General features: G+C 59.8%; 113 protein-coding genes (1 of these 113 cut by a window edge). 45 read left to right on the top strand and 68 right to left on the bottom strand.

All coding sequences use genetic code 11. The annotated features are described in order from the left end of the window. From ACIOVD_RS15035 to ACIOVD_RS15000, 8 genes are all read left to right on the top strand, one after another. Nucleotides 1-1331 carry the 3' portion of an acyclic terpene utilization AtuA family protein gene (locus ACIOVD_RS15035; protein ID WP_401128683.1) on the top strand. It extends 460 nt beyond the left edge of the window, so only the last 1331 of its 1791 coding nucleotides appear in the window; its start codon lies off the left edge, out of view; the stop codon is at nt 1329-1331. Between the two features lie 12 nt (nt 1332-1343). Then, nucleotides 1344-2213: an SDR family oxidoreductase gene (locus tag ACIOVD_RS15030; protein WP_159997239.1), complete on the top strand. Its 870-nt coding sequence runs from the start codon at nt 1344-1346 to the stop codon at nt 2211-2213. A 3-nt stretch (nt 2214-2216) separates the two neighbouring features. Further along, nucleotides 2217-3833 carry a geranyl-CoA carboxylase subunit beta gene (gene atuC, locus ACIOVD_RS15025; protein WP_401128679.1) on the top strand — a complete coding sequence of 539 codons (1617 nt, stop codon included), beginning with the start codon at nt 2217-2219 and terminating at the stop codon, nt 3831-3833. 24 nt (nt 3834-3857) lie between these two features. Continuing rightward, a complete protein-coding gene (gene atuD, locus ACIOVD_RS15020) occupies nt 3858-5015 on the top strand; it encodes a citronellyl-CoA dehydrogenase (RefSeq protein ID WP_401128676.1) in 1158 nt (385 codons plus the stop codon). Next, complete coding sequence (locus tag ACIOVD_RS15015) at nt 5012-5809, top strand: enoyl-CoA hydratase/isomerase family protein (RefSeq protein ID WP_095168193.1); 798 nt, start codon at nt 5012-5014, stop codon at nt 5807-5809. Before atuD ends, ACIOVD_RS15015 begins: the two co-directional genes overlap by 4 nt. Nucleotides 5810-5863: 54 nt before the next feature. Then, the gene (locus ACIOVD_RS15010; protein WP_401128673.1) at nt 5864-7825 is read left to right on the top strand and encodes an acetyl-CoA carboxylase biotin carboxylase subunit; all 1962 of its coding nucleotides are present in this window, start codon (nt 5864-5866) and stop codon (nt 7823-7825) included. A 70-nt stretch (nt 7826-7895) separates the two neighbouring features. Next, entirely contained in the window at nt 7896-8444 is a 549-nt protein-coding gene (locus ACIOVD_RS15005) for an exonuclease domain-containing protein (protein WP_095168190.1), read from the top strand. Between the two features lie 73 nt (nt 8445-8517). Then, nucleotides 8518-8802 (top strand): pyrimidine/purine nucleoside phosphorylase, encoded by a 285-nt coding sequence (locus tag ACIOVD_RS15000; protein WP_095168189.1) that lies wholly within the window; start codon nt 8518-8520, stop codon nt 8800-8802. Nucleotides 8803-8872: 70 nt separating this feature from the next. On the opposite strand, the gene ACIOVD_RS14995 is transcribed toward ACIOVD_RS15000, so the two are convergent. Further along, nucleotides 8873-9679: an MOSC domain-containing protein gene (locus ACIOVD_RS14995; RefSeq protein ID WP_401128669.1), complete on the bottom strand. Its 807-nt coding sequence runs from the start codon at nt 9677-9679 to the stop codon at nt 8873-8875. A gap of 427 nt (nt 9680-10106) precedes the next feature. Beyond that, nucleotides 10107-11042: a chemotaxis protein CheV gene (locus ACIOVD_RS14990; RefSeq protein ID WP_159997247.1), complete on the bottom strand. Its 936-nt coding sequence runs from the start codon at nt 11040-11042 to the stop codon at nt 10107-10109. A gap of 544 nt (nt 11043-11586) precedes the next feature. On the opposite strand from ACIOVD_RS14990, the gene ACIOVD_RS14985 reads away from it, so the two are divergent. From ACIOVD_RS14985 to ACIOVD_RS14975, 3 genes are all read left to right on the top strand, one after another. After that, a complete protein-coding gene (locus tag ACIOVD_RS14985) occupies nt 11587-12057 on the top strand; it encodes a hypothetical protein (protein ID WP_095168183.1) in 471 nt (156 codons plus the stop codon). Between the two features lie 240 nt (nt 12058-12297). Next, a complete protein-coding gene (locus ACIOVD_RS14980) occupies nt 12298-13191 on the top strand; it encodes a sensor histidine kinase (RefSeq protein WP_401128665.1) in 894 nt (297 codons plus the stop codon). Further along, nucleotides 13188-13847, top strand: a complete 660-nt coding sequence (locus ACIOVD_RS14975) for a response regulator (RefSeq protein WP_401128662.1) — start codon at nt 13188-13190, stop codon at nt 13845-13847. The genes ACIOVD_RS14980 and ACIOVD_RS14975 overlap by 4 nt, the downstream gene beginning before the upstream one ends. 6 nt (nt 13848-13853) lie before the next feature. On the opposite strand, the gene yegS is transcribed toward ACIOVD_RS14975, so the two are convergent. Then, a complete protein-coding gene (yegS, locus tag ACIOVD_RS14970) occupies nt 13854-14747 on the bottom strand; it encodes a lipid kinase YegS (RefSeq protein ID WP_159997255.1) in 894 nt (297 codons plus the stop codon). 324 nt (nt 14748-15071) lie between these two features. Between yegS and ACIOVD_RS14965 the strand changes: the two genes are divergently transcribed. After that, on the top strand, nt 15072-15263 hold the full coding sequence (locus ACIOVD_RS14965) for a hypothetical protein (protein WP_095168175.1): 192 nt from the start codon (nt 15072-15074) through the stop codon (nt 15261-15263). A gap of 41 nt (nt 15264-15304) precedes the next feature. Here the strand turns inward: ACIOVD_RS14965 and glp are convergent, their stop codons facing one another. Then, nucleotides 15305-16492, bottom strand: a complete 1188-nt coding sequence (gene glp, locus ACIOVD_RS14960; protein ID WP_401128739.1) for a gephyrin-like molybdotransferase Glp — start codon at nt 16490-16492, stop codon at nt 15305-15307. Nucleotides 16493-16514: 22 nt separating this feature from the next. Next, the gene (gene moaB, locus ACIOVD_RS14955) at nt 16515-17054 is read right to left on the bottom strand and encodes a molybdenum cofactor biosynthesis protein B (protein ID WP_095168171.1); all 540 of its coding nucleotides are present in this window, start codon (nt 17052-17054) and stop codon (nt 16515-16517) included. 81 nt (nt 17055-17135) lie between these two features. Here moaB and mobA point away from each other — a divergent pair, with 81 nt between their 5' ends. Next, nucleotides 17136-17738 (top strand): molybdenum cofactor guanylyltransferase MobA, encoded by a 603-nt coding sequence (mobA, locus tag ACIOVD_RS14950; protein ID WP_401128657.1) that lies wholly within the window; start codon nt 17136-17138, stop codon nt 17736-17738. A gap of 76 nt (nt 17739-17814) precedes the next feature. Next, nucleotides 17815-18036, top strand: a complete 222-nt coding sequence (locus tag ACIOVD_RS14945) for a YgdI/YgdR family lipoprotein (RefSeq protein WP_095168167.1) — start codon at nt 17815-17817, stop codon at nt 18034-18036. Nucleotides 18037-18135: 99 nt separating this feature from the next. Here the strand turns inward: ACIOVD_RS14945 and ACIOVD_RS14940 are convergent, their stop codons facing one another. From ACIOVD_RS14940 to ACIOVD_RS14920, 5 genes are all read right to left on the bottom strand, one after another. After that, complete coding sequence (locus ACIOVD_RS14940) at nt 18136-19026, bottom strand: pseudouridine synthase (RefSeq protein WP_401128654.1); 891 nt, start codon at nt 19024-19026, stop codon at nt 18136-18138. 84 nt (nt 19027-19110) lie between these two features. Continuing rightward, a complete protein-coding gene (locus ACIOVD_RS14935; RefSeq protein ID WP_095168163.1) occupies nt 19111-19440 on the bottom strand; it encodes a transcriptional regulator in 330 nt (109 codons plus the stop codon). Nucleotides 19441-19511: 71 nt separating this feature from the next. Beyond that, nucleotides 19512-19943: a LexA family transcriptional regulator gene (locus ACIOVD_RS14930; protein ID WP_159997263.1), complete on the bottom strand. Its 432-nt coding sequence runs from the start codon at nt 19941-19943 to the stop codon at nt 19512-19514. 116 nt (nt 19944-20059) lie between these two features. After that, the gene (locus ACIOVD_RS14925) at nt 20060-20296 is read right to left on the bottom strand and encodes a glutaredoxin family protein (RefSeq protein ID WP_159997265.1); all 237 of its coding nucleotides are present in this window, start codon (nt 20294-20296) and stop codon (nt 20060-20062) included. A gap of 76 nt (nt 20297-20372) precedes the next feature. Further along, nucleotides 20373-21581, bottom strand: a complete 1209-nt coding sequence (locus ACIOVD_RS14920) for an ammonium transporter (RefSeq protein ID WP_095168158.1) — start codon at nt 21579-21581, stop codon at nt 20373-20375. A 324-nt stretch (nt 21582-21905) separates the two neighbouring features. On the opposite strand from ACIOVD_RS14920, the gene ACIOVD_RS14915 reads away from it, so the two are divergent. The 8 genes from ACIOVD_RS14915 to ACIOVD_RS14880 all read left to right on the top strand — a co-directional run bounded on the left by ACIOVD_RS14915 (nt 21906) and on the right by ACIOVD_RS14880 (nt 32657). After that, entirely contained in the window at nt 21906-22220 is a 315-nt protein-coding gene (locus tag ACIOVD_RS14915; RefSeq protein WP_095168156.1) for a YqjD family protein, read from the top strand. Between the two features lies 1 nt (nt 22221). Next, entirely contained in the window at nt 22222-22611 is a 390-nt protein-coding gene (locus ACIOVD_RS14910; protein ID WP_095168154.1) for a phage holin family protein, read from the top strand. Next, nucleotides 22608-22949 carry a hypothetical protein gene (locus ACIOVD_RS14905; protein ID WP_401128647.1) on the top strand — a complete coding sequence of 114 codons (342 nt, stop codon included), beginning with the start codon at nt 22608-22610 and terminating at the stop codon, nt 22947-22949. Before ACIOVD_RS14910 ends, ACIOVD_RS14905 begins: the two co-directional genes overlap by 4 nt. Before the next feature lie 116 nt (nt 22950-23065). After that, nucleotides 23066-24397: a deoxyguanosinetriphosphate triphosphohydrolase gene (locus ACIOVD_RS14900; protein WP_095168150.1), complete on the top strand. Its 1332-nt coding sequence runs from the start codon at nt 23066-23068 to the stop codon at nt 24395-24397. Between the two features lie 261 nt (nt 24398-24658). After that, on the top strand, nt 24659-25057 hold the full coding sequence (locus ACIOVD_RS14895) for a response regulator (RefSeq protein ID WP_401128643.1): 399 nt from the start codon (nt 24659-24661) through the stop codon (nt 25055-25057). 249 nt (nt 25058-25306) lie between these two features. Beyond that, nucleotides 25307-25933 carry a response regulator transcription factor gene (locus ACIOVD_RS14890; RefSeq protein WP_095168147.1) on the top strand — a complete coding sequence of 209 codons (627 nt, stop codon included), beginning with the start codon at nt 25307-25309 and terminating at the stop codon, nt 25931-25933. A gap of 8 nt (nt 25934-25941) precedes the next feature. Further along, nucleotides 25942-29577, top strand: coding sequence for a transporter substrate-binding domain-containing protein (locus tag ACIOVD_RS14885; protein ID WP_401128640.1), 3636 nt, complete (start codon nt 25942-25944; stop codon nt 29575-29577). 131 nt (nt 29578-29708) lie between these two features. Beyond that, the gene (locus ACIOVD_RS14880; protein WP_401128637.1) at nt 29709-32657 is read left to right on the top strand and encodes an HD domain-containing phosphohydrolase; all 2949 of its coding nucleotides are present in this window, start codon (nt 29709-29711) and stop codon (nt 32655-32657) included. Here the strand turns inward: ACIOVD_RS14880 and ACIOVD_RS14875 are convergent, their stop codons facing one another. Together ACIOVD_RS14875 and ACIOVD_RS14870 are read right to left on the bottom strand one after the other, a co-directional pair. After that, on the bottom strand, nt 32658-33140 hold the full coding sequence (locus tag ACIOVD_RS14875; RefSeq protein ID WP_095168141.1) for a GAF domain-containing protein: 483 nt from the start codon (nt 33138-33140) through the stop codon (nt 32658-32660). Further along, nucleotides 33137-34027 (bottom strand): ATP-binding protein, encoded by an 891-nt coding sequence (locus ACIOVD_RS14870; RefSeq protein ID WP_095168139.1) that lies wholly within the window; start codon nt 34025-34027, stop codon nt 33137-33139. The genes ACIOVD_RS14875 and ACIOVD_RS14870 overlap by 4 nt, the downstream gene beginning before the upstream one ends. A 164-nt stretch (nt 34028-34191) precedes the next feature. Here ACIOVD_RS14870 and ACIOVD_RS14865 point away from each other — a divergent pair, with 164 nt between their 5' ends. Next, the gene (locus ACIOVD_RS14865) at nt 34192-36513 is read left to right on the top strand and encodes a response regulator (protein ID WP_401128736.1); all 2322 of its coding nucleotides are present in this window, start codon (nt 34192-34194) and stop codon (nt 36511-36513) included. Here the strand turns inward: ACIOVD_RS14865 and ACIOVD_RS14860 are convergent. The 3 genes from ACIOVD_RS14860 to msrB all read right to left on the bottom strand — a co-directional run bounded on the left by ACIOVD_RS14860 (nt 36497) and on the right by msrB (nt 37988). Then, complete coding sequence (locus ACIOVD_RS14860; RefSeq protein ID WP_095168135.1) at nt 36497-36958, bottom strand: MarR family winged helix-turn-helix transcriptional regulator; 462 nt, start codon at nt 36956-36958, stop codon at nt 36497-36499. The two genes, ACIOVD_RS14865 and ACIOVD_RS14860, sit on opposite strands and share 17 nt — an antisense overlap. Next, complete coding sequence (locus tag ACIOVD_RS14855; RefSeq protein ID WP_095168133.1) at nt 36955-37440, bottom strand: glutathione peroxidase; 486 nt, start codon at nt 37438-37440, stop codon at nt 36955-36957. Before ACIOVD_RS14855 ends, ACIOVD_RS14860 begins: the two co-directional genes overlap by 4 nt. Before the next feature lie 152 nt (nt 37441-37592). Next, on the bottom strand, nt 37593-37988 hold the full coding sequence (gene msrB / locus ACIOVD_RS14850; RefSeq protein ID WP_401128631.1) for a peptide-methionine (R)-S-oxide reductase MsrB: 396 nt from the start codon (nt 37986-37988) through the stop codon (nt 37593-37595). Between the two features lie 224 nt (nt 37989-38212). On the opposite strand from msrB, the gene ACIOVD_RS14845 reads away from it, so the two are divergent. Together ACIOVD_RS14845 and htpX are read left to right on the top strand one after the other, a co-directional pair. Further along, nucleotides 38213-39424 (top strand): pyridoxal phosphate-dependent aminotransferase, encoded by a 1212-nt coding sequence (locus tag ACIOVD_RS14845; RefSeq protein WP_095168129.1) that lies wholly within the window; start codon nt 38213-38215, stop codon nt 39422-39424. 316 nt (nt 39425-39740) lie between these two features. Next, a complete protein-coding gene (gene htpX / locus ACIOVD_RS14840) occupies nt 39741-40628 on the top strand; it encodes a protease HtpX (protein WP_095168127.1) in 888 nt (295 codons plus the stop codon). 111 nt (nt 40629-40739) lie between these two features. Here htpX and ACIOVD_RS14835 read toward each other — a convergent pair whose 3' ends face one another. After that, nucleotides 40740-41396: a thiopurine S-methyltransferase gene (locus ACIOVD_RS14835; RefSeq protein WP_401128626.1), complete on the bottom strand. Its 657-nt coding sequence runs from the start codon at nt 41394-41396 to the stop codon at nt 40740-40742. Nucleotides 41397-41499: 103 nt separating this feature from the next. Here ACIOVD_RS14835 and ACIOVD_RS14830 point away from each other — a divergent pair, with 103 nt between their 5' ends. Continuing rightward, a complete protein-coding gene (locus ACIOVD_RS14830) occupies nt 41500-42267 on the top strand; it encodes a class III extradiol ring-cleavage dioxygenase (RefSeq protein ID WP_095168124.1) in 768 nt (255 codons plus the stop codon). 90 nt (nt 42268-42357) lie between these two features. Here ACIOVD_RS14830 and ACIOVD_RS14825 read toward each other — a convergent pair whose 3' ends face one another. Further along, nucleotides 42358-44031 (bottom strand): DEAD/DEAH box helicase, encoded by a 1674-nt coding sequence (locus ACIOVD_RS14825; RefSeq protein WP_401128622.1) that lies wholly within the window; start codon nt 44029-44031, stop codon nt 42358-42360. Nucleotides 44032-44452: 421 nt separating this feature from the next. Here ACIOVD_RS14825 and ACIOVD_RS14820 point away from each other — a divergent pair, with 421 nt between their 5' ends. Next, the gene (locus tag ACIOVD_RS14820; protein ID WP_401128619.1) at nt 44453-45244 is read left to right on the top strand and encodes a crotonase/enoyl-CoA hydratase family protein; all 792 of its coding nucleotides are present in this window, start codon (nt 44453-44455) and stop codon (nt 45242-45244) included. 15 nt (nt 45245-45259) lie between these two features. On the opposite strand, the gene ACIOVD_RS14815 is transcribed toward ACIOVD_RS14820, so the two are convergent. Continuing rightward, a complete protein-coding gene (locus tag ACIOVD_RS14815; protein WP_159997285.1) occupies nt 45260-46015 on the bottom strand; it encodes a spermidine synthase in 756 nt (251 codons plus the stop codon). Nucleotides 46016-46171: 156 nt separating this feature from the next. Here ACIOVD_RS14815 and ACIOVD_RS14810 point away from each other — a divergent pair, with 156 nt between their 5' ends. Next, nucleotides 46172-47518 (top strand): class II 3-deoxy-7-phosphoheptulonate synthase, encoded by a 1347-nt coding sequence (locus tag ACIOVD_RS14810; protein WP_159997287.1) that lies wholly within the window; start codon nt 46172-46174, stop codon nt 47516-47518. On the opposite strand, the gene ACIOVD_RS14805 is transcribed toward ACIOVD_RS14810, so the two are convergent. From ACIOVD_RS14805 to ACIOVD_RS14795, 3 genes are all read right to left on the bottom strand, one after another. Further along, nucleotides 47515-48744 carry a winged helix-turn-helix domain-containing protein gene (locus ACIOVD_RS14805; protein WP_401128614.1) on the bottom strand — a complete coding sequence of 410 codons (1230 nt, stop codon included), beginning with the start codon at nt 48742-48744 and terminating at the stop codon, nt 47515-47517. The genes ACIOVD_RS14810 and ACIOVD_RS14805 overlap by 4 nt on opposite strands. Nucleotides 48745-48809: 65 nt before the next feature. Further along, nucleotides 48810-49007: a DUF1127 domain-containing protein gene (locus tag ACIOVD_RS14800; RefSeq protein WP_401128611.1), complete on the bottom strand. Its 198-nt coding sequence runs from the start codon at nt 49005-49007 to the stop codon at nt 48810-48812. Nucleotides 49008-49210: 203 nt separating this feature from the next. After that, a complete protein-coding gene (locus ACIOVD_RS14795; RefSeq protein WP_401128608.1) occupies nt 49211-49435 on the bottom strand; it encodes a DUF1127 domain-containing protein in 225 nt (74 codons plus the stop codon). A gap of 97 nt (nt 49436-49532) precedes the next feature. Between ACIOVD_RS14795 and ACIOVD_RS14790 the strand changes: the two genes are divergently transcribed. After that, nucleotides 49533-50387, top strand: coding sequence for a LysR family transcriptional regulator (locus tag ACIOVD_RS14790; RefSeq protein WP_162530234.1), 855 nt, complete (start codon nt 49533-49535; stop codon nt 50385-50387). Here ACIOVD_RS14790 and ACIOVD_RS14785 read toward each other — a convergent pair. After that, nucleotides 50377-51126, bottom strand: coding sequence for a sulfite exporter TauE/SafE family protein (locus ACIOVD_RS14785; protein ID WP_159997297.1), 750 nt, complete (start codon nt 51124-51126; stop codon nt 50377-50379). The genes ACIOVD_RS14790 and ACIOVD_RS14785 overlap by 11 nt on opposite strands. Nucleotides 51127-51233: 107 nt before the next feature. On the opposite strand from ACIOVD_RS14785, the gene ACIOVD_RS14780 reads away from it, so the two are divergent. Then, nucleotides 51234-52190 carry a LysR family transcriptional regulator gene (locus tag ACIOVD_RS14780; RefSeq protein WP_095168111.1) on the top strand — a complete coding sequence of 319 codons (957 nt, stop codon included), beginning with the start codon at nt 51234-51236 and terminating at the stop codon, nt 52188-52190. Between the two features lie 72 nt (nt 52191-52262). On the opposite strand, the gene ACIOVD_RS14775 is transcribed toward ACIOVD_RS14780, so the two are convergent. Further along, complete coding sequence (locus ACIOVD_RS14775; RefSeq protein WP_002554550.1) at nt 52263-52832, bottom strand: elongation factor P; 570 nt, start codon at nt 52830-52832, stop codon at nt 52263-52265. A gap of 48 nt (nt 52833-52880) precedes the next feature. Further along, nucleotides 52881-54014: an elongation factor P maturation arginine rhamnosyltransferase EarP gene (earP, locus tag ACIOVD_RS14770; RefSeq protein ID WP_320332780.1), complete on the bottom strand. Its 1134-nt coding sequence runs from the start codon at nt 54012-54014 to the stop codon at nt 52881-52883. Between the two features lie 123 nt (nt 54015-54137). On the opposite strand from earP, the gene ACIOVD_RS14765 reads away from it, so the two are divergent. Further along, nucleotides 54138-54539, top strand: a complete 402-nt coding sequence (locus ACIOVD_RS14765) for a hypothetical protein (RefSeq protein WP_095168107.1) — start codon at nt 54138-54140, stop codon at nt 54537-54539. A gap of 2 nt (nt 54540-54541) precedes the next feature. Further along, a complete protein-coding gene (locus ACIOVD_RS14760; RefSeq protein ID WP_095168105.1) occupies nt 54542-55024 on the top strand; it encodes a GreA/GreB family elongation factor in 483 nt (160 codons plus the stop codon). Nucleotides 55025-55029: 5 nt separating this feature from the next. Here ACIOVD_RS14760 and cysB read toward each other — a convergent pair whose 3' ends face one another. The 5 genes from cysB to ACIOVD_RS14735 all read right to left on the bottom strand — a co-directional run bounded on the left by cysB (nt 55030) and on the right by ACIOVD_RS14735 (nt 58985). Next, nucleotides 55030-56004, bottom strand: coding sequence for an HTH-type transcriptional regulator CysB (gene cysB / locus ACIOVD_RS14755; protein ID WP_003183769.1), 975 nt, complete (start codon nt 56002-56004; stop codon nt 55030-55032). Nucleotides 56005-56117: 113 nt separating this feature from the next. Beyond that, nucleotides 56118-56618: a universal stress protein gene (locus ACIOVD_RS14750; RefSeq protein WP_095168103.1), complete on the bottom strand. Its 501-nt coding sequence runs from the start codon at nt 56616-56618 to the stop codon at nt 56118-56120. A 94-nt stretch (nt 56619-56712) separates the two neighbouring features. Beyond that, nucleotides 56713-57618: a 5'-nucleotidase gene (locus tag ACIOVD_RS14745; RefSeq protein WP_095168102.1), complete on the bottom strand. Its 906-nt coding sequence runs from the start codon at nt 57616-57618 to the stop codon at nt 56713-56715. Between the two features lie 21 nt (nt 57619-57639). Further along, nucleotides 57640-58602, bottom strand: coding sequence for a putative 2-dehydropantoate 2-reductase (locus tag ACIOVD_RS14740; protein ID WP_095168101.1), 963 nt, complete (start codon nt 58600-58602; stop codon nt 57640-57642). Continuing rightward, on the bottom strand, nt 58599-58985 hold the full coding sequence (locus ACIOVD_RS14735; RefSeq protein WP_401128598.1) for a thioredoxin: 387 nt from the start codon (nt 58983-58985) through the stop codon (nt 58599-58601). The genes ACIOVD_RS14740 and ACIOVD_RS14735 overlap by 4 nt, the downstream gene beginning before the upstream one ends. On the opposite strand from ACIOVD_RS14735, the gene ACIOVD_RS14730 reads away from it, so the two are divergent. Together ACIOVD_RS14730 and ACIOVD_RS14725 are read left to right on the top strand one after the other, a co-directional pair. After that, nucleotides 58984-59427: a PilZ domain-containing protein gene (locus ACIOVD_RS14730; RefSeq protein ID WP_095168099.1), complete on the top strand. Its 444-nt coding sequence runs from the start codon at nt 58984-58986 to the stop codon at nt 59425-59427. The two genes, ACIOVD_RS14735 and ACIOVD_RS14730, sit on opposite strands and share 2 nt — an antisense overlap. A gap of 132 nt (nt 59428-59559) precedes the next feature. Next, on the top strand, nt 59560-60636 hold the full coding sequence (locus tag ACIOVD_RS14725; RefSeq protein ID WP_401128595.1) for a 3-deoxy-7-phosphoheptulonate synthase: 1077 nt from the start codon (nt 59560-59562) through the stop codon (nt 60634-60636). Nucleotides 60637-60697: 61 nt separating this feature from the next. Here the strand turns inward: ACIOVD_RS14725 and ACIOVD_RS14720 are convergent, their stop codons facing one another. Beyond that, nucleotides 60698-60979, bottom strand: a complete 282-nt coding sequence (locus ACIOVD_RS14720) for a GNAT family N-acetyltransferase (RefSeq protein ID WP_093422070.1) — start codon at nt 60977-60979, stop codon at nt 60698-60700. Nucleotides 60980-61613: 634 nt separating this feature from the next. Between ACIOVD_RS14720 and oprI the strand changes: the two genes are divergently transcribed. Then, entirely contained in the window at nt 61614-61865 is a 252-nt protein-coding gene (oprI, locus tag ACIOVD_RS14715) for an outer membrane lipoprotei OprI (protein WP_003172710.1), read from the top strand. A gap of 122 nt (nt 61866-61987) precedes the next feature. On the opposite strand, the gene ACIOVD_RS14710 is transcribed toward oprI, so the two are convergent. From ACIOVD_RS14710 to ACIOVD_RS14700, 3 genes are all read right to left on the bottom strand, one after another. Then, nucleotides 61988-62956: a L,D-transpeptidase family protein gene (locus ACIOVD_RS14710; protein ID WP_401128592.1), complete on the bottom strand. Its 969-nt coding sequence runs from the start codon at nt 62954-62956 to the stop codon at nt 61988-61990. Between the two features lie 100 nt (nt 62957-63056). Next, the gene (locus ACIOVD_RS14705; RefSeq protein WP_027620143.1) at nt 63057-63350 is read right to left on the bottom strand and encodes a hypothetical protein; all 294 of its coding nucleotides are present in this window, start codon (nt 63348-63350) and stop codon (nt 63057-63059) included. A gap of 58 nt (nt 63351-63408) precedes the next feature. After that, nucleotides 63409-64014, bottom strand: a complete 606-nt coding sequence (locus tag ACIOVD_RS14700; RefSeq protein WP_095168096.1) for an arylesterase — start codon at nt 64012-64014, stop codon at nt 63409-63411. Nucleotides 64015-64024: 10 nt separating this feature from the next. Here ACIOVD_RS14700 and ACIOVD_RS14695 point away from each other — a divergent pair, with 10 nt between their 5' ends. From ACIOVD_RS14695 to greB, 3 genes are read left to right on the top strand one after another with little or no spacing between them, the layout of a single operon-like run. After that, complete coding sequence (locus ACIOVD_RS14695) at nt 64025-64708, top strand: ABC transporter ATP-binding protein (protein ID WP_095168095.1); 684 nt, start codon at nt 64025-64027, stop codon at nt 64706-64708. Then, nucleotides 64708-67212 (top strand): ABC transporter permease, encoded by a 2505-nt coding sequence (locus ACIOVD_RS14690; protein ID WP_401128587.1) that lies wholly within the window; start codon nt 64708-64710, stop codon nt 67210-67212. The genes ACIOVD_RS14695 and ACIOVD_RS14690 overlap by 1 nt, the downstream gene beginning before the upstream one ends. 34 nt (nt 67213-67246) lie before the next feature. After that, nucleotides 67247-67744 (top strand): transcription elongation factor GreB, encoded by a 498-nt coding sequence (gene greB / locus ACIOVD_RS14685; RefSeq protein WP_095168093.1) that lies wholly within the window; start codon nt 67247-67249, stop codon nt 67742-67744. A 3-nt stretch (nt 67745-67747) separates the two neighbouring features. Here the strand turns inward: greB and ACIOVD_RS14680 are convergent, their stop codons facing one another. From ACIOVD_RS14680 to ACIOVD_RS14670, 3 genes are all read right to left on the bottom strand, one after another. Further along, on the bottom strand, nt 67748-68056 hold the full coding sequence (locus tag ACIOVD_RS14680) for a hypothetical protein (RefSeq protein ID WP_095168092.1): 309 nt from the start codon (nt 68054-68056) through the stop codon (nt 67748-67750). Between the two features lie 245 nt (nt 68057-68301). Beyond that, the gene (locus tag ACIOVD_RS14675) at nt 68302-68736 is read right to left on the bottom strand and encodes a DoxX family protein (RefSeq protein WP_095168090.1); all 435 of its coding nucleotides are present in this window, start codon (nt 68734-68736) and stop codon (nt 68302-68304) included. A 109-nt stretch (nt 68737-68845) separates the two neighbouring features. Continuing rightward, entirely contained in the window at nt 68846-70267 is a 1422-nt protein-coding gene (locus ACIOVD_RS14670; RefSeq protein ID WP_401128583.1) for a transglycosylase SLT domain-containing protein, read from the bottom strand. A gap of 233 nt (nt 70268-70500) precedes the next feature. Here ACIOVD_RS14670 and ACIOVD_RS14665 point away from each other — a divergent pair, with 233 nt between their 5' ends. From ACIOVD_RS14665 to ACIOVD_RS14655, 3 genes are all read left to right on the top strand, one after another. Further along, entirely contained in the window at nt 70501-71322 is an 822-nt protein-coding gene (locus ACIOVD_RS14665; protein ID WP_320332789.1) for a TatD family hydrolase, read from the top strand. 137 nt (nt 71323-71459) lie between these two features. Next, nucleotides 71460-72941, top strand: a complete 1482-nt coding sequence (locus tag ACIOVD_RS14660; protein ID WP_401128580.1) for a methyl-accepting chemotaxis protein — start codon at nt 71460-71462, stop codon at nt 72939-72941. Between the two features lie 109 nt (nt 72942-73050). Further along, entirely contained in the window at nt 73051-73413 is a 363-nt protein-coding gene (locus tag ACIOVD_RS14655) for a terminase (RefSeq protein ID WP_095168084.1), read from the top strand. A 2-nt stretch (nt 73414-73415) separates the two neighbouring features. Here the strand turns inward: ACIOVD_RS14655 and ACIOVD_RS14650 are convergent, their stop codons facing one another. The 3 genes from ACIOVD_RS14650 to ACIOVD_RS14640 form a co-directional block, all read right to left on the bottom strand. Further along, on the bottom strand, nt 73416-74213 hold the full coding sequence (locus tag ACIOVD_RS14650) for an acyl-CoA thioesterase II (RefSeq protein WP_095168081.1): 798 nt from the start codon (nt 74211-74213) through the stop codon (nt 73416-73418). A gap of 204 nt (nt 74214-74417) precedes the next feature. After that, complete coding sequence (locus ACIOVD_RS14645; protein WP_401128575.1) at nt 74418-75185, bottom strand: CHAD domain-containing protein; 768 nt, start codon at nt 75183-75185, stop codon at nt 74418-74420. 88 nt (nt 75186-75273) lie between these two features. After that, entirely contained in the window at nt 75274-75552 is a 279-nt protein-coding gene (locus ACIOVD_RS14640; protein WP_095168077.1) for a hypothetical protein, read from the bottom strand. A 213-nt stretch (nt 75553-75765) separates the two neighbouring features. Here ACIOVD_RS14640 and ACIOVD_RS14635 point away from each other — a divergent pair, with 213 nt between their 5' ends. Further along, nucleotides 75766-76803, top strand: coding sequence for a patatin-like phospholipase family protein (locus ACIOVD_RS14635; protein WP_095168076.1), 1038 nt, complete (start codon nt 75766-75768; stop codon nt 76801-76803). A gap of 22 nt (nt 76804-76825) precedes the next feature. On the opposite strand, the gene ACIOVD_RS14630 is transcribed toward ACIOVD_RS14635, so the two are convergent. From ACIOVD_RS14630 to kdpF, 6 genes are read right to left on the bottom strand one after another with little or no spacing between them, the layout of a single operon-like run. Next, entirely contained in the window at nt 76826-77518 is a 693-nt protein-coding gene (locus tag ACIOVD_RS14630) for a response regulator (protein ID WP_095168074.1), read from the bottom strand. A gap of 48 nt (nt 77519-77566) precedes the next feature. Then, a complete protein-coding gene (locus ACIOVD_RS14625; protein ID WP_401128570.1) occupies nt 77567-80218 on the bottom strand; it encodes a DUF4118 domain-containing protein in 2652 nt (883 codons plus the stop codon). A gap of 52 nt (nt 80219-80270) precedes the next feature. Next, nucleotides 80271-80822: a potassium-transporting ATPase subunit KdpC gene (gene kdpC / locus ACIOVD_RS14620; RefSeq protein ID WP_095168070.1), complete on the bottom strand. Its 552-nt coding sequence runs from the start codon at nt 80820-80822 to the stop codon at nt 80271-80273. 54 nt (nt 80823-80876) lie between these two features. Then, nucleotides 80877-82934: a potassium-transporting ATPase subunit KdpB gene (gene kdpB / locus ACIOVD_RS14615; protein ID WP_401128566.1), complete on the bottom strand. Its 2058-nt coding sequence runs from the start codon at nt 82932-82934 to the stop codon at nt 80877-80879. Between the two features lie 22 nt (nt 82935-82956). Continuing rightward, complete coding sequence (gene kdpA, locus ACIOVD_RS14610) at nt 82957-84651, bottom strand: potassium-transporting ATPase subunit KdpA (protein ID WP_401128563.1); 1695 nt, start codon at nt 84649-84651, stop codon at nt 82957-82959. An 8-nt stretch (nt 84652-84659) separates the two neighbouring features. Next, nucleotides 84660-84749 carry a K(+)-transporting ATPase subunit F gene (gene kdpF, locus ACIOVD_RS14605; RefSeq protein WP_095168066.1) on the bottom strand — a complete coding sequence of 30 codons (90 nt, stop codon included), beginning with the start codon at nt 84747-84749 and terminating at the stop codon, nt 84660-84662. A gap of 260 nt (nt 84750-85009) precedes the next feature. Here kdpF and rfbC point away from each other — a divergent pair, with 260 nt between their 5' ends. Together rfbC and ACIOVD_RS14595 are read left to right on the top strand one after the other, a co-directional pair. After that, entirely contained in the window at nt 85010-85555 is a 546-nt protein-coding gene (gene rfbC, locus ACIOVD_RS14600; protein WP_401128733.1) for a dTDP-4-dehydrorhamnose 3,5-epimerase, read from the top strand. Between the two features lie 153 nt (nt 85556-85708). Further along, the gene (locus ACIOVD_RS14595; protein WP_071554261.1) at nt 85709-85876 is read left to right on the top strand and encodes a DUF2897 family protein; all 168 of its coding nucleotides are present in this window, start codon (nt 85709-85711) and stop codon (nt 85874-85876) included. A gap of 50 nt (nt 85877-85926) precedes the next feature. Here the strand turns inward: ACIOVD_RS14595 and ACIOVD_RS14590 are convergent, their stop codons facing one another. Continuing rightward, nucleotides 85927-86778 carry a DUF1989 domain-containing protein gene (locus ACIOVD_RS14590; protein WP_095168062.1) on the bottom strand — a complete coding sequence of 284 codons (852 nt, stop codon included), beginning with the start codon at nt 86776-86778 and terminating at the stop codon, nt 85927-85929. Nucleotides 86779-86793: 15 nt separating this feature from the next. Continuing rightward, complete coding sequence (locus ACIOVD_RS14585; RefSeq protein WP_095168060.1) at nt 86794-87447, bottom strand: GntR family transcriptional regulator; 654 nt, start codon at nt 87445-87447, stop codon at nt 86794-86796. 165 nt (nt 87448-87612) lie between these two features. On the opposite strand from ACIOVD_RS14585, the gene ACIOVD_RS14580 reads away from it, so the two are divergent. Continuing rightward, nucleotides 87613-88170 (top strand): TetR/AcrR family transcriptional regulator, encoded by a 558-nt coding sequence (locus ACIOVD_RS14580; RefSeq protein ID WP_401128558.1) that lies wholly within the window; start codon nt 87613-87615, stop codon nt 88168-88170. A 7-nt stretch (nt 88171-88177) separates the two neighbouring features. Here the strand turns inward: ACIOVD_RS14580 and ACIOVD_RS14575 are convergent, their stop codons facing one another. The 21 genes from ACIOVD_RS14575 to ACIOVD_RS14475 all read right to left on the bottom strand — a co-directional run. Then, complete coding sequence (locus tag ACIOVD_RS14575; RefSeq protein WP_401128555.1) at nt 88178-88972, bottom strand: SDR family NAD(P)-dependent oxidoreductase; 795 nt, start codon at nt 88970-88972, stop codon at nt 88178-88180. Between the two features lie 217 nt (nt 88973-89189). After that, a complete protein-coding gene (locus ACIOVD_RS14570) occupies nt 89190-89525 on the bottom strand; it encodes a helix-hairpin-helix domain-containing protein (RefSeq protein WP_095168055.1) in 336 nt (111 codons plus the stop codon). A 113-nt stretch (nt 89526-89638) separates the two neighbouring features. Further along, nucleotides 89639-91633 (bottom strand): polysaccharide biosynthesis protein, encoded by a 1995-nt coding sequence (locus ACIOVD_RS14565; RefSeq protein WP_401128551.1) that lies wholly within the window; start codon nt 91631-91633, stop codon nt 89639-89641. An 86-nt stretch (nt 91634-91719) separates the two neighbouring features. After that, the gene (locus ACIOVD_RS14560; RefSeq protein ID WP_095168052.1) at nt 91720-92739 is read right to left on the bottom strand and encodes a glycosyltransferase family 4 protein; all 1020 of its coding nucleotides are present in this window, start codon (nt 92737-92739) and stop codon (nt 91720-91722) included. Next, nucleotides 92736-93707, bottom strand: a complete 972-nt coding sequence (locus ACIOVD_RS14555; RefSeq protein WP_095168050.1) for an SDR family oxidoreductase — start codon at nt 93705-93707, stop codon at nt 92736-92738. Before ACIOVD_RS14555 ends, ACIOVD_RS14560 begins: the two co-directional genes overlap by 4 nt. A 106-nt stretch (nt 93708-93813) precedes the next feature. Then, a complete protein-coding gene (locus tag ACIOVD_RS14550) occupies nt 93814-94725 on the bottom strand; it encodes a glycosyltransferase (RefSeq protein ID WP_256585453.1) in 912 nt (303 codons plus the stop codon). A 203-nt stretch (nt 94726-94928) separates the two neighbouring features. Then, on the bottom strand, nt 94929-96041 hold the full coding sequence (gene wecB / locus ACIOVD_RS14545; protein ID WP_095168047.1) for a non-hydrolyzing UDP-N-acetylglucosamine 2-epimerase: 1113 nt from the start codon (nt 96039-96041) through the stop codon (nt 94929-94931). Nucleotides 96042-96155: 114 nt separating this feature from the next. Further along, nucleotides 96156-99743 (bottom strand): polysaccharide pyruvyl transferase family protein, encoded by a 3588-nt coding sequence (locus ACIOVD_RS14540; RefSeq protein WP_401128546.1) that lies wholly within the window; start codon nt 99741-99743, stop codon nt 96156-96158. Nucleotides 99744-99759: 16 nt separating this feature from the next. Next, on the bottom strand, nt 99760-101049 hold the full coding sequence (locus tag ACIOVD_RS14535) for an ABC transporter ATP-binding protein (RefSeq protein ID WP_095168042.1): 1290 nt from the start codon (nt 101047-101049) through the stop codon (nt 99760-99762). Then, nucleotides 101039-101848: an ABC transporter permease gene (locus tag ACIOVD_RS14530; protein ID WP_095168040.1), complete on the bottom strand. Its 810-nt coding sequence runs from the start codon at nt 101846-101848 to the stop codon at nt 101039-101041. The genes ACIOVD_RS14535 and ACIOVD_RS14530 overlap by 11 nt, the downstream gene beginning before the upstream one ends. Nucleotides 101849-101879: 31 nt before the next feature. Next, a complete protein-coding gene (locus ACIOVD_RS14525; protein WP_095168038.1) occupies nt 101880-103127 on the bottom strand; it encodes a glycosyltransferase in 1248 nt (415 codons plus the stop codon). After that, complete coding sequence (locus ACIOVD_RS14520) at nt 103111-103740, bottom strand: DapH/DapD/GlmU-related protein (RefSeq protein WP_095168037.1); 630 nt, start codon at nt 103738-103740, stop codon at nt 103111-103113. Before ACIOVD_RS14520 ends, ACIOVD_RS14525 begins: the two co-directional genes overlap by 17 nt. Before the next feature lie 178 nt (nt 103741-103918). Further along, a complete protein-coding gene (locus tag ACIOVD_RS14515; protein ID WP_401128541.1) occupies nt 103919-104884 on the bottom strand; it encodes a glycosyltransferase family 2 protein in 966 nt (321 codons plus the stop codon). Between the two features lie 97 nt (nt 104885-104981). Next, complete coding sequence (locus ACIOVD_RS14510; protein ID WP_401128538.1) at nt 104982-106442, bottom strand: mannose-1-phosphate guanylyltransferase/mannose-6-phosphate isomerase; 1461 nt, start codon at nt 106440-106442, stop codon at nt 104982-104984. 274 nt (nt 106443-106716) lie between these two features. Continuing rightward, nucleotides 106717-107598 (bottom strand): glucose-1-phosphate thymidylyltransferase RfbA, encoded by an 882-nt coding sequence (rfbA, locus tag ACIOVD_RS14505; RefSeq protein WP_095168034.1) that lies wholly within the window; start codon nt 107596-107598, stop codon nt 106717-106719. Beyond that, nucleotides 107595-108488, bottom strand: a complete 894-nt coding sequence (gene rfbD, locus ACIOVD_RS14500) for a dTDP-4-dehydrorhamnose reductase (protein ID WP_401128534.1) — start codon at nt 108486-108488, stop codon at nt 107595-107597. Before rfbD ends, rfbA begins: the two co-directional genes overlap by 4 nt. Then, entirely contained in the window at nt 108485-109561 is a 1077-nt protein-coding gene (gene rfbB / locus ACIOVD_RS14495; protein ID WP_095168030.1) for a dTDP-glucose 4,6-dehydratase, read from the bottom strand. Before rfbB ends, rfbD begins: the two co-directional genes overlap by 4 nt. 210 nt (nt 109562-109771) lie before the next feature. Beyond that, nucleotides 109772-110014: a lipopolysaccharide assembly protein LapA domain-containing protein gene (locus ACIOVD_RS14490; protein WP_159997354.1), complete on the bottom strand. Its 243-nt coding sequence runs from the start codon at nt 110012-110014 to the stop codon at nt 109772-109774. Nucleotides 110015-110041: 27 nt separating this feature from the next. Next, nucleotides 110042-110338 carry an integration host factor subunit beta gene (gene ihfB, locus ACIOVD_RS14485; RefSeq protein ID WP_007899751.1) on the bottom strand — a complete coding sequence of 99 codons (297 nt, stop codon included), beginning with the start codon at nt 110336-110338 and terminating at the stop codon, nt 110042-110044. Between the two features lie 170 nt (nt 110339-110508). Then, nucleotides 110509-110790 (bottom strand): hypothetical protein, encoded by a 282-nt coding sequence (locus ACIOVD_RS14480; protein WP_401128530.1) that lies wholly within the window; start codon nt 110788-110790, stop codon nt 110509-110511. Nucleotides 110791-110999: 209 nt separating this feature from the next. Then, nucleotides 111000-111517 (bottom strand): S1 RNA-binding domain-containing protein (locus tag ACIOVD_RS14475; RefSeq protein WP_401128527.1); only part of this gene is annotated, 518 nt, incomplete at its 5' end.

The raw sequence follows: 111517 nt of genomic DNA, 5'->3' as shown, positions 1-111517 counted from the left end.
TTGTTGAAGCCCTACGCCTGGGGGCGGACGTGGTCATCACCGGGCGAGTCGTGGACAGCGCGGTGGTCAGTGCAGCGCTGGTGCATGAGTTCGGCTGGGCGTGGCACGACTATGACCGCCTGGCCCAGGCAGCTCTGGCCGGGCACATCATCGAGTGCGGCGCACAGTGCACCGGCGGCAACTTCACCGATTGGCAGCAGGTGCCGGACTACGAGCACATCGGTTTCCCCGTGGTCGAGGTCAGCGCCGACGGCCAGTTCATTGTCAGCAAACCCGAAGGCTCCGGTGGTTTGGTCACGCCCTTGAGCGTGGGCGAACAATTGCTCTACGAAATCGGCAATCCACGAGCTTACCTGCTGCCGGACGTAATCTGCGATTTCAGCCAGGTCAAACTCCAGCAGCAGGGCCCGAACCGGGTCCAGGTCCACGGCGCCAAAGGCTTGCCGGCACCGGCGCAGTACAAGGTCAGCGCCACCTACCCGGATGGTTTCCGTTGCACCGCCAGTTGCTTGATTGCCGGGATCGACGCCGTGGCCAAGGCGCGCCGGGTGAGCGAGGCGATCATCAACAAGACCGGGCAAATGTTCAGTCAGCGCGGTTGGGCACCCTATAGCGAAGTGCACATCGAACTGCTCGGCAGCGAGGCCACCTATGGTCCTCACGGGCAACGCCAGGACAGCCGCGAAGTGGTGATCAAGCTCGCGGTACGGCATCCGAACAAACAGGCACTGATCCTGTTCTCCCGGGAAATCGCCCAGGCTGCCACCTGCATGGCGCCGGGCCTGACCGGCATTGTCGGCGGCCGTCCTACGGTCTACCCGCTGATCCGCCTGTTCTCGTTCCTCATCGACAAAAACGCCTGCACCCTGCAGATCGACCTGCAAGGCCAGCGCCACCCTTGCACCCTGCCCGCCCTCGATCACCTCGACAGCGCTGACCTGCCCTTGCCCTTTATTGCCCCCAAACCCCAAGGCCGTGCCGATGCCAGCGTGGCACTGGTGAAACTGGCGGTGGCGCGCTCCGGTGACAAGGGCAATCACAGCAACATCGGGGTCATGGCCCGCGCCCCCGAATACCTGCCGTGGATCGCCGAAGCACTGACTCCCGAGGTGGTCGTGGACTGGATGAGCCACGTGCTCGACCCGCTCCTGGGGCGCGTCGAGCGCTGGTACCTGCCAGGCAGCCACAGCCTCAATTTCCTCCTGGAAAATGCCCTTGGCGGTGGTGGCGTGGCCAGCCTGCGGATCGATCCACAAGGCAAGGCATTCGCCCAGCAACTGCTGGAAATCCAGATTCCGGTGCCGCAAAGCATCGCTGACCAAGTCAACTAGAGGGCTGTCGCCGTGGCTTTTGATTCGATCTTCAAACCCGAGCTGTTTGCCGGTCAAAACATCATTGTCACCGGTGGCGGCAGTGGCATTGGCCGCTGCACCGCCCACGAGCTGGCAGCCCTTGGCGCCCACGTGCTGTTGGTGGGGCGCAAGGCGGAAAAACTGCAGCAGGTCGCCGCCGAAATTGCCGCCGACGGTGGCCAGGCCAGTTGGCAAGCTTGCGACATTCGTGAGGAGGAAGCGGTCAAGCAACTGGTCAGCGAACTGCTCAAGACCCACGGCCCGATTCATGGCCTGGTCAACAACGCCGGCGGCCAATACCCTGCGCCACTGGCGTCGATCACCCAGAAAGGCTTCGAGACGGTGATGCGCACTAACCTGGTGGGCGGTTTCCTGATGGCCCGGGAGGTGTTCAACCAGTCCATGTGCAAGACCGGGGGCGCCATCGTCAACATGCTCGCCGACATGTGGGGCGGCATGCCGGGCATGGGCCACTCGGGGGCTGCGCGCTCGGGCATGGACAACTTCACCAAGACCGCCGCCTTCGAATGGGGCTACGCCGGGGTCCGGGTCAATGCCGTGGCCCCCGGCTGGATTGCGTCCAGCGGCATGGACACCTATGAAGGCGCGTTCAAGGCGGTGATCCCGACCCTGCGCGAACATGTGCCGCTCAAGCGCATTGGCAGCGAATCGGAAGTCAGCGCCGCCATCGTGTTCCTGCTGAGTCCTGCGGCCGCCTTTGTCAGCGGCAGCACCTTGCGCATCGACGGTGCAGCCAGTCTCGGCAGTCGGGCGTGGCCATTGCACAAGGCCCAGCACAGCGAGTCCTTCAATGGCTTTCACCGCGCCTTCCTACCCGATGTACTCAAGGACGAGGACTAAGCGATGCCAATGATCGAATCCCAACTCGACCCCCACAGCCCGCAGTTCGCGCAGAACCGCGAGGCGATGCTGGCCAGCATCGAGCAGGTCCGCCAACTGGAACGTAATCTGCTGGCCAAGGCCGCCGAGGCCAAGGCGAAATTCGACCGACGCGGACAACTGCTGCCGCGTGAACGCTTGAATCTGCTACTGGACCTCGGCGCGCCGTTTCTCGAACTGGCGAGCCTGGCCGGCTATAAATTGCACGACGACAAAGACGGTAGCCAGGCAGGCGGCGGCTTGATCGCCGGGATTGGTTATGTGTCCGGGGTGCGGGTACTGGTGGTGGCCAACAACAGCGCGATCAAGGGCGGGACCATTTCCCCCAGCGGCCTGAAAAAATCCCTGCGCCTGCAGCAGATCGCCATGGAAAACAAACTGCCGGTGATCACCCTCGCCGAAAGCGGCGGCGCCAACCTCAACTACGCCGCAGAGATTTTTGTCGAAGGCGCGCGCAGCTTTGCCAACCAGGCGCGGATGTCGGCCATGGGGCTGCCACAGATTACCGTGGTGCACGGCTCGGCCACCGCCGGTGGCGCCTATCAGCCCGGGCTTTCGGACTACGTGGTGGTGGTGCGCGGCAAAGCCAAGCTGTTTCTCGCCGGCCCTCCGCTGCTCAAGGCTGCCACCGGGGAAATCGCCACCGATGAAGCCCTGGGCGGCGCCGAAATGCACGCGCAGACCGCCGGCACCGCCGAGTACCTGGCCGAGAACGATGCCGACGGGCTGCGCCTGGTGCGCGAGATCGTCAGCCTGTTGCCGTGGAATGCCCGCCTGCCACTGCCCGTCCGCACCGACTTCGATGAGCCGCTGTACCCCATCGAGGATCTGCTGGGGCTGATTCCCGCCGATCCGAAAAAACCCTACGACGTGCGCGAAATCATCGCGCGTATCGCCGACGGTTCGCGCTTCCTCGAGTTCAAGGGCGAGTTCGACCAGCAGACCCTGTGTGGTCATCTGAAAATCCAGGGCCGGCCTTGTGGTTTTATCGGCAACAACGGCCCGATCACCCCGCAAGGCGCGAGCAAGGCGGCGCAGTTCATCCAGCTGTGTGACCAGAGCCAGACTCCGCTGCTGTTTTTCCACAACACCACCGGCTTCATGGTCGGCACCGAGTCGGAACAGCAAGGGGTGATCAAGCATGGCTCCAAGCTGATTCAGGCCGTGGCCAATGCCCGGGTGCCGAAGCTGACGCTGGTGGTCGGCGGCTCCTACGGTGCCGGCAACTACGCGATGTGCGGCCGGGGACTCGATCCGCGGTTCATCTTCGCCTGGCCCAACAGCCGCACTGCGGTAATGGGCGGCGCCCAGGCCGGCAAGGTGCTGCGTATTGTCACCGAGGCCAGGCAGCTCAAGGATGGCCTGGTCCCGGACCCGAAGATGCTCGACATGCTGGAGCAGGTCACCGCACAGAAACTCGACAGCCAGTCCACCGCCCTCTACGCCAGTGCCAATCTGTGGGATGACGGGCTGATCGATCCACGGGACAGCCGCACGTTGCTGGGCTACCTGCTGGATATTTGCCAGGAGGCCGAGGTTCGTCAGCTGCAACCCAACAGTTTTGGTGTCGCCCGGTTCTAGTCCGGCCAAAGGAGAACAACAACAATGATCTTTACCCAGGAACACGAAGCCCTGCGCCGTACCGTGCGCCAGTTTGTCGACAGCCAGATCAACCCCTACGTCGATGAGTGGGAGAAGGCCGGGCGCTTCCCGATCCACGAGATTTTTCGCCAGGCCGGCGAACTCGGCCTGCTGGGCATCAGCAAACCGGAAAAATTCGGCGGCATGGGCCTGGACTACAGCTATTCGATAGTCGCGGCCGAAGAGTTCGGCACCATTCACTGCGGCGGGATCCCCATGTCCATCGGCGTGCAGACCGACATGTGCACCCCGGCGCTGGCGCGCTTCGGCTCCGATGAACTGCGCGAGGAGTTCCTGCGTCCGGCCATCAGCGGCGAACAGGTCGGCTGCATTGGCGTCTCGGAAGTCGGCGCCGGGTCCGATGTCGCCGGGTTGAAGACCACCGCGCGCAAGGACGGCGACGACTACGTGATCAACGGCAGCAAGATGTGGATCACCAACGCACCGAGTGCCGACTTCATCTGCCTGCTGGCCAACACTTCCGACGACAAGGCGCACATCAACAAGTCGCTGATCATGGTGCCGATGAACACGCCGGGCGTCAGCCTCGGCTCGCACCTGGACAAACTGGGCATGCGCAGCTCGGAAACTGCCCAGGTATTCTTCGATGACGTGCGCGTGCCGCAACGTAACCGCATCGGCCACGAAGGGGCCGGGTTCATGATGCAGATGCTGCAGTTCCAGGAAGAACGCCTGTTCGGCGCGGCCAACATGATCAAGGGCCTGGAGTACTGCGTCGACAGCACCATCGAGTACTGCAAGGAACGCAAGACCTTCGGCAATGCCCTGATCGACAACCAGGTCATCCACTTCCGCCTGGCCGAACTGTCCACCGAGATCGAGTGCCTGCGGGCGCTGGTCTATCAAGCCACCGAGCAGTACGTCAAAGGCCAGGACGTCACCCGCCTGGCGTCCATGGCCAAGCTCAAGGCCGGTCGCCTGGGCCGGGAAGTCAGCGACAGTTGCCTGCAGTACTGGGGCGGCATGGGCTTCATGTGGGACAACCCGGTGGCCCGCGCCTACCGCGACGTGCGCCTGGTGTCGATCGGCGGCGGTGCCGACGAAATCATGCTGGGGATTATCTGCAAGCTGATGGGTACCCTGCCCGGGAAGAAAAAATGAGCACCCTGCCCGATTGCCAGACCCTCTTGCTGGAACTGCACAGTGGCGTGCTGCACATCACCCTGAACCGCGCCGATTGCCGCAACGCCATGAGCCTGCAGATGGTCGCCGAGTTGCGTGCGGTGCTGGCGGCGGTCCGCGATGACCGGCAGGTACGCGCACTGGTCTTGGGCGGTGCCGGCGGGCATTTCTGTGCCGGCGGCGACTTGAAAGACATGGCCAACGCCCGAGCCCAGGGCGCAGACGCTTACCGGGAACTGAACCGGGCCTTCGGCGCGTTGCTGGAAGAAGCCCAGCACGCGCCTCAAGTGCTGATCTGTGTGTTGCAGGGCGCGGTACTCGGCGGCGGCCTGGGCCTGGCCTGTGTCAGCGACATTGCCCTGGCCGACCACAAGGCACAATTCGGTCTGCCGGAAACCAGCCTGGGGCTGCTACCGGCGCAGATCGCGCCCTTTGTGGTCCGGCGCATCGGCCTGACTCAGGCCCGGCGCCTGGCCCTGACGGCGGCGCGTTTTGACGGGCACGAGGCACGGCGCCTGGGCCTGGTGCATTTTGTCGAGCAGGATGCGCAAGCCTTGGCCGAACGCCTGGACGCGGTACTCGAGCACGTCCTGTGCTGCGCTCCAGAGGCCAATGCCGCGACCAAGGCCCTGCTGCTGGCCAGCACCGAACAACCGTTGGGGCCATTGCTCGACCAGGCCGCCGAGTGGTTCAGCGCTGCAGTGACAGGCGCAGAAGGCGTCGAGGGCACCCTGGCGTTTGTCCAGAAACGCAAACCAGGTTGGGCGCCCTGACAACATCGCAAGCAGGCCCTTACCGACTCCGCACTCACCAATGGAAACCCGACCATGCCCACCCTGCGCAAAATTCTCATCGCCAACCGCGGTGAAATTGCCTGCCGCATCCAGCGCACCGCCCAGGCCCTGGGCTATCGCACCGTGGCCGTCTTCAGCGATGCGGATGCCGACGCCCTGCATGTGCAACTGGCCGACGAAGCCGTGCACATCGGCCCTGCTGCGGTGGCCCAGTCCTACCTCAATGCCCAGGCGATCCTCGACGCAGCACGGCGCAGCGGGGCCGACGCGATCCATCCCGGCTACGGTTTCCTCTCGGAAAACGCGCCGTTCGCCCAAGCCTGCGCCGACGCCGGGCTGACCTTTATCGGTCCAAGCCCCGAGGCCATCGAACTGATGGGCAGCAAACGCCTGTCGAAGATCGCCATGCTCGCTGCGGGCGTGCCGTGCATCGCCGGCTACCAGGGCGCAGAGCAAGACGATCAGACCCTGGCGCGCGAAGCCGAGCACATCGGCTATCCCTTGATGATCAAGGCCAGCGCCGGTGGTGGTGGACGCGGCATGCGCCTGGTGCACGAGGCCGACCAGCTAGTGGAGCAACTGCGCACCGCGCGCTCCGAAGCCCTGAATGCCTTTGGCAGCGCCGAGCTGATTCTGGAGCAGGCACTGATCGCTCCGCGCCACGTTGAAATCCAGTTGTTCGGCGATCAACACGGCCACCTGATCTATCTCGGCGAGCGTGACTGTTCCATCCAGCGCCGCCATCAGAAAGTCATCGAAGAGGCACCTTGCCCGGTGATGAGCCCACAGCTGCGCCAGGCCATGGGCGAAGCCGCACTGAAGGCGGCGCGCGCGGTCAATTATGTCGGTGCCGGCACCGTGGAGTTCTTGCTCGATAGCCGGGGGCACTTTTACTTCCTCGAAATGAACACCCGGTTGCAGGTCGAGCATCCGGTCACCGAACTGATCACCGGTCTCGACCTGGTGGCTTGGCAACTGCAGGTCGCCGCTGGATTGCCCCTGCCGTTGCGCCAGGAACAGGTCGAACTCAAGGGGCATGCCATGGAGGTGCGCCTGTATGCCGAAGACCCGGCGCAGGCGTTCATGCCGCAGACCGGGCGCGTCCATCACTGGTTGCCGGCGCTGCAAGAAGGGGTGCGCATTGACCATGGCCTGCTCGAAGGGCAGCAGGTCAGCCCGTTCTACGACCCCATGCTGGGAAAAATCATCGCTTACGGCGCTACTCGCGAAGAGGCCCGGCGCAAACTGTTGCGGGCAGTCGAAGACACGGTCCTGCTGGGGGTGCAGACCAATCAGCGCTTGCTCGCCGCTCTGCTGGACCATCCGCAGTTCATCGCTGGCGAGTTCAGTACCGACTTTATCCCCGAGCATTTCAGCGCTCACCCAAGCCTGCCCCCCCACACCCCCAACGCCGAAGAACTGGCAATCGCCGCGGCCTTGTTCTACCAGCAGTCCGCCCAGGTGCACGGCGCAGGGCTCACGGGCTGGCGCAACAATGCCAGTGCCCCGCTGCAACTGCAGATCGGCCTGCAGGATGCCCGTTGGCCTGCGCAGATAACGGTGCTGGCCGAAGGTCAGTTGCGCATTGAGGTGGCCGCGCAAACACTGCACCTGAAGTTGCTGGAGATCAGCCCGCACTCAGCCTATCTGGAGCTCGATGGTATCCGCCGGCGTTGTGCCTATGCCTTGGCCCACGACCAGCTCTGGCTGGGCACCCGTCCTGGCGCCCTGGTGCTGCAAGACCAGACGCTGGCACCGGTGCGTGGCCAGGCCGCCGCCAGTTGTGGGACCCTGAAAGCGCCGATGGACGGGGCGATCGTCGATGTGTTGGTCAGCGAAGGCGCACAGGTCAGCAAGGGCCAATTGCTCCTGGTACTGGAGGCAATGAAGATGGAACACCCGCTCAAAGCCGGCATCGACGGCGTGATCAAACGCTTGCAGGTCAGCCGGGGCGATCAGGTGAAAAATCGTCAGATTCTGTTGGAGGTTGAATAAGTCCCTAGGCGGAACCGCCGCGGTTGGCTACGCTCAGCCTCATCAGTACGCGGATACCGGGAAAGCTGCGATGCCTCATTGGCTGGTAATTGATCTTGAAGCGACAACTGATGATGGCGGCTGGCCTATCGAAGAGATGGAAATCATTGAAATCGGTGCCACCCTGGTCAACCGCCAGGGCCGCGAGCTGGATCACTTCCAGCGCTTCGTCCGGCCGTTGCGACGGCCCTTGTTGACCCCATTTTGTCGGGAACTGACCCATATCACCCAGGCCAACATTGACGCGGCCCAACCGCTGGCAGACGTCTGGCTGCAGTTCGAACGCTGGCTCGGCCAGCATCACAGCCGCCTGGAGGGCTGGGCCAGTTGGGGCGACTACGATCGCAAACAGTTGCTCCAGGAATGGCAGCGCCTGCAACTCGACAGCGCCCTGAGCCGGGTGCCGCACATGAATCTCAAGCAGCGCTTTGCCAAGGCCCGCCGACTGGAGCGGCCACTGGGCCTCAATGCGGCCCTGCAACTGGCCGGCCTGCAGTTCAGCGGGCAACAGCATCGGGCGCTCGAGGATGCGCGCAATACCGCCCGTTTATTACCGTTGACCCTGCCCGCCACTCCTTGAGTGCAACAGGTGACGGGCGAAAAGGCCTTGTGCATACTGGCCGGCCTTTTTAGCCCTTTTCGAGGAATCGCCCATGTTCAAAGTCAACGAGTACTTCGACGGCACCGTCAAGTCGATTGCTTTCGGCACTGCCGAAGGTCCGGCCACCATCGGCGTCATGGCAGCGGGCGAATACGAGTTTGGTACTAGCCAGCGCGAAATCATGCACGTGGTCTCCGGCGCCCTGACCGTCAAACTGCCGGACAGCGACGATTGGCAAACCTTCGCCGCCGGCAGCCAGTTCAATGTTCCGGCCAACAGCAAGTTCCAACTCAAAGTGGCGGTCGACAGCGCCTACCTGTGCGAATACCGCGGCTAAGCGTTATTGCGCTACAACAAAAATGCCCGTGTCCTGCGACACGGGCATTTTTCGTTTTGCACCCACGGGATTACTCGAGAATCGTCACCGGCATGCCAACTTCCAGCCGCCCATTGGCGTCGTTGACCAGATTCTGCCCAAACATCGCACCATCGGCTTGTGCGCGATACTGCTGCAGGGTTGCCAACGGCTCGCGGTCAGTACTGCGCTCACCGGTCTGCGGGTCGATGGTGGTCAGGATGCAACGCGAGCATGGCTTGACCACACGGAACTCGACATCGCCAATGCGAATCCGCTTCCAGCCGTCCTCGGCAAACGCTTGGCTGCCTTCGATCACCAGGTTGGGCCGGAACCTGAGCATCTCCAGCGGCCGACCGACCCGTTGCACCAGGTCATCGAGCGAAGCCTGGCCAATCAACAGCAGGGGGAAACCATCGGCGAAGGCGACTTTATCGTCATCCTTGCCATAGCCTGCCTGGGTGGTCCGGGCCAACACCTCGGGTACTTGCACCAGGCGCGTGGGCTTTCCGATAAACGCGCTGACCCAGGCAGCCGCGGCGTCACCGGCATCAGGCACCCGCAAGGTGTCGCGCCAGATGGTCACGCCACGCAGTTCGGCGTCGTCCACCGGCAAGGCCACCTCAATCGGCGAATGCCCAGGCGCCGCCAGTGTCAGGCCACCCGTGGCATTCCACAGGGCCGACAATTGACTCATCGCCGCAACCGCCCGCTGCGTCAGAAACCGCCCACTGGCCTCGTCCACCAGCATCCAGCGACGGTCACCGACCAGCCCCAGCGTGTCCAGGTGCGCCTGTTGCAGGACTTCACCCTTGGCGGACTTGAGTGGATAACGGTACAGCGCGCTCAGACGCAACATGGCCAGCTCCCTGATGGGCAAAAACGCCACCCTATACGAGCTTGATCGCCGAATCAAAGGCCGGGGGGGCTCCAACGCCTTGCAGGTGCGGATTTTGTGGGGCTGGCAACGCGAGTAGACGGAGCGCCGCCCGGCCCACAGTAAATCTGCCTACCCGCAAGTATTGTGTACCGCCAGCAAACCTGTGGGAGCAAGGCTTGCCGCGATAGCGTTGTGTCGGGGGCCATCGATGTTGAATGGACCGGCCCCATCGCGGGCAAGCCCGCTCCCACAGTGGTTCTGGGTGTTCGCAGATTCTGGGTACACCCACTCAACCTGTGGGAGCTGGCGCCCGCTTGCGGCTTGCCCGCGATAGCGGTGTGTCAGGGGCCATCGATGTTGAATGGACCGGCCCCATCGCTAGCAGGTCGGCAGGCCTTACCACTCATCAGGCTGGGACTTCATCGAGCATCAACCGCTGGCGCACCACATCGACCAGTTTGTCGGGCTGGAACTTGGAAAGGAAGTTGTCGCAACCGACCTTCTTCACCATCGATTCGTTGAAACTGCCGGATAGCGAGGTGTGCAGCACCACGTACAGCCCCCGCAAACGCGGATCGTTGCGGATCTCGGTAGTCAGGCGGTAGCCGTCCATTTCCGGCATTTCCGCGTCGGTGAAGACCATCAGCAGCTTCTCGGTCATCTCCACCCCACTGTCTGCCCAGCTCTTGAGCAGTTTCAAGGCTTTCAGGCCGTCGCTGGCAATGTGCATTTTCACCCCCAATTGGCTGAGGGTATCGCGCATCTGCGCCAGCGCCACGTTGGAGTCGTCCACCAGCAACACTTCACGATGGCGGGCACGCTCGAGTACTGGGTCCTCGAGTTTCTCGCGCGAGACCTTGGTGCTGTAGGGCACGATCTCGGCGAGGACTTTTTCGACGTCGATGATTTCCACCAACTGTTCATCGACTTTGCTGATGGCGGTCAGGTAATGCTGGCGACCTGCGCTAGTCGGCGGAGGCAGAATGGCTTCCCAGTTCATGTTGACGATGCGGTCCACACCGCCGACCAGGAACGCCTGAACCGAACGGTTGTACTCGGTGACGATAATCGTGCTGTTGGGGCCCGGCACCAGCGGGCGCATGCCAATGGCCTGGGACAAGTCGATCACCGGCAGGGTCTGTCCACGCAGATTGACCACACCACAGACAAATGGATGACGATGGGGCATCAGCGTCAGCTTGGGCAGCTGCAGGACTTCTTGCACCTTGAAGACGTTGATCGCGAACAACTGCCGACCGGCCAGGCGGAACATAAGGATTTCCAGGCGGTTCTCACCCACCAGTTGGGTGCGTTGATCTACCGTGTCGAGAATGCCGGCCATTATGACTCCTGGGTTTACCGATGAATTCACTCAGGCAAGGTATCGGCGGCGGCCTGCACTTCTTGACCCTGGAGAGACGGGCCGCGTAAAAAAATTGATGTCATATTGGCATCATGCTCTACTGAATGAATCTCCCCCGGGTAACGTGCTCCACGAACAGCCCCCATCAGCCTTGCGTGTAGCGCATCAGGGAAACCCCTAGATGCAATCGGGACTCGCCTGATATTCGTGATATCCAATAGCCATTAATGTGACGCCATTCTCATTGCATGAATGGAGTCAGGCTTTTGTTGTTGATCGCGGAGCCACCGCCAGGCCCTCTTTACCCCCCTTCAAAACATTCAGCGAGAGCCTCACGACGCCGTGTCGCCGATGTTCGTTGTGCTACCCCTGCCACCAACGCCGTAGCCCTATGGGTAACTGGTAGGGACCTGCCGGAAAAACCGGAACCGTCCTACAGACTTTGTGCAATTGCAGACAGTAACTTAGCCCCGTTCACCAGACGCCCGATTGCCCTACCTGACTTGAAGTCGTGGAGAAAAGCATGTTGATCGAACGGAATAACTGGAACCCTCGACTGCCTGAATTCCTGATTGAAGCCGAAATGCTGCTGGCAAAATCGGAGGAGTGCCTGGCGCACCTGCAATTGATCAAAAACGACCCGGACGCCATCCACTGCCTGCTTGGCACTCTGCTGACCCTGGCCAATCGCGCGGACGTCCTGGCCCTGGGCGCCATCTGTACATTTGCCCGCTCCCTTCACGCCGTACTCAGTCAGGTACGGGGGCAAGTCGATCTGCATGACCAGGCACTTGGTGCTTTAAAGGAGTGTTTGACGCTGATCGCCTGGCAACTGGAACTGGTCGATCGACATACCGGTGATCTGCGCCTCGACAACACCGAGCAGGCGTTTTTGCTTGAGGCATTCGTGGCGCAAATCGACTGTGCGGCCTTTCCGTTCGCCGGGCCGACCAGCGGCCTGGCCTGCGCAAACATGGCCACCAGGCGGGCGTGAAGCTCGTCATCAAGACCGTGCCGGGGCGATGTGCGCAAGCGCGACCAACCGCACCTTAGGTGGTAACATGCGCACCAATTAATTGACGCTACAGAAATGACACTCTGAATCCCGGCCCTTGGCGGCGGGAAGTGCAAGGCTCTACCTTGCCCCTCAGACTGCTCTGCTTTGCAGCCGCCCGCTCCAGTCAATCACCCTGACCGGCCAGCCCACAGCGAACATTCATGGGTTCCCTGCGCCATGCACGCCAGCCTCAAATCAGTCATGAACTGGCGCCCCTCCCGACAGGCAGCACAACGCCTGACCCTGCTGCTTTGCCTTTGCACTGCCATCGGTTGCCTGCTGGCCTATTCCCTGTCCAGCCCGGTGTCATTGGCCTTGCTGGTGTTAAGCCTGGCGGCGGCAATCGGCGTATTGCGCCAATACCTGCGCTTGCGCAGCGCCATCAAGTTTCAGCCCCACGAGCTGGCGGACCGCTTGCTGCAGGTCCAGGAAAGCGAACGTCATCGACTCAGCCGGGAGTTGCACGACGACATCGGCCAATTGCTCACCGCAGCAAAACTGCAAAACGAATGGCTCAAGCGCCGCCTGCCAGCAGAACTGCACAGCCACTGCAACCTGCTCGGCGAAACCCTGGAAGACACCTTGGGCAAGGTGCACGACATCTGCGTCGTGCTCAATCCACGGCAACTGTCGAGCCTGGGCCTGGAAGCCAGTTTACGCGCCCATCTGCTCAAGACGCTGGCCAACAACAGCCTGCACTGGAGCCTGGAATGCCAGCAGCAACTGGCAGGCATTCCAGAAGAAATGGCGGTCGCGGCGTTTCGCGTCACCCAGGAAGCCATCACCAATGTGCTGCGCCACGCCCAGGCCGAGAATCTGCTGGTCCGTTTGCAACGTACCCCGGAGGGGCTGGCACTGTTGATCAGTGACGATGGCGTGGGCTTTTGTCCTGCCGCGTTTCCTGGCCGTGAAGGACAGCGTGGCATGGCGGGCATGTCGGAACGGGTCGAGCAGTTGGGCGGCAAGCTGGACGTCAGAAGTGACCCGGGCAAGGGGACACGGATCGACGCCCTTTTCCCCTGGGCACCCCGCACACTCGAACGAGCCGCCACCCATAAGGTTCCCCATTGACTTGCAATTTGCTACTGGTAGATGACCACTCGCTGATCAGGGCTGGCGTGCGTGCGCTGGTCCTGGATATTCCCGGCTATGCGGTGATTGGTGAGGCCGACGATGGGGCCCAGGTGCTGGAGATGGTCGAGACCTTGAACCCGGACATCATTGTCCTCGACCTCTCGATGAAGCAGGTCGGCGGATTGGACGCACTGCAAAGGCTCAAGGCGGTCCATCCGCAGAGCAAGGTGCTGATCCTGTCGATGCATACCGACCCGACGCTGGTCATGCGCGCCCTGGAGTCCGGGGCTCATGGCTACCTGCTCAAGGACACCACGGCCACGGAGCTCGCGCACGCCCTTGAAGCCCTGCGCAACAACGAACGCTACCTGAGCCCCGCCATCGCCCACACCGTGATCGACCAGGCGCTGGCACGGGCCCACAGCCCTCAGGCTCCCACCGTTGATAGCCATAACCTCACCGCGCGGCAACTGGAGATCCTGCGGCTGATCGTACGCGGCAAATCCACTCGCGAGATTGCCTGCGGCCTGGGGCTGAGTATCAAGACCGTGGAAACCCACCGCTCGCAGATCATGAAGCGCCTGCAGATCTACGAGGTGGCGGGGCTGGTGCTATTTGCCGTGCGCGAGCGCATCATCAGCCTCGACGACTGACCCGGTTCACGCCTTGAGCAAAGGCGAGTCCGCGGGTAGATGCACGCGCAATGCGCCAGGACGCACCGAAAAGCGCAGGCTCTCGCCTTCCAGTGGCTCGCCATCAAGATTGATATAGAGCCCCTCCGAGACCTTGATCTCGACCCATGGCAGGCGCGCGCGGACAAACATGTTGTCGATGCCCCAACCGTCCGCCAACAAATCCTTGAGCGTGCCCACGACATCCTGCGGTGCCGGGAGGATGCTGACATCCAGCAGGCCGTCATTGACCAGCGCCTGCGGACATAACTCATGCCCGCCACCGGCCTGCCGGCCATTGCCGATCCCCAGTGCCAGTAACTGCCCATGCCAGTGAAAATCGGGACCTTGCAACTCGCCGTAGGCGGCATGCAACTCGCTGAAGCGCGACAGTCCGGTGAACAGGTAAGCCGCCCCGCCCAGCATCTTCTTCAGGTCTTCAGAGGTGTTCGCCGTCACCTGGCTGCCAAATCCGCCGGTCGCCATGTTGAGAAATACCTGACCGCCCACTTCCCCCAGGTCGATCGGTTGCGCCGGCACGTCGAGCAACGCGAGCGCCTCTCGCGGTACCAGGGAAACCCCTGCTGCGCGCGCAAAGTCATTGGCTGTACCCAACGGCAGCAGCACCAGGCTAGCTTGATCAGTCTGCGCCGCCAGCGCTTCAGCGATGTCGCGCAAGGTACCGTCGCCACCTCCGGCAATCAATCGGGTAAAGCCGGCAGCCAGTGCCTCTTGCACCAGACGCTGGGCGTCCCCGGCTTCCCATGTCAGGCGCACCGCCAGTTCCCAGCCTTGTTCGCGCTTTTCCTCGACCGCCGAACGGACCTCTTCGTTGAGTGCCTGCTTACCGTGCAAAATCAACAGCGCCTTGCGCTCACTCATCGTCATCTCCCCGGTTGATCTAAGGCCTCTGGCAAATGTTGACCACACACGCGACTGAAAGAGCCAACGACCGCGATAAGTTTCGAGTTTTTTCTTACAGCCTGTGACGAATCGGCCTAATTGACGCTGAATTGATATTGGAACACCTTGTGTCCAGGCATCTCAGGAACAGATCGGTAATACACAAGGAAGTGAATACTTATGAATGGCACCGCCCTCCAGACCCTGACCCGCTTCACAACAAAAAAACCTGCACCGACAACCCCCAAGGGCGACCCAGACTCGGCAACCCGTTGCACGTCCATACCAGCCGAAGGAAGCGACATGGAACCTCGTATCGCAGAACTGGAGGCCCATCTCAAGTCACTGCACAAGAACCTTTACCAGGCCCGGGACGAGTTGCAAGCCATCAGGTACAGGGTTGCCTACTCGACCGGCATCCTCATCGTGATCATCGGTCTCGCCAGCTGGATTGCCAACAGCCGCTTCGATCAACTGCTGACACTACTCAACTAAGCATGCGCCAGACCCGGGCTGCAGCACGGGCCTGGCGCGAATCAGCCAAGCACTTCACTCAATGGAATGAAGTTCACCCAATCACCTTCGACCAGGGTGCGCTCCTCCAGCACCTCGACCAGCCCTTCGGCCCACGCGGCACTGCGTAACACTCCGGAGCTCTGGTTGCGGTAGACAACTGCCCGCCCCTGCTCCAGGCGTCCACGCAGGTATTCGCGACGGTTACCGGCCTTGGGCCAGGCAAACCCTGCCGAGACCTGGAACTGCAGCGGGGTCACCTCCGTGACGCCCTGGCGTCGTAACAGATAGGGCCGCGCCAGCAAGGCGAAGGTCACCAGGGTCGACGCCGGATTGCCCGGCAAGCCAATCACCGGCACACCTTGAAAGTGCCCAAATGTCAGGGGTTTGCCGGGTTTGATCGCCAGCTTCCATAACGCCAATTCACCCGCCTCGCGCAGCGCAATACCAAGGAAATCCGCTTCGCCGACTGACACCCCGCCAGTGGAGAGGATCAGGTCGACGCTGCCCAGTTGCGCAAGACGCTCGCGGGTGGCCTGCAGGTTGTCCGGCAAGATGCCCGCATCCAGCACCTCACACCCCAGGCGCTGCAACCAACTGCACAGCAGCACCCGATTGCTGTTGTAGATCTGCCCAGGCCCGAGTGCCTGCCCCGGCTCCACCAACTCATCCCCTGTCGACAGCACGGCGACCCGCACTTTGCGGACCACCCGCAGCTCGGCATTGCCCAATGATGCGGCCAGGCCAAGTTCGATCGGTCCCAGGCGAGTACCGGCGTTCAGCACCCGTTCGCCCACGGTGGTCTCCTGCCCTTGCGGGCGAATGTTCTGCCCGACGTGCAATGGCTCACTGAAGCGCACCCGCTGATCGGCCAGGACCTCGGTGTTTTCCTGCATTTCAACGCAGTCCGCACCGGCCGGCACCGGGGCACCGGTAAAGATCCGCGCACAGGTACCTGGAGCCAATGGCTCGGGAGCCATCCCGGCAAAGATCTTCTGGCTGACGAGCAATGGTTCGCCTGTCCAGTCGGCGACGCGCACGGCGTAGCCGTCCATGGCACTGTTGGGCCACGGCGGCAGATCGAGGCTCGAGAGCAGATCCTCGGCCAGCACCCGGCCTTCAGCGGCCGCCAACGGCAGGTGCTCAAACTCGACAATCGGCGCAGCCTCGGCCATCTCCAGCAGGCGCGCCAATGCTACTTCGACTGGCATCAAGCTGCCGGTCTTGCCAGGCTTACCCACGGGATTCACAAGGTGCTGCCTGTTTCAAATGGGCGACAAAGTTGCACGGCCGGTGACGGACATCCAACTGCTCGGCCAGAATTCCATCCCAGCCAGTGCGTACCGCATTGGTGGAGCCCGGCAGGCAGCACACCAGAGTGCCATTGGCCAGGCCGGCCAGCGCGCGGGACTGCACCGTCGAGGTGCCGATGTCCGCCACCGATATCTGGCGAAACAACTCGCCGAAGCCATCGACCTGCTTGTCCAGCAGGCAACTGACGGCTTCCGGGGTGCTGTCGCGTCCGGTGAAGCCAGTCCCGCCGGTAATCAGCACCACTTGCACCACGTCGTCGGCAATCCAGGTGGCTACTTGCGCACGTATTTTGTACAAGTCATCTTTAAGCAGCACCCGTGCAGCGAGGTGATGGCCGGCAGCGCCCAGACGGTCGACAAAGACCTGTCCCGAGGTATCGGTGTCCAGTGTGCGAGTGTCGCTGACAGTCAGCACCGCGATGTTCAGCGGGGCGAAAGGTACATCAGCCTTGGCTTTCATAGGCTCGTCCAGTTGTAGGAGAAACAGCCCGGTGTTATATCACAGCGCCTTGTTTTTTTGCCGCCCCGATGGAGTAGCGCCATGCCCTTGAATGCTCAGCTACCACCCTGCTCGATCCTGCTCCTGGCAGGCGGACGCGGCCAGCGCATGGGCGGCCAGGACAAGGGCTTACTCGAGTGGCAGGGCGAACCTTTGATCAGCCATCTGCACCGGCTGACGCGCAGCTTGACCGATGACCTGATCATCTCCTGCAACCGTAATCGGCACCGGTACGCGGCCTACGCCGACCAACTGGTGCACGACGAGATTGCCGACTTCCCTGGACCGTTGGCCGGCATTCGCGCGGGCCTGGCGGCGGCACGGCACGCCCATCTGCTGGTGCTGCCGTGCGATGTGCCGCGCATTGATGCCCAGCTTGTGCACGACATGCGCGCAGCCGCCAGCCAGCACCCGGCCACCCCCTTGATGCTACGCCAGGGTGAACATTGGCAACCGTTGTTATGCGTGATCCCGGTAGCGCTTGCGCAGGCGTTTGAAAGCGCCTGGAATACCGGTGAGCGCAGTCCTGGGCGTATCATGCGTAATCTGGGTGCTTTGGCCTTGCAGTGCCCGGACCATGATCAGCGCCTGGCCAACCTCAATACGCCCGAGCTGTTAAGCCTGCATGCCAGCGTGTCAGAATGACGGCGCCAAGGAACTTGCCGGCGTGTCACACGTCTCAAGTCCAGTACTTAAAAGAATTCATTTGCGGAGACATCTCATGACTCAACGGACCCTCGCCACTTTCATGCTTGCTCTGGGCCTGGCCACCCTTGCTGGTTGCTCCTCGCCTGCAGTCATCACCTTGAATGACGGTCGCGAAATCCAGTCTGTCGATAGCCCTAGATTCGATTCCGAGTCGGGTTTCTACGAGTTCGAACAACTGGACGGCAAGCAGACCCGCATCAACAAGGATCAGGTTCGCACCGTTAAAGAGCTGTAACCCTCGGCCTCTACGCCTGCACGACAATGCCCGCCCTGCGCGGGCGTTGTCGTATCTGGGAGACGGAAAAACCTGTTGTGCAATACCTATGGCGAAGACTCACCAGGCCAGTCTGATCCGGCTTTCGAAAACCCGCTCTACACCGCTCAGCGGATCGCTGAAGCGCAACCCCCTGGCCAACAGCTTCAGCGGATTGGCGTAGTCGTCCTCGACATCCTTCAGTACCTGCGGATAGAACGGGTCATTGCAGATGCTCGCCCCCAGCGCAGTCATGTGCACCCGTAACTGGTGCTTCTTCCCGGTCACCGGGGACAAGCCGTACCGCCAGAGGTCGCCATTCTTTTCCAGGACCTGCACCGCCGTTTCGGTGTTACTCACCCCTGGGCCTTCCTGCATGCGAAAGAAGGGTTCGCCATCCACCAGCCGGCTTTTGTGGACCAAGGGAAATGCCAGCTGGGGCAACGCCTGGGCAATGGCTTCGTAGTATTTGTCGATCCTGCGGGTTGGAAACAGCGACTGATACGCCGAACGGCTTTGCGGATTGGCGGAAAACAGCACCAGCCCGGCGGTGTGCCGATCGATGCGATGCAACGGCACCAGATGGGGATTGTCCAGGCGGCGAATCAAGCGGCGCAGCAGGGTCTGCTCGACATATTCACCCGCTGGCGTCACTGGTAGAAAATGCGGTTTGTCCGCCACGATCAGGTGCTCGTCGGCATACAGGATCGTTTCCAGAACCGGGATGACCTTTTCGTCCGGCACTTCGCGAAAGTAATGGATACGCAAGCCTTCCTTGTAGGCCAGGTCCAGGGTAATCGCCTGGCCCTGGGCATCGAGGACGCGACCACGGGCGATCCGGTCCAGCCACTGTTCGCGCCCAATGGCACTGAAGTGTTCGCACAGGCAGTCAAGCACGGTGACCCAGGAACCCGGTGGCAGGTACAGCGTGCTGGCCTGGCTCTGGGCGGCGGAAAATGATGAAGTGGACATACACAGGCTCTTGCGGTTAATGCAGACGAGCATTATCCAGCAACAGCTGGAGCCCACCTAGGGAAGATTCCGTGCCGCCGTGGTTCAGGCTCCACAGGTGGCCATTGATTCGCGCAAGGCCGCAGCCTCGGTGAACTCTTTCAACCAGCGCAATACCTCCACCGCTTCCCAGCGCCCGGGATCATAAAGCGCGTAGAGCAAACCCTGATAACCCACCACATCCAGTTGCCGGTGATACCCGGCGCGCTGGAACAAGGCTTCGATTTCCGCGAAGCAGGTATTGAAGTGCAATTTGTTGAATGGGGTCTTCCCTTCCGTCACCAGGCCATCGAGCCGCAACTCCAGAACCGCCTCACGCACCACGTCGGCCGACATCCGGTTCACGCTGGCTTTCAACTGTTCGACATTGACCATGCTGTATCACTCCTGTTTCGTATGCGCCCGCTGATGCCTGACGCTTTATGCAAATGCTTGCTGGACCGCCCTCAGCCACGTCCCACATAGCTGACCACCCAGAGCACTACGCCCCAGATCGGGGCCGGGTCGAGATCGTCGAAGGCAACCGAGGCCACCGAGGGCCGGGCAGCCTTGAGCAGCAGCCCGCCCTTGGGGTCGGCCGCCAGCAAGCGCACGCAGTATTCGTTGTCGCCATCGAGGTGAGCCACCACGTACTGATCCTGAACCGGTCTGATCGAACGATCGACGATCAGGCGGTCACCTGGATAAATACCAAAGCCCAGCAAGCTGTCGTCTTCCACCAGCACCGCACGTACCTGGGGCGCGCCCAGGCCGACAATTCGGTCGAGGGAGAAGTTCTGGCCTCGAACTTCGGCGGCACAATGCACGGCGCTGAGGCTCAGCTCATCGGCATCGGGCAAGTGCAGGCGCTGGGTACTGGCGAGCAAGGTGAGGGACATGGCGGCCTCCCGGATAACTGTATGCACATACAGTAACCGAATATCCGGATGGGTGCCAATGCATGTCGCGTGGGACACGACAAACGGAGTGCATGGTGCTGAACTGGCTCCAGGTATCAGCGCAGGAAGGCGACGACTTGCTCGGCGTCGAAGGGCCAGCCCAGTTCCGCGCCGGTATCGACCCGGCGCAGCACCGGGATCCGCAGGCCATAGGCGTCGAACAGTTGCTGGCTATCGGCGATGTCCACCAGCTCTACTAACAGGCCGTGCTCGACCAGCGGCATCAGTTCCGCTTCGGCGAGTTCACACAGGTGGCAGCCAAGGGTGCCGAACAACTGGCATTCAGGGGGCATGACAGACGGACCACGAAAGAATGGGTGTTCATTCTAGGCTGGCCACCAAAAACCGTCGAGCACGGGGCGGCCACCATCAGTCCTGACTGACCGCGCCGATCTTGTGGATCGACAGGTCAGCGCCGTAGTACTCCTCTTCCTGGCTCAGGCGCAGTCCGTGCAGGCGCTTGATCACGCCGTATACCAACAGTCCGCCGAGTAGCGCGATGACAATGCCCAACGCGGTGCCGATCAATTGACTGACCAGGCTGACGCCACCCAGGCCGCCCAATGCTGTCTGGCCGAAAATCCCACAGGCGATGCCGCCCCAGGCCCCGCATAGGCCATGCAGTGGCCAGACACCGAGTACGTCGTCGATCTTCCATTGGTTTTGCGCCGCGATAAAACACCAGACAAACAGGGCGCCGGCAATGGCCCCCGTGACCAACGCACCCACCGGGTGCATCAGGTCGGAGCCGGCACAGATGGCCACCAGCCCGGCCAAGGGACCGTTGTGCAGGAACCCTGGGTCGTTACGTCCGACGATCAGGGCCGCCATGGTGCCGCCGACCATCGCCATCAACGAGTTGACCGCTACCAGGCCACTGACCCCTTGCAGCGTTTGTGCACTCATGACGTTAAATCCGAACCAGCCAACGATCAGTATCCACGAGCCAAGGGCCAGGAACGGAATGCTCGACGGCGCAAACGCCACCAGTCGCCCCTCGCGGTATCGCCCGTTACGTGGCCCGAGCAGCAGCACTGCCGCCAGGGCCAGCCAGCCCCCCATGGCATGCACCACCACGGAGCCCGCGAAGTCATGGAAGCTGGCGCCAAACTGCTCCAGCAACCAGGCCTGCAGGCCAAGATTGCCGTTCCAGACCATGCCTTCGAAAAATGGGTAGATAAACGCCACGATCAACGCCGTCGCGCACAGTTGCGGAACGAAGCGCGCCCGCTCGGCGATCCCTCCCGAAATAATCGCTGGAATGGCGGCGGCAAAGGTCAGCAGGAAGAAAAACTTCACCAGGCCATATCCGTGATCGGCGCTGAGCACGGCGGCCGGTTGCAGGAAATTGACCCCGTAGGAAATCCAGTAGCCTATAAAGAAGTAGGCCAGTGTCGAGACCGCAAAGTCGCTGAGGATCTTCGACAGGGCATTGACCTGATTCTTTTGGCGAACCGTACCCACTTCAAGAAAGGCAAAACCGGCATGCATGGCCAGGACCATCACCGCGCCAATCAGGATGAACAGGGTATTGGAGCTATGGACCAGGGTGGCCACTGCACTTTGCACATTTTCCATGGGATTGGCAGACCTTCAAACCGCAAATAGCACCAAAGCAGTTCGTCGAGCCTGTGCGCGCACCAAGTTGATACTTTCCCTGGTTTCAACCCGGTTTGACGGTGAACCGTTTTGGCGCAAAGACTTCAACGCGATCAATCATTGCTTCGATGTTGCCGCGAGTTTCTATTATTTGAGTTAAGGTTTTCGCCAGGCATGCCCGTTTCAGGACAATCGAAGCGCCCGGCGCACCAGGACATAGCAAAAGCTGTACCAGTCATTTGCACTGAACCTTAGTGCAAGGCCCATACTCGAACCTTTGACACGCCACTTATGGAGATCACCATGGCCAGCAAAACAGCAAAGACTGCTCAAGAAATCCTGATGGATGATTTTCAGACTCTGGTCAGCGACACCGAACGTTTGCTGGAGCACACCGCGACCCTGGCTGGCGATCAAGCCGACGAATTGCGTGACCAGATTCATCAGAGCCTGTTGCGTGCCCGTGAAACCCTGCAATTGACCCAGGACTCCCTGACCGAACGCGGCAAGGCCGCCGTGACGGCCACCGAAGACTACGTCCAGGCCAACCCTTGGCAGTCCGTAGGGATCGCTGCCGGTGTCGGCTTCCTGATCGGCCTGCTGGCGACACGGCGCTGATATGGCTATCGGTGAATCCGGCTCGTCCGAGACTGGTACTGGCTCCTCGCCGCGACGCCTGGGCGCCGCTTTTCTGGGATTGCTGCACAGCCACGTAGAGCTGTTCGGCATCGAATTGCAGGAACAGAAAGCCCGTACCGTCAGCCTGTTGCTGTTTGCCGGCCTGGCCCTGGTGTTCGCCCTGCTGTTGCTGGTGGGCATTTCGGCACTGGTGATGATTCTGCTCTGGGACACTTACCGCCTGACCGCGATCATTGGCCTATGCGTGTTCTACGCAGCAGCCGCGCTGTTCTGCGGGATGCGCCTGAAAGCGGCAATTTTCGATGAGTCCTCGCCATTCCACGCGACCCTCGAAGAGCTGGCCAATGACCGGGAGCGCCTGCTGCCATGAACCTGCCTGAAATCCCCAAGAACAGTACCCGCAAGGAAATGCGCAAGGCCCTGCTGCGCCTGCGCATGGAAATGCATCGCCAGGAAATCCGTCACGAGTCGCAACAATTGTTGCAGCCGCTGCAGCGTGTACGGGGCATGGGCCAGAGCTTCCAAGACGGCCTGGGCATCAAGCATGCCCCGCTGTGGGGCGTGGCTGCAGTCACCCTGCTCGGATTTCTGACGGGCAAGGGCGCCAAGGGCGGCGGCATACGCAGTGCCACCCGCCTAGTCCGATTGGGCACTACGCTGCTGCCACTGATTCGTATGGTGCTACAAGGCGCCTCACGCAAGGACTGATCGGCACATCATTGTCAGCCCGACCGAACCTCTTGCCCGAGAGCTTCGGTCGGGCTTGCAGCCTGGCGCTTGAACCGGGAAGCTAGCGCATCAGTTCCCTGACGGAGAGATCAGCCTTGGATTGGCAGACCCTGCTTAACCGTGAACGCCTCGGCAAACCTGTGCACAGTCCGGAAGAACTTGGCCGCAGCCCTTTCCACAAGGATCATGACCGGGTGATTTTCTCCGGGGCCTTCCGTCGCCTGGGCCGCAAGACCCAGGTCCACCCGGTTCACAGCAACGATCACATCCACACGCGCCTGACCCATTCGCTGGAAGTCAGCTGCGTGGGGCGTTCGCTGGGCATGCGCGTCGGTGAAACCATTCGCAGTGCCCTACCCGACTGGTGCGAGCCCAGTGACTTGGGGATGGTGGTGCAATCGGCCTGTCTGGCTCATGACATTGGCAATCCACCCTTTGGCCACTCCGGCGAAGACGCCATTCGCTACTGGTTCCAGCAAGCCGCGAACAAAGGCTGGCTGGATGCAATGAGTGAAGTGGAACGTAACGACTTCCTCAACTTCGAGGGCAATGCGCAAGGCTTCCGAGTGCTGACTCAACTGGAGTATCACCAGTTCGATGGCGGCACCCGACTGACCTACGCCACCCTTGGCACCTACCTCAAGTACCCCTGGACCGCACGACACGCCGACTCACTGGGCTACAAGAAACACAAGTTCGGCTGTTATCAGAGCGAACTGCCCCTGCTCGAACAAATTGCCCAGAAGCTCGGTCTGCCGCAACTGGAGGAACAACGCTGGGCCCGCCATCCCCTGGTCTACCTGATGGAGGCTGCGGATGACATTTGCTACGCCTTGATCGACCTGGAAGACGGCCTGGAAATGGAGCTGCTGGAATATGCCGAGGTCGAATCGCTGTTGCTCGGACTGGTGGGCGATGACCTGCCGGAAACCTACCGCCAGCTTGGCCCCTCTGACTCACGCCGGCGCAAGCTGGCGATTTTGCGCGGCAAGGCCATTGAACACCTGACCAACGCCGCGGCGCGGGCCTTCGTCGAGCAACAGGACGCCCTGCTGGCGGGCACGCTGCAAGGTGACCTGGTAGAGCACATGCATGGCCCGGCCAAACGTTGCGTATTGAATGCCAAGGACATGGCCCGCAAGAAAATCTTCCAGGATAAACGCAAGACCCTGCATGAAATCGGCGCCTACACCACGCTGGAAATACTCTTGAACGGCTTCTGTGGCGCGGCGCTGGAGCAACACGGCGGCGGTACGGCCTCATTCAAGAACCGTCGCATTCTCGATCTGCTAGGTAATAACGCACCCGATCCACACGGTCCGCTACATGCCTCGTTTCTACGCATGATCGACTTCATAGCCGGCATGACCGACAGCTATGCCAGCGAAATGGCCATGGAGATGACCGGACGCTCCAGCCGACCGTGACCCATGCACCCGTCGCGCCACCTCTTTGGGCCGCGACGGGTGATTACAGTCCTCGGCGCCTCCCAGGAATCATCCTACAGTTAGCGTCGAATTGAATGACGACGAGAGTATCGGTACACATACAACTTCGCTTCTATGCTGAACACTATGATCAAAAATCAATACAGCGGTAGATATCCAGCAACAGAAAAAAGATAATCCATCTCCTATTAAAGCTAACGCCGACACTCCCAAGGCCAATCTCTCTTCCAGGAAAGCCAAATGTTAACTTACAACTTACGCATCCTGCTGGTTGAAGACCACCCCTTTCAACTCAGGGCAACACTTTGCTTGCTTAACAGTTACGGCTTCACCCAAGTCACTACCGCCGACACTGCCGACAATGCACTACAAAAGATGAATCTGGCACATCAACCTTTTGAACTGCTACTCTGCGACCAATGCCTTCCAGATCTTCCCGGCCTGGAACTGATTGGCATTGCGAGCCTGCAGGGACTAATACAACAAGCCATTCTCCTGAGCAGCCTTGACAGCCGGGAATTAAACACTTTGAAAAAAGCCGCTGATGAACATCGACTACCCTTACTCGGTTATCTGGCAAAGCCGCTGAAAAAAACCGAGCTTATTAACCTGCTGATGTCAGAGCAGCGTAATCGCTGAGCATCGTCACTACTGCCCCCCTGAGTCTCCCACCCAATTACAAGCGTCCTTCCCGTTACAACTTACAAGTTTAAACATAGGCTTTCGACAGCAGACTTCCTCCTGATATTCCTTCCTACTGCGTAATCCCTAGCCTTCTCTTATGTAGGACTCGTCCTATATTGCACTCCTGCCCCCCTCGGTTCATACGTCGCTACTGCTATCTGAGCTAAGGTGCTCGCTTTATTTGCGCACGTATGGGACTTGATTATGAACACCGTTTTTATTGTCGACGATCACCCCGTCATTCGTCTCGCCGTTCGTATGTTGCTGGAACATGAAGGTTACAAAGTCGTCGGGGAATCGGATAACGGCGTCGATGCCATGCAAATGGTTCGCGAATGCATGCCTGATCTGATTATTCTCGATATCAGCATCCCAAAACTGGATGGTCTGGAAGTTCTTTCGCGCTTCAACAGCATGAATACGCCCCTGAAAACCCTGGTACTGACCGCACAGAGCCCGGAACTTTTCGCCATTCGCTGCATGCAATCCGGTGCATGCGGGTACGTCTGCAAACAGGAAGACCTGAGCGAGTTGGTAAGCGCCATCAACGCCGTTTTTTCCGGCTATCACTACTTCCCCAGCCAGGCATTGAACCCCTCGCGCAGCAATGACGAACTGAACGCCGAACTCGACTTGTTCCGTTCCGTCAATGACCGCGAACTGATGGTCCTGCAATTGTTTGCCCAAGGCCGCAGCAACAAGGAAATTGCCAAAGGGATGTTTCTCAGCAACAAGACTGTCAGCACCTACAAAAAAAGGCTCATGCAAAAGCTCAAGGCACAATCTCTGGTGGAACTCATCGAAATGGCAAAACGCAACGCTTTAGTGTGAGAGACAGGATGCCCAGTTCTTTAAAGGACTATTTGTTGTATTTAAGTGTCGGACTTTGCCTGAGTGCCTCTGCCTGCATGGCAGACCCAGAAATCGGTAATTACTCACTGCTCAGTCGCTCGACGACCAAACCCATGGACGTTGAGCTGGATCTATCACAGCGCCAGTGGGTACAAGACCGACCCGGACTGGTCCTGGGGACTTCGGCACCCGACTATCCACCATTCGACCTGACAATCCGGGGCCAGGACTATGAAGGATTCACCGCAGATTACGCGGGTATCATTGGCAACACCCTGGGCCTGCCTATCCAGATCCGGCGCTACCCTTCCCGAGAAGCCGCCATCCAGGCACTGGAAAACGGCGATGTAGACCTGCTGGGCACGGCCAACGGCTATGAAGCCAGGAAATCGAACATCGCGCTGTCGATCCCCTACGCCATAGACCAACCGGTCCTGGTCACCCGGGAGACCGAAACCCGCTCGCTGACCGAGGGCCTGGCCGGCATGCGCTTGAGCATGGTCTACCACTACCTGCCTCTGGAAGAGGTAACGGCCCTGTACCCCAACGCCATCATTACACCCTACCCGTCCTTTCAGAATGCGATCAATGCCGTGGCCTTCGATCAGGCTGACGTGTTTCTGGGCGATACAATTTCCACTCACTTCACGATCAACAAGGGCTATCTGAAAAACGTCAGGATGGCCAACTTCGGTAAACACGAGGCCTATGGTTTCAGCTTTGCCGTCAAGCAGGACAACCAGGACAACCAGGATTTGTTGAACCTCATCAACACGGTCCTGGCAAGGGTGCCGGCCCGTGAACGAGAAGACATCGCCAAACGCTGGAGCGCCGGCAGTGACATCCTGCTGACTGACCGCAAACTGCAGTTGAGCAATCGTGAAGAACGCTGGCTGGCGCAACATCCAGTGGTGCGAGTGGCCGTCAACGATGGTTTTGCACCGCTGACCTTCTTTGATTCCGATGGCAACCTGCGGGGGATCACCGCCGACCTGCTGGAGCTCATCAGGTTGCGCACCGGATTGCGTTTCGAGCTTCATCGCAGCCCAAGCGAACGCGCCATGCTCAACCTGATTGAGGAGGACCGCGTCGACCTGATTGCCGCCATTGCCCCCAGTGTCGAGCGCGAGACACGCCTGAGCTTCACCCGCCCCTACCTGGAAAGCTCCTATGTACTGCTGAGCAGCAAGAGCCCCGGCAGCCCGACGGATCTCGAGCAACTGCGTGGCAAGAGCCTGGCAATCACCGAAAACAATCCATTGCGTGATTACCTGCAACGCGAACACCCGGGTATCCACCTGGTGCAAACGCAGGACGCCTTCAGCGCCGTGGAGTTGCTTGCCAAGGGCCAGGTCCAGGGCGCGGTTGAATCCCTGATCATCGCCAACTACTTCATCGCCGCGCAGTTGTTCGAGGACCAACTACAGATCAGCGCAACGGTCGGCACACAGCAAGCCGCAGTTTCCCTGGCCACCGCCCGTGGTGCGATTGAGTTGAGTACTATCCTCGACAAGGCCCTGCTGAGTATCGCCCCGGACGAACTGGGGATCATCAACAGCCGCTGGCGTGGCTACATGGGTCCGGCCAGTGGCACCTGGCGCAACTACCAGCGCCAGCTATACCAACTGGTGATCGGCAGCAGCCTGGTACTGCTCATGCTCCTGGCCTGGAACGCCCACATGCGTCGCCAGATCAAACAGCGGCAAAAGGTTGAGCGCGCCCTCAATGACCAGCTCGAGTTCATGCACACGCTGGTCAATGGCACGCCCCACCCCATCTACGTGCGCGACCGCCAGGGGGTGCTGAAAAGTTGCAATGACAGCTATCTGGAAACCTTCTGCGCCAAACGCGAGGAGGTGATCGGCAAAACCGTCATGCAAGGCTCCATGAGCAACGCCTTTGAAGCCGGGGAATACCAGGCGGACTATCAGCGAGTGATGGCCGAGGGCGTGCCGATGCTGCTCGATCGCACCCTGCACATCGGCAGCACAAAACTGACGATCTATCACTGGATCCTGCCCTATCGGGATTCCACGGGAGAGGTCCAGGGAATTATCGGCGGCTGGATCGACATCAGCGACAGACGCCAGCTGTTTGATGATCTCAGGTCCGCCAAAGAGCGCGCCGATGAAGCAAACCGCGCCAAGAGCACCTTCCTGGCCACCATGAGCCATGAAATCCGTACGCCGATGAACGCCGTGATCGGTATGCTCGAACTGACCCTCGAACGCGATGAACATAGCCTGCAGGATCGTCCCGCCATTGAAGTGGCCTATAACTCGGCCAAGGACCTGCTGGAGCTCATCGGTGACATTCTCGACATTGCCCGAATCGAATCCGGCCGCCTGAGCCTGGCGCCCGAACGGGTCAATCTCGGCGTCACCCTGGAAGCGGTGATACGGGTCTTTGACGGACTCGCGCGGCAGAAGAAACTGACGCTGAGCCTCGACTTTCCCGACGCGGCAGCGCAGCCGGATGTGCTGACCGACCCTCTGCGCCTGAAACAGATTCTGTCCAACCTGATCAGCAATGCCATCAAGTTTACTGAGCAGGGAAAAGTCACCATCAAGGTCCGGTTGGTGACGGTCGAGGGCGCCGACCAGCAACAAATGGTCATGTACATCACCGATACGGGGGTCGGCATCAGTGCGGACGACCAGCGCCAGTTGTTCGAGCCCTTCGCCCAGGCGCAGAACACCGGCCAAATGGCCAGGAGCGGCGCCGGCCTGGGTCTGGTGATCTGCCGCAGCCTGTGCGAAATGATGGGCGGCGACCTGCAACTGAGCAGCCAACCGGGAGTCGGCACCGAGATCCGGGTTGACCTGCCCATGACGCCGCTGCCAGGCGCCACTGTGCAGGAGCCACTGCCGGCGCTGGTCGCACCTGGCCAGACCTGCTTGAACGTGCTGGTGGTCGACGATCATCCGGCAAATCGGCTGCTGATGAGCCAGCAACTGGGGTTCCTGGGGCATCGTTGGGTCACGGCGAACGACGGTGTGCAAGGATTGGCGGCCTGGCAAGAGGGTCATTTCGACCTGGTGATCGCCGACTGCAACATGCCGGTGATGAATGGCTACGAACTGGCGCGGGCCATCCGCAGGATCGAACACGATGAACAACGCCCACCGTGTACGGTGCTCGGCTTTACTGCCAACGCCCAGCCAGAGGAAAAACCTCGATGTCGCCAGGCGGGAATGAACGATTGCCTGTTCAAGCCCATCAGCCTGGCGACACTCAGCCAATGCCTGGAGACCCTGCGTCCTCTCACCGAGGAACCGGCCTTCAGCCTGCAGAGCCTGCAAGCACTGACCGGTGGCGACCCCGTACTGGTGCAGCGCCTGCTCACCGAGTTGCTCAACAGCAACCGCCTCGATCGCCAAGAACTGCTCGACTTGTCGCCGGCCAGCGGGCGCGAGGGATTCATCGATATCGCCCACAAAATCAAAGGCGCGGCCCGCATCGTCCAGGCCACCAGACTGATGGACAGCTGTGAGGCACTTGAGCGGATGTGCCACGAAGCGTTCACCGAGGCCAGGCTGGCGACCTGCACCGAGGCGATACAGCAGGCCATGCTGGAACTAGAGCAGGCACTGCAACGAGAGATTGCTCAATCTTCGACCTGACATCTCCCGGGCCACAGTTTGAACCCTGCTGGCCCTGGCGCTCGGACAGCCTCAAGGATTCACAGCAGACCGTTGTGCCATTAACTATGCTTGTTGGCTGAGCCGTGCGTATCGACTATGGAGAGCCTGCAATGCCCAGCCCACCGCGCCCGGACAAACGCCGATTGCCGCTGCACGTGCATATCAGCGTGATGTTCACCCTGTTGCTGCTGTTCACGGGCGTTGTGCTGGGTATTTTCAATTATCGACAAACCACCGAGATCATCCTCTCCAGCAGTGAGAAGCTGTTCGAACGCATAGACCAGGACGTGCGCAGGGACCTGCAAACCACCTACCAGCCCATTCGACGATTGCTCAGCCTGTTGGCAGAAAGCGCCGCGATCCAGGGAACAGACCTGGCGCACCGGCTGCCCCTGCTCAAACCCTTCAGCCAATCCCTGAGGGACAATACCGAGCTGGCATCGCTGTACGTCGGTTATGCCGATGGCGATTTTTTCATGGTCCGCCCATTACGCAGCGATGCCCTGAAAAAAACCCTGCAGGCGCCTGATGCAGCCGCCTTTCAGGTCTGGAGCATCGATCGTGACATCCTCACCGGGCAAACCCGCTCACAATCACTGTTCTATGACGCGACACTGAACCAGATCGGGCGCCTGGATAATCCGCAGGAGGCCTATGACCCTCGCACCCGGGCCTGGTTCGACCGGGCCAACAGCAGCGAAGAACAGATCACCACTGAACCCTACATCTTCTTTTCGACCCACAACATCGGCACGACGCTCGCCCGCCACAGCGGCCCCAATGCCGTGGTGGGCGCCGACCTGACCCTGGCCCAGCTGTCCGCCACCCTGGCCAAGCACCAGGTAACACCCGGCACCGAAGTCGTGCTGTTCGATGGCGACGGCAATGCCGTCGCCTACCCCGACAGCCGCAAGCTGATCATCGATGATCAAAAGGCCCACCTGGCCAAGGTCAAGGACTTGAGCCCGGCCCTGGCAGCCCTGTTTATGCACCCGGCCAGTGGCAATCGCCTGGAGGTCGGCAACCGCCAATGGATCTTTGCTCGCAGCAGCATCCAGGAAGGTGGCCCGCGGGGACTGAACCTGGCAGTGATGGTTCCCGAAGAGGAGTTGCTGGTCGATGCCTATCGAATGCGCTGGCAGGGCGCCCTACTGACCCTGGCCATCTTGTTACTGTGTGTGCCACTGGGCTGGCTGACCTCGCGTATCCTGGTCAAGCCATTACGGGCTCTGGTGCAGGAAGCCGACGCGATTCGCAGTTTTGATTTCAACTACCCGGTTGCACGCCGCTCGCCGGTGCTGGAAGTCGACCAACTCAGCGTCTCCATGGCGCGCATGAAAGCGACCCTGGCCAGCTTCTTTGAAATCACCGACAGCCTATCGGCGGAAACCCGCTTCGAGCCGCTGCTGCTTCGAGTCCTGGCGGAAACCGTGAAGATAGGCCAGGCCCAGGCGGGACTGATATACCTGCGGGAAAATGAAGGCAACCGCCTCCAGCCCCATGGCTTGTTCATCGAGGGTGAATCACGCGACCTTTCGGCATTCAACGTCAAGAGTCATGATCCTGACGACACGCAGGCCCCTGCCTGGCTGCACCCACTGGCGAGCCAGAACGCCCTGGTGACGACTCTGGGATTCGAGCAGGCAGGCGATCTGCAAAGTGTAATGCTGGCGCTGCAGTGCCCCAGCGTGCACCTGATCGGCATTCGCCTGCACAATCGCCATAACGAAACCGTCGGCGTGCTGATCCTGTTGCTGGCCGACAGCGGTGCGCAAGCGGACCTCGAAAAGCTGCGCCCTGACCGGATCGCCTTTATCCAGGCGGTCTCCGGCGCTGCGGCCGTGAGCATCGAAAGCCAGCGCCTGCAGCACAAGCAAAAACAGCTGCTGGACGCCTTCATTCAGTTGTTGGCAGGAGCGATCGATGCCAAGAGCCCCTATACCGGCGGCCACTGCCAACGGGTACCCGCCCTGACCCTGATGCTCGCCCAGGCCGCCGCCGCCAGCCGGGCCCCGGAATTCGAACGCTACAACCCCACCGACGATGAATGGGAAGCGCTGCACATTGCCGCCTGGTTGCACGACTGTGGAAAAGTCACCACACCTGAATACGTGGTCGACAAAGCCACCAAGCTTGAGACCCTCACCGACCGCCTGCATGAAATCCGCACCCGCTTCGAAGTACTCAAGCGCGATGCCTGGATCGACTACTGGCAAGGGCTCGCCCAAGGTGGCGACGGGCAGACACTGGCTGTAACGCGCGACGCCAGCCTCGCCGCCCTCGACGACGACTTTGCCTTTGTCGCCCGCAGTAACCTGGGGGGCGAGGCCATGGTCGAAGGCGACCTGCAACGGCTGCACAACATTGCCCAACGCACCTGGACCCGCACGCTGGATGACCGGCTGGGGCTGTCCTGGGAGGAGAACCGCCGCCAGGCTCGCACCCCGACTCCCGTGCTGCCGGTCAGCGAGCCGCTGCTGGCGGATAAACCCGAACACCTGTTCGAACGCAACAGTGCCGAGCTAATGCCCGCGGACAATCCCTGGGGCTTCAAACTCGACGTTCCGCCGCACAAATACAACCGTGGCGAGCTGTACAACCTGAGCATCACCCGCGGCACGCTGACCTGCGAGGAGCGCTACATCATCAACCATCACATGGTGCAGACGATCCTGATGCTCAGCCACCTGCCCTTCCCCGGGCACTTAAGCAACGTCATGGAAATTGCCGCCGGGCATCACGAAAAAATGGACGGCACCGGCTATCCGAGACGACTCACACGGGAACAGATGAGCCTGCCGGCGCGGATGATGGCGATTGCCGATATTTTCGAAGCGCTGACTGCCGCAGACCGCCCCTACAAGAAGGCCAAGACCCTCAGTGAGGCTCTCGGCATCATGGCGTTCATGTGCCGTGATGCCCATATCGACCCGCAGCTGTTTGCCCTGTTTATCGAGGAACAGATCTATCAGCAGTACGCCGACAGATACCTCGACCCGGTACAAATCGATGCCGTGGACCGACAAAGCCTGCTCGCCAAAGCAGGCCTGGTTAGCTGATCAGCAGTCGGTCAGGCGCAGGAAGATCGCGGCCAGTTGCTCGATACCGGCCTGGTCAGCGACGCTGAAGCGCGCCAGTGACGGGCTATCCAGGTCCAGCACGCCGATCAGTCGACCGTCCTTGACCAGTGGCACCACCAACTCACTGTTCGAAGCGCTGTCACAGGCAATATGCCCGGCGAACGCATGCACATCCTCCACGCGCTGGGTGGTCAGCGTGGCCGCTGCAGCGCCACAAACACCGCGACCAAAGGGGATCCGCACGCAGGCTATCTGGCCCTGGAACGGCCCGAGCACCAACTCTTCATTGCGATTCAGGTAGAAGCCGGCCCAGTTCAGGTCATCGAGTTGATTGAACAGGAACGCCGAGAACTGCGCGGCATTGGCAATAAAATCTCGCTCATCGGCCAGCAACGACTCCAGCTGTGCGCACAGCAGGCCATAACCCTCCAGGCCTGCGCCGCTGTTTTGCAAATCAATCATGCCTGCTGCTCCAACAGTTTGAGCCCGACCCAATAGCGGGCGAACTGATAGGCGCATCGCCCGTTGCGGTTACCACGGCCAGTAGCCCAGCGCACCGCGAGGATTTCCAGCTCTTCATCCCGTTGCCAGGCCAGGCCGGCCTTGGTGGCCAACTCGCCGACCCAGTGTTCGACCACGTTGAGGAAGTGCTCCTGGGTAAACGGGTAGAACGACAGCCACAGGCCAAAACGATCCGACAGCGCGATCTTGTCCTCCACCGCCTCACTGGGGTGCAGCTCACCGTCGACCCTTTTCCAGTTCTCGTTATCGCTCTCCTTTTCCGGCACCAGGTGACGCCGGTTGGAGGTGGCATACAACAGGACATTGTCCGGGGCCTGCTCCAGCGAGCCGTCGAGCACACTCTTGAGTACTCGGTAATCGCCCTCGCCCGCCTCGAAGGACAGGTCGTCACAAAACAGCACGAAGCGTTGCGGCAGCTTGGCAACCTGCTCGACCACCCGCGGCAGGTCCGCCAGGTGATCTCGCTCGATCTCGATCAAGCGCAGCCCGCCCTTGGCATGCTCGGCCAACAGCGCGCGCACCAGCGAAGACTTGCCCGTCCCTCGCGAGCCCCAGAGCAGGGCATGGTTGGCGGGCATGCCATCGAGGAACTGGCGCGTATTGCGGCCCAACTGTTCCAGTTGCTTGTCGACCCCGATCAGGTCGCTCAGGCGCATATCCAGACTGACCTCAAGTGGCAGCAGAAAACCGCTGCGTCCCTCACGCTGCCAGCGGGCAGCCAGGCATTGTGTCCAGTCGATGGCACTGCGTGGCGCTGGCAGCAGCGGCTCGATACGAGCCAGAACCGCATCAGCGCGTTCAAGAAAGGCATTCAATCGAGAGTCCACGTCTTCTCCTCAAGGCAGTTCACAGTAATGATGGGCAGACCAACCCGCTCCTGGCGCCAGACACCGTCCCGGGTCGCGAGCCAGAGCGCTGCACGCGTCGGCAAAACCCGGTAACGTTCAGCTATGCTTGGCCCAGAAGGGAAACGAAAGTGGCTGCGCACCCAATGGATATCAAGTTCACCAACCGCCTGTCCTACAAGCAAGCCAAGCTCACCGTGCTGGTCGGTTTTGTCCTGGGTATGCTGCTGAGTCTGCTGCAGATAGGCATCGATTATGCCAGCGAAGATGCTTCCATCAACCGGGAAATATTGTCCCTGCTGGAAATCAGCCACAGTCCCGCCTCCCGGATCGCCTACAACATCGACGCCGAACTGGCCCAGGAGTTGACGCTTGGCCTGTTGCGCTCACCTGCGGTGATAGGCGCGCAACTGACCGACAATAACAATACCGTGCTGGCCAATGTCAAACGCGCCCCTTCGGCCAGTACCTACCGAGTGATCAGCGACTTCCTGTTTGGTGCCGATCGCCAGTTCAAGGAGCGGTTGTTCCTCGAACATCTGCCCGATGAATCCCTTGGCACACTGGCACTGGAAGTCGATACCTACGCCTTCGGCAGCCGTTTCTTGCGTCGGGCCGAAGTCACCCTGCTCAACGGTTTCGCCCGCAGCCTGATCCTCAGCGGCATTCTCCTGGCATTATTTTATGTGATGCTGACCAAGCCGCTGGTACGGGTCATCCGCGAGCTGAGCGAGCGTGACCCGCGCATCGCCGAGCAACCACCGCTGGAATGCCCGGTGCACCATCACAACGATGAAATCGGGGTGCTGGTCAGGGTGGCCAACCAGCAGTTCGAAAGCATGACCACGGAAATCCAGCAGCGGCGCGCCGCCGAAAATCGCCTGACTGACTACCTCGGGCAACTGGAGTCCATCGTTTCGTCGCGCACCGCCGAGCTGAAAGCGATCAATCGGCGCCTGACGGCCTCCAACGAGGAACTGCAGATCGCGCGCCAGACAGCCTTGGACATGGCGCAGGCGCGCTCGGTGTTCCTGGCCAACATGAGCCATGAAATCCGCACGCCCCTCAACGGCCTGCTGGGCATGATCGCCTTGTCCCTCGACAGCCCGTTGAATGCCGAGCAGCGCCAGCAACTGGCGATTGCCCACGACTCCGGCAAAGTGCTGGTAGAACTGCTCAACGATATTCTCGACCTGTCGAAATTCGATGCCGGCCAACTGGAACTCGAACACATTCCCTTCGACCTCGGCTCATTGATCGAAGACACCGCCAACCTGCTCTCGCAGAACGCTGCACCCAGCGTCGAGCTGACCTGCCTGATCGATCCGCAGTTTCCCGCCCAGGTGATTGGCGACCCGACACGGGTTCGGCAAATCGTCAGTAACCTGCTATCCAACGCCCTCAAATTCACTCGTTTCGGCCGGGTCGATGTGCGCCTCTGTACACGGGAGGATGGCGTCAGGATCGAAGTCTGCGACACCGGTATCGGCATCGCCCAGGATGCCCAGGTCAAGATCTTCCAACCCTTTACCCAGGCTGGCGCCGGCATTACCCGTCAGTTCGGCGGCACCGGGCTGGGGCTGGCCCTGACCTTCAACCTGTGCAACGCCATGCAGGGCCGACTGAGCATCAGTTCGGAGTCGGGTTTTGGCAGCCAGTTCTGCGCCGACCTGCCACTGCCAGCGCACACTCGCGCCACACCGCCGGCTCGCCTGCACGGCAAGGTCGTGGCCATCACGTCGGCCAGCAGTGGCCTGGCCGAGCTGTTGCGCAGCCTGTTGCCCGGATGGGGCCTGGATTACCAACAGCGCAGCCTCGATGACTCACTGCACGACCTGGACCCCGATGTACTGATTACTGACTGCCCACCCTGCCTGTTCGAATTGCGCTCGAGGTTCGCCGCACCGATCTTGCTGGTGACCGCCTACGGCAACTTCATGCCCAGCGAAGAAAGCGCCGCCCTTGCTCCTCTGCAGCAACAGGCCCGTCCACTGGCGCGCAATGCGCTGTACCAGACCTTGCGTCGCGCCTTGAACATGGAAAACGTTGGGGATAGCCCAACGCCCGATCACTCGCCGTCACCTCCACGCCGGGGGCGAATCCTGTTGGTGGAAGACAACCCGGTCAATCAGCTGGTGGCCAAAGGCATGCTGAGCAAACTGGGCAGCGACGTGATTGTGGTGTCCCACGGCGCCGAGGCGCTCGACCAACTGGAACTCGGCCACTTTGACCTGGTGCTGATGGACTGCAACATGCCGGTCATGGACGGTTATGAAGCCAGCCGGCACATCCGGCGCAGCGGTCGTTGGCCGGACCTGCCGATCGTCGCCTTGACCGCCAATGCCATGCCCGAGGAACGGGAGCGCTGTCGCGCGGCCGGGATGAACGATTACCTGGCCAAGCCCTTTCGCCGCGAAGAACTGGCCGCGCTGCTGGACCTGTGGATACCGCTCAGGAAAGCCCCTTGATCTGCTCCAGCAACTGATCGAGGCCCGCGCGCAATTGCGTCAGTTGCTGCAGGTCGAAGCCGCTGTCGCACAATAATCTGGACTTCAGCGGCCCCACCTGTTCACGCAGGGCAACACCGGCTGGCGACAAACTCAGGTGCACTTCGCGCTCGTCCCGGGCCGAGCGCTGGCGCTGGACGAACTGCATCTGCTGCAGGCGCTTGAGCAAGGGCGTCAGGGTTCCGGAATCCAGCGCCAGGCGTTCGCCCAACGCCTTGACCGTGGGTTGCTCGGGCGGCTGTTGCTGCCACTCCCATAACACCAGCATCACCAGGTACTGCGGATAGGTCAGGCCCAGGGGCTCGAGCAAGGGCTTGTAGCCCCGGATCACCGCCCTGGAGGCCGCGTACAGCTTGAAGCAGAGCTGGTCATCCAGTGCCAGAGAATCAACGGACAGATCATTCATTTGAGCAGTGCTTCAATCTCGCGCGTCAGGTCTTGCGGCTTGGTCGCGGGGGCAAAACGCTTGACCAGCTTGCCGTCCTGACCGATCAGGAATTTGGTGAAGTTCCATTTGATGCCCTGGGACCCCAACACGCCGGGAGCGCGCTTCTTCAACTGGACAAACAGCGGATGGGCGTCGCTGCCATTGACGTCGATCTTTTTGAACAGCGGAAAGCTGACACCGAAATTCAGTTCGCAGAACTCTGAGATTGCCCCCTCGTTGCCCGGCTCCTGCTTGCCGAACTGATTGCAGGGAAAACCGAGCACCACCAGGCCTTGATCCTTGTAGGTCTGCCACAACGCTTCCAGTCCCTTGTACTGCGGGGTAAAGCCACATTTGCTGGCTGTGTTGACCACCAGCACCGCCTTGCCGGCGTAATCGGCAAGGGTCTTTTGTTCCCCTTTGATCGTGGTACACGGGATGTCGAGCAGGTTGTCGGTCATGGGACGGGCTCCGAATAATAGGCAGATACAATAAACATAGCGAGCAATTGAATTGCACGCAACTTAATTGGCCGAAAACCGACCGGGAGTACCGGCTGGCTAACGGGGTTGGCTGCCTGCAACAGACCTTCGCCAGCCAGCCAGAACCTGCCTCAGTCGTGCGGCACCAGGTCCAGGCACACGGAGTTGATGCAGTAACGCAGGCCGGTAGGCGGCGGACCATCCGGGAACACATGCCCCAGGTGCGCCTCACATTTGGCGCAGACCACTTCGGTGCGGATCATGCCGTGGCTGACATCGCGGATCTCAACCATGGCGCTCGCGCCGATCGGCTCGTAGAAACTTGGCCAGCCGCAGCCGGAATCGAACTTTGCCCGGGAGTCGAACAGCGGCTCGTTGCAGCAGATGCAATGATAGACACCCGCGGTCTTCGTCGCGTTGTACTTGCCCGAGAACGGTCGCTCGGTGCCCTTGAGACGGCACACGTTGTACTGCTCTGGATCGAGCATGGCCCGCCATTCTTCCAGGGTTTTCTGGATCTTTTCCATTGTCCTACCTCAGCAACTGAAAAAGCCCGATCTGTACCTTTTCCACGGATCGGGCGGCACGTATGATTGCGCCTCGTCAAACGCCAGTCTGGCAGCCGCGTTACACGCATTCAAACGGATTTTGGTGCACCGCTCCGAGGCGCCGGGCTCGTGTGAGAACGCAGGATTCCCAGTACGGTAGTTCATACAACGTCTGGATCGTTCATTTTCGGGAACACATCGCCATGCAGGTCAGCAAATCGAACAAGCTCGCCAACGTCTGTTATGACATTCGCGGCCCGGTGCTCAAGCACGCCAAACGCCTGGAAGAGGAAGGCCATCGCATCCTCAAGCTGAACATCGGCAACCCGGCGCCCTTTGGTTTCGAAGCGCCTGATGAAATCCTCCAGGACGTTATCCGCAACCTGCCGACCGCCCAGGGCTACAGCGACTCCAAAGGCCTGTTCAGCGCACGCAAGGCCGTCATGCAGTACTACCAGCAGAAGCAGGTCGAAGGTGTCGGTATCGAGGACATCTACCTGGGCAACGGCGTTTCCGAGCTGATCGTGATGTCGATGCAGGCCTTGCTCAACAACGGCGACGAAGTGCTGGTGCCGGCGCCCGATTACCCGCTGTGGACGGCTGCGGTAAGCCTGGCCGGCGGCAACCCGGTGCATTACCTGTGCGACGAACAGGCCGACTGGTTCCCAGACCTGGCAGACATCAAGGCCAAGATCACCCCCAACACCAAAGCCCTGGTGATCATCAACCCGAACAACCCGACCGGCGCGGTGTACTCGCGCGAAGTCCTGCTGGGCATGCTCGAACTGGCGCGCCAGCACAACCTGGTGGTGTTCTCCGACGAGATCTACGACAAGATCCTCTACGACGATGCTGTGCATATCTGCACCGCCTCACTGGCCCCGGACCTGCTGTGCCTGACCTTCAACGGTCTGTCCAAGTCCTACCGGGTGGCGGGTTTCCGTTCCGGCTGGATCGCCATCTCCGGGCCCAAGCAACACGCCCAGAGCTACATCGAAGGCATCGACATGCTGGCCAACATGCGCCTGTGTGCCAACGTGCCGAGCCAGCATGCGATCCAGACGGCACTGGGTGGCTACCAGAGCATCAACGACCTGGTGCTGCCACAGGGCCGGTTGCTGGAACAACGCAACCGCACCTGGGAGCTGCTCAATGACATTCCCGGAGTCAGTTGCGTGAAGCCGATGGGCGCGCTGTACGCCTTCCCGCGGATCGATCCGAAAATCTGCCCGATCCACAATGACGAAAAATTCGTGCTCGACCTGCTGCTCTCGGAAAAACTGCTGGTGGTGCAAGGCACGGCATTCAACTGGCCGTGGCCCGACCATTTCCGTGTCGTGACCCTGCCCCGCCTCGACGACCTGGACATGGCCATCGGCCGGATCGGTAACTTCCTGAAATCCTATCGCCAGTAAATGACCTGTCGCCGAGGCGGGTAGCAACCCGTCCTCGGTGATTGATTCAGCAACATATCCCCCCGCCTTTCGACTACTCTCTGCCCCTTGTGTGCTGGCGCTCGCTCGCTTGTGGCTGCAAGCCAACAATCACGGGCGTTGCGCAGGAAAAAACTGGCCCAATATTGCTTGAAGCAATACCAGAAATGTCCTGCAACCTAGTGGAATCTGGCTGTAGGACACAGTTTGAAATAGTCACCCGGTTGAATAGCCCGGTGCAGCACCTTATATACCCCGCAGTAAGCTACATCTTTAGCATGAGGAGATTTCTACAACCATGATGCGCATCCTGCTGTTTTTGGCCACTAACCTGGCGGTCGTGCTGATTGCCAGCATCACCCTGAGCCTTTTCGGCTTCAACGGGTTCATGGCGGCCAACGGGGTTGATCTCAACCTCAATCAGCTGCTGATTTTCTGTGCGGTCTTTGGTTTCGCCGGTTCCCTGTTCTCGCTGTTCATCTCCAAGTGGATGGCGAAGATGAGCACCAGCACCCAAATCATCAGCCAGCCGCGCACTCGCCATGAACAATGGTTGCTGCAAACCGTTGAGCAACTGTCCCGCGAAGCCGGGATCAAGATGCCCGAAGTCGGTATTTTCCCGGCTTACGAGGCCAACGCGTTTGCCACCGGTTGGAACAAGAACGATGCACTGGTCGCAGTCAGCCAGGGCTTGCTCGAACGTTTCTCGCCGGACGAAGTGAAAGCGGTCCTGGCCCACGAGATCGGCCACGTGGCCAACGGTGACATGGTCACTCTGGCGCTGGTCCAGGGCGTGGTGAACACCTTCGTGATGTTCTTTGCGCGGATCATCGGCAACTTTGTCGACAAGGTGATCTTCAAGAACGAAGAAGGCCAAGGCATCGCCTACTACATCGCGACCATCTTCGCTGAATTGGTCCTGGGCTTCCTGGCCAGCTCGATCGTCATGTGGTTTTCGCGCAAACGTGAGTTCCGTGCGGACGAAGCCGGTGCCCGCCTGGCCGGTACCAGTGCCATGATCGGCGCCCTGCAGCGCCTGCGCTCGGAGCAAGGCCTGCCGGTGCACATGCCGGACACCCTGAATGCCTTCGGCATCAACGGTGGCCTCAAGCAAGGGTTCGCTCGCATGTTCATGAGCCACCCGCCGCTGGAAGAGCGTATCGACGCACTGCGTCGTCGCGGTTGATCCGTCTGGCGTAACAACAAAAAAGGCCCGCAGCGATGCGGGCCTTTTTTATATGTCTTGAGTGGGGAGTTGCTGCCTACGCGCGATGAGACAGGCATAGGCAACTGCGGACTAACGGGGGGAAATCCGGTACACCCGCTCCACAAGCCGTGTCACCCCGGCCCGCAGGAACTTCCAGCTCTCACCCAGCACATCCTGCTCCTGCAGCATGTGCAGGCGCCAGAAGCATCCCCAAGACCGCTGCACCTCATTATCCTCCACAGCAAACGGTGGTCCTGGCAACTGCGCCTGATCGTAATCCAGAGTAATCAGCAACCCCCGCAACTCGGCCGGCAAGATCTGCTGCAGATGCGCGCCATAACGCTCGCGCATTGGTGGCGGCAAGGCGATCAGTGCCGCGCGATCGTACAGCGCAGCACAATCAGCCACATCGCGCGCCGTCAGCGCAAAAAAATCGCCGCACCACAGCTCAATGGCCCCGGCACGATAGACCTTGAACGCGCCCGCATCACTTACCTCTGGCGCTAACTGCTGCTCGCTGAAAAAGTCTTCGACAGCCGTTTGCGAAAGTTCGATCCCGAGCACCTGGTGCCCCTGCCCTGCCAGCCACAGCAGGTCCAGGCTCTTGCCACACAACGGGACTAGCACACGTGCCCGCGCAGGGATCGCCAGCTCCGGCCAGTGCCGCTGCAAATACGGATTGACTTGCGGCAGGTGAAAACCGATCTGGTTCGAAGCCCACTTCTTGTGCCAAAACTCCGGCTGCATAAATCACCCTGAAAATTCGATCAATAAGCTCTAAAACTTATATTAGATTTAGATCAATGATCTGACTGAAGATGTAGTCATCTTACCGCTCAGGACCTCCTCCATGTTCCCCAGCCTGTTTATCTCCCACGGCTCACCGATGCTGGCACTGGAACCAGGCGCCAGCGGGCCGGCACTGGCGCGCCTGGCCAGCGAGCTGCCAACCCCCAAGGCCATCGTGATTGTCTCCGCGCACTGGGAAAGTCGGGACCTGCGGGTCAGTAGCGGCACCCAGCCAGAAACCTGGCACGACTTTGGTGGCTTTCCTGCCGCCCTCTTCGCCGTGCAATACCCCGCACCCGGCCAGCCAGAGTTGGCGGCACAGGTCGCCGAACTGCTCAAGACTGACGGCCTGCCGGCACAACTGGACGGGCAACGCCCGTTCGATCATGGGGTCTGGGTGCCGTTGTCGCTGATGTATCCGCAGGCCGACATCCCCGTGGTGCAGGTGTCACTGCCAAGCCACGCCGGCCCGGCACTGCAGACTCGGATCGGCCATGCGCTGGCCAACCTGCGCCAACAAGGCGTGCTGTTGATCGGCTCCGGCAGCATCACCCACAACCTGCGAGAGTTGGACTGGCATGCCGGCCCGGAGAGCATCGAACCCTGGGCCCGTGAGTTCCGTGACTGGATGATCGACAAGCTGGCGGCCGACGATGAAGCGGCGCTGCATGATTACCGCCAACAGGCGCCCAACGCGGTGCGCAGTCACCCGAGTGACGAGCACTTGTTGCCGCTGTATTTTGCCCGCGGTGCCGGCGGCGAGTTCAGCGTGGCGCACACAGGTTTTACCCTGGGCGCACTGGGCATGGACATCTATCGTTTTGGCTGACCACTGAACCTGGAAAGCAAACAGCAGGCAAAAAAAATCCCCGAACCAGTCGGGGATTTTTTATCGTAGATCAATCAGCCCAAGGGCGGATTAATCTTCGCGGTAGCGACGCAGTTTCAGCTGCTTACCGGCAACACGAGTATCCTTCAGCTTGGTCAGCAGTTTCTCCAGACCATCTTCCGGCAGCTCTACCAGCGAGAAGCTGTCACGCACCTGGATGCGACCGATTGCTTCGCGAGCCAGGCCACCCTCGTTAAGGATGGCGCCCAACAGGTTCTTGGCAGCGATACCGTCACGCGCACCCAGCGCGGTACGGCAACGAGCACGACCTTCGGCCAGCGGGATCGGTGCACGACGCTCACGATCACCACGGTCCGGACGATCACCAGTACGCTCTGGACGGTCGCCACGTGGTGCATTGTTCGGCACCAGTGGACGCTCCTTCTCGATCGCGGCCAGGGTCAGCGCTTGACCGTTGGTAGCCTTGCGCAGCAGGGCTGCGGCCAGGGCACGTGGGCTGCAACCGATATCGGCGGTCAGGCGATCAAGCAGATCACCGTGGGTCGATTCGGCATCGGCAACCAGCGGCGCCAGGCTGTTGGTCAGTTTCTTGATGCGCGCATCGAGAACTGCCTGGGCGTCCGGCAGGCGAACTTCAGCAACTTTCTGCCCGGTTACACGCTCGATCACTTGCAGCATGCGGCGCTCACGAGGAGTCACCAGCAGCAGTGCACGACCTTCGCGACCCGCACGGCCGGTACGGCCGATACGGTGAACGTAGGATTCCGGATCGTACGGCATGTCAACGTTGAACACGTGAGTGATGCGCGGAACGTCCAGGCCACGAGCAGCAACGTCGGTCGCCACAACGATGTCCAGACGGCCATCCTTGAGGGAGTCGATCACGCGTTCACGTTGGTTCTGGGCAATGTCGCCGTTCAGCGCAGCGGCTTTGTAGCCTTTGGCTTCCAGGGCGCTGGCCAGGTCCAGGGTCGCTTGCTTGGTGCGCACGAACATGATCAGGGCGTCGAAATCTTCCACTTCCAGCAGGCTCAATACAGCCGAGGTATTCTGGTCAGCGTGAACCAACAGGTGAGCCTGTTCGATCGCGGTAACGGTCTGGGTCTTGGTCTGGATCTTCACGTGTTGCGGATCGCGCAGGTGGCGCTCGGCAATGGCACGGATCGACTGCGGCAAGGTAGCCGAGAACAATACGGTCTGACGGGTAGCTGGCAATGCCTTGAAGATAACTTCCAGGTCATCCATGAAGCCCAGCTTGAGCATTTCGTCAGCTTCGTCGAGAACCAGGTGGTTCACGGTCGACAGGACTTTCTCGTCGCGACGCAGGTGGTCGCACAGACGGCCCGGGGTGGCGACAACAATCTGTGCGCCATTACGGATTGCTTTCAATTGTGGGCCCATCGGCGCGCCGCCGTAGACAGCCACAACAGTTACGCCTGGCATTTGCTTGGCGTAGGTTTCAAAAGCAGTTGCAACTTGCAGCGCCAACTCTCGGGTTGGCGCCAGGATCAGGGCTTGCGGCTCGCGCTTGGCAGGATCGATGCAGTGCAGGATAGGCAGGGCGAACGCGGCGGTTTTACCGGTACCGGTTTGCGCCTGGCCAATCATGTCTTGGCCGGCCATGATGATCGGGATCGATTGCTGCTGAATAGCCGAAGGCTCTTCGTAGCCGGTCGCGATGACGGCTGCCAGAATATTCGGATTAAGATTAAAAGCGGCGAAGCCGCCGGTTTCCTGGGTCATGGGTCTGCCTCTAAGTGCATCCGCAAAGACCCATGCTCCAAAGCTGCGCGTGCCGTGTTGAGACTCAAGAGTCGCCCTGGCAGCTTTGTCGGCGGGGATTTGCGAAAACGAATGAATGAAAAGAATCGTCAAGGAAGAGTCCGCAGTGCGGACGTGCAGCCGAAGCTGACTTCGGGGAATTGCTCTACCTAAACGCGGCCCGGCTAAAGGCCGGCGCGCACTATACCGGAATTAGCTGAAAAAGGGAGCTTTTTTTATCGAAAAAAGCCTGTGAACGCAGGACTGTCACAGCTTTTGCGGATATTCGCGCGACAGTCTATTTTTCAAAGGCCCGGCCCTGCTGGTCATGGCGCTTAAACGGTTCATCTTGCGGGCCGGGACCTTTGGTCCGATGCCTCCTTTCCCTCCGAGGATTTACTCCATGAATCAACCGGATAAGAGTCGTGTCAGCCGAGAACGACAGGGGCATGTGCTGTTGATCGGGCTGGATCGGGTCGCCAAGCGCAACGCATTCGACCTCGACCTGCTGAACGCCTTGAGCCTGGCCTATGGCGAGTTCGAGGCCGACTCCCAGGCCCGGGTTGCCGTGGTATTTGCCCATGGCGAGCACTTTACCGCCGGCCTCGACCTGGTGAGTGCCAGCGGCGCACTGGCCAAGGGTTGGCAGGTTCCGACCGGCGGCTGCGATCCGTGGGGAGTATTCGTCGGACCCAGGGTCAGCAAGCCGGTGATTGTAGCCGCCCACGGGTATTGCCTGACCATCGGTATCGAGTTGATGCTGGCGGCGGACATCAACCTGTGCGCCAGCAACACCCGCTTTGCACAGATGGAGGTCCAGCGCGGGATCTTTCCCTTCGGCGGCGCCACCTTGCGCCTGCCTCGACTGTCGGGCTGGGGCAATGCCATGCGCTGGTTGTTGACCGGTGACGAGTTCGACGCCCACGAAGCGTTGCGCCTGGGACTGGTGCAGGAGGTCATGGCCAGCGAGGACCTGTTGCCACGCGCCATTGAACTGGCTGAACGCATCGCCCGACAGGCACCGCTGGGGGTTCAGGCGACATTACAGTCGGCGCGCCAGGCCCACCTCGAGGGTGAAGCCGCGGCGGCAGCGAGTTTGCCGGCGTTGGCCAAGGAGCTGTTGAACAGCGAGGACGCCAAGGAAGGCGTGCGATCATTGATCGAGAAGCGCCCGGCCATTTTCAAAGGATGTTAACCCCCTGGCGCTCCATCAGGTGGCTGGGCGAATGGCCTTGATCAGGTTCTGCAACGAGTAACCCAGGCGCGGGGCCAGGGCTTCGGCGCGGGCGCTCAACCCGTGCATGTCCAGTTCCTGGTCGAGCTCCGCTGGCACGATCAGGATCACATTGCCCTCCTTCACCGGCAGCTCCCAGTAATGGCGGTGATAAAGCCCGCGCAGCAACGCCGCACCCAATGGCTTGCCATCATCGGTCGCCCATTGGTTGATCACCAGCCAACCGCCCGGATTCAGGCGTTTCTGGCAGTTTTCCAGGAAATTCCACGCCAGATGCCCGACACCCGGCCCGACATCGGTGTAGAGGTCGACGAAGATCAAATCCGCAGGCTCGGCGGTTTCCAGCAGATCGAGCGCATCGCCGATGCGGATGTACAGGCGCGGGTCATCGTCCAGGCCCAGGTACTCGATGGCCAGGCGCGGTACGTCCGGGCGCAGTTCAATGGCTTCTACGTCTTCCAGCGGCAGGAACTTCAGGCAGGCCTGGGTCAAGGTACCGGCACCCAGCCCAAGGAACAGCGCGCTGTCCGGCTGCTCGTGGCACAGCGCGCCAATCAGCATGGCGCGAGTGTAGTCATACTCCAGCCAGCTCGGGTCGGCGGTGAACACGCAGCTCTGCTCGATGGCGTCGCCAAATTCGAGGAAGCGGTAATCCGCCACTTCCAGCACCCGGATCATGCCGAACTCATCGTGCACTTCGGCGAGCAGATGCTCGACGCGCTCCTCAGTCATTTCGTCTCCTGGTCGTTGCCCGGCCAGTCACCAGACAACGTTATCATTCGTTCCGCGTTAGGCGGCAAAGGCGCGATTGTCGGCCAAGCATCGCCAGCAGGTCACGTACTAATTGCTGATAACATGAGGTCCCGTGCGTAAACACTAGAGACCGTGATGAGCCAACCCTGGAGCCCTGACAGCTGGCGCGCCTTGCCGATCCAGCAACAACCCCACTACCCGGACGCGGCGCACCTGCATGCCGTCGAGCAAAGCCTGGCCAGTTATCCGCCCCTGGTGTTTGCCGGTGAGGCCCGGGAGTTGCGCCGTCAGTTTGCCGAGGTCACCGAAGGGCGTGCGTTTCTGTTGCAAGGCGGCGATTGCGCGGAGAGCTTTGCCGAGTTTTCGGCGGCGAAGATTCGCGACACCTTCAAAGTGCTGCTGCAAATGGCCATCGTCATGACCTTTGCCGCCGGCTGTCCAGTGGTCAAGGTCGGCCGGATGGCAGGGCAGTTCGCCAAGCCGCGCTCGGCCAACGACGAAACCATCGATGGCGTGACCCTGCCGGCCTATCGGGGTGACATCGTCAACGGCATCGGCTTCGACGAAAAAAGCCGGGTGCCGGACCCGGACCGCCTGCTGCAGTCATACCATCAGTCCACAGCCACCCTGAACCTGTTGCGCGCCTTCGCCCAGGGCGGTTTTGCCGACCTGCACCAGGTGCACAAGTGGAACCTGGACTTCATCGCCAACTCGGCTTTGGCAGAAAAGTACAGCCACCTGGCCAACCGTATCGATGAAACCCTGGCCTTCATGCGCGCCTGCGGTATGGACTCGTCACCGCAATTGCGCGAGACCAGCTTCTTCACCGCCCACGAAGCCCTGCTGCTCAATTACGAAGAAGCTTTCGTGCGGCGCGACAGCCTGACCAACGACTATTACGACTGCTCCGCCCACATGTTGTGGATCGGCGACCGCACTCGCCAGCTCGACGGCGCTCACGTCGAGTTCCTGCGCGGGGTCAACAACCCGATCGGGGTCAAGGTCGGCCCGACCATGAACACCGATGAGCTGATTCGTCTGATCGACGTGCTCAACCCGGAAAACGATCCGGGCCGCCTTAACCTGATCGCCCGCATGGGCGCGAACAAGGTCGGCGATCACCTGCCGCAGCTGATTCGTGCCGTGGAGCGTGAAGGCAAAAAGGTGCTCTGGAGCAGCGACCCGATGCACGGCAATACCATCAAGGCCAGCAGCGGCTACAAGACCCGGGATTTCGCGCAGATCCTCGGTGAGGTGAAGCAGTTCTTCCAGGTTCACCAGGCCGAAGGCACTTACGCTGGCGGTATTCACATCGAGATGACCGGTCAGAACGTCACCGAGTGCATTGGCGGCGCACGTCCGATCACCGAGGACGGCTTGTCGGACCGCTACCATACCCACTGCGATCCACGGATGAATGCCGATCAGTCGCTGGAGCTGGCGTTCCTGATCGCTGAAACCCTGAAGCAGGTTCGCCGCTAAGGTGGGCTACCCCCGGCCAACGCCACCCGCAACCGCGCCGCACTGGCGCGGGGGCAATTGAGTTGAATCTGCGCCAGGCCCAACCAGTTGGCCATCTTGCGCAAATTGTCCGCCAACGCCTGCATGCCCGCCTCATCGAGACCCGGTTGCTCTTCGTGCACCGCGTGCACCGCCAGCCGCCCCAACGCCCGCTCAGCCCGCAGATCGACCCGCGCAGCGATCCGCTCGTGGTGCAGAAACGGCAACACGTAATAGCCATACACCCGCTTGGCGGGTGGCGTATAGATTTCCAGGCGGTATCGGAAGTCGAACAGGCGCTCGGTCCGGCTGCGTTCCCAGATCAACGAATCAAAGGGCGAGAGCAAGGCACTGGCACTGACCCGGCGTGGGACTTTCGGCTCGGGCAAACAGTACGCCCGTTGCTTCCAGCCCTGCACTTCGCAGGCCTGCAACGCGCCATCCTCCACCAGTGCCGCCAACGCGCTGCGACACTGCGCCAGCTCCAGGCGAAAATAGTCGCGCAAGTCCGTCTCAGTCGCCACACCCAGTGCAGAGGCGGCGTGCAGGAGCAGTCCTCGTTGCGCATCTGCCTCGCTTGGCAGAGCAACACTGAGCACGGACGCGGGAATCACCCGTTCCGGCAGATCGTAGAGCCGCTCAAAACCGCGCCGCCCCGCCACCGTGACCTCTCCGGCAGCGAACAACCACTCCAACGCGTGTTTTTCCGCACTCCAGTCCCACCAGGGCCCTGCTCGCTCCTGGCGTGTCGACAAACTCCCAGCCCCCAACGCACCGAGCTCCTCGACCGAGGCCAGGACCCGGCGGATGGTGTCCTGCTGTTCCCGCCCGAAACGCGCCAATTGCTGATAGATGCCCTCGCCTTGCGCGGCCCGTTGCATCCGCCAGCGCAGCAACGGATACATCGACAACGGCAACAATGAGGCCTCATGCCCCCAGTATTCGAACAAGGTGCGCCGCCGCCCTTGACCCCAGGCGGCCTGATCAAGTAGCCCGGAGGAGTAGTCTCCAAGGCGCGAGAACAAGGGCAGGTAATGCGAGCGCACCAGCGCGTTGACCGAATCGATCTGCAGCACACCCAGACGCTCGATCAACCGATTGAGCTGGCTCGACTTGACCGCTGCTGGCGACTGACGCCCAGCGAAACCTTGGGCCGTCAGTGCCAGGCGCCTGGCTTGCTTGAGGGAAAAACACAGGGAGCCGGTCATGTAACCATCCTTGGTGAAGGTTTCCTCCACCTTAATACCAGGCTCACCAAACGCCAATGGCAGGCTCAACGCTTCAGCGGATCATCCCAGAACGGGCGCGCTGACTCCCTGACCACATCTGCCCGACTCAGGCCGATGTCCCGCAACCGGTCATCGCTCATCCGTGCCAGCTCGGCACGGTCCTTACTCAACTGGCGCCACCGCCCCAACTGAGCGAGCGCCCGGTACAGATGCTGGACCGACCTGTCCAGCGTTGCTTCCATGGCGCCGCGCCCTACCCTCACTACCGTGTACCGTCGTTCCATGACAGTGCTCCCAAAAAGTGAGGTCGAAGTCTGCTACCGGTTCGGTAAACCAACCAGTGAATGTCGGTGACCACCTGTTTCCAGCTCGATACAGCCCCATGGCCCGGGCGTTTGCACCGGACCACGGGGGAGTGACAGAACACTTCAATCGACCTGGCCGCTTACTTGCCCTTGCCCATGGGGTCTTCCCAGAAATGCCGCTCCGCTTCCTGCTGGATGTCGGCCCGACTCAGACCAATGTCTTTCAGCTCGTCATCGCTGAGGCTGGCCAGCACTGCCCGCTCACGATGCAACTGAAACCAGCGCACGAGTTTTTCCAGCAGATGGTGGGAGAAGCCATGGAGTGAGAAATGGTTTAACTGCACATAACCTTTTTGACCTTTCATCGTCTTGCCCTCCGTTGTGGATGGCTCAAGTCTCGCGCCAGGACTAAGATCAATCCAACGAATGTTTCTTATGCAACACATCTCGGAGATTGATGAGTTGAGCGCCTACCCCAGCATTGATACCGAAGTCCTGCGCACGTTCGTCGCCATTGCCGACCAGGGCGGTTTCACCCGTGCTGGTGAGTTGGTCAACCGCACGCAATCGGCGGTCAGCATGCAGATGAAGCGTCTAGAAGAGGACGTACTGCAACGCCAACTATTCCAGCGCGACGGCCGCCAGGTGAAGCTGACTGCCGAGGGCCAGGTGTTGCTGGGTTACGCCCGGCGGATCCTCAAGCTGCACAGTGAAGTGTTCAACACCCTGCGAGAACCGCACATGGTCGGCATGGTCAAGATCGGTACGCCCGACGACTATGTCATGCGCTTCCTGCCGGGCATCCTGTCGCGCTTCGCCCAGGCCTATCCGTTGATCCAGATCGAAGTGCATTGCGACTCCTCCGAGCAGTTGCTGCAACGCCAGGACCTGGACCTGTCGATCGTCACCCGCGAACCTGGCAACGAGATCGGCCAACTGCTGCGCAAGGAACGTTTTGTCTGGGCCCAGGCACTGTGCTTCAACCCTAACGAGCAAGTGCCGCTGCCGCTGGCGATGTTCAACAGTGACTGTTTTTGCCGGCGCTGGGCCTGTAACGCGCTGGACGCCAGCGAGCGCGAGTACCGCATCGCCTATAACAGCTCAAGTCTGTCGGCGATCATGGCGGTGGTCAGTGCCGGGTTGGCCGTAACCGCCCAACTGGAAAGCCTGATCACCCAGGACATGCGCATCCTCGGCGAGGCGGAAGGTCTGCCGCAGTTGCCCGAGGCCAGCATCATGCTGCTGCGCAACCTGCATAACCCCTCGCCCATCACCGAGTGTCTGGCCGAGCACATTGTCGAAGGCTTCAAACTTTAAAGGCGAGCATCACCGCACACAGCACCAGGAAGGCGCAGAACAACCCGCGCAGCAAGCGTTCCGGCATGGCGTGGGCGATCTTCACTCCCCAACTGATGCTCAACAGCCCGCCCGCCGCCATGGGCAGCGCAATGCTCCAGTTCACCTGCTGATGCAGCGCATAGGTGACCAGGGTCACGCCGGTGCTGGGCAAGGCCAGCGCCAGCGACAGGCCCTGGGCCACCACTTGAGTGGTGCCGAACAGACTGGTGAGCACCGGCGTCGCCACCACGGCCCCGCCCACACCGAACAACCCGCCCATGGCCCCCGAGGCTGCTCCCAGGACGCCTAGCCAGGGCCATGGATAGCGCATCTGCACGCTGGGCTTGGCGGTTGCCATGAACATACGCAGCAGGTTGTAGCTCGACAGCGCCACCAGAAAGGCCACAAAACCGATGCGCATGACCTGGGCATCAATCCCCACCGCCCAGATCGAGCCAAGCCAGGCGAAACAGAACCCCATCGACGCAAGCGGCAGGGCGTGCCGCAATTCGATGCGATTGCGCTGGTGGTAACGCCACAGCGCCAGCATCACATTGGGCACCACCATCACCAGCGCCGTGCCCTGGGCAATCTGCTGATCCAGGCCGAACAATACGCCCAGCACCGGGATCGCGATCAATCCGCCGCCGATTCCGAACAATCCGCCGACAGTCCCCAGGGCAGCGCCCAGTACCAGATACATCGCCAACTCAATCACAATTCATTTCTCCGCACACCAGGCTGTGCATCCTACGCAGTAGCTTCTAGCGGGGAAACGCACAGCAACGCACAATGGCTGTGCCAAATCCGCATAGGCTGATCCTGATGAATCCCAACGCGCTCACCGACCAACTGGGGTTATTCCTCGACGTAGTGGAAACCGGCAGTTTTTCCGCGGCCGCCCGCCGCCATCCACTGACCCCCTCGGCCGTCGCCAGGCGTATCGACAGCCTGGAGCATGCCTTGGGCAGCCAGCTGTTCGTGCGCACCACCCATGCCGTTCGCGCCACGCCCGCGGGGTTGGCGTTTGCCGAACGAGCCCGACGGATAGTCAGTGAATTGCGCCTGGCCCGGGCCGAAGCCGCTTCCCTGAGCAACGCGCCGGAGGGCCTGATTCGGGTCGATGCGCCTGCGGCCTTCGGTCGACGCCATCTGGCACCGGTGATTGCCGACTTTCTACAGGTCTATCCGGGGCTCGACGTGCAATTGCATTTGATCGACAGCTTCGTCGACATGCAGGGCTTGAACCTGGGCAAGGTCGACCTGGTGCTGCGCGCCGGGCAAATGGCCGACACCCGCATGGTGGCCACACCCCTGGCGAGCATGGTGCGCATTGCCTGCGCCAGCCCCGCGTACCTCAAGCGGCGCGGCGTACCCCAGCGGCCCGAGGAGTTGAGCACTCATGACGGCCTCGATTGGGATGGCCTGGCGCCGCCCTTCGCCTGGCGCTTCGAGCACAACGGCCAACAGCACTTGCATCGCCCGCAACGCATCCGCCTGAGCGCCAACAATGCCGAAGCGCTGCTCTACGGCGCCCTCGCCGGCCTGGGTATCGCGCACCTGCCGACCTGGTTGTGCAGCGAATACCTGCTGCGCGGCGAGTTGCTACCGTTGTTTTGCGACGCGGGCTTGCCCAAGCCGGAGAACACCGGCATCTATGCCCTGCGCCTGGAGCAGCAGGCCAGTTCCCGCACACGGCTGTTGCTGGAATACCTCAAGAGCCGCTTCAGCCCAATCCCGCCATGGGACCTGGCCCTGCAGCGTGACTTCAGCCGGCTCTAGCGGACAATCATCTGGCGCAAGGCAAAAAAAAACCCGACACAAGGTCGGGTTTTTTGCCTACAAGGACTGCGCTTATTTAGCACGGCCTTTGTAAGAACCGCCTTCGCGGGTATCGATCTCGATCATGTCGCCGATTTCGATGAAGTCAGCAACCGACAGCTCGGTACCGTTCTTCAGTTTGGCAGGCTTCATCACCTTGCCGGAAGTGTCACCGCGAGCGGAACCTTCGGTGTAGTCAACCTGACGCACGATAGTGGTCGGCAGCTCTACGGATACCAGACGGTCTTCGAAGAACACGGCTTCGCAGACGTCGGTCATGCCTTCTTCAACGAATGGCAGAACGCTTTCGATGTCTTCGGCGTTCAGCTCGTACATGGTGTAGTCAGTGGTGTCCATGAACGTGTAGGTGTCGCCGCTGATGAAGGACAGGGTCGCTTCTTTGCGGTCGAGGATCACGTCGTCCAGTTTGTCGTCGGCGCTGTAAACGATCTCGGTCTTGTAACCGGTCAGCAGGTTTTTCAGCTTGGTCTTCATGATCGCGCTGTTACGACCGGACTTGGTGAATTCAGCTTTCTGAACCAGCCAAGGGTCGTTTTCGAGACGGATCACCGTACCGGGTTTCAGTTCTTTACCAGTTTTCATTGCGAATATCCGAATTTGGATGGGATTTACAAAAATCTAGGCCGCGTATCATATCCAATTTAGGTAAAACTGCACCAGCGCTGAGGCAAGATCGACCTGCAACGACTGTTCCAGACACCATGAGCGGGCGTGATTTTGCAGCTCCGGCCAGTGCGCCTCGGCGCTGATCCAGGCCGGGGCCATGCCCTCGCCGTTATTCCAGGCCCGCCACAACCCCTCTAGCGCCGCGCGTGCGGCGGGTGACAGGGTTTTGGTATAGAGGGTCAAAAAGGCTTCGAGCTTATCCAGGTGGGCCTCTTCCTCCTGCTGGTAGATATGCCACAGCATCGGACGAGCGGCCCATTGCGCACGGACGAACGAGTCCTCGCCACGCACCGCGTTGAAATCGCAGCACCACAGCAGCAGGTCGTACTGGTCCTGGCGCACAAACGGCAACACCTGCACGGTCAGGGCTCCCCGTTGCTGCACGGCGCCGACTGCCAGTCCCGGTTGCCCCAGCCAGCGTGCCACATCCCCGAGGACTCGCCCCTGCGGCACCAGCAGATGGGTGGCCTGTGCAGCGTTCGCCATCACGTCCAGCCAATCGGCCAGCCCGGCATTCTCGTAGGCAAACAGGGATATCAGGCGCGCTCCCGCGGCGCGCTCTACCCCCAGGCCTTGCAGGAACTCACGCTGCGCAACCGGGTTGGCTTGAAACTGCTCGCGCCGTGCCAGCAATTCGCGTTCGCGCAGCAGACCGCCCGTGCCCGGCTGGAACCCGGGGAAAAAAAAGTATTTCTGCACATGCTGGAACTTCACCGAGGGCAGGCCGTGGCAGCCAACGATCCAGTCTTCGGCACTCAAATAGTCGAGGTTCAGCCACAGCGGAGTGTGCTCGCGGGCTGCCATCGCCTCCATGTAGGCATGCGGCAACTGACAGGCGAAGGCAGCAACCACCACATCGGCAGCGTCCGTCGCTTGCCAGTCCGCCGACCAGTGACGCACGTCCACGCCCTGCTGCCATTGCTGGCGCGCATTGACATCAAGCTCCGGACACAGGCGCTCGAATGCCCGCAGGTCGTCGACCCACAAGCGCACCGCGCAGGGATGCTCAGCCACCAGTTGGCGGGCCAGGCGCCAGGTCACGCCGATGTCGCCGTAGTTGTCGACGACCGTACAGAAAATATCCCAGTCGACTTTCATGCCGGGCTCCGTGGGGCAAAGACTTTGATTGTCCGCATAAATCGTTGCGCGCAGAAGGGCCGACGGCGATTAATCTTCATGCGACAATCCACGCTTGCCCATTTCCCCCGCCAGGAGGCAACGATGCCGTACCGTCCATCCGCTCGCCGCACAGTGTCGATCACTCTCAACCCGCTGCAATTGATCGGCTGCATCGCCCTGGGCCTGTGGCTGGGGTTCGTCGCCATTGCCCTGACCGCCTGGCTGCTGTCCAGGCTTTTGCCTGCTACACAGTTGGCGCCGCTGGCGGACGTGGTGCGCCCGGCCACCCAAGCCGCGCCGGTGGCGGCACAACCAGCAGCGGACAACCAGATGTTTGAGCAGTACAAGTCCATCCTCAACCAACAGGCGCGGCAGGAAGTCCTGGAGCAAGCGCGCAATGACCCGCGCAATCAGACCAACCCCACCTGCCAGTTCTGGTTGCAACAAGACCGCACTATCCCCAGCGACAAAAGCCGCAGCAACGTGCTGCAGTTCTGCAATTGATCATGAATAAACAGAACGTACACCAGTTGCTTCTGGAAAAGCTGGCGGTCGATTTCGACGTCGCCCAGCGAGCGGCGCAAACCGCCTACGAAACCGCAACCCACGAAGAAAACATCGCCGAGAACAAGTACGACACCCTGGGGCTCGAAGCCTCTTACCTGGCGGCCGGCCAGGCCAAGCGCGTCGAGGAAATTCGCCAGGCGCTGACGCGGTGCCAGAACATGCCCGTGGCTGCGTATGACGCGCAGCGGGGCATCCAGATCGGCAGCCTGCTGGGCCTGGAAGACGACCAGGGGCGCCAGCAATGGCTGTTCCTGGCGCCGGATGCGGCGGGATTGAAGGTCTATCTGGTGGGACAGTTGATTACCGTCATCACCCCGCGCTCGCCACTGGGCAACAGCCTCTTGGGCAAATTGGAGGGCGATGAGGTGGAGATCGTGGTGGCGGGCACTCGGCAACAGTTCACTGTCACCGAGGTCGTCTGAGGGACTCAGTGAACCGGTAGTTCCACGCCGTCGAACAGCTCTTCGAGTTCCTGCTTGTTGTGGCACTGGATGGCCTTGGCCATGACTTCGCGGGTCAGGTGTGGGGCGAACTTCTCGATGAAGTCGCACATGAAGCCACGCAGGAAAGTACCGCGACGGAAACCGATCTTGGTCACGCTGGACTCGAACAGCTCGCTGGCATCGAGTACTACCAGGTCATTATCGAGCTTGGTATCGACCGCCATCTTGGCTACGATCCCGACGCCCAGGCCGAGGCGCACATAGGTCTTGATCACGTCGGCGTCAGCGGCGGTGAACACCACTTTCGGCGTCAAGCCGCGGTGGCTGAAAGCTTCGTCGAGCTTCGAACGGCCGGTAAAACCGAAGACGTAGGTCACGATCGGGTATTCGGCCAGGGCTTCGAGCGTCAGCTTCGGCAGCTTGGTCAGCGGGTGACCCTGGGGTACTACCACACAACGGTTCCAGCGGTAGCACGGCATCATTACCAGGTCGCCGAACAACTCCAGGGCCTCGGTGGCAATCGCGAAATCCACGGTGCCATCGGCGGCCATTTCGGCGATCTGCATCGGCGACCCCTGGTGCATGTGCAGGGCAACGTCGGGGTATTGCTTGATAAAATTGCTGATCACCGGCGGCAATGCATAACGTGCCTGGGTGTGGGTGGTGGCAATCGACAGGGTGCCTTTCTTCTCGTTGGAGAACTCCTGGGCGATCTGCTTGATGCTCTCGACCTTGCGCAGGATTTCGCCGGCGGTGGTGATGATGCGCTCACCGGCCGGAGTGACGCGGGTCAGGTGTTTGCCGCTGCGTGCAAAAACCTCGACGCCCAACTCGTCCTCCAGCAGGCGGATCTGCTTGCTGATGCCCGGCTGCGAGGTGTACAGGCTTTGGGCAGTAGCCGAAACGTTGAGGTCGTGGTGCGCCACTTCCCAGATGTAGCGCAATTGTTGAAGCTTCATATGAATCCCTCAAAGCAGATAGACGCCACGGGCATCAGCGACGGTATATAACTATATTAATGGTTTGAAGAATAAATCTAGAACTTTTTCATCAAAAGGCCAGCATTCTCGCCTCAAATATCCCCGTGCCGCCGGCGCTGTGACAGGGGCACCAGGTAAACCGGCACTTGCGACAACTGCAACACCCGTGCGGCTGTGCGCCCCAAAGGGGTTTCCCCACCGCTGCCATGGCTGTGACTCCCTAGGATCAACAAATCCACCGAGAGTTTCTGAGCCTGTTCGAGAATCACCTGCGACGGATCGCCCTGGAACACCCTGACCGACTGAATCAGCTCCAGGTCCTGCTGCCCCTCCCCCAACTCCTCGCGAAAACTGTCGAGCACCCGCTGTTCGATATTGGCCATTACCGTACTCAGGCCCTGGCTGTGAAACTCGTTCAGCGCCTGTTCGTCGAGGTAGCTCTGCAACACCGATTCAGCGAACAACCCCATCGGTTCAACCGCGTGCACTACATACAGCTCGGCCTTGAACGTTCGGGCCAATGCCAGTGCGTGTTGCATCACAAAAGGAGCGTAAAGGCCGAGGTCAGTGGCATACAGCATCGAACGAATCATGTGACCTCCTCGAGTGCCTGAATGGCGGAGATTGCTTCAGCTTAGCAGTGCTGCGCGCAGTTCGACGTGCCGTGCAAGGTGCTGAACGGGCGACCTAAACCTTCAGTTCGTTGCTGATGCCGTGGGGCACATGCCCGGTGGCCACGACCTCGCGAGCCAGTTCACAGTGGCCGGCCTGGTCGTCGAAAAACACATCGGCGGCAAACGCCTCAAGAAATGCCGACTTGGTCAGCCCCCCGAGAAACAGTGATTCGTCGAGGCGGATATCCCACTCGCGCAGCGTGCGAATCACCCGCTCATGGGCCGGCGCCGAACGTGCCGTGACCAAGGCGGTGCGGATCGGGCATTGGTCTTCAGGGAACTCGCGCTGCAAGGCATTGAGTGCGGCCAGGAAGCCCTTGAACGGACCGCCGCGCAGCGGCTCACGCGCGGCCTGCCGCTCACTGGCCTGGAACGCTTCAAGACCGCCGGCCTGATAGACCCGCTCCGACTCATCGGAAAACAGCACCGCATCGCCATCGAAGGCGATGCGCAACTCTTCGCTGGCCGCACGGCTGGCACCTCCCGACAGAATGGTCGCGGCGGCAAAGCCGGCGTCCAGTGCGCTGCGCACATCTTCAGCGTGAGTGGAGAGAAACAGGTCGCAGCCAAATGCCTTGAGGTACGGATAGGGACTGCGGCCACCGACAAACGCCGCCCGGGAAATTGCCAGGCCGTAATGGTGGATCGAGTTGAACACCCGTAACCCGGTGTCAGCGCTGTTGCGCGATACCAGCACCACTTCGACCCGAGCCTTGCCCAAGTGCGCATTGAGGTTCAACAGTTTCTGCACCAGGGGGAAGGCATCGCCCGGCTCGAGGATCTCGTCTTCATGTTCGATCTGGTACTGCCGGTACGCCTCGACGCCACTGGCCAGGTACACCTTATGGCTGTCGCTGAGGTCGAACAGCGCTCGCGAGGAAATCGCCAGGACCAGTTTGTCGTCGATGCCTTTTGCCATGTGTCCCCCCGGACTGAAACTTCAGCGATTACGCCCATCAATAAAACACAGGGCCTGATAAAGGGCTTCGATCTTCGGCATCGGGCAACCCGCTGCCCGGGCCGAAGCCAAGGGCTGGGCGTAAATCGCAGCCAACTCCAGCGGCCGCTGCTGCAGGAAGTCGTGATACATGCTCGGCCAGTAGTCGGGCATTTTTTCGGTGACCTTGAACAGATGCTCGGCATAACCCGCTGGCATGCTGTGCCCACAGGCTTGTGCGCCCTGCACCACTTCCGCCATCAGCGCCTGGATCAGTTCGCGACTGTATTGATCGGCCATCAAGGGGCTGGTACTCGCCCCGAGCAGCACCGACAAACCGTTGTAAGGAACATTCCAGACCAGTTTTTGCCAACGCGCCTGCTGAAGATTGGCCATGGCCTGGGAATCGAGACCAGCGGTACGAAACAGCCCAGCGCCTTGCTCGACGATCTGCTGGCGTGCCGCCGCATCGGCCATCACCGGGCCACTGTGATAACCCACATGCACGGCGCCCAGCGCCTGGTGTTCGATGATGCCTGGGCCTGCGCGGTGCACACAGATGAAACACAGGCCACCGAGCAGGTGCAGCGAGTCGGGCAACAGCTCGCGCAAGCTGTCCTCGACATCCAGGCCGTTCTGCAGCAGCAGGACCTTGGCGCCCGCCGCCGCAGCCTGGATGATTGCCGGCGCCAGCTCGCTGTTACTGGTGGTCTTGGCACCCACCAGCAGCCAATCGCAAGGGGGCATGTCTTCAGCGGTGTTGTAGGCCTGGACCGGGTTCAAGGTCAGGGCGCCGAACGGCGCGCTGTGCACTTGCAGGCCACGCTCGGCCACCGCGCAAAATTCGCTGCGCAATAGAAAATGCACGTCAAATCCGGCCCGCGCCAACATCACGCCGTAAAATCCACCAATCGCCCCGGTGCCGATAATGCCGATTCTCGGCGATTGTCCTGCTGTTGCTGTCATGGCAATTCCTCTGGTTCCCGACTCAGCGCCAGCCCCACCGCCGCGTTCAGTTCAGTGCGGGTGAAGCGCGCCTGGACTGCGCCAAAAAACTCACCGTCGCGCACCACAAACAGCGCCGGCAAATGAAAGACCTGATAACGCGCCACGGCTCCGCCGTTGTTGCCGGCGTCGATCCAGCACAGCCGATCGACCGCGAGGCCGAGGGCGGGTAACTGGACTCGCGCCCAACGGCAACTGGAGCAGCCGACACTGGTGAAAATCACCAGCGAGACACCACTCATCGCCAACAGCCGTTGGTCGGCGTCGAAATCGGTCAGCTCGCATTCGACCACTATACTGGGGGAAACACTGTCGAATGACCGACACTTGGAGTCCGCGTTCATGGGGCGTTTTATTCCTCATCCTGACGATGTGCCCGTCGAGTTAACGTTGCGCAAGCACCAGTGTATTTCTCGGCAAGAGCTGCACACTATCAGTCTCGGCGGCGTGGCTTGCAATTACCACCGCGCCTGGCGCAAGGGTACGGCACTGGAAGTACGCATGCCGACCCTCAGCGAACATGTCTGCTACCTGGGCTACGTGGCCTGGTGCCTTCGGCGCAAGCGTGGTTACCTGGTGGGCATCGCCTTCATCGACGAACAGACCCTGTTCAAGGCGCGAATGGGCGAGCAGGTCTGCCAGATCGAACGTTATTGCCGCCAGCAAGACCAGCAGCGCGAACCACAAGGCGTCCAGGCACTGGCCCTGCAATGGGTCGATCAACATGCCGGCGAGTACTCCCACGAGACCGTTCGCCAGGCTTTTGCCACGCCAGCGCTGGATTAAACCCGCGTCTGCCCATTGTCGAGCCACCGCCTAACGCGCTAAGGTTCGGCTCCCCGCTGCGCTTAAATCATGCTGTGCTCCGCCGCGCGGGGATCGCTGGCGGCCGGCACCCGTGACCTGACGAGTAACACGATGGCTGATTTACCGATCAATGACCTAAACGTCGCCTCCAACGAGACGCTGATCACTCCTGACCAGCTCAAGCGTGATATCCCCCTGAGCGCCGCTGCCCTGCAGACCGTGACCAAGGGCCGCGAAGTGATTCGCAATATCCTGGATGGCACCGACCCCCGCCTGTTCGTCGTAATCGGGCCCTGCTCGATCCACGACCTCAAGGCCGCACACGAATACGCCGAGCGCCTCAAGGTCCTCGCCGCAGAAGTGTCCGACACCCTGTATCTGGTCATGCGGGTCTATTTCGAGAAGCCACGTACCACCGTCGGCTGGAAAGGCCTGATCAACGATCCGTACCTGGACGACTCCTTCAAGATCCAGGATGGCCTGCACATTGGTCGCCAGTTGCTGCTGGACCTGGCCGAGATGGGCCTGCCGACCGCGACCGAAGCACTTGACCCGATCTCCCCGCAGTACCTGCAGGACCTGATCAGTTGGTCGGCAATCGGCGCGCGCACCACCGAATCCCAGACCCACCGGGAAATGGCCTCCGGCCTGTCCTCGGCGGTTGGCTTCAAGAATGGCACCGACGGCGGCCTGACCGTTGCCATCAACGCCCTGCAGTCGGTTTCCAGCCCACACCGTTTCCTGGGGATCAACCAGGAAGGTGGCGTATCGATCGTCACCACCAAGGGCAATGCCTACGGTCACGTGGTCCTGCGCGGTGGCAACGGCAAGCCGAACTACGATTCGGTCAGTGTGGCGTTGTGCGAGCAGGCGCTGAACAAGGCCAAAATCAAGCCAAACATCATGGTCGACTGCAGCCACGCCAACTCCAACAAGGATCCGGCCCTGCAACCGCTGGTGATGGAGAACGTCGCCAACCAGATTCTGGAAGGCAACCAGTCGATCATCGGCCTGATGGTCGAAAGCCATTTGAACTGGGGTTGCCAGGCGATTCCCAAAGACCTGGCCGACCTGCAATACGGCGTGTCGATCACCGACGCCTGCATCGACTGGTCTGCGACCGAAACCACCTTGCGCAGCATGCATGCCAAGCTCAAGGATGTGCTGCCTAAACGCGAGCGCACCTGACCCGCATTCAGCGCACACAAAAACGCCGGGCTTAGCCCGGCGTTTTTATTGGTAACCCTGATCAGAGCTTGGCGGCATGCCGCTGATGACGTTCCATGTAGCGCTCCACGTAGGAGCACGAGGGGATGACGGTGTAACCCATCTGCTCCGCGTACTCGAGCGCCTGCTCGGTCAACGCGGCGGCAATACCACGGCCACGCAGCGCGTTGGGTACGAACGTGCGATAGATATCCAGGGTCTGCTTACCCAGGTCCATATAGGTCAGGTAGGCACGATGACCGTCCACATTGGTCTCGAATTGATGACCAGCCTGGTCATGGTGGATGGACAACGCCTCGCTCATCACTACTCCTCGCGGGTCTTTGACTGACCCCTACCTTACCGATGTTTTTCCGGCGAAGGAACCTCTACGCCACCCCGTGCCTGTCGGACACCGAGAAAAACCCGTCCTGATCCCACGCAACCTGGCACGTATCAAATAGTAGGCACCAAAGGCACAAATGCTCAAGGCGCGCTCGTCTCGATGTCGCGGGCGTGGGTTCGGCACGGGTCACGTCGAGGCGGTTCGACCGACGCTCTGGAGCGGCCGATCACCTGAACATTGCCGGATATTGAGACTTAAGACGTGCGCCAGTAGTTAAAGTCACTGCCTACATGCAAAAGTGACGTGAAACGACGCACAATTCCTCAACATAAGTGTAGACGAATCTATATAAAGGGACTTTAGGCGATACTGCGAAACAGCCATCAGGGTGCCACTGGCTTTCAAGCAGCGCGCTCAGGACGGGCTTCGCGGTTGCATACTTTTTATACAGTGCGATTAAAAGTTGCTCGAAAAAGAATCAGCGCCTACAATTTTTTTTGCTTCTTGCTCTACGTCAGTTTACTTACTAAAAGTAATGGGTAGTATGTACGCCGGCTGTTTCCTCACTCTGGGGTGACAGCTAATTAATAGAAAGTCCTTGAAGGGGAACACGATGAACAACGTTCTGAAATTCTCTGCTCTGGCTCTGGCCGCAGTTCTGGCTACCGGTTGCAGCAGCGTATCGAAAGAAACCGAAGCACGTCTGACTGCTACTGAAGACGCAGCAGCTCGCTCCCAAGCTCGTGCAGACGAAGCTTACCGTAAAGCTGATGAAGCTCTGGCTGCTGCTCAAAAAGCACAACAGACTGCTGACGAAGCTAACGAGCGTGCTCTGCGCATGCTGGAAAAAGCTAGCCGCAAGTAATAGTCCTTCGGGATTGTTATCAAGCCGACCCATTTTTTGGGTCGGCTTTTTTATTGCCCGCAGTTTCTGCCGGCCATAAAAAACCCGCCGGGGCTGACGTCCCGGCGGGTCTTGTGGAGCGCTTACTGCAGTTCTATCGGCGTGCTCGACACCAGCGGGGTACCCGTGCCCGGCACGGCGATTTCCACCGGCAGGCCATCTTCGGCCGCGACCACGTCACGCACCACGTCCCAGTTCATGCGCATGTTGCTGGTGATGTCCTCACGCTTGAGCATGGCGTTGATCACTGCGGTGTGCTTGTCGACCACCGACGGGTTGCCCTTGTCATCGATTGGCGTATGCGCCTCCAGATAGACCTTGCCCCCGCTCATGCCGAACTTGTACGGGTCGTTGAGGATGCGCACCGAGGTACCCACCGGCACCATGCTGGCCATCTCCAGCACGTTGTTGTTGAACATGCGGAAGCAGCCGTGGCTGGTGCGCATGCCGATGCCGAACTTCTTGTTCGAACCATGGATCAGGTAACCCGGCGTGCCCAGGGTGAACTTGAAAGGTCCCAGCGGGTTGTCCGGACCGGCCGGCACGACATTCGGCAACGGGTCGCCATCGGCGGCGTGCTCAGCCTTGATCGACGCGGGAGGGGTCCAGGTCGGGTTGGGGGTCTTGGCGACGATGCTGGTGTGGGCAATCGGCGAACCCCAGCCTTCCCGACCGATCCCCAGGGGGAAGGTGTAGACCACGTTGCGGCCTTTAGGGAAGTAGTACAGGCGGTACTCGGCCAGATTGATCACGATGCCTTCACGCGGGCCCGGGGGCAGGATGAATCGCGTTGGCAGGATGATCTCGGTGCCCGCGCCCGGCAGCCAGGGATCGACACCCGGGTTGGCCGCGACCATTTCCGAATAACCCAGGTCATAGGTGGTGCCCAGGTCGGCGAAGGTATCTTCGTACTTGGCCTTGATCACTTGCACCTGGCCGACGATATCTTCGCCCGACGGCGGCAAGGGCAGCTCCAACGCTGCAACGGGACCGGCCACGCACAGGGCGGCAAGAGACAGGCAGCGGGCGACGGCAGGAAAGCGCGACAACATCCGGAAAATCCTTTGCATGATCGACAGAGGGGGTAAAACCGCGATTGTACACCGCAGTCTGCGGATTCGGGGAACCGGGCGACGGTCGCCGCGCCGCAAGTTACAACTCGAAACGCAACTCCGGCCAGATCGGCGAAGTACCGCGCTTCTGCGACTCCAGGATTGCTCGGCACAACGAGCACAGACGCTGGTCCTGGAATACCCGGCGATCGACGCTGGACCAGCGCGGTTGCGCCGGCAGCAACGTACCGCACAGGGTACGGTCGGCCGAGCCGCCCAACTCCAGTTGACGCGTCACCAGATGCACCCGGACTTCCTGGCAGGCGAACAGATCCAACTGCTCGTCAGGCTCGATCAGTTGGTAGGCAAACAGGGACCAGGCAGGACGCGGCATCGGGGGCTCCAGATCAGGGGGGCGCCACATTAGCCGAAAGCCTGCCGCTAGAAAAGCATCAAAGCAGGGGTTTTAGCGTTGGCCAGACATTTTCCAGCAACTTGCCCTGTGCCGCGCCGGCCGGGTGAATGCCATCGGCCTGCATCAGCTCGGGCTTGCCGCCAATTCCCTCGAGAAAAAACGGCACCAGCGCGACCTTTTTTTCCGTCGCCAGATTGCTGTAGACCTGGGCAAAGGCCTGGGTATAGCGCACCCCATAATTAGGCGGCAACTGCATGCCCAGCAACAGCACCTTGGCGCCACTGCCCCGGGACTGGTCGATCATCGAGGCAAGATTTTGTTGCAATTGCGTGGGCAGCTGTCCGCGCAGGCCGTCATTGCCCCCCAGCTCCAGCACCACCAGCGCCGGCTTATGGGCTGCAAGCAGCGCTGGCAGCCGCGCCTGGCCACCTGCACTGGTGTCGCCACTGATGGACGCGTTGACCACCGTAGCGGTGAAACCTTCGTCCTTGAGCCGCTGCTCCAGCAGCGATACCCACCCCTGCCGGGTATCCAGGCCGAAAGCCGCGCTGATACTATCGCCAACGATCAGGACAGTACCCGCCGCTGCGTTCTGGGCCATGCACATCAAGGCCAGGCCAGCACTCAAAAACCACACACGCATCGGACTCTCCATGGGCGCAAACATTCTCACTGCGCGGAACCTTAGCAAAGTGGTTCCCAGCGCGGAAGGTGAACTGACCATCCTGCACCAACTCAGCCTGGAACTGAACAAGGGCGACAGCCTGGCCATCGTCGGCAGTTCCGGTTCCGGCAAGTCCACCCTGCTCGGCCTGCTCGCCGGCCTCGACCTGCCCAGCAGCGGCGAAGTCACCCTGGCCGGCCAGGCCTTGAGCCAACTGGATGAAGACCAGCGTGCACGCGTCCGCGCCGAGCATGTGGGGTTCGTGTTCCAGTCGTTCCAATTGCTGGACAGCCTCAACGCCCTGGAAAACGTGATGCTGCCGCTGGAACTCGATGGTCGCAAGGATGCCCGCGAACGCGCCACCGAACTGCTGCGCCGAGTCGGCCTGGGCAAGCGCCTGAGTCATTCGCCGCGCCAGCTTTCCGGTGGCGAGCAGCAGCGCGTGGCGATCGCCCGGGCATTTGCCGCCGAACCCGATGTGCTGTTTGCCGATGAACCCACCGGCAACCTCGATACTCATACCGGCGAGCACATCAGCGACCTGCTGTTCGAACTGAACAAGGAAAGCGGCACCACCCTGGTGCTGGTCACCCACGATGAGCGCCTGGCCCATCGCTGTCACCGCCTGATCCGCCTTGAAGCCGGCCTGTTGGTCGCCCCCCTGGAGCCTTGATGGCACGTTTGCCGCTGTTGCGCCTGTTCAGCCTGGCCATTCGTCAATTGCTGCGCGATGCCCGCGCCGGCGAACTGCGGGTGCTGTTCTTCGCCTTGCTGGTGGCCGTGGCCGCCAGCACCGCCATCGGCTATTTCGGCGCGCGCCTGAATGGCGCAATGCTGTTGCGCGCCACCGAATTCCTCGGTGCCGACCTGCTGCTCGAAGGCAGCTCGCCCGCCCGTCCCGAGCAGATCCAGAGCGGCAAGGACCTGGGCCTGCAACACGCCCAGGTGGTGGAGTTTTCCAGTGTCATCGCCACCGACCAGGGCATCCAGCTGTCGAGCATCAAGGCCGCCGACGGGGTCTACCCGCTGCGCGGCCAGCTGAAAAGCGCGCCCGCGCCGTTTGCCCCGGAAGAAGCCGGCGGCAGCCCGCAACCGGGTGAAGCCTGGGTCGAGGCACGGCTGCTGACCGCGCTGGACCTGAAGATCGGCGACAACATCGACGTCGGCATGAAGACCCTGCGCCTGAGCCGCGTCCTGACCTATGAGCCGGACCGCGCCGGCAACTTCTACAGCCTCACGCCGCGGGTGATGATCAACCTCGCCGACCTGACGGCCACCGGCGTGGTGCAGCCCGGCAGCCGGGTCAGCTACCGCGAACTCTGGCGCGGCGACGCCACCGCCCTGGCCACCTACCGCGAGCGCCTCCAGCCCGGCCTGGCGGCGAACCAGCGCCTGCAGGATGCCCGCGACGGCAATCGACAGATCGGTGGCGCGCTGGGCAAGGCCGAACGCTACCTGAACATGGCGAGCCTGGTGGCGGTGCTGCTGTCCGGGGTCGCGGTGGCGCTGTCGGCGACTCGTTTTGCCACCCGCCGTTTCGACGCCAGTGCCTTGTTGCGCTGCCTGGGGTTGTCCCGTCGGGAAACCCTGGTGCTGTTCAGCCTGCAACTGACTGTGCTGGGGTTGCTCGCCAGCGCCAGCGGCGCCCTCATCGGCTGGTTCGCCCAACTGGGGTTGTTCGCCCTGCTCGGCGACTTGCTGCCCACCGACGTACCACCCGGCGGCCTGCTACCGGCCATTGCCGGGATCGGCACCGGGCTGGTAGCGCTGGCCGGCTTTGCCCTGCCACCGCTCGCCGCCCTCGGCCGAGTGCCACCCCTGCGGGTGTTGCGACGCGACATGCTGCCCATCCCGTCAAGCACCTGGATGGTCTATGGCGCCGCCCTGGGCGCGCTTGGCCTGATCATGTGGCGCCTGAGCCTGGACCTGGTGCTGACCTTCGCCCTGCTCGGTGGTGGCGTACTGGCCGCGCTGGTGCTCGGCGGCTTGTTGCTGCTGGTGCTCAAGAGCCTGCGCCGCCTGCTGGCCCGGGCATCCCTGCCCTGGCGCCTGGGCCTGGGGCAATTGCTGCGTCATCCGCTGGCGGCAGCCGGGCAGTCCCTGGCTTTTGGCCTGATCCTGTTGTCGATGGCGTTGATCGCCCTGCTGCGTGGCGAGTTGCTCGACACCTGGCAGAACCAGCTACCCAAAAATGCGCCAAACTATTTCGCCCTGAACATCCTGCCGGCCGACAAACAGGCATTTACCGATCGCCTGATCGAACTCTCCGCCCAATCCGCGCCGCTGTACCCGGTGGTGCCAGGACGCCTGATAAGCATCAATGGTGAGCCGGTGCAGGCGATTGTCAGCAAGGACTCCCAGGGTGATCGGGCGATCCAGCGCGACCTCAGCCTGACCTGGGCGGCGCAACTACCGGCGGGCAACAGCATTACCGCCGGCAATTGGTGGTCAGCCCAGCCGTCCGACGACATCCCCGGGGTCTCGGTCGAGGGTAAGGTTGCCGAGAGCCTGAAGCTCAAGCTCGGTGACCACATGGTGTTCACCGTTGGCGGGGTCAACCGCGAAGCCCGGGTCACCAGCCTGCGCGACATCAACTGGGACAACTTCCAGCCAAACTTCTTCATGATCTTCCAGCCCGGCACCCTGCAGGATCTGCCCGCGACCTACCTGACCAGTTTCTACCTGGCCGCCGGTCACGACCAACAGATCATCGACCTGTCGCGCGCCTTTCCGGCGGTGACCATCTTGCAAGTCGAGGCCCTGTTGGCACAGCTACGCAGCATCCTGGGCCAGGTCACCCTGGCGGTCGAGTACGTGCTGTTGTTCGTCCTGGCGGCGGGTATGGCCGTGCTGTTTTCCGGATTGCAGGCGACCCTCGATGAACGCATTCGCCAAGGGGCGTTGCTGCGTGCGCTGGGGGCCGAACGGCAACTGCTGGTCAAGGCCCGGCGGATCGAGTTCGGCTTGCTGGGTGCGGTCAGCGGCCTGCTGGCGGCCATTGGCTGCGAACTGGTGAGCCTGGTGTTGTACCGCTACGCCTTCGACCTGGCTTGGCATCCCCACCCATGGCTGCTGTTGCTGCCGGTGATCGGTGCATTGCTGGTGGGCGGTGCCGGGGTCTTTGGTACGCGCCGGGCATTGAACGCCAGCCCACTGACAGTCCTGCGCGAGGGTTGATAGACTCGATGCTTTCCCAGCACAAGACATTGTCATGAGCCGCTATCGCCCTCCCCGTCCTGCCGGCACCGCCCTCATCACTCCCGAGGGCGAGGCGCGGATGCGTGCCGAGTTCCACGAACTCTGGCACGTGCGCCGCCCCCAGGTGACCCAGTCCGTCAGCGAAGCCGCCGCACAGGGCGACCGCTCGGAAAACGCCGAATACACCTATGGCAAAAAAATGCTGCGCGAGATCGACAGCCGGGTAAGGTTTCTCACCAAGCGCCTGGAGGCGCTCAAGGTGGTCAGCGAAAAACCCAGCGACCCGAACAAGGTCTACTTCGGCGCCTGGGTGACCATCGAGGATGAACAGGGCAAAACGTCGCGCTACCGCATCGTCGGCCCGGATGAACTGGACCTCAAGCAAGGCCTGATCAGCATCGACTCACCGCTGGCGCGGGCCTTGATCGGTAAAGCGCTGGATGCCGAGGTACGGGTACAAACCCCGGACGGCGAGCAGTTCGTGTACATCACGGCCATCGACTACCCCTGAAGGCTAGCGTCGGGCGATCAGCCCCTGGCGGGCGACACGGGTCAGTTGCCTGATCATTTCACCCGCTTCTTCGGCGCTGGGGGACTGGATAACGGCCAGATCAAAGCTGTCACTGGCAAAACGCGCCAACGACTCACCGTCTTCGACAAACTGGATCAGGAACGCTGCCGGGCCACCGTTGCGACGCGGCCAGCCATCCAGATAACGCAGCAGCGTCGGCTGGTGATTACCGCCCAGGAGGATTTTCGGGTTGCGTTGGGTCAGGTGAGCCGTGATCGGCGCGGGGCGTACAGAGGGGTGCAGTGCATTCATCTTGTCGTGTCTCAGCCTCAAAAATCTGCATGGCAGGTGAGAGGCAACACCGAACCAGCGCTTTAGCGGTACTTCAAAGCCTGTTCCAGGCTTCTATCGGCAACTGAATGAGTCACCTGGCGCCCCGCAAGTAGCTGTTTAAATCGGCGCATGGCAGCATCCTAGAGAAGCTGACGGGACAGTGTCAAGAATCCGCAGCAACAAAAAGGCCCGCGTATGCGGGCCTTAGTCGTGAGCCAGAGCACTCAACCGGCGATGGCGCGATCCACCGACAGCTTGCCGGCACCTTCGAACAAGACCGCGATGCTACCGCCGAGCAATGCCAGGGCAAATTCGTAGCCGTTGTTGGCCATGAACAGGCCGTTGCTGATGTGCACCGAAAAAATCGCTACCAGCGAGAGGAAGGTCAGGCCCAGGGCGGCCGGACGCACCAGCAAGCCGATGATCAGCGCCAGGCCGCCGAAGAACTCGGTACCGCCAGCCAGGATCGCCATCAACTGCCCCGGTGCCAGGCCCAGGCTTTCCATGTACTGCGCGGTCCCGGCAAGGCCATAGCCGCCAAACATACCGAACAGTTTCTGCGCACCGTGGGCGGCGAAGATCACGCCGACGCAGATCCGCAAGACCGTCAGGCCGTAGCCGGCGCGGGTGAAAAGTACCTTGTTGATCAGTGTGCTCATGCTCTGTCATCCATAGTGAGTGTGTGTGTTGGTTGGTTGGCCGCTATATTAATCGGTAAACCTTATGTTAAAAGCGCAAAAAACTCAGATTAACAATCAGTTTAGTCGATCATTTGCGACTGACAACTTTTTGCCCCGGGGCCTCCAGCGCCTCCCGCTCCCGGTCATAGGCCAAGTAGTACTTGTTCACACTGTTAACATAGCTGACAGGACCCATCCCTACCTGCTCCATGGCAATGCGCTCGACCTGGAAGAACCACTGGTTAGGGTTCAGCCCACGGCGCCGCGCCTCGGCACGCATGCCCTGGACCCGCTCCGGGCCGATGTTGTAGGCGGCGAGAATGAACGCCATGCGCTCGCGCTCATTGAGCTTGGGGCTGGCGAAAAACTTGCGCCGGATCAGCGCCAGGTATCGCGCACCGGCCTGCACATTGCTGTCCAGGGACTGAATGTTATTGACCCCGACCCGCTGCGCCGCCGAGGGCGTGATCTGCATCAATCCGGTCGGCCCGCTGCCGCTTCGAGCGCTAGGCTCCAGCGACGACTCCTTGAACGCCAGGGCCGCCAGGTTCAGCCAGTCCAGGCCTTGTTCGCTGGCATGTTTCTGCAGCACGGAGCGCACTTTCTCCAGGCGTTGCCGATCGTTGCGGGCCAGCGGGTTGCGTACCTGGTACAGGCGCCGATAAATCCGCAAGAACGCCACATCCTGGTCGGAGGGGGGTTTGTAGGTGGTGAGAAAACGGTCAATGCTGGCCCGCAGCATCGAGGCATCACGATGCACGAACCAGAACTCTTCGCCCGGCTCGCTGATCAGCACCTGCCGGTCGAAACGCAATTTGGGCAGGATCTTGCCCCAGCGCTCGGCAATGGGTTGCTCGACAATGGTCAGGTGAAAAATCCCGCCCTGGACCATTTCCAGCACATCCTCCACGGCGAGGCTGGGGTCTACCCATTCGATCTTCACCGGCGGCAACTTGTGCAGCGCGAGTTTCTGGTTGATCTGGTTGATCGCCTCCCCGGCGGCACTGCCGGTGGGCAGCGCCAGGGTTTTGCCCGACAGCTGTTCAAGCCGGGTGTAGCGCCGCTCACCCTTGATCCCTACCAGCAATAACGGCACGTTGCTGACAATCGGCTCGCTCGCGCTGACCGCCCGCACTGCCTGGGCGTCAAGCAGCTCGCCCGGGGCCACCAGGTCGCCTTCGCCGCGTTGCAGCGCACCGAGCAATTGGTCCTTGGCCTTGGGAATGATCTTCAGGGAAATTTCCTGGCCATCGCGGGCATGGCCATTGAGGTATTGCTCGAAAGCACGCAGGCGATGGTATTCCATGCCGATGTTCTGGCCCTGGACTTGCGCGGAGCTATTGCGGCTCTGATTGACCAGGACCCGCAGCACCCGACTGCTGCGGATTTGCGCCAGGTCGCGGACCTTGCCCGTCTGCACGGCCTCCACGGGCCCGGCCAAGCGCGCCAGTGCCGGCAAAGGCACGAGCAACGACAGGCACAGCAGGAATAAAACCGGGAGTCGCGTCATCCGTTCTCCGGAAAGAATACTGTCCCGCCGCACAACAAGAGGCGCAGCAGGTCGACAGAAACAGAGCGCCTGAAGCGCTGGCAACGAGCGAAAGAGCGGGCTGCGAGCCTGATAAAATCAGTCGAAGTGCTCCTTCGGCATCAAAAGACAGCGTTAACTCATTGTAGTTCTTGGCTTTTCTTATAAATCTTGAGCTCTGGTATGCTTTCCGGCCGCATCCCCAGGGTAGCACCATGCAACTCATCGATATCGGCGTCAACCTGACCAACCCCAGTTTCGCCGACAAACACCAGGCGGTGCTGGACCGCGCCTATGCCGCAGGAGTCTGCCAACTGGTGCTGACCGGCACTAGCGTGGAGGGCAGCGAACAGGCCCTGGAACTGTGCCAGCAACTGGATGAAAGCGGCGAGCGCCTGTTCTGTACCGCCGGTATTCACCCACACTCGGCCAGCGACTGGAATGCCGACAGCGCGCGGCGCCTGCACAGTTTGCTGAAAGAGCCGAACGTGCGGGCAGTCGGCGAATGCGGGCTGGATTTCAATCGCGACTTCTCACCGCGCCCACAGCAGGAAAAGGTCCTGGAAGAACACCTGGCCCTGGCGGTCGAGTTGCAGTTGCCAGTGTTCCTCCATGAGCGAGACGCCAGCCAGCGCCTGCTGGAGATCCTGCGCGACTTCCGCGACCAGTTGCCGGCCGCCGTGGTGCACTGCTTCACCGGGGAAAAAAAGGCGCTGTTCAGTTACCTCGACCTGGACTTGCACATTGGCATTACCGGCTGGATCTGTGACGAGCGCCGCGGTACCCATCTGCACCCGCTGGTGCGCGAGATTGCCCGCGGCCGCCTGATGCTCGAGAGCGATGCGCCCTATCTGCTGCCTCGCAGCCTGCGGCCAAAACCGAAAAACGGGCGCAACGAACCGGCCTACTTGCCCGAAGTACTACGCGAAGTGGCCCTGCATCGGGGCGAGAGCCTGGAAGACCTGGCGGCCCACAGCACTGCCTGTGCCCGGGCGTTTTTCGGCTTGCCGAGCGTCGCATTTACCGCCAATCCGTAGGAGCAAGGCCGGCCAGCGATAGCATCTGAAGAGCCCTGCCCCACTACGACTTGACCCACATCAACACCGGACCTCCTCGATAGCGGCACAATGATGGCACCTTGCCAATGCTGTTTCCGCTATCAGAGAAGACCTCCATGGGTGCCTGGCTTAGCAATATCTCGCTGAAATACAAGTTCTGGGCGGTCAATGCCGTCGCCTTCGTGACCACCCTGCTGCTGGTGCTGTATGCCGTGCAACTGGAACAACAGGCGCGCAGCGAGGCTGCCCGGCAGGCGGCTGGCGCTCAAGCGCAATTGCTCCGAGCCTGGCCCGCTGCCCAGCCGTTGCCCGCCAACGACGTGCTGCTGAGCTTCAGGCCAGGGCAAACGCCCACGCTCGACGAGCGGCCGTTACCGCAATTGAACAACGCCAACGGCTGGGTCTCGATCAATGCCATGCCGTTGTTCGGCAACCACCTGCTGATCGGTGCCGAGGTCCTGTCCCGGGCCGATGGCGAACGCACTGCCGTCCTGGCCTATGGCCCGAGCCTGACCCAGGTATTTGCCGAGCGCTTCGTCAACTACGCAGCGGCGGTGTTGATCCTGATGCTGGCGATGCTCGGCGCCTCGCAATTGTTGATCCGCTTTCTGCTCAGCCAGCTCAACACCCTCAAGGATGTGATGTTGCATGTCGAGAAAACCGGTGACCTATCGGCCCGTGTGCCGCTGTCCTGCGCCGATGAAGTGGGCCAGATGGCCAGTGCGTTCAATGCCATGCAGGCCGGCTACCAACGCGTGGTCAATACCGTGGCCCATACCGCGCAGCAACTGGATGTCGGGGCGGCGCGCCTGGCCAACAGCATGAGTGACGTGCGCCAGGGCATGCTCGGCCAGCAAAGTGAAACCGATCAGGCGGCCACCGCGATCAATCAGATGTCCGCCACGGTCTACCACATCGCCCAGCATGCCGGCGCAACGCGGGACCTGTCGCAAACCGCCGACGACCTGGCAGGCAGCGGCCAGGAGGTGGTCAGTCGCGTGCAACACTCCATCGCCGGGCTGTCCACCGGTGTGCAGCAGACCGCCGGGATGATCCAGCGCCTGGCCGAAGACAGCCAGAAGATCAACGGCGTGGTCGGGGTGATCCACAGCATCGCCGAGCAAACCAACCTGCTCGCCCTCAATGCCGCCATCGAAGCGGCCCGCGCCGGTGAGATGGGCCGAGGGTTTGCCGTGGTCGCCGACGAAGTGCGCAACCTGGCCAAGCGGGTCCAGGCCTCGACCGATGAAATCACGCGCATGGTCTCGGCCCTGCAAGCGGGCACTCGCGATGCCGTGGACTTCATGCAGGAGAGCTCCTTCAAGGCCGACGACTGCGTGCAGCAGGCGCAGGAGGCGGGCAGTGCCCTGGCCAAAATCACCAGCGCCGTGGCGCAGATGCGTGAAAGCAACACGCAGATAGCCGTCGCCGCCCAGCAGCAAAGCCAGGTGGCAGAAGAGATGAATCGAGCGGTGGTGAGCATCCGCGACGTCACCGAGAACACTGTGGCACAGACCCTGGACTCGGCCACCACCAGCGATGAGCTGGCAAAACTGGCCGGCGAACTGAACCAGGCGATCGGCCAACTCAAGCTTTAGGCACTAGCACGCAGCGGCTATCACCTCGATAGCCAACCTTGATTCGCCGCGTGCCAGGACCCGACCTATTCTTCAATCATGTGTTGTACACGGATCGAGGAGTACCTTCATGGGCAAACGTCACCCCAACCTTCCCGCCTGGCAATGGCGGGCGTACCCGAATAATCACCAGCACCCGACCAACCTGGTGCTGCACCTGATTGCCGTGCCGCTGTTCATCCTGGGCTTTTTGCTGATTGTCTCCGGAGTGTTCAGCCTGAGCCTGGCCAATATCGCCATTGGCATCATCGGCCTGCTGGCCGCGTTGGGCTTGCAGCGCCACGGTCACAGCCTGGAAGCCCAAGCGGCCGAACCCTTTACTGATCGCAAGGATGCCGTCTCGCGGCTGCTGGTCGAGCAGTTCCTGACCTTCCCGCGTTATGTCTTGAGCGGCGGCTGGTGGCGCGCCTGGCGCGAACGTCACCGCCGCTGAAGTCAGGCGAAGATCGTCACCGTCTGGCGGCTCAGGGCAATCAATTGGCCCTCGGGGCTCCACAAGGCGGCAGCGGCATGGCCGTAGCCGTCACGGGCGTGTTCGATCTGCACATGGTACTTGCACCAGTCCAGGGTGCTCAGGGCCAGCAATGGTTGCACGAACTCGATGGTCCAGGTCAGGGTACTGCCGGCCGCTGGCTTGTTCAGGTGCGGCAGCAAGGCCGGGGGCCAGGCATCCACCAGCGCCAGGATGTGCGCTTCGCTCACCGTCTCGGCATTGGCTTCGTCGCGCAAACGCACCCAGCCGCCCATGTCGCGCGACTTGTTACCGGTGAAGGGCAAGCCGCCGATGCTCCAGCGCATCGCCAGGTGACGCATGAACTCTGGCGTCACGCCCTTGATATAAGGCAGCTCCTGGCACTCGTCCCAATGTTTCATCGTTGGCGCTGGCGCGGCCAGCACCTCGACCTCGGAAGCCCGCGAGGCGCCGAAGCTGCCCTGGACCAGTGTCACCACCTGACCGTTCTGCACCGCTCGACCGAGCACCTGGCTGACCGCCTTGCCTTCGCGCAGCACCTCGACTTCGAAACGGATCGGCACACCGGGCTCCGCCGGGCCGACAAAGGTGATCGCCAGCGAGCGCACCGGGCGCTCTGCCGGAACCCTGGCGCGCATGGCTTCGTACTGCAAGGCGGCGACCAGCCCACCAAAACTGGCGCGACCCTGCGCCCATTGCGCCGGAATGACCAGTTCATCAGGGGAACGGCGCACGGCGTCGAGTAATTCGCTAAAGCGCATGGCAACCTCAAGACAGGGAAAAGGACAGCAGGATCTTAACCAGCCCAAGCGCTCTATACAGCACCTATTCCGGCCAAAGTGCCGGACAGATAGGCCGCCCATCAACGGCCGCAGGACGTTCATTCGAGTTGGCAATACCGCAGGGGGGCGCTGCGCAACCCAACGCAGCCTTCGGCAGCGGCTACAAAAACACCGGCGCTGGATTCAGGACTTGAAGCAGGTGGCGCTGAGTTTGTCGAGCACTTGATCGGCACGCGCCTCAGCCTTGCTCATGGTCTGTTGCCAGACCGCTACGCAGGGCAACAGATCGGATTCGTGCTCGGCCCTGGCCAGCCATTGCCAGCAATCGTGCCAGTCGCCCAGCGCAGCCTGCGCTGCCTTGAGCCGTGGCATGGCGGCCTTGGGTAAACGATCCAGCTCCGGGTAGGCTTCGATGGCGTAGCGCACGCGCTTGATCAACAAGCGCAGGCGGTGACGGTCATGGGCCGGATCGTGCAGGGTCGTGTCCAGGCTATGCCACTGCTTGGCCAGGCGCTTCTCGATGCGTGCACGCAGGCGCTTGAGCAGCCCTTGGCGCTGGGAGGCGCGCAAGAACCGTGGAAAGGCATCGAGGACCATCAATAACTGCACCAACTGGGGACTGTCGGCCACCGCCGGGTAGGCTTGGGCCATCTGCCGCATGCGTCGCTCGGCCGCAGTGGCTTGCCCGTGGTTGAGTAGATAGGCCGCCAACACTTCGCGGTCACGCAATGGGGTGGTCAGGGTGCCCACCTCCGCCGCAGCCGCTTCCAGTTGCTCGACGCCGGGTAAGCCACGCAAGGGGCGCAACAGGCTGCGCAACCGGCGCACGGTGGTGCGCAAGTCATGCAATGCCTCCGGGTCGGTGCTGGCACTCAGGCGTGCCTGGCAAGCCAGCAAACGCACATGCAGGCCCAACACTTGAGCCACCAAACGATCCACCAACGCAGACATCCCGTTCTCCCCAGTCAACCCACTCATCCTCACCAGTCTACGCTAGGCGCAATAGCGGCCGCCGGTATTGCGCCAGGTCATGGATGGCTTATCGACCGGCGCGGGATTCACGGATATAGAAGCGCGCCTTCTCGGCCTTGTTGGCGCAGCCTTCGAAGGCTTCGAACTGTTGCTGGGTCTTGGCCCCAGTCAACAGCGACAGGGCCTTGGAGTAACTCACGGTGCCGGCAAATCCTTCGGCCTTGGCCAGGTCCAGTTCTTTCCATGCGGAATCCAGTTGGCTAGCGCAGCTATCGCGGTACGCCGTCTTGCCCGCGCAACCGGCCAGGACCAACGCAATCAATGGCAGACAGATCCATGCTTTCATCAATGACACCTCAAGGTAGAAATACAATCGTGCAGGGTAAGACGGTCAACGCGGTTAAAAGTGCCTTGGCCCATCGCTGGAAACTATAGCGTCGGCGAGAATACCCATGCGCCGTCATCCAGTGTCGAAAAAACGACTGCTTGTGTCTGTGTGATTGAAGCACGCCCCTGAAAGGGTGCATTGTTAAAACCTGTTTGGCGAAGGATCAAGTACATGAAGAAGCGTGTCGCGCTGGTGCTCGGCTCCGGTGGCGCCCGGGGCTATGCCCATATCGGGGTCATCGAGGAAATTGAACGACGAGGCTACGACATCTCCTGCATCGCCGGTTGCTCCATGGGAGCAGTGGTGGGTGGTATCTACGCCGCGGGCAAACTCAACGAATACCGTGACTGGATCGAAAGCCTGGATTACCTCGATGTGTTGCGCCTGGTAGACGTGAGTTTTCGCCTGGGGGCCATACGCGGCGAAAAAGTCTTCGGGCAGATCCGCAAGATCGTCGGTGAGATCAATATCGAAGAGCTGCGCATTCCCTACACGGCCGTGGCTACCGACCTGACCAACCAGCAGGAAATCTGGTTTCAGGAAGGTTGTCTGCACCAGGCCATGCGTGCCTCGGCGGCCATTCCGAGCCTGTTCACCCCGGTGATGCAGGGCAATCGCATGCTGGTGGACGGTGGCTTGCTCAACCCGCTGCCGATCGTCCCCGTGGTCTCCAGCCACTGCGACCTGATCATCGCGGTCAACCTCAACTCCACCAACCAGAAGCACTATCAGTTGCCGGTGATCCAACGCCCCGCCGCGTTCAAAAGCCGCTTCGACAGCCTGATCAACTCCCTCGGCTCGCACCTGCCGTTCCGCCGCAAGCAGGCCGAACAATTGCTCCTGCTGGAGCAGGAAGCGTTGCGCAGCGAAGCCGCCGAGATCAACCCCTGGCTCGAAGGTGCCGAACCCGAAGCGCAGCAGCCCGCCGCCGCCCCCGAAACCGAAGGGGCACCCAAGTCGGCAACCGGTTCGTTCATCATCGACAACGTCGGCCCTGCCTCCCTGCTCGACCTGATCAACCAGAGTTTCGAGGTCATGCAAACCTCCCTGGCGCAGTACAAGATTGCCGGTTATCCACCGGACATCCTGATCAACGTGCCAAAGCGCGTCTGCCGCTTCTTCGAGTTCTACAAGGCCCCGGAACTGATCGCCCTGGGCCGCGAGATTGCCCGCGACACCCTGGACCGCTACGAGAGTGAGCGCGATTGAGTATCCGCTGACCGGACACGGTTCAAGCGTCGCTCAACAACCGATACCCCACACCCGCCTCGGTCAGGATGAACCGTGGTCGGGTCGGGTCGTCCGCCAGTTTCTGGCGCAAGTGCCCCACCACGATCCGCAGGTAGTGACTGTCCTCGACATGGGTCGGGCCCCAGATGTCCTTGAGCAGTTGCTGCTGGGTGATGACCCGCCCGGCGTGGCGTGCCAGTTGCGCCAGCACCGCGTACTCCTTGCGGGTCAGCGCCACTTCGGCACCGTCGAGCAGGACCCGGCGGTACGCCAGGTCCACCGTCAGCGGGCCAATGCTCAGCGCTGCTTCCGGCGCCTGGCCGGCGGGCGCCTGGCGCAACAGGGCTCGGATACGGGCGAGGAATTCCTGGATACCGAACGGCTTGGTCACGTAATCATTGGCGCCACCGTCCAGGGCCTCGACTTTCTGCCCCTCGCTGGCGCGCACCGACAACACCAGCACCGGCACCTTCGACCACTCGCGAAATTCGCGCAGGACCTGCTGGCCATCCATGTCCGGCAGGCCGAGGTCGAGCACCAGCAAATCCGGTTTGTTCAGCGCAGCCTGGGCCAGGCCTTCGGTGCCCGTGCCGGCTTCGAGCACTTTGTAGCCCTGGGAGACCAGGCTGATGCGCAGGAACTTGCGGATCTGCGGCTCATCGTCGATGACCAGGATGGTCGTGGTCTGGCTCATGGTTTCCATTCAACATAAAGAACTGGCGACAGAGTAGCGCAGCCCGCCTCAGGCTTCACTTTCCAACCCCGGTTGTGCCTGCAACGGCAGGTGCAGGGTGATGCAGGTGCCACGGCCGTCGAGACCATCAGCGACGCTGATGCGCCCGCCGTGGGCACCAACCATGCCCTGACAGATCGCCAGGCCCAGTCCCGTGCCCTGCCCGCCCCGATCCCCACGGGCAGCGGTATAGAACATGTCGAAGATCTTCGCCCGCTCCTCTTCGGGGATACCCGGGCCCTCGTCACTCACCGAGAAATACAGCTCGCTGTCCGTCGCCCCCGCACTCAGTTGCAGATGGCCTTGGGCCGGGGAAAATCGTGCGGCGTTTTCCAGCACATTGACCAGCGCCTGCTCGATCAGCGCCGCGTGCACGAACAGCAGTGGCAGCTCGGCCGGCACCTCGACGCTGACCTGCAACGGCGCCAGCACCGCGCGCAAGCGATTGAGCGCGCTGCCAACGATGTCGGCGGGCGACACCCAGTCGCGCGCGAGCTTCAGCGCGCCATGGCCAAGCCGGGTCATGTCCAGCAGATTCTGGATGTAGCGGTCCAACCGCTCGGCTTCATCACGCGTGCCTTCCAGCAGTTCGCGACGATCCTCCAACGGGATCGCCTCGCCCAGCGCCAGCAAGCTGTCGATGCTGCCGCGCATGGACGTCAGTGGCGTGCGCAGGTCGTGGGACACCGACGCCAGCAAGGCGCTGCGCAGTTGTTCGGTTTCACCGTGCAGGCGCGCCGCCTCCAGGTCTTCGGCCAATTGGGCGCGGGCCAGCGCTTGGGCCAGGGGCTGGCTCAGCGCCGTCAGCAAGCGCCGCCGTTGCCCACTGAGTGGCTCGCCTTCGCGCGGGCACACGCCGAGCAGGCCCAGCGGACCGTCGTCGACCGACAACGGCCACCACCACCAACGACCGAACGGCAGGGTTCCGGTGCCCTTCCCCGCCGGCTGGTCATGCTGCCAGGCCCACTCGGCGGCCGCACGCTCGGCTTCAGAAAACTGCAACGGCCCGCCGGTTTCCACCTTCCAGCCGCCCTGGCCATCACGATTGAGCAGGCACAACTGCAGATCATTCCAGCCCACCAGATGTTGCGCCGCCGCACTGACCACGGCCTGACGGTCGGTGGCGGCCGTAAGCTTGCGCGACAGGTCGAGGAGCTCGCTCGTCTCTTCCTGGGTATCGCGCAGGGCCTGCAATTGCCGACGCTGACGCGCGGCGAGGTTGCCGGTGAGCGCCGCCATGAGCAGGAAAAACAGCAAGGTCAGCACGTCTTCTTCGCGCTGAATGGCAAACGAGAAGTTGGGCGGGATAAACAGGAAATCGTAGGTCAGGAACGACAGCGCGGCGCACACCAGCGCCGGCCCCAGACTACTGCGCACTGCCACCAGCAGCACCGCGGCGAGAAATACCAAGGAGATGTTCGGCAGTGGCAGCAGGCTCGATACTGCCCACGCCAGGCCGCTGGCCAACAGCGTGGCCAGCGGTGCCAGGGCGTAGTCGAACCAAACCAGGGCCTGGGGCGAACGCTGGCGCGGCAGGTGCTGTTGCTCATCGCTGTCCAGCACGTTGATTTCCAGGCCTCGGGCATTACGCAACAGGCGCGAAGCCAGGCCACCGCCGAACAGCCGCCGGCGCCAACGCGCACGGGACTGGCCGACCAGCACCAGGCTGGCGCGCCGCTCAGCTGCGTGCTGGATCAAGGTCTTGGCCACCTCGCCGGCACGCAGCAACACCACTTCGCCGCCCAACCGCTCGGCCAGTTGCTGGGCGCTTTGCAGGCGCAAGCGCGACTGCTCATCGCAGACGCTGCCGTTGTCCACATGCACCAGGCTCCAGGGCAGATGCCGGCGCTGGGCAACTCGACTGGCGTGGCGCACCAGGCGTTCGGCCTGGGCATCGCCGTCGACCCCCACCAACAAGCGTCCCCGCACGGCCGGTGCGGCCTGGCCCAACTGCCGGTAGCCACGGCTGAGGTCGTCGTCGACCTGGGCCGCTGCGGTTTGCATCGCCAGCTCGCGCAACGCGGTGAGGTTGGTCTGGGTGAAGAACGCATCGATCGCCGCCCGCGCCTGCTCGGGCACATAGACCTTGCCGTCACGCAGGCGCTCAAGCAGCTCACGGGGCGGCAAGTCGATCAGCAACAGCTCGTAGGCTTCCTGCAGCACCCAGTCGGGCAGGGTCTCGCGCACCTGTACGCCGGTGATACCGCGCACCTGGTCATTGAGGCTTTCCAGGTGCTGGACGTTGACCGTGGTGTAGACATCGATACCGGCCGCCAGCAGCTCCTGGATGTCCTGCCAGCGTTTGGCGTGGCGACTGCCGGGGGCATTGCTGTGGGCCAGTTCGTCCACCAGCACCAGTTTTGGCCGGGCCTTGAGCAGGCCGTCGAGGTCCATTTCCTCGAGCATCACCCCACGGTATTCCGAGCGCAGCAACGGCTGTTGCACCAACCCACCGAGCAAGGCCTCGGTCTCCGCGCGGCCGTGGGTTTCCACCACCCCGGCCATGACCTTCACGCCCTGGCGCAACTGGCTGTGAGCGGCCTGCAGCATGGCGTAGGTCTTGCCGACGCCGGGCGCCGCGCCGAGAAAGACCTTGAGCCGGCCACGGCCATCGTGGGGCAGATCGGCTAGCAGTGCATCGGCGCGGCCGGAGTCGCTCATGGGAGGCTCTTCATTCAGGTGGTTGGGTGGTGTCGCTCGGGTCCGTCAGCGCCTACAACGGCAACTGTTCCAGCGCCCGGTTCAATTGCAGCACATTGACCACCGGCGGACCTACCAGCGGCTGTTCGATATGCGCGTTGAGCAATTGGCGCAACGTCGCCACCGGCACATTTCGCGCCGCAGCAACCCGCGCCAGTTGATAGGCAATCGCGGCCGGAGGCAAGTGCGGATCGAGGCCGCTGCCAGAAGTGGTCAACAGCGCCAATGGCACCGGGCCCTGGCCTGGGACCAACAGTTTGTTGGCCTCATCGATGACCCGCGTGGCCAGCGCCGGATTGCTCGGCGCCAGGTTGCTGGCGCTGCTGGAAACAGTGGCAAAGGCCCCCGCCGAAGGCCGTGGATGGAACCAGGCATCACCGACGAAATCCTGGGCGATCAACGACGAGCCGCGCACCTTGCCATCGGCATCACGCACCAGGCTGCCATTGGCCTGGGCCGGGAAGGCGACCTGGGCCACGCCGGTCACGAGCAGTGGATAAGCGACGCCGGTAATCAGGGTCATCAGAACTAGCAGGCTCAAGGCCGGGCGAATCATTGTGGACATGTCACACCCCTCAATTCAGTTAAAACGCCACGCCCCAGGCGTGGCGCAGCTCCGTTACACCAGATGCAAGGCAGTCAGCAGCAGGTCGATCAACTTGATGCCCGCAAACGGCACCACCAGCCCGCCCACGCCGTAGATCAGCAGGTTGCGGCGCAGCAGGTGAGCGGCGCTGGCGGCCTGTACTCGCACGCCACGCAACGCTAACGGAATCAGCGCGACGATGATCAGGGCGTTGAACACAATGGCCGAGAGGATCGCGCTCTGCGGGCTGCTCAGGTGCATGATGTTGAGCACCCCAAGCTGTGGATAAATCGCCGCGAACAGTGCCGGCAGGATGGCGAAATACTTGGCCACGTCGTTGGCGATGGAAAAAGTGGTCAGCGCCCCACGTGTCACCAGCAACTCCTTGCCGATCTGCACCACATCCAGCAGCTTGGTCGGGTCGCTGTCGAGGTCGACCATGTTCGCCGCTTCACGTGCGGCCTGGGTGCCGTCGTTCATGGCCATGCCGACGTCCGCCTGGGCCAGCGCCGGGGCGTCGTTGGCGCCGTCACCACACATGGCCACCAGGCGGCCGTCGTTCTGTTCCTGACGGATGCGCGCCAGCTTTCTCTCGGGCGTAGCTTCGGCCAGCACATCATCGACGCCTGCCTCCGCAGCAATCGCCGCCGCGGTCAGCGGGTTATCGCCGGTCACCATGACAGTGCGGATCCCCAGCTTGCGCAGCTCGGCAAAACGCTCGCGGATCCCCGGCTTGACCACGTCCTTGAGGTGGATCGCGCCCAGCAACCGACCCTCGGCGCACACCAGCAACGGCGTGCCGCCGCTCTGGGCGATCTTGTCGATTTCCCGCGCCATCGGCGGCAGCAGGTCGGCACGACTCTGACCGACAAAGGCCAGCAGTGAATCCACTGCGCCCTTGCGGTAGACGCGCCCTTGATAGTCGACCCCGGACAATCGGGTTTCGGCGCTGAATGGCACGCCGGTCACTGCTTCGGCAGCGGGTTCAGGCTGTGGATAAAGTCCGCGCAGGTACTCGACGATCGATTTGCCTTCGGCCGTGTCGTCCGCCAGCGAGGCGAACAACGCCCCTTCGGCCAGTTCCTTGGCGCTGATCCCGGGTGCCGCATAGATGGCTGCGCAACGCCGATTGCCGAAGGTGATGGTGCCGGTCTTGTCCAGCAACAGCACGTGCACGTCGCCCGCCGCTTCCACGGCACGCCCGGACTTGGCGATCACGTTGAGCCGCACCAGGCGGTCCATGCCGGCAATCCCGATGGCCGACAGCAAGCCACCAATGGTGGTGGGAATCAGCGTCACCAGCAGCGCCACCAGGAACACCAGCGGCAGGTTGCCATTGGCGAAGTGGGCGAAGGGCTGCAAGGTCACGACCACCACCAGGAAAATCATGGTCAGGCCGATCAGCAGGATATCCAGCGCCACTTCGTTCGGGGTTTTCTGGCGCTTGGCACCTTCGACCAGGGCGATCATCCGGTCCAGGGTCGACTCACCCGGGTTGGCGGTGATGCGCACCAGCAGCCAGTCTGACACCAGCCGGGTGTTGCCGGTGACCGCCGAGCGATCTCCTCCGGATTCACGGATCACCGGGGCGGACTCGCCGGTAATCGCCGCCTCGTTGACCGCGGCGATGCCTTCGATCACCTCACCGTCCCCCGGGATCATTTCCCCGGCCTCGACGCGCACCACATCGCCTTTGCGCAGGCTGGCGGCGGGCACTACCTGAAAGCTGCCATCGGCCTTCTTGCGACGCGCGCTCAGGCCTTCACTGCCGGCCTTGAGGCTGTCGGCGCGGGCCTTGCCACGACCTTCGGCCAGGGCTTCGGCAAAGTTGGCGAACAGCACGGTGAACCACAGCCACAGGGCAATTTGCGCGGCGACAAAGGTCGGCACCGCGGTGTCCGGGATGAAGCACAAGACGGTGGTGAGGATCGCCGTGAGTTCGACCACCAGCATCACCGGCGAGCGCTTGAGCTGGCGCGGGTCGAGCTTGACGAAGGCTTGCACCAGCGCCGGCCGCCACAGGGCCGAGATCGCGGTTTTCGGTTGCTCCGGGGCCTTGGCGGCCACGGGTTTGGTTGCGGGCATATTCATCATCCAGCTCCTATAAAGTGGCTCAGAAGCCCAGGCTCAAGTGTTCAGCAATAGGGCCCAGCGCCAGGCTCGGCAGGAACGTCAGGCCACCCACCAGCAATATGGTTACGGTCAACAGGGTGACGAACAGCGGACCATGGGTCGGGAAGCTGTTCTGGCCGACAGGCGCGCTTTTCTTCATCGCCAGGCTGCCAGCCAGAGCCAGTACCGGAAGGATGTAACCGAAGCGACCGATCAACATGCCCAGGCCCAGCATCAGGTTATGGAATGGCGTGTTGGCGCCCAGACCCGCAAAGGCCGAACCGTTGTTGGCGCTGGCCGAGGTGTAGGCGTACAGCAATTGGCTGAAACCGTGGGGGCCAGGATTACTGATGGTGGCTGCAGGGCCTGACAGACTCGTCGCAAGAGCACCGAGCACCAGTACGCCAACCGGCATTACCAGCAAGGTCACCACCAGCAACTGGACTTCCTTGGCTTGCAGCTTTTTGCCCAGGTACTCCGGGGTGCGCCCGATCATCAGCCCGGCGAGGAACACCGCGATCAGCACGTTGAGCAACATGCCGTAGAGGCCGGCACCGACGCCGCCGAAGATCACCTCGCCGACCATCATGTTGATCATTGCAATCATGCCGCTCAACGGGTTGAGGCTGTCGTGCATACCGTTGACCGACCCGTTGGAGGCTGCGGTGGTGGTCACTGACCAAAGTACGGTCGCGGTGGTGCCAAAGCGTGCTTCTTTACCTTCCAGCGGCGCGGTTTGTTCTACGGCGGCGTTGTTCAGGGTTGGGTTCGGCTGGTTCTCAGCCCACAGCGACACCGCACCACCGATCAGGAACAGCGCGAGCATGCAGGCGATGATCGCCCGGCTCTGGCGCAGGTCCTTGACGTAATGGCCGAAGGTGAACACCAGTGCCACCGGGATCAGAATGATGGAGCTGACTTCAAACAGGTTGCTCCAGGCGCTCGGGTTCTCGAACGGATGCGCCGAGTTGACACCAAAGAAGCCACCGCCGTTGGTCCCCAGTTGCTTGATCGCGATCTGGCTGGCGGCCGGCCCCAGTGGGATGACCTGGTCTACCCCTTGCAGGGTCAGCGCGTTCACATACTGCGCGAAGCTTTGCGGCACGCCCTGCCAGACCAGAAACAGCGCCAGCAGCAAGCACAGCGGCAGCAAGCCGTAGAGCGTGGCGCGGGTCATGTCGACCCAGAAGTTGCCCAGGGTTTGCGCCGATTTGCGGCTGATACCACGGCACAGCGCAACCAGCACAGCCAGGCCGGTGGCGGCGCTGACAAAGTTCTGCACGGTCAGGCCGATCATCTGGCTCAGGTAACTGAGGGTCGCTTCACCACTGTAGGACTGCCAGTTGGTGTTGGTCATGAAGCTAACGGCGGTATTGAATGCCTGGGTCCATTCCTGCCCCGGCAGATTCTGCGGATTGAGCGGCAGGTAGTTCTGCAACAGCAGGATCGCGAACAACAGCAAAAAGCCCGCGAGGTTGAACGCCAGCAAGGCCAGGGTGTACTTCTGCCAGCTCTGCTCGCTGTGCGGATCAACCCCGGCTACGCGATAACAGCCCCGCTCCACTGGCCCGAGGATCGGCGACAACCAGGTACGCCGACCTTCCATGACCTTGTAGTAGAAGCGTCCCAGGAACGGTGCGGGAATCAGCACCAGGGCGAAAAAGGCCAGGATCAGCCAATAGTCATAACTGTGCATAGCCGCTCCTAGCTCCGGTCCGCGCGCAACAACGCGACCAATAGATAAATGAACAGTCCCACCGCCAGTAGCAGGGACACCCCGTCCAGAATGTTCATTGAATTTCTCCGAGTTACGGCGTGTTGCCGCGTGTGCAGTGATTGTCGGCAAGGAGGGCGTAAAGGAACGAGATCAGGGGGGTTGGCGTGGCGTAAAAAAACCGTAAAGAGTGCGCTTGAGCCGGGGTCTGGCCTCGATTGGCGGGAGGGCTGCCGGCTTTATCGCAAGTCAAGCGAGGGACCTTGCGCATTTGCCCTCGCACATGACCGCGACTTCGGGCAAGAATGTCGACCATCGCCGTTTATTGCTGGAGAACATGATGAATGTACTCAACACCGATCTGCCGGGTGTTCTGATTATCGAACCGAAGGTCTTCGGTGACGAACGTGGGTTCTTTTACGAGAGTTTCAACGCGAAGGCTTTTGCCCAGGCGACAGGCCTGGACACCCAGTTCGTTCAAGACAACCACTCACGCTCGCAAAAAGGCGTGTTGCGCGGCCTGCATTACCAACTGGAAAACACCCAGGGCAAGCTGGTGCGTGTAACGGCGGGTGAGGTACTGGACGTTGCCGTGGATATTCGCCGCAGCTCGCCACACTTCGGCAAATGGGTCGCGGTACGCTTGTCCGCCGAGAACCATCGCCAACTGTGGGTGCCGGAAGGTTTCGCCCACGGTTTTGTGGTGCTGAGTGAGTTCGCCGAGTTTCTCTACAAGACCACCGACTACTACACCCCTGCGGCCGAGCGCAGTATTCGTTGGGACGACCCGGACCTGGTGATCGACTGGCAACTGGCAGATGCCCCGCAACTCTCCGCCAAGGATCAGGCAGGTGCTTGGTTCAAGGACGCCCAGGTATTCGATTGAAACCCGCTCGCTGCGCTGAACCGATGTTGGTCAGGTGATCCTGGCGCAACAGGCCTAGAATGGAACCACGGAGAATCGTTGTGACTCAAAGTGGATATGTACGACATTGTCGCGAAACCGTTCGCCTCGATGCCTGCCCTTAAGGAGAGCCCTATGCCCTGGTATGCCTGGTTGATTCTGGTGGTTGCGATCGGATCGATCGTCGGTGGTCTGATGATGTTGCGCGACACCGCGAACAAGGTCGAGTTGACCGATGAGCAACGTAAACGCGTGGCTGAACGTAACGCGGAAATGGACGCCAAGGACGCTCAGGATCGTTGACCCTGGCGCCGGCCGGGATGTTGCCATTGTGCATCCCGGCCAGCCCCGCCCTACTCCTGCCAGTCGGCCTTGGCGATCTGCAGCCCGTGCAAGCCTTTGTACGCCGCCCGTTCAGGCTGACTCCAGCCTTGCAGCAAGTCATCGTCCAGCCGGTAGATTTCCACCCCCAGTGGCCGGCAAACACTCAACGGGTCCTGGGCATCCGGCCCCCACATCGCCAGCGACAAATCCCCGCCCGGGCACGTCGACAACGCGCACAACAGATCGATCTCGGCAAAAAATTCCAGGTAGTCGCCTTTGCGAGCCGGACAGGCTTTCATGAAATACAGGTCATCGTGGTTCAGGCCTGTGCACTGGAAGATGTTCAGCACGTCATGCACGTCGAACTCGGTCAAGCCATGGGGCAACACTGCACGGGTCAGGTTGGAATGACAGTGATGGTGAAAGTCTTCGCCGGTGAGCATCTTGTTCACGTAGGGATCGCAGCGCGTGCCCAGCAAGTCGTGCAGGCGGCCGCCGTGTTCGTCAATCCCGTAGTCGGCCAGGCTATCGTCGGTGATGGTCACCAGTGGCCTGAGAAATGGCAGGTTTGACCAGAGCCGGTCGTGGGTGCTGACATGGGCCCCCTGCAACTGCCGGGTCCGGGCCGCCCATAAGCGCTCGCGCGGATCGTTGGCATTCCACACGTTAAAATCCCCCACTTGTGGCCCCACCGGCGTGGTCACCCGAAACACATGACCAGCGGGCACATGCCAGGCGCGACCGGTACGAATGGGCACCTCGAACTGCTCGATTAGCGTGCGGCCATCCGGGGTGTCGCGAATTCGCTGATAAAACGCGGTATCGACCTGCAATGCCGAACCCTTACTGACCTGGTAGGCCGCGGGATAGTCTTTGTACATGGCGTGATTCCTCGATCAGTGGCGCGAGCCAGGGTTGAATACCTCGAGCAGTTGCTGCTCGGAGTCGTCCAGGTAAGAGTTCAGGGCTTCGATGGCGGCCGGACGGTCGTTCTCGATCAGGTGCTGGTAAATCAGTCGATCACGCGTCAGCCACGGTGCCTGGAACCTGGATTCATCAGGCGCCGCGCTGAACACCAGGCGCAATTGCGCGACGACGTTGGTGAAGAACTCGTCGAGCAACGGGCTGCCCAGCAACCCGACAATCAGTTGGTGAAAATGCAGGCTGTGGGTACCGACGGCTCGCCAGTCCTCCCGATCACGGGCCAACTGCGCGGCCTCGATGGCCTCGTGCATGGAGTTCGATTGCTGCTCGCGCAGCGGACGGCTGGCGGCGATCCCCTGCAACTCAAGGGTACGTCGCACCTGGAACAGGTCGCGCACCTGATCGGCGCCGGGCTGGCGGACCATCACCCCTTTGTGCCGTACGTAGCGCGTCAGGCCTTCCTGCCCCAGGCGGTGCAGGGCTTCGCGAATAGTGTTGCGCGAGGCGTTGTAAGCCAGCACCAGGTCCGCCTCGATCAACGCCTTGCCCGGCAGCAAGCGCCCGCCAATGATATCGGCGCGCAGCTCCAATGTGATGTGGTCAGCCAGGGACAGTCCATCACTCATACTCATCACCTGCGGATTGTTGAACAATCTTCTGGGAATGAGTAATCACTATTCGTGCCAGCTATGAACTGAATGTGGACGCATCTGCATGCTTTTTCGAAATAGAAGTACAGTCACCATTCCATTTAGCTTGGTTAATATGGCGCATTGCCGTGGAGATTAACGATGCGCTACTCGCAGGACCATAAAGCCCAGACTCATCAGCGCATCATCAAGGAAGCAGCCGCACGCTTTCGCCGCGACGGAATCGCTGCCACTGGCCTGCAACCCTTAATGAAAGCGCTGGGGCTAACCCATGGCGGTTTCTATTCGCACTTCAAATCCAAGGACGAACTGGTTGAAAAGGCCCTGCAAGCGGCGGGGGAAGAAGTCAGTGAGCGTTGTGCAGCGCTGTTTGCGCAAGAGCGACCCCTCCAGGCCTTTATCGACACCTACTTGTCCGAGTGGCACAAGACCTCTCCCCATGAGGGTTGTCCGCTGCCCACCATGTCGTCCGAACTAGGATTGCGCGGACAGGCCAGTCCCACCAGCGATGTTGTGCTCAATGCACGCCTGCAGCAGGTTGAGCAGGCCCTGGGCAGTGAGGATGCGGCAGACCAGAGCCTGATCGTCATGTCGACCCTGGTCGGGGCACTCCTGCTGTCGCGCAGCGTCGAAAGCCCGGAGTTGGCCCAGCGAATTCTCGATGTCACGCGCGAGCATCTCAATAAGCTGGCGGAGTAAACCTGCCCTACTTGTAACGTGCGGCGGCGACGTTTCTCGACAGATTCGGCGCCAATGCGTGACGCGCGGTAACAAACCCATCCCAGTCTGCGGCATCAGGTAGCGAAGGAATGCAGATCAATTCCCCTTGGTCGAAACCCGACAAGGCAGCGTCAACCATCTCCCCTGCTTCCATGACCATCTCTGCCGGAATGGCACTACCGTCGATTCCGGAGCGTTCCCAGATTTCGGTACGCGTCACCCCGGGCAACACGGCCTGGACCTGCACCCCGCTACCACTGAGCTCGGCGTTGAGCGATTGGCTCAGGCTCAGCACGTAGGCCTTGCTTGCACTGTAGGTAGCGTTGAAGCGCTCGGGGATCAGCGCGACCACCGATGCCAGGTTGATAATCGCCCCGCGACCCGCCGCCGAGAAGCTCGCGGCGGCCGCCGAGGCTAAACGCGTCACGGCCACTACATTGAGTTGAATCATGCGCTCCAGTTGATCCAGGTCGGCACCCGCCAAAGGTCCCTCCGCCGCCACCCCGGCGTTGTTCAGGAGCAGGCTGATGCTGGGATCGGAGCGCAGGCGCTGCTCGACAGCGACCAGGTCTGCCTTGAGTGTCAGATCGGCCTTAAGCACTTCAACTTCAATGCCATGCTCAGCCCGTAATCGGGTTGCCGCGCTTTGCAAGCGTGCTTCATCACGAGCCACCAGCAATAAGTCGAAACCCCTCGCCGCCAAACGCTCGGCATAGATCGCACCAATACCGGAAGACGCCCCCGTGACGAGCGCCTTGCCTTTGGACTGAACAGAACTCATGGCTGTACTCCTGGAAGATCCCGCAGGAAATTGGTCGCCAGACTCACGACTACTGAGAGCGGCGGCAGATCAATTATAGTCATAATCCAATCACAATATTACCATCGTAATTTTTTGTTTCCGACCAAGGGTAAACTCAATCCTTTACCTGCCAGTATTCAATTACGCAGACAAAAAAGGCCGGTCAATGACCGGCCTCATCACGGCCACTCGGGTATCAGTTCACTTCCAGCCGGTCGCGGTTCTTGTCCAGGAGCGTCTTGCCGATGCCCTTGACCTCCAACAATTCATCCACCGAGGTGAACGAACCATTGCTGTCACGGTACGCAACAATAGCTTTGGCTTTGGCCTCGCCGATTCCGGAGAGGTCGCGCTGTAAAGTAGCCACATCGGCTTTGTTCAGATCGACCTTGGCCGCCATCTCAGAAGACGCCACTGGCATCGTTGCAGGCGCTGGAACCGTTTCGGCTTTAGTGGAGGGAGCAGCGATTGCTGCAACTGAGACACTGGTCAACAGGGCGAAAACCAGAGAGTGGAAGTAGCCTGTACGCATAAGTGACGCTCCATGACTTCGTTGAGAGAGAAGCAGCTTTTCCAAAGCTGCTTCCCAAACCTAGGTCATGGTGGGCTTCTGTCAAAAATGTGTGCGTTGCAGAGTATGTAGCATCAGGGCTCAAGGCGGCGTTGCTGGTAGATCCAATCGACGATTTCCCCGTCCGGGGTATAGCCGCTGACGGTTTCGCGTAGCAGTTGCCGAACTCGGGCGTAATCGTCCTGCTCGACGGCCCGCAACAGTTTAGCCAAGCGCACCTTCAGAACATCCCAAGGCAGGTGATCCTCGTTTGCACTCATGATCATCGGGTGCTGAGTGGCTGCCACGTTGTCGCCTATCAGCAACTCTTCGTAAAGCTTTTCACCCGGACGCAGGCCCGTGAACTCAATGGCAATGTCACCCTGCGGGTTCCTCTCCGAACGAATGCTCAAACCAGACAGATGGATCATCTTCTCTGCCAGTTCGACGATCTTCACCGGTTCACCCATATCGAGTACAAACACATCCCCGCCTTGCCCCATGGACCCCGCCTGGATGACCAGTTGCGCCGCCTCGGGAATGGTCATGAAGTAACGCGTGATCTTGGGGTGCGTCACTGTCAGCGGACCACCCGACTTGATCTGGCTGTGGAACAGCGGGATCACAGAACCGGATGACCCCAGCACGTTGCCGAAACGAACCATCGTGAACCGGGTTTTATTGACCCGCGATACATTGCCTTTGTCGCCAAACAGCACCGGAGCGATTTCACGACTCAGGGCCTGCAGTGTCAGTTCGGCCAAGCGCTTGGTACTGCCCATCACATTGGTCGGGCGAACAGCCTTGTCAGTGGAGATCAGCACAAAACTGGCAACCCCCGCTTGCAAGGCCGCCTGAGCGGTATTCAGCGTGCCGATCACGTTGTTGAGCACGCCTTCGGCAATATTGTGCTCGACCATTGGCACGTGTTTGTATGCGGCTGCGTGGTAAACAGTATCCACCCGCCAGGTCTTCATCACATCCAACAACTTTTCCTGCTGGCGGATCGATCCCAGGATCGGCAGCAAACGAACGGACAAGGACTCACAACTTGCTCGCTGCTCGAGCTCGGACAAAATGCTGTAGAGATTGAACTCACTGTGTTCGAACAACAGCAGCGTGGTGGGCGCGAGGGAAAAAATCTGTCGGCACAGTTCGGCGCCAATGGAACCTCCTGCACCGGTCACCATCACCGTCTTGCCCTTGATACAACGTTCCAGCAAATCGGATTGTGCCGGCACCGAATCCCGGCCAAGCAAGTCGGCGATATCTACTTCCTGAATATCTTCGACTTTGACCCGGCCACTGGCCAGGTCAGTGAAATTCGGCACACTGCGGATATGTAATGGAAATCCCTCAAGGACATTGAGAATTTCCCTACGCCGCGCACGGGTCGAAGACGGCAGCGCCAACAGAATTTCCTGCGCCCCCGTTACGTCGATCATTTGCTGAATGCGCTTGGGATTGTAGACCAGTAGTCCGGAAATAGACCGGTCGGCAATACTCGGGTCGTCGTCAATGAAGGCCACCGGACGCATCACGCGCCCCATGCGAAGCGCTGCGACGAGCTGATTCCCCGCGACACCCGCGCCATAGATAGCCACTTTGGTCAAACCATCATCGCGATTGGTGAACGGCACGTGTTGAGCCGCCGTGAACCAATCGCCCATGAAGTAGTGGCGCATGCAGAGGCGAAGACCGCCAATGATCACCAGGCTCAACCACCAGTAGTTGAAAATGATGGAACGCGGCACCACAGCCTGATGATTGCTGTACCAATAGACAACAACCGCCAGGATCAACGAAGACAGACTGACGGCCTTGATGATAGCGATGAGAGCGTCATTGCCAAAATAGCGCATGACCGCGCGGTACATGCCGAAACGGATGAAGAGCGGAATGGCAACAATTGGAGCGCAGACAAAAAGCCAGAAGTGGACCTTGATCGGATTGAGCACATCATCGATACCAAGACGCACTATAAATGCCATCCATAGCGCCCCCCAGACCAGCAACATGTCAGTAATGACCTGAATGAGTCTTTTTTTACGTCTGGGTAGTCCAAGTAAAAACGTTCTAACTTTATCCATAAGCCCCTCAAACACTGCAACTATCTCCCTCGTTTTGCCCCAATTCCTGAAGCCTTAGACATAAACTCAGGAGGATCGATGAGTCCTTAAGGTGGACGTTCCAGTTCGCCTGCGCGAAACCACCATGCCAACACTAGCAATGGACTATAGGCCAGCAGCACGCCAATCGCACCGTCCAGGCTATAAAGAGTAACGCAAAGGGCTATCGGCAGCAGCCAACACAGATTGATCAGTCCGACTGCGAGCGTCACTGGAAGGTGCTTGCCAAATCGACGCGAGGCAAACTGATAGGCGTGGCTGCGATGGGCTTCATAAATCCTGTCCCCGCGTATCAGTCGACGTAGCAGGGTAAACGTCGCATCAACGATAAACACCCCCATCAGGATGAGCCATCCCCAAAGCAGTTGCGCTGAAATCCAGCCAGCCTGAAGGGACATCACCCCGAGCATTATGCCAAGAAAACCACTACCGGCATCGCCCATGAATATCTTGGCGGGGGGGAAATTCCAGCAGAGAAAACCAGCGACGCAAGCGCCCAGCAACAAGGGAGCCCAGATCGAGCCGCTTTGCCCTGACATCCCGTATAGAAGGCAGGCTCCAAAGCAGGCACAAACGGCTTCTACGCCAGCGATACCATCAATTCCATCCATGAAGTTGTAGAGATTGAGCATCCAGACCAAGTAAATCACGGCCAGCGCAGAGCCTGCCCAACCCAGGTCAAGCTCAACTCCCAACACGCTAATGGCAGGCAAGCCCCCCAACCAGAATATGGCCCAGGCAGCGGCAATGAAATGCCCGAGCAAACGCCATCTCGCGGCTATGTGCCCATGATCATCCATGAACCCAATGATCGCGATAAGCGCCCCCGCCCCGGCACACGCGGCAAAAACAGCTGGAGAAACCAGCCCGAAAAACAACAATGCACCCAGCGCCAGGAGAAAGGTCAACACGATAGCCACGCCGCCGCCGCGTGGGGTTGGCAGTACGTGTGAACTACGTGCGTTCGGGACGTCCATCAGGCTACGGGCGACAGCGTAGCGACGCATTGCGCCCGTCAGTAAAAAGGCCACACTTACGGCCACGAGAACAAACCAAGCGTAACTCACGAGCTTCTAGACTCTGAAAAATGCCGCGCAGTCTTGCGCAGAGACTGCTCCAAGGTCATGGGCGGTGACCAGCCCAGGAGTTGCTGGTTTTTACTGATATCCACTTGCAGAGAATCGAAAAGGCGTTGGACAAGTGCTTGCTTGCCTAACGACAGCGCCAGGCTCCTCATTATCCAGACAGGGAAAGGAATGAGACGGGCGGGCCGACACAAGGCGTGACTAGTCTTGCGTAGCAAATCGGTGGTGGATACATCCTGACCATCACTGACCAGAAACGTCTGGTTTGCGGCAAGTGGGTGATTGAGGCACACAATGATCAGATCAATCAGGTTATCCAGCGCTACCAGACTGCGACGATTGTGGATTGCACCCAGTGGCAGCGGCACGCCCTTGGAAAGCCATTTCATCATGCTAAGAAAGTTAGCCTTTACGCCCGGACCATAAATCAACACGGGGCGAATGATGACAACCTCCATGGATGTACTGGACGCCAACTCCCGCAACCCCTGCTCCGCTTCCATCTTGCTTATCCCATAAGGATCGATTGGAGCAGGCACATCATCTGCGCAATACGCGGTGCCGGGCTCAGTGCGCTCACCGTTGACCTTGATCGAGCTGATGAAGATGAAACGCTTGACGCCCGCAGCAGCGGCTTGCCTGGCGAGGTTCAGCGTGCCGTCGACATTGACTTTGCGAAACTCGGTCAACGGATCAGCGCTGGCCTCTTTCATGACATGTACTCGGGCTGCTGCATGTACCACTTTGTCGACACCGCAAAGGGCCTGCTTCCAATCGGTATCCGCGTCCAGGTCCTGGATTTGTAGAACCCGCGCAGAGGGGGGAAACCCCGCTTGGGTATTTCTGATAGGTAGAACGAGCGCACAGCCGTCCATTGCAGCCAAGTGTTTTACCAAGGCGGCCCCAAGAAAACCGCTCCCTCCTGTAACAAGAATCGTCTCAGCGTTCATTTCAATGACCCTGGAAAAAAACAAGACTGCACACGATGCAGGCTGATAAAACTGCGCTTTACACTTCGCAAGCGCTGACCCATGGCGGGCATCGCCAAAAATCAGACTAGGCGGGATCGAAGATTTTCGCAGACGAAAAACGAGCATTCCAGGAGTTTACCTGCCGAAACTGCCCTATCTGGTCCAAGGTAAATCTGAACGCGAGAGCCGCCTCAACCGTCCCGATCAAGCTAGACGGGGTGTCAGCCGAGTGCACGGTAAATACGCCGGGCTGCTGGGCATGCACGCGCATTTCGCCAAAATCAGAGGTAATGACCGGTAAACCGAGTGCGCAATACTCGTAATATTTGATGGGATCAACCGACTCGGTCAACTCTGTGATCTTGAACGGAATCAAACCGACGTCGAACGCCTGCATAGCCGCAATGGCCTGCGCATGTGAACACTGCGGCAGAACTTCGACATTGGCGGGCAACTTGAACGGCGCTGGCGTGTAGACGGGGCCGATCAAACGGACGGTGACGTCAGTGCATCCCGCCAAACGCTCGATCATCTCCCAATCAAACCATTTCCCGATGGTTCCCACGTACCCCAGAATCCTGGGACCCGAATGCAGCGCCTGATGCTCGATAGGTGGCAGCACTTCAACCGCGCATGCATTCTCGCATAGGCGAACATCAGCTCCCGGGCGCATCTGCTGTGCTCTGTGCATAAGCAGGGTGGACGACACCAGTACATGGTCTACCGCGCTGACTACCGCGCGTTCTTTGCGCTGCATCGAACGCTTGGAAAGTCCACTGTAGAACGCCGGAAAATCATCCATCGAATCGTAAATACTCTTGGCAAAACGACCGCCACTCAAGAGTTGCAACGCAAAGGCCGATGGTTTACCAATAACCAGACTGGTGGGCCCGGCACTCGCAAAGGCATTTATCTCCTGTACTAGCGCACGTCGCAGATAGCGGTTGACGACGTCCAAACCAGCAATTGGTTCGATGGGCAACGCTTTGACCGTCAAGCATTTCAACCAGGGCTCCGACCTGCTCTGAGGGTTACTGGGGCTCGGTCGAGCAGCAAAGTCTCCCAGGCCGGGTAGCCGGGTCGGGTAAGGATCAACCCAGAGCACCTGTCCCCCGTAGAGGGCGTGAAACCACTCGACGAATTTATGTGGGCGCTGGGAAAAGCTGTCCCATGGCACCGGGGATAGGTAAACCATGCGATTCAACAAAAGTACTCCCGCAAAACCCCGATAATTCGAGCGGATGCTTTGCCATCTCCGTACGGAGAAATCCCGATAGCCATCTTCTTGTACTCATCTGGATTATTGAGGAGCTCTTGGGCTTCACGAACAATCACCCCAACATCCGTACCCACCAGCCGAGAACATCCAGCGGCTATCGCCTCGGGACGCTCCGAGCTTTCGCGCATTACCAATACAGGCTTTCCAAGTGCTGGCGCCTCCTCCTGAACACCACCTGAGTCGCTGATAATAAAGCTGGCTAGCTTCATCGCCATCACGAACTCTTTGTAGCCCAATGGATTGACCAGATGGAGATTAGCAACATCACCCAACAGCTCGTAAGCAACGGTGCGAATACTCGGGTTGGGATGAACAGGAAATAGCACTTCAACATCTGGGTTATTAACCGCGATCATTTTGATAGCGGTACAAATATCAACGAACGGCTGCCCAAAGTTCTCTCTTCGATGCGCGGTTACCAAAATCATCCGTTTGGCGCGGTCCAACGGCACGGAAAGGGGCATTTCTCTTGCCGCCGTGTAGTGCAACGCATCGATAACGGTATTACCCGTGATGAACACCTTTTCGCCAGGTGTGCGCTCCGCCAATAGATTCTCGGCAGCACTCGACGTCGGTGCAAAGTGCCAATGCGCCAACACGCCGGTCACCACCCGATTGGCCTCTTCAGGAAATGGGCTATTGATATCGCCCGTCCGGAGTCCAGCCTCAACATGCCCAAACGGAATACCCGCATAAAAACATGCCAAAGACGCCGCTAATACGGTAGTCGTATCGCCTTGGGCCAGTACCGCATCAGGTTTTTCCGCCAACAGTACCTTGTCAAGTTCGAGGAGCAACTTTCCCGTCAATGTGATCAATGACTGGTTGGGCTGCATGATATCCAAGTCGATATCAGGAGCGATCGAAAAATCCAACAATATCTGATCAAGCAAATCGCGATGCTGAGCCGTAGCCAGAATCCTGACCTCCGCCCACTCTTGCTCTTTCAGGCCAAGAATAAGAGGGGCCATCTTTATGGCTTCAGGTCGTGTGCCTATAACGCACAGGATTTTTTTCCGAGGGTGGCTCAACATAGAAACGGTCGCATAGTATTAATCTTAAAGCCTTGCAAGAGGCCATCTTCAAAGTTGTTAAGCGAAGATGACCCCACAGTTCATGAAAAGTATTTCATCCCCGATTCTGCCTACTCAGGCAGAGTAGTCGACAAAGAACTCGGGGTGATGCTTCCACTTCTCCTTGAAATAAGTTGAATTTCTCAGGAACAGGGTTTTGTACTTATCACTGCCGCTATCGGCACCCGTAGTCTGATGGGGCTGGTGACGAATTCCGGACAAATCGCGGAATGAAACCTCCATTCCCAGCGCCCGGATCTGGAAGCACAGATCCGTATCCTCGAAGCAGGTTGGGTCGTAATACGTATCAAAACCTTCAATTGCCTCGAATACCGAACGACGCATAAAGAAGCCGCTGGTTCCCAGGAATCCGATATCAGAGCGATAACCCTCGCGTATCGCGACAGGGTTCATTGCACGGTTCGGGCAGTAATCCGCAATCATTCCACCCAGGTCAGTACGGGTTGCATCAAACCAACCCGCATTCCAACCGATGACCCCGACACTGGCGCGGCTTTCAAGAATTGACAAGGCCTCGGCAAAACCCGATGACCCAGTGAACCATTGATCGCTGTCGAAAAAGGTGATGTATTTTCCGCTGGCATGGGTGACGCCCAAGTTACGGCCGGAGGAACAGCCGTTCTCGGGGTTTCTTACCAACTTGACGTCTGGGAACTGTTGTTCAACGATTTCTGCACCACCATCAGAGCTGGCGTTATCGACAACAATGACTTCCTTGACATAGGCGCCACAGTGTTTTTTCAGGGTTTCAAGGCAACGCGCAATGATGCCCGCGTTGTTATGGATAAGAATTACCACACTGAGATCGTTACGCGGTGCCGCCGGCACCAAGGATTCCAGGCGGGCGAGCCAGGAGTTTTCCGACACAAACAAATCGTTCTTCAGGACGACCGGGAAGCGACTATTGACGTCCCCCACGACCTCAGCATTTGGCAGGTGCAGGAAGTTATTCAACTGAGGAATATCGATAGCCTGGGAACTAATCACCGGCTTATTCAGAAAAGCGCCTGCATAGATACCTTGAGGCAGGCCCGCATTAGCGGGCGTCGCCTTCAAGAACGGCGAAAGCAGGAAATCGCTATGGGCAATGAACGCATTAGCATTACTCAGGCACTCCTGGGCAAGCGTCACTACGTTATTGGGGAGCCCCTCGGAGCGATTGAACACCCCCAACAGATAGAACGTCACCAGCGGGTTCATGCCAGCGATGCGCTCAACGTACGGCCAGTCAACACTGGCCTCTTCCCCTGGCGCAAAGATAACAGCCTTGGTACCACTGACCCCGTGGTACTGCGACGGGACCTGATAGTTCTGGTAGATATCAAAGTAGGTATGGCTAGCGGCTGCAGGGACACACACCACAGGTGTGTTGTTGAACGCTGCCAGATAACTGGTTGCCTGTGTGCAACTTACGCAGAAGGCGCTGACCTTGCTGGCCAACTCCTTGAACAACGGTGTGCTGACGACCCGCGGATCGGCCAGGCTCGCAGAAGTCTCCAGATAAGACTTCAGTCCGCGACTTTGAGCATACTGAAGGTACGGCAGTACTACCGGATCCAGCATAAAGTTCACGAGTACCGAACGCTCGGAAAGCAGCGAAAACAGCTCGGTGACCGACAGATCACTCAAGGACAGTTGCAGTAGGCCCGCAGGCCCCTGTGGCATCGAGCCACTCAGCGCACTCGTGTGATCCTTGGTGAGGTAAACCACCCGATGTCCGGCAGACAGGGCCGCCCGCGCCAACTGTGCCGCACGGTGATGCCCCCCCAAAGAGTCAAAGGTTCGCGAGGCGAAAATGACGACTTCTTCTTCACGAAGCTTTGCGGCGGCTTCAAACAGCGCACGATCGAGATCCGCTTGGCTCATGGACTCCGAAAACTCGATGGTCGGCAATGGCATCTGTTGCGCCAACGCCAGTTGCCGACGTCTTTTCAGCGCCGAAAGCAATGCGCGAGGGCCACCGTTTTGCAACAAGTAAGCCGCGCGCTGAAGTTTGCGAGTTATATTCTGCATGCTGCCTGACATGATCATTCCTGTGGTTTTCTTTGCGCTTTCGACTGTCTGTAGCTGCGTCGTCCGGGCATCCAACTCCTGTTGCAGGCTAACGGCGGTAGCCTTCAACAGGAGAAATTGCTGTTTAATTTGATGCAGTTCATGATCGAGATCATAGAATTCTTGAGTTTGCAGCGGCGACGCTGCGAGCTCAGCATTGTGTTGCAGCAGCTCTAGATGCAGCCTTTCCAGCTCCGCCTGCTGCTGCTTGCTCAGCAGGACTTCTCTTGCCAACTCTGCATTCTGCTGCTGTAGCGCCTGAAAGTGCAGCTCCTTTTCGCTGAGCTGACCGTCTTTCTCATGGATTTGCAGGTCGCGGTACTTCAACAGCTCATGCGCGCGCGTGCTGGCCTGCTGGATAACCTGCTTCTGCCAGATAAGATCCTGTAGCCAGACAGACATCCAACCCAGATTCTGGCTTGACCATCGGCTACGCCTCTCGCCATCACCGCGAACCTGCTCCAACGCACCGACTAGCATATCCCTATGGGTTAATGCCGAAATTTGCAGTTCTTGCAAAACCTGCGGATCAATTCGCCAGCCCGCTTCAAGGTTTGCAAGCTTGGCAATAATGAGTTCATAGGCGCTCAGAGGACACTTCAGGTCAAGTCTCAGATTCTCTGGGACCTGCGCCATGTTATGCGCCTGAGTCATCTTGTCATCGTACTCAAGGAAACCACAGGGCTTACCCAGGGCGAGCGACAAAATGCTGCCATGCAGGCGCATCGACAACACCGCATCACACGCATTGATGGCATCTACCGCATCTGCAACAGCAACGTGATCGACAATCTCGCTGTCGATACGCGCATCCAGGCCGCTCGACAGTTGCTCAAGGAAAGGTCTGTCAGAGCCTGCACGACGTTCATCCAAAGCGTTCTGGAAAGCAAACCAGACACATCCCCAGCCAGCGGGTAGATGGCTATTAAGCGCCGACACCAGCTTCTCTTCCCAGTCCCGCCCTGCGTGCCACTCACGAATGATCAGCGCAATTTTTTTCTTGTCATCGGGTGCGCGAATGGCGTGTTCCTGGCCGGTACGCACAACCTGCCCTGCTGCAAACCAGCCTGGATCCGCTGCCACCAGAAGTTCACGAGTAACGCCAATCTTGCGCAGAAGTGCTGCGCTTGGTTCATCTCTAACTGATACAAAATCCGCAAGAGTGAATACATCTCTGACGATTTCCTGAGCATCATGACTGGCGAGAGGTCCTACGCCATGAGCAAGGATCAGGGTCTTTACCCCAAACTGTCGAGCCAGATAAAACGGACGTGCGTACTGGGCGATATCGAGAGCGGTTGCATCATATAACGCACTGATGTGAAACGGATGGTGGTCCTGGAAGATCCCCCCGCCGCCCATCACGAACAAGTCGCAGTCGGCCAGCGCCGAGGCAATCTCACCCAGATTGTGGAAATCAACCGCGGCGGTTCCGTAGACTTTGGCCGTATGCTCGGGGTTGAGACTGATGATCGTCAGCTCACCGCCAGCGTCTGCGACCCATTTTGCGACGGCTCCCAGGAGCAACTCATCGCCGACATTGCTGGCCCCGTACCATCCGCTGACTACGACCTTCGGTTTGTCAGTCATAACTTATCCTCGACGACTAGACTGATGACAGCGAAACGGTCGGGCATGGGGCCAACCAGCCAGAACCGCTCCGTTCCTGAGGCAAGACATCAATATGCCCGGCATAAGGAAGCCGGGAATGTCGGCGATACTCACCCGTTTCGGTACTTCCCGCTCCAATCGCCAAAACATAACGATTGCCCGAAAAAGTCGCTTTGCAAACCCAGGTAAGTTGATGATGCCCTACCGCAAGCCGACCTAATGGAACCTCCATACTCTGGGTAGTCGCACTCCAGAGCACAATATCGTCGACGCTTTTTATCTGCATGCCAAAACAGGGTAATTCAACGGCAACGCCGACCCGAAGGTTCACCCGAACCAAAAAGGTATCACCATAGGAAAAAGTACTGCGCTGCAGTCCTGCAGAATCGAGTACATCCACCCCGACGATGGCAATTTTTTCCTCTGATCCACCTGGAGTCTCTACAAAGGCCGTGGACTCAAGGTCCTGGAGCGCCAAGGCTTCGTCCTGGGTTCTCTCGGCAAGCGCAATACCACCTTCCTCTTCCACCAAGTCATTGGCGTAATGCTTGACCACATCACGACACACACCATCCTCGACCAAAACTCCGCGCTTGAGGTAAATCGCCCGATCACAGTATTCAATCAGGGTATTGGTTGAGTGAGTGACCAACAGGATGGTTGTACCTTTCTTCTGCAGTTCGCGAATTCGCGTCAAACACTTGGTCTGAAATGCAGTGTCCCCCACCGCCAACGCTTCGTCGACGACCAGAATATCCGGAGACGTATGGATGGCCGTGGCAAATGCCAAGCGCACGAACATACCCGAAGAGTATGTTTTTACTGGCTGCTCAATGAACTCTCCGATATCTGCAAAAGCCGCAATATCAGCGAAGCGTTTGCGCATTTCCTCTTGGGAGATACCGGCAATGCTTCCAGAAAGGAAAACATTGTCGCGCCCGGAAAATTCAGGATTGAAGCCAGCACCCAGCTCAAGCAAAGCCGCGATTCGCCCGTGGATGTCTACTCGTCCTCCAGTAGGCGTCAACGTCCCGCAAATCATTTGCAATAAAGTGGATTTACCGCAGCCGTTGCGGCCGATAATTCCAACTGTTTCACCTCGGCGCAGCTGAAAGGAAACGTCATGCAATGCCCAGAACTCATGCATAAAACTACTGGGCCGAAGCCCGACAGCACGTTGCAGTCTAGGCACAACAAACTGCATGAAACGGTGCGCCGGTTTATCGTAAATATGAAAGCACTTCGACAACCCGGCCACGTCGATGAGGATATCTTCAGAGGACATCACTAAATCCCTTCCGTGTCTTGTTAAAGAACCACAAGCCCGTGCCGCAGGTTAAAATGCCAACCAAGCTGAGGATAAGCAGAGTCTGTAGATCGGGCTGACCACCGTAAATCAGGACTTGCCTGGACTGCTCAATTACTAGGGTCAATGGATTAGCCATCATATAAGGACGAAACCGCTCAGGTATCGACTCGATTGAGTAGAACACCGGCGATAGAAACATCATGACCGCAGTAATCATCCCGACGAGCTGTGCGATGTCTCTGAAAAATACGCCCAAGGCCGATACAAACCAGGACAATCCCACCAAAAACAAAACAAATGGAATCAGAATCAGCGGTAGATATATCAACGTCCACTGCAAGCCACCCGTCAGAAACAGTTGCAATCCCATCAGCACAACCAGACCGGTAAACAAGTGGAAGAGTGCTGCCCCTATTATTGTCCAAGGCAGTATTTCCAGAGGGAAAATGACTTTTTTTACATAGTTGCTGTTTGCCACAATCAACGTCGCTGATTTACCTAGGCACTCGGCGAACAGCCCATGCATCAGCATGCCGACGAAAAGTAGGATGGTGTAGTCCTGGCTCTCAGTGGCCACACCTCCCCATCGCGCCTTGAAGACGGTACCGAAGACAAAACTGTATACCATCAACATCGCAAGCGGATTGATGAACGACCAGATTATCCCTAGGAATGAACCGCTGTAACGAAGGCTGATTTCGCGCCGAACAAGCTGCCAGATAAGCTCGCGGCTCTTGATGAAGCTCCGAGCACCGAATGCAAGAGTTCTAATCATGAGGGGGTTTCATCTCAATTCAGGCGCTGGCTCAAACCGACGCCAGCAGCTTATGATAAATCCGATCTTTTTCATCAATGCAGTTCTGCAAGTTGTACTTCTCATTAAGAAGCTGCTTGCAAGCGTTTGATAATTGAGCGCGTCGCAGCGGGTCGGCGGCTAGCTGAAGAATCGCATCAGCGAACGCCTGAGCGTCGTCGCGAACCACAATATCGAGCCCATCAGTAGCCCCCAACCCTTCGCAGCCTTTACTGGTACTTAGGACTGGAATGCCGTTACTCATTGCTTCAAGAATTTTCACCCGCACTCCACCACCCGACAACAGGGGGACAAATAGCAGGTGCGAACTAGCGAGCATATCTTCCAGAGAGTCCACGAAACCATGGACAAATATGTTCTGACCGTCGTCGACCGCCTTCAATTCGTCCGGAGGGCCGGCGCCGAGAAAGTGCAGACGAATATTCAAAGCCGCTAGCTTATCGACGATCAACGGCAGAATACTTCTGACAAACCAAAGTACCCCTTCAGCATTCGGGTGCCACCAGAAACCGCCCATCCAAAGCAGGTTTACGCAATCATCAGGTTTATCTGAATAGTTGACGCCCTTCACGGGCAGGCAAAGAGGAATATAGCTTTTACTCACCTCAGCACTGACCCGTTCCATGTCGCTCATGGAAATGAACGTCATTGCATCAAACTTCCATTTGTTCTGCGCTTCGACCTGATGGGCATTACGTCGACTAGCCCTGGCCACGCCTTCAATTGCAGCTTTTTTCCAGCCCGTCAAATGCTGCGGGATCCAAAATGGAAAAATATCGGATTCAATATTGTGACTGACCAATAACGCAGGAACGTGCGGGATAAACTTCTTGAAAAAGGCCAAGTGACTGGAATGAATTTCCATCGCCTGGATGTTGTATTGCTTGACGATTCTGCGCGCGTTTTTCACAGCACTGTGGCTGTAATAACTGGCGTCCATAAAAGGCAAACCGTGATACAGGTGTTCCAGGCTGTGAGCAATCCGGCCAACGGTTCCCTTCTGTGAAGGCATCAGCGCCCGCGGCTCTACATGCACACTACGGAAGTAACGATCGTAAAGGCTCTGATGTCGCTTGATGTGCGCAATCTCGTCCGGACCACCGATGGTATACAAATGCAAATCATACTTATCGGCGAGCGGTAGCAGCGTATTGCAGATGTAGATAGGCGCGCCAGAATTAGCTGGCAGAGGTGGAGAAAGCGTGAAAACAAGCAGGCTTTTCTTAACTGGATTTAGCATGGGACTCATCGAAGATATCTGTGTCGAAGAAAGGGGAGAAGTTGGTCACATAGGTCAGATCGCGGTTGCGCTGACCAATCACTCGGGCTGGTACTCCCCCCACCACCGCATAGTCAGGCACCGAACGGGTTACCACAGCACCGGCAGCGACAACGGCGCCTTCACCTACAACGACTCCAGGTAAAATCATAGCCCTTGCACCGATCCAGGCATGGTCCTGAATAACAACTGGTGCGCCAATCGCGGAAAAATTCGGGTCATTATGATCATGATGCAGGCTCAAGAGACACGCCTGGAACGACACATTCACATTGTTACCAATGTGCACCCCGGCCCTGCCATCCAGATATATATCGCGATTGATTACACAATTATCCCCAATGACGACCTGGCAGCGACTATGGTAACCAGTCAGAAAAATCCTCATGCTTAGATGGGTGTCATTCCCAATCGACACCCCCATAATCCGCCGATAATAGGCTTTACGCACTGACTCGATCGGCACCTTCGCGATAATATTATTTGCAATATAATATTTTGCCGCTGCCAGCATAAAGTAGATACTGGATTTCAGTAGCGCCTGCTTGAGCCTGACCTTCAAATTACCTGCCATATTCTGTCCCGAAGTGAGGCGCAGTCAGCGCCTTGTGTATTCAACCTCTTCTATCAGATCCTTTGAAGCCACGATTCACCCAACCCTGGGATGACAGCTACCCGCCTGAAATGGGCGCGCAGTGTAATCCAATATCAGCACAGGTGGTATTGGCTTCCCTCCAGCGCCGGCATTGGCTTCACAACCGGTTTACTAGAACGGCCGCAATCAAAACCACGTTTTCGGCAGCAGATTGGCGGTAGATCCCCGAGCGCTTAAAGCAAATGATTCTCATTGGTAGCGATGATCTTCGAGCCTTTCGAAACATATCCAGCCGCTTGAGGTGCTCCACCGTCAAATCTTGTCGAAAATACTCAAGGGCCACTAAATTATCCGTAGTCCAAGCGCGAAAGGTTCCATCAAACATCTTTTTAAGTCGCGATAAACGCTCACTTAAACGCCGATTGGAACCCATCAGATTATTAGCATGCTGCCTATAATCAACTTGTGGAGTCGGATCATAAAGAACTCTGCCACCACTACCGCTGACTAGCAAATATGCCCACCAGTCATGCGAAACGATCGACAATTCCTCGGGTGTTCGACTCACCAGTTGTCTGGCTGGCGAGTTGAGTACCATGGTGTTACCTCCCGCAATACTTTGAACCAAAGCACTCTCAAAGCAGGGTCGACCAGGAAACAACGCCGAATACCCCATCTCGACACCGCTCTCATCAACTAGGCGAGTGCGCGAACAGTAGAGTGCCGGTACCGGCCCTTCCTCGTCCAAACAACGTACTGCAGTGGAAATTTTTTCTTTGGCCCAGATATCGTCCTGGTCACAAAAAGCAAAATAACTTGCCTGTATTTCTTCACGCCGAACCAGCGACATGAAATTTGCCGCGAAACCCCGTCCTGGGCCACGATGGATACTCAAGCGATCAGTACCCAATCGCTCACGGTAGGACTCGAGAATCTCTAAAGTGTCATCGGTGGATCCATCGTCTGAAGCATGAATTTCCCAGTTTTGATACTCCTGAGCGACCAGTGACTCCAATTGGGCCGCCAGGTACTTTCCGCCGTTATAAGTTGACAACAAAATAGCAACACGACCAACAGCCCGGCTATCGTAACCACTATCAGCAATAGATAAAAAATCAGGCATTGGATAGACAACCAAAAGCTATATTAAGATTGCAGAGCTGGACTAGACATTACTCAAACCCAACTCGCAATTAACGCTATTAAACTAAATATCGAACTCAAGACTTGGCAGTGACCACTGCATCTACCCGTCCATAATTATCTTCAAAGCGGACAATATCGTCCTCACCTAGATAATCTCCGCTCTGCACCTCAATCATTACCAGGTCGATTACCCCTGGATTCTGCAAGCGATGCTTATGGCCCGCACGAATAAATGTTGACTCGTTGGTATTAAGCATCAACTCCTGTTGATCGTTGACAACCACAGCCATGCCACTCACCACAATCCAATGCTCACTACGGTGGTGGTGCATCTGCAGGGAAAGTGAAGCCTTCGGCTTGACCACGATACGCTTGATTTTGAAGCGCTCACCGCTCTCCAGCGTTGTATAAGTACCCCACGGACGATGCACCGTTCGATGCAGTAAGTGCGCAGTATGGCTACTGGCCTTGAGCTGGCCAACAATGTGCTTCACATCCTGCGCATGGTCTTTATGCGCAATCATCACGGCATCTGGCGTGTCAATTACCAGCAGGTCCTCAACCCCAACCAAAGCAGTGAGTCGACCCTCACTGTTTACATAGTTGTTGCGCGAACCATGAGATAACACCTCACCTTCGAAACGGTTACCATCGGCATCAGGGCTGGTCAGCTCAGCCACTGCGTTCCACGAGCCGATATCACTCCAACCGATATCACAGGGAATGGTCGCGACCTTGATAGAGCGCTCCATCAACGCGTAATCAATGGAGATATCGGGAACCTGGGCAAACGCATTAGCGTCAAGGGTCAGGCAGCGGTACTTGTCAGACGAAGTGATTCGCGACTTTTCAATGGTCTTGACCACCGCTTCAACTACGTCCGGAGCATGCTTGCGCAGCTCCTCAAGGACGGTGCCGACCCGGAAGCAGAACATCCCGGAGTTCCAATAGTAATTGCCGGCACTTACATAACCTTGAGCGGTTTCAAGATCTGGTTTTTCGACGAAACGCGCAACTTTCAAGCCGCCGTTCAGCGGAGCATTCTTCTGCGCCTCGATATAACCAAACCCTGTTTCAGGGTAGGTAGGTTGAATCCCAAAAGTCACCAGCCAGCCTTCGGAAGCTAGCGCTACGGCATCGGATACCGCGGCGGCAAAGGCCTTTTCATCCTTGATCAGGTGGTCGGCAGCCAGCACCAACATATGGACATCAGGACCATGCGTGACTTCCAGTTGCAGAGCAGCCGCGGCAACAGCGGCAGCCGTATTACGCCCGAAAGGCTCAAGAATGAAGCCTTGTGAGTGCTTGGCGGCATCAACAGCGCCGTACTCGTCTTCAGTCTTGAACAGCAGCTCACGGTTCGTCACCGTCAGGACTTCTACAACGCCCTCCAACCGCGAAGCGCGCAGGAAGGTTTTCTGGATCAGATTCTGGCCACCCGGCAGATCCATGAACGGCTTGGGGTGCGCCTCTCGAGAAACAGGCCACAACCGGCTGCCCACACCGCCAGACAAAATTACTGGAATCAGTTCCATACTCAACCTCCTTAATCCTCGCTCACTGAAAGGTTAACCACAGAAAACGGCGCTCGTTTACATTCCGATCACCTTGCACCTCTTTCAGATGCAAATCGCTGTGAACGCCTACGAAACCATCAAGCCACTTGCTTGTGCTAGGGCCGCCCGGCTATTTATTTATGTTCGACCTGAGCTATCGACGCTCGCTCGGCCTGAAATGCATATTTGCCCATTCTACAGCTAACCAAGACTTTACGAACCACTCACAATCCGCTAAACCTCAGCCATTCAGTCATGCATCCAACAACCTCTGCAGATACTGACCATACCCGGTTTTTTTCAATCGCTCAGCCTGGACTCCGAGCTCAGCTGGCGTGATCCAGCCAAAATTGTAAGCAATCTCCTCCAGGCAAGCGACCTTCAACCCCTGGCGCTGCTCAATGGTATGAACAAAGTGACTGGCCTCCAGCAGCGACTCGTGGGTGCCGGTGTCCAGCCAGGCAAAGCCGCGACCGAGCATTTCGACATTGAGGGTCTGCTGTTCGAGGTAAGCGCGGTTGACGTCGGTAATTTCCAACTCGCCACGCGAGGATGGCTTGATGCTCTTCGCGATCTCGACCACCTGATTATCGTAGAAGTACAAACCCGTTACTGCGTAGCTGGATTTTGGCTGGAGCGGTTTTTCCTCGATGCTCAACGCACGACCGGTTGCATCGAACTCGACCACACCAAAACGCTCAGGATCACTGACGTGATAACCGAAAACCGTCGCTCCCTGGGCCTGGGTATTGGCAGAGCGAAGCTTCTCCGAGAAGTGCTGGCCATAAAAGATATTGTCGCCCAGGATCAGGCAGCACGGGGCATTGCCGATGAACTCTTCACCAATGATAAAGGCCTGTGCCAGGCCATCGGGGCTTGCCTGCTCGGCATAACTGAGCTGGATACCATACTGACTGCCATCACCGAGTAACTTGCGAAAACACGGCAGGTCTTCAGGGGTGGAGATGACCAGGATTTCCCGTATACCTGCAAGCATCAACACCGATAGCGGGTAAAAGATCATCGGCTTGTCATAGATCGGCAGCATCTGCTTGGACACGCCGAGCGTCAACGGGTGAAGTCGAGTGCCTGAGCCGCCTGCGAGGATGATGCCTTTGCGATTTGTCGTGGTCATTTATTCAGGACTTCCCTAAGCATTCGGGTTACACCAGTTTGCCAATCCGGTAAGCACAGAGAAAAACTGTCGCGCAGCTTTTGCGTATTCAGACGCGAATTCAGCGGGCGGCGTGCAGGTGTTGGATAGGCCGTGGTATCGATCGGATTGACTGCCGTCACTGCCAGTTGTTCACCCTGGCTGCGGGCGAAATCGATCACATGACTAGCATAGCCGTGCCAGGACACTTCACCACCAGCAGCCAAGTGATATAGGCCCGCGAGCGCAGGGTTGTGCATGACTTTCTGAACAGCCTGCGCGGTGATGTCTGCGATAAGCTCTGCCCCCGTAGGAGCCCCAATCTGATCAGCGATGATGCTCAAGGTCTCGCGCTCCTTGGCCAGTCGCAGCATCGTCTTGGCGAAGTTATTGCCGCGAGCCCCATAGACCCAACTGGTGCGAAAGATCAGGTACTTGCATCCGGACTCAATAATCGCCTGCTCACCGAGCAATTTACTGGCGCCGTAGTGATTGACGGGGGCGACTGCATCTACCTCCGTCCATGGAACCAGGCCCTGCCCGCTGAAGACATAGTCGGTCGAGTAATGAATAAGCCAGGCATCGAGAGCTTTGGCCTCCACCGCCATGACCTGGCTCGCCTGACCATTCACACGGTCAGCCAGTTCGGTTTCGGATTCGGCCTTATCAACAGCTGTATAAGCAGCAGCGTTGACAATGACGTTGGGCTTGACCCGGCGGATTGTCGCGCGCAAGGCCTCGAGGTCGGACAGGTCGCCGCTCAAGCCATCGGAGGCATGACGATCCAGCGCAATCAACTCGCCAAGGGGTGCAAGAGAGCGCTGCAGTTCCCAGCCTACCTGGCCATTTTTCCCCAGCAGGAGGATTTTCATGCCTTGCTCGACCGATCCGCGTAGTTCTGGTCGATCCACTGCTGGTAGCTTCCGCTCTTCACGTGATCCACCCACTCAGTGTGGGTTAGATACCATTCGACGGTCTTGCGGATGCCGGTTTCAAAAGACTCTTGCGGCGTCCAACCCAGCTCACGCTGGATTTTGCTGGCATCGATCGCGTAGCGCTGATCGTGGCCCGGGCGATCCTGAACGTAAGTGATCAGGCTGGCGTGCGGGCAATGAGGAGAGTCCTGACGCAGCTCATCGAGTAGTGCGCACAGGGCGTGTACGACCTCGATGTTTTGCTTTTCGTTATGGCCGCCGATGTTGTACGTCTCGCCAATGACACCTTCGGTCACGACTTTATACAGCGCCCGCGCATGGTCCTCGACATAGAGCCAGTCACGCACCTGGTTACCTTTGCCATACACCGGCAATGCCTTGCCTTCCAGCGCATTGAGAATGATCAGCGGAATCAGTTTCTCGGGAAAGTGGCACGGCCCGTAGTTGTTCGAGCAGTTGGTGACCAGGGTAGGCAGGCCATAGGTACGCGCCCAGGCACGAACCAGATGATCAGAGCTGGCCTTGCTGGCCGAGTACGGCGAGCTTGGCTGATAGGGCGTGGTTTCAGTGAAGAGGTCTTGCGGGCCTTCGAGGTCGCCATAAACTTCGTCAGTCGAAATATGGTGAAATCGGAAACTCGCCTTGCGACCATCGTCCAGCGCTGCCCAGTAGTGACGCGCGGCTTCAAGCAGCGTGTAGGTGCCAATGATGTTGGTCTGGATAAATTCGGATGGGCCGCTGATCGAACGATCGACGTGGGATTCCGCGGCCAGGTGCATGATGGCATCTGGTTGCTGTTCACGCAGGACACGATCGATCTGCTCGCGATCACAAATATCGACGTGCTCGAATAGATAACGGGCGTTTTGGCTGACTTCAGCCAAAGACTCAAGGTTGCCCGCATACGTGAGCTTATCGACATTAACGACCGCGTCATTCGTGTTGGAAATGATATGGCGAATGACCGCCGAACCGATAAATCCTGCACCGCCGGTTACTAGAATTTTCACGCGAAAGCATACCCTTGAGTTGCAGACAGCGTCGCTACCGGACGGCCGTCTAATCCATGAATGCATCAGTCGTTTTTTGTCAGGTTCAGTCCGACCGATGTGAGGCCCAATCATTTGCGGACGATTGCTGCAATTTACCGCTCAATCACGACTCACTAATGGATATGGGCACCCTGCAGCCAAAGCCAGGGGCATGCCAAAGGTGCTCCGCTAGGACAGCACCCGCTTTCGCGCCCCCCTGGAAGTCCGACCCAGGAACCACCCCAATACAGGCCCTATCACCATCCCCACCAGAAGCGTCAGTACCACAACCACCGACAGTGGGATTTGCGGCCCCGCCCAGCCAAGAAACAGCAAAGATACCGACTGCTGATTTTCCAGCACAAACAGCAGTATCGCCAGCGCCAGCAACAGGACAAAAACGCCAAGCAGTACACGCTTCACGCTACGCATAAGTGATTCCTTGAGTTGCGCAGTCTGTCAAAGCCCCTCCTCCTCTTCTTCATTCACCCGATCCCGAAGCTCTTTGCCCGGTTTGAAATGGGGAACAAATTTTCCATCCAGGCTAACCGATTGCCCGGTCTTCGGGTTGCGTCCTACACGAGGTGCGCGGTAGTGCAGGGAGAAACTGCCAAAACCACGGATCTCGATGCGATCACCGGTGGCCAGGCATTGGGACATTTGTTCAAGCATAGTCTTGATGGCCAGCTCTACATCCTTGGATGAAAGCAGCCCTTGATGGGTGACAATTCGTTCGATCAACTCCGACTTCGTCATATTTTTCCCTTCTTTTTCAAGCAGCTAGATCAGCGCTTCAAAGGTTTTAGCATGCCAGAAGGAATTTGAACAGCCCAAGCATTGACTTATCTGCACGACCACGACCTCACCGATCAATCGAGTTTTTTCAGACATCAAACCCAGACTCACCATACAAATTCACCACACGATTACCTACAAATGACCAGCATAGTGCGCGTAAGGTAACCCGCCGGATTCCAACCAAACGGATAGTCCTGATCCTCCTCCTTGATATCACTGGACCTGGCAACGACCTTATACCCCTGCGCCTTGCATTCCTTGTCTGCGCGCTTGTAGCACCTCTCCCAACCCGACCCAAGCCCCGAACAATCGATCTCGATCCCGCTCACCCCGCGCACCGCATGGGACTTCACGTTAGTGGTACAGCCTGCCAGAGCCAGCACAACAAGCACGACGAAGAACCTGTTCATTCGCTTCCTTAGACTGGACGATTTACCCGACCGCTGTTTGCTTCAGGCTAAGCCTAGCCCAAATAGTGAAATGCTCCGCACAAAGAACCAGACAGCACTGCCCGGGGTTTGTTTCACCGATAACCGACACACCCATCAATCGTCGCAAACTCAAATTCCAGGCATAAAAAAGGGCGACCGAAGTCGCCCTTTTTATGGTCTGACAGAACTTAGTTCTGTTTTTCCATCTGTGCACGCAACAGGTCGCCCAGAGTGGTAGGACCAGCAGCAATGTCAGAGGTAGCTGGCTTGTCGCGCAGGCTCTGGATTGCTTCTTTCTCTTCAGCATCGTCTTTCGACTTGATGGAGAGCTGGATTACGCGGCTCTTGCGGTCAACGCTGATGATCTTGGCTTCTACTTCTTCGCCTTCTTTCAGAACGTTACGCGCGTCTTCAACGCGGTCACGGCTGATTTCGGAGGCTTTCAGAGTCGCTTCGATGTCGTCAGCCAAAGTGATGATGGCGCCTTTAGCGTCAACTTCTTTCACGATGCCTTTAACGATTGCGCCTTTATCGTTCTCTTGAACGTACTCGGAGAACGGATCGCTTTCCAGTTGCTTGATACCCAGGGAGATACGCTCGCGCTCTGGGTCAACCGACAGGATAACGGTGTCCAGCTCGTCGCCTTTCTTGAAGCGACGAACAGCTTCTTCGCCCACTACGATCCAGGATATGTCGGACAGGTGAA

The sequence above is a fragment of the Pseudomonas sp. NPDC087626 genome (assembly GCF_044743405.1).
Lineage (GTDB): Bacteria > Pseudomonadota > Gammaproteobacteria > Pseudomonadales > Pseudomonadaceae > Aquipseudomonas.
The sequence above is the reverse complement of the archived record's forward strand: the minus strand, read 5'-3'. Positions and strand labels throughout refer to the sequence as shown.

What these genes read in the sequence shown, in the direction of transcription:
- ACIOVD_RS14985 (WP_095168183.1), top strand. Translation starts at nt 11,587, where the DNA reads ATGTTGATCGAACGGAATAACTGGAACCCTCGACTGCCTGAATTCCTG.
- ACIOVD_RS14820 (WP_401128619.1), top strand. Translation starts at nt 44,453, where the DNA reads ATGAATCAACCGGATAAGAGTCGTGTCAGCCGAGAACGACAGGGGCAT.
- ACIOVD_RS14935 (WP_095168163.1), bottom strand. Translation starts at nt 19,440, where the DNA reads ATGGTCAATGTCGAACAGTTGAAAGCCAGCGTGAACCGGATGTCGGCC.
- ACIOVD_RS14860 (WP_095168135.1), bottom strand. Translation starts at nt 36,958, where the DNA reads ATGAATGATCTGTCCGTTGATTCTCTGGCACTGGATGACCAGCTCTGC.
- ACIOVD_RS15000 (WP_095168189.1), top strand. Translation starts at nt 8,518, where the DNA reads ATGTTCAAAGTCAACGAGTACTTCGACGGCACCGTCAAGTCGATTGCT.
- ACIOVD_RS14910 (WP_095168154.1), top strand. Translation starts at nt 22,222, where the DNA reads ATGGCTATCGGTGAATCCGGCTCGTCCGAGACTGGTACTGGCTCCTCG.
- ACIOVD_RS14825 (WP_401128622.1), bottom strand. Translation starts at nt 44,031, where the DNA reads ATGACCCAGGAAACCGGCGGCTTCGCCGCTTTTAATCTTAATCCGAAT.
- ACIOVD_RS14810 (WP_159997287.1), top strand. Translation starts at nt 46,172, where the DNA reads ATGAGCCAACCCTGGAGCCCTGACAGCTGGCGCGCCTTGCCGATCCAG.
- ACIOVD_RS14655 (WP_095168084.1), top strand. Translation starts at nt 73,051, where the DNA reads ATGGGCAAACGTCACCCCAACCTTCCCGCCTGGCAATGGCGGGCGTAC.
- ACIOVD_RS14680 (WP_095168092.1), bottom strand. Translation starts at nt 68,056, where the DNA reads ATGAATGCACTGCACCCCTCTGTACGCCCCGCGCCGATCACGGCTCAC.
- ACIOVD_RS14695 (WP_095168095.1), top strand. Translation starts at nt 64,025, where the DNA reads ATGGGCGCAAACATTCTCACTGCGCGGAACCTTAGCAAAGTGGTTCCC.
- rfbC (WP_401128733.1), top strand. Translation starts at nt 85,010, where the DNA reads ATGAATGTACTCAACACCGATCTGCCGGGTGTTCTGATTATCGAACCG.
- ACIOVD_RS14645 (WP_401128575.1), bottom strand. Translation starts at nt 75,185, where the DNA reads ATGTCTGCGTTGGTGGATCGTTTGGTGGCTCAAGTGTTGGGCCTGCAT.
- ACIOVD_RS14895 (WP_401128643.1), top strand. Translation starts at nt 24,659, where the DNA reads ATGTTAACTTACAACTTACGCATCCTGCTGGTTGAAGACCACCCCTTT.
- ACIOVD_RS14775 (WP_002554550.1), bottom strand. Translation starts at nt 52,832, where the DNA reads ATGAAAACTGGTAAAGAACTGAAACCCGGTACGGTGATCCGTCTCGAA.
- ACIOVD_RS14570 (WP_095168055.1), bottom strand. Translation starts at nt 89,525, where the DNA reads ATGCGTACAGGCTACTTCCACTCTCTGGTTTTCGCCCTGTTGACCAGT.
- ACIOVD_RS14875 (WP_095168141.1), bottom strand. Translation starts at nt 33,140, where the DNA reads ATGATTGATTTGCAAAACAGCGGCGCAGGCCTGGAGGGTTATGGCCTG.
- ACIOVD_RS14915 (WP_095168156.1), top strand. Translation starts at nt 21,906, where the DNA reads ATGGCCAGCAAAACAGCAAAGACTGCTCAAGAAATCCTGATGGATGAT.
- ACIOVD_RS14555 (WP_095168050.1), bottom strand. Translation starts at nt 93,707, where the DNA reads ATGAACGCTGAGACGATTCTTGTTACAGGAGGGAGCGGTTTTCTTGGG.
- ACIOVD_RS14780 (WP_095168111.1), top strand. Translation starts at nt 51,234, where the DNA reads ATGAATCCCAACGCGCTCACCGACCAACTGGGGTTATTCCTCGACGTA.
- ACIOVD_RS14730 (WP_095168099.1), top strand. Translation starts at nt 58,984, where the DNA reads ATGGGGCGTTTTATTCCTCATCCTGACGATGTGCCCGTCGAGTTAACG.
- mobA (WP_401128657.1), top strand. Translation starts at nt 17,136, where the DNA reads ATGCCCTTGAATGCTCAGCTACCACCCTGCTCGATCCTGCTCCTGGCA.
- ACIOVD_RS15010 (WP_401128673.1), top strand. Translation starts at nt 5,864, where the DNA reads ATGCCCACCCTGCGCAAAATTCTCATCGCCAACCGCGGTGAAATTGCC.
- ACIOVD_RS14765 (WP_095168107.1), top strand. Translation starts at nt 54,138, where the DNA reads ATGCCGTACCGTCCATCCGCTCGCCGCACAGTGTCGATCACTCTCAAC.
- ACIOVD_RS14835 (WP_401128626.1), bottom strand. Translation starts at nt 41,396, where the DNA reads ATGCAGCCGGAGTTTTGGCACAAGAAGTGGGCTTCGAACCAGATCGGT.
- ACIOVD_RS14920 (WP_095168158.1), bottom strand. Translation starts at nt 21,581, where the DNA reads ATGGAAAATGTGCAAAGTGCAGTGGCCACCCTGGTCCATAGCTCCAAT.
- ACIOVD_RS15015 (WP_095168193.1), top strand. Translation starts at nt 5,012, where the DNA reads ATGAGCACCCTGCCCGATTGCCAGACCCTCTTGCTGGAACTGCACAGT.
- ACIOVD_RS14745 (WP_095168102.1), bottom strand. Translation starts at nt 57,618, where the DNA reads ATGGCAAAAGGCATCGACGACAAACTGGTCCTGGCGATTTCCTCGCGA.
- ACIOVD_RS14635 (WP_095168076.1), top strand. Translation starts at nt 75,766, where the DNA reads ATGAAGAAGCGTGTCGCGCTGGTGCTCGGCTCCGGTGGCGCCCGGGGC.
- ACIOVD_RS14520 (WP_095168037.1), bottom strand. Translation starts at nt 103,740, where the DNA reads ATGGCAGGTAATTTGAAGGTCAGGCTCAAGCAGGCGCTACTGAAATCC.
- ACIOVD_RS14585 (WP_095168060.1), bottom strand. Translation starts at nt 87,447, where the DNA reads ATGAGTGATGGACTGTCCCTGGCTGACCACATCACATTGGAGCTGCGC.
- kdpF (WP_095168066.1), bottom strand. Translation starts at nt 84,749, where the DNA reads ATGAACATTCTGGACGGGGTGTCCCTGCTACTGGCGGTGGGACTGTTC.
- kdpC (WP_095168070.1), bottom strand. Translation starts at nt 80,822, where the DNA reads ATGTCCACAATGATTCGCCCGGCCTTGAGCCTGCTAGTTCTGATGACC.
- ACIOVD_RS14625 (WP_401128570.1), bottom strand. Translation starts at nt 80,218, where the DNA reads ATGAGCGACTCCGGCCGCGCCGATGCACTGCTAGCCGATCTGCCCCAC.
- ACIOVD_RS14925 (WP_159997265.1), bottom strand. Translation starts at nt 20,296, where the DNA reads ATGCCCCCTGAATGCCAGTTGTTCGGCACCCTTGGCTGCCACCTGTGT.
- ACIOVD_RS14660 (WP_401128580.1), top strand. Translation starts at nt 71,460, where the DNA reads ATGGGTGCCTGGCTTAGCAATATCTCGCTGAAATACAAGTTCTGGGCG.
- ACIOVD_RS14510 (WP_401128538.1), bottom strand. Translation starts at nt 106,442, where the DNA reads ATGGAACTGATTCCAGTAATTTTGTCTGGCGGTGTGGGCAGCCGGTTG.
- ACIOVD_RS14965 (WP_095168175.1), top strand. Translation starts at nt 15,072, where the DNA reads ATGGAACCTCGTATCGCAGAACTGGAGGCCCATCTCAAGTCACTGCAC.
- kdpB (WP_401128566.1), bottom strand. Translation starts at nt 82,934, where the DNA reads ATGAATATGCCCGCAACCAAACCCGTGGCCGCCAAGGCCCCGGAGCAA.
- ACIOVD_RS14995 (WP_401128669.1), bottom strand. Translation starts at nt 9,679, where the DNA reads ATGTTGCGTCTGAGCGCGCTGTACCGTTATCCACTCAAGTCCGCCAAG.
- msrB (WP_401128631.1), bottom strand. Translation starts at nt 37,988, where the DNA reads ATGGAAAAGATCCAGAAAACCCTGGAAGAATGGCGGGCCATGCTCGAT.
- ACIOVD_RS14670 (WP_401128583.1), bottom strand. Translation starts at nt 70,267, where the DNA reads ATGACGCGACTCCCGGTTTTATTCCTGCTGTGCCTGTCGTTGCTCGTG.
- ACIOVD_RS14815 (WP_159997285.1), bottom strand. Translation starts at nt 46,015, where the DNA reads ATGACTGAGGAGCGCGTCGAGCATCTGCTCGCCGAAGTGCACGATGAG.
- earP (WP_320332780.1), bottom strand. Translation starts at nt 54,014, where the DNA reads ATGAAAGTCGACTGGGATATTTTCTGTACGGTCGTCGACAACTACGGC.
- ACIOVD_RS14845 (WP_095168129.1), top strand. Translation starts at nt 38,213, where the DNA reads ATGCAGGTCAGCAAATCGAACAAGCTCGCCAACGTCTGTTATGACATT.
- ACIOVD_RS14750 (WP_095168103.1), bottom strand. Translation starts at nt 56,618, where the DNA reads ATGATTCGTTCGATGCTGTATGCCACTGACCTCGGCCTTTACGCTCCT.
- ACIOVD_RS14710 (WP_401128592.1), bottom strand. Translation starts at nt 62,956, where the DNA reads ATGTTGTCGCGCTTTCCTGCCGTCGCCCGCTGCCTGTCTCTTGCCGCC.
- ACIOVD_RS14590 (WP_095168062.1), bottom strand. Translation starts at nt 86,778, where the DNA reads ATGTACAAAGACTATCCCGCGGCCTACCAGGTCAGTAAGGGTTCGGCA.
- ACIOVD_RS14760 (WP_095168105.1), top strand. Translation starts at nt 54,542, where the DNA reads ATGAATAAACAGAACGTACACCAGTTGCTTCTGGAAAAGCTGGCGGTC.
- ACIOVD_RS14890 (WP_095168147.1), top strand. Translation starts at nt 25,307, where the DNA reads ATGAACACCGTTTTTATTGTCGACGATCACCCCGTCATTCGTCTCGCC.
- moaB (WP_095168171.1), bottom strand. Translation starts at nt 17,054, where the DNA reads ATGAAAGCCAAGGCTGATGTACCTTTCGCCCCGCTGAACATCGCGGTG.
- ACIOVD_RS14675 (WP_095168090.1), bottom strand. Translation starts at nt 68,736, where the DNA reads ATGAGCACACTGATCAACAAGGTACTTTTCACCCGCGCCGGCTACGGC.
- ACIOVD_RS14720 (WP_093422070.1), bottom strand. Translation starts at nt 60,979, where the DNA reads ATGAGCGAGGCGTTGTCCATCCACCATGACCAGGCTGGTCATCAATTC.
- ACIOVD_RS14565 (WP_401128551.1), bottom strand. Translation starts at nt 91,633, where the DNA reads ATGGATAAAGTTAGAACGTTTTTACTTGGACTACCCAGACGTAAAAAA.
- ACIOVD_RS14630 (WP_095168074.1), bottom strand. Translation starts at nt 77,518, where the DNA reads ATGAGCCAGACCACGACCATCCTGGTCATCGACGATGAGCCGCAGATC.
- ACIOVD_RS14930 (WP_159997263.1), bottom strand. Translation starts at nt 19,943, where the DNA reads ATGTCCCTCACCTTGCTCGCCAGTACCCAGCGCCTGCACTTGCCCGAT.
- ACIOVD_RS14725 (WP_401128595.1), top strand. Translation starts at nt 59,560, where the DNA reads ATGGCTGATTTACCGATCAATGACCTAAACGTCGCCTCCAACGAGACG.
- ACIOVD_RS14650 (WP_095168081.1), bottom strand. Translation starts at nt 74,213, where the DNA reads ATGCGCTTTAGCGAATTACTCGACGCCGTGCGCCGTTCCCCTGATGAA.
- ACIOVD_RS14885 (WP_401128640.1), top strand. Translation starts at nt 25,942, where the DNA reads ATGCCCAGTTCTTTAAAGGACTATTTGTTGTATTTAAGTGTCGGACTT.
- ACIOVD_RS14905 (WP_401128647.1), top strand. Translation starts at nt 22,608, where the DNA reads ATGAACCTGCCTGAAATCCCCAAGAACAGTACCCGCAAGGAAATGCGC.
- ACIOVD_RS14490 (WP_159997354.1), bottom strand. Translation starts at nt 110,014, where the DNA reads ATGCGTAGCGTGAAGCGTGTACTGCTTGGCGTTTTTGTCCTGTTGCTG.
- ACIOVD_RS14800 (WP_401128611.1), bottom strand. Translation starts at nt 49,007, where the DNA reads ATGGAAGCAACGCTGGACAGGTCGGTCCAGCATCTGTACCGGGCGCTC.
- ACIOVD_RS14665 (WP_320332789.1), top strand. Translation starts at nt 70,501, where the DNA reads ATGCAACTCATCGATATCGGCGTCAACCTGACCAACCCCAGTTTCGCC.
- ACIOVD_RS14580 (WP_401128558.1), top strand. Translation starts at nt 87,613, where the DNA reads ATGCGCTACTCGCAGGACCATAAAGCCCAGACTCATCAGCGCATCATC.
- ACIOVD_RS14705 (WP_027620143.1), bottom strand. Translation starts at nt 63,350, where the DNA reads ATGCCGCGTCCTGCCTGGTCCCTGTTTGCCTACCAACTGATCGAGCCT.
- ACIOVD_RS14525 (WP_095168038.1), bottom strand. Translation starts at nt 103,127, where the DNA reads ATGCTAAATCCAGTTAAGAAAAGCCTGCTTGTTTTCACGCTTTCTCCA.
- kdpA (WP_401128563.1), bottom strand. Translation starts at nt 84,651, where the DNA reads ATGCACAGTTATGACTATTGGCTGATCCTGGCCTTTTTCGCCCTGGTG.
- ACIOVD_RS14830 (WP_095168124.1), top strand. Translation starts at nt 41,500, where the DNA reads ATGTTCCCCAGCCTGTTTATCTCCCACGGCTCACCGATGCTGGCACTG.
- oprI (WP_003172710.1), top strand. Translation starts at nt 61,614, where the DNA reads ATGAACAACGTTCTGAAATTCTCTGCTCTGGCTCTGGCCGCAGTTCTG.
- greB (WP_095168093.1), top strand. Translation starts at nt 67,247, where the DNA reads ATGAGCCGCTATCGCCCTCCCCGTCCTGCCGGCACCGCCCTCATCACT.
- ACIOVD_RS14980 (WP_401128665.1), top strand. Translation starts at nt 12,298, where the DNA reads ATGCACGCCAGCCTCAAATCAGTCATGAACTGGCGCCCCTCCCGACAG.
- ACIOVD_RS14740 (WP_095168101.1), bottom strand. Translation starts at nt 58,602, where the DNA reads ATGACAGCAACAGCAGGACAATCGCCGAGAATCGGCATTATCGGCACC.
- wecB (WP_095168047.1), bottom strand. Translation starts at nt 96,041, where the DNA reads ATGTTGAGCCACCCTCGGAAAAAAATCCTGTGCGTTATAGGCACACGA.
- ihfB (WP_007899751.1), bottom strand. Translation starts at nt 110,338, where the DNA reads ATGACGAAGTCGGAGTTGATCGAACGAATTGTCACCCATCAAGGGCTG.
- ACIOVD_RS14865 (WP_401128736.1), top strand. Translation starts at nt 34,192, where the DNA reads ATGGATATCAAGTTCACCAACCGCCTGTCCTACAAGCAAGCCAAGCTC.
- atuD (WP_401128676.1), top strand. Translation starts at nt 3,858, where the DNA reads ATGATCTTTACCCAGGAACACGAAGCCCTGCGCCGTACCGTGCGCCAG.
- ACIOVD_RS14805 (WP_401128614.1), bottom strand. Translation starts at nt 48,744, where the DNA reads ATGACCGGCTCCCTGTGTTTTTCCCTCAAGCAAGCCAGGCGCCTGGCA.
- ACIOVD_RS14640 (WP_095168077.1), bottom strand. Translation starts at nt 75,552, where the DNA reads ATGAAAGCATGGATCTGTCTGCCATTGATTGCGTTGGTCCTGGCCGGT.
- rfbA (WP_095168034.1), bottom strand. Translation starts at nt 107,598, where the DNA reads ATGACCACGACAAATCGCAAAGGCATCATCCTCGCAGGCGGCTCAGGC.
- ACIOVD_RS14595 (WP_071554261.1), top strand. Translation starts at nt 85,709, where the DNA reads ATGCCCTGGTATGCCTGGTTGATTCTGGTGGTTGCGATCGGATCGATC.
- ACIOVD_RS14880 (WP_401128637.1), top strand. Translation starts at nt 29,709, where the DNA reads ATGCCCAGCCCACCGCGCCCGGACAAACGCCGATTGCCGCTGCACGTG.
- ACIOVD_RS14515 (WP_401128541.1), bottom strand. Translation starts at nt 104,884, where the DNA reads ATGCCTGATTTTTTATCTATTGCTGATAGTGGTTACGATAGCCGGGCT.
- ACIOVD_RS14575 (WP_401128555.1), bottom strand. Translation starts at nt 88,972, where the DNA reads ATGAGTTCTGTTCAGTCCAAAGGCAAGGCGCTCGTCACGGGGGCGTCT.
- ACIOVD_RS14480 (WP_401128530.1), bottom strand. Translation starts at nt 110,790, where the DNA reads ATGAACAGGTTCTTCGTCGTGCTTGTTGTGCTGGCTCTGGCAGGCTGT.
- ACIOVD_RS15005 (WP_095168190.1), top strand. Translation starts at nt 7,896, where the DNA reads ATGCCTCATTGGCTGGTAATTGATCTTGAAGCGACAACTGATGATGGC.
- atuC (WP_401128679.1), top strand. Translation starts at nt 2,217, where the DNA reads ATGCCAATGATCGAATCCCAACTCGACCCCCACAGCCCGCAGTTCGCG.
- ACIOVD_RS14700 (WP_095168096.1), bottom strand. Translation starts at nt 64,014, where the DNA reads ATGCGTGTGTGGTTTTTGAGTGCTGGCCTGGCCTTGATGTGCATGGCC.
- ACIOVD_RS14735 (WP_401128598.1), bottom strand. Translation starts at nt 58,985, where the DNA reads ATGAACGCGGACTCCAAGTGTCGGTCATTCGACAGTGTTTCCCCCAGT.
- rfbD (WP_401128534.1), bottom strand. Translation starts at nt 108,488, where the DNA reads ATGAAAATCCTCCTGCTGGGGAAAAATGGCCAGGTAGGCTGGGAACTG.
- ACIOVD_RS14945 (WP_095168167.1), top strand. Translation starts at nt 17,815, where the DNA reads ATGACTCAACGGACCCTCGCCACTTTCATGCTTGCTCTGGGCCTGGCC.
- glp (WP_401128739.1), bottom strand. Translation starts at nt 16,492, where the DNA reads ATGCCAGTCGAAGTAGCATTGGCGCGCCTGCTGGAGATGGCCGAGGCT.
- ACIOVD_RS14540 (WP_401128546.1), bottom strand. Translation starts at nt 99,743, where the DNA reads ATGACTGACAAACCGAAGGTCGTAGTCAGCGGATGGTACGGGGCCAGC.
- htpX (WP_095168127.1), top strand. Translation starts at nt 39,741, where the DNA reads ATGATGCGCATCCTGCTGTTTTTGGCCACTAACCTGGCGGTCGTGCTG.
- ACIOVD_RS14795 (WP_401128608.1), bottom strand. Translation starts at nt 49,435, where the DNA reads ATGAAAGGTCAAAAAGGTTATGTGCAGTTAAACCATTTCTCACTCCAT.
- ACIOVD_RS14855 (WP_095168133.1), bottom strand. Translation starts at nt 37,440, where the DNA reads ATGACCGACAACCTGCTCGACATCCCGTGTACCACGATCAAAGGGGAA.
- ACIOVD_RS14990 (WP_159997247.1), bottom strand. Translation starts at nt 11,042, where the DNA reads ATGGCCGGCATTCTCGACACGGTAGATCAACGCACCCAACTGGTGGGT.
- yegS (WP_159997255.1), bottom strand. Translation starts at nt 14,747, where the DNA reads ATGAGTGAGCGCAAGGCGCTGTTGATTTTGCACGGTAAGCAGGCACTC.
- ACIOVD_RS14940 (WP_401128654.1), bottom strand. Translation starts at nt 19,026, where the DNA reads ATGTCCACTTCATCATTTTCCGCCGCCCAGAGCCAGGCCAGCACGCTG.
- ACIOVD_RS14690 (WP_401128587.1), top strand. Translation starts at nt 64,708, where the DNA reads ATGGCACGTTTGCCGCTGTTGCGCCTGTTCAGCCTGGCCATTCGTCAA.
- ACIOVD_RS14530 (WP_095168040.1), bottom strand. Translation starts at nt 101,848, where the DNA reads ATGATTAGAACTCTTGCATTCGGTGCTCGGAGCTTCATCAAGAGCCGC.
- ACIOVD_RS14535 (WP_095168042.1), bottom strand. Translation starts at nt 101,049, where the DNA reads ATGTCCTCTGAAGATATCCTCATCGACGTGGCCGGGTTGTCGAAGTGC.
- cysB (WP_003183769.1), bottom strand. Translation starts at nt 56,004, where the DNA reads ATGAAGCTTCAACAATTGCGCTACATCTGGGAAGTGGCGCACCACGAC.